This window comes from Pseudomonas sp. Tav-5-1A (assembly GCF_055755055.1).
Map to the genome: position 1 here is coordinate 4,671,855 of NZ_CM146901.1, position 109,070 is coordinate 4,780,924.

Sequence of the window (109,070 nt, forward strand, 5' to 3'; positions counted from 1 at the left end):
CGTTGTTCGCGTTGATAAGATCGAAGTAGTCAGCACTGAAGTCGAGGTGTCGCAATGAGCAACGACATGATCGGCGTGCCGCGTGAGCTGGCTGAAGGTCTCGCGAAGGCCTTGAAACTTTTCACCGGCCACGACAGCTACCCAAACCTTCGGCACCACTATGGCAACGCGTGGTGGGAGCCCATCGACAAAATGCGCGAGGATCTGTGCACCGCCCTTGCCCCGCGCTGCACCTGCACCTCCGGCGACGGCTCGCTGCGGTGGCCTTGCCCGGTGTGTCCGCCTGAGCCGGTAATGCGCCTTGAATGCGAAAAGCTGCTCGGTGGTGACGGCGAATACGCCGTCGATTTCGTCCAGCCTGGATGGCTGAAGGAATGTCGAGAAAAAGGCGGCACCTTCTTGCTATACAGCCATCCCCCCGCCCAGCTCAGAAAATCTTGAGCCGGCCCGGAAAATCTTCACTCCCGCCCTTTCCCCTCAGATTTCTTTCACTTTCAAGCCAGCCGCTGTAGCGGTGTGGCGAGGATCAGTCATGCTTGAAGAAATGATTACGTTCGTGAATGGCGCGCCGGCCGAGTGCGGGTGCCAGATCAAATTCAGTGACGGAGGTGGCCAGTTCTCCGATGTGCACCGCGTAACCCTGTGCGCAGCGCACGCGCCGAAGCCCTTCGGGCCGGTGCTGGTCGAGCGCCAGAAGGACGGCTGGTGGTGGCACCCAGGCATCCCGGACTTTGGCGGCGGCGAAGACCCTGCGCCTTACGACGCCTGGGCGGCCGAACAGGGCTTGCAGCTTAAAGGCTGGCACTCTGGGGACGAACTCGAAGACCTGCCCGACGAAGATGCAGCCTGCACAGCTTGGAATCCAGAGTCGCCCGGCCCTGAGTGGTTCTTGATGGGAATTTTCGATACCGAGGACGGCCCGTATGTGCAGTGGGCCCGGCGGGTGACTCCATGAACCAGCCCAAGGAACGCCCCATCCTGTTCTCGGCGCCCATGGTGAGCGCCGCCATGTTTGGTGCTCAGCCAGCGGCCCATTTAAGCCCCAACATGGAGGCCTGTCCTGCGACGGCTGCGCCTGTCGCCAATGCTTTCGCACGGTCGACGCCAAGTTCCATCGCGCTCGACAGTGAATGTTCGGGAACAGCGGAGTAGAACTCTTCGAGCTCGGCGGCACCTTGCCGGTACACGCCAATGAACATTTCCGTGGCGCCCTTTCTGGAAAGGCGCACCTGGACCTCGAACTCGGTGCCGTTACGTAACTCCTCTGCATGACACCGGCTGTGTAGCTCACAGTCCGACCATGCCCAGTACTTCTGGCCTCTTTGTCTCATGATCATTGCTCCGAAGGCAGTAGATCAGTAACGCATACAAACAGGCCTCGCGGCGGTAAATCGCCCAACTCGTTTGGCTGATGAAACTCTTCGCTTATGCGTTGCCGCGATAGACGCCGCAAATGCTTCCCGCTAGTGCACACACCTTTTGATTCCCCCCTCCTCCTACTGCCTGCCGGGTTCGGCGGGCGAGGTATCGCTATGCGTATCGGAAGACTATTTATCGGATTCAAAAAACATTACGGCAGCAGCAAGTCAGGCGTTATCGCCTGCTGGGATCAGCCTTGCGGCTACTGGCGCTGGGTTATCGACTGGTCGCCACCAAGGAGGCTGATCTGTTGGCCTGCGATAAAGCCATCGTTTGGCCGCGGCACTATGTACAGCCCAGGTCGCGGGCACTTCGGTGCTTGGACTGAACTGCCTTTAATCGGCTGTCTCTCGATCAGAACCCAACCTTCATATCCAAAGCCCTAACCCCTTCTGCCGCCATAGGGCGGATGGAGCATACCCATGGCAAACGCCACAGCGGCCAAGGCCACCAGCATTCAGCCGCGGTTCATTCGCTTCGGCGACGCCCCGGGCTACCTGGGCATGTGCCGGGACGAGTTCAACAAGACCGTCCGGCCCCACATCAGGGAATTTCCCATCGGAAAACAGGGCGTTGCCTTCGACCGGCATGAGCTGGACGAGTGGGCTGACGCTTACATCACGGCCAAGGCGATTGAAAAAGCCGCCAATCAGGACAACAATCGGCCTCGCAGCGAGCGCCAAGGAGAAAAACTATGGCGCGAAAAACGATTACCGGTCTCTACGAAAAAGGTGGGATCTGGCAAATCGATAAGGTCTTCCGGGGCCAGCGAATTCGAGAAAGCACTGGCACTGGTGACCGGGAAGAAGCAGAGCAATACCTGATTCACATGCTCGAAAGGCTACGCCAGGAACGGGTGTATGGAGTACGACGCACCCGTACCTGGGATGAGGCCGCAGCGAAATTCCTGATGGAGGTGAAGGATCAGCCGTCAATCAAGCTGACAATCCATCACCTGAAGCATCTGCAGCCGTACCTGCAAGACTTGCCGTTGACGCACATCGACGACCAGGCCCTAAAGGAGTTTATTGCGGATCGGTTGAGCGGGATGGTTCTGCCTTGCGGCAAGCAGTTGAAGCCGGTGGCCCCCAGAACAGTGAACCTGTCCATCGAGCGGGTGATACGGGTCTTGAATCTGTGCGCAAGGAAATGGAGGGATGAGGAGCGCAGGCCTTGGCTCGACTCCGTGCCGATGCTGAGGAAGCTGGACCTGAAGAAGAAACAGCGGCTGCCCTACCCCATGACCTGGGAAGAGCAGTCGATTCTGTTTGGGGAGCTACCGACACACCTGCAAACGATGGCCCTGTTCAAGGTGAACACAGGCTGCCGCGAGCAGGAGGTCTGCAAGCTGAGGTGGGATTGGGAGATTCACGTGCCGGAGCTGGGGACCAGCGTGTTTCTGATCCCCTCCGACTTTGGCGGCAGGAATGAGAAATCCGGGGTGAAGAACGGCGACGAACGCCTGGTGGTGCTGAACAGCGTGGCCAAGTCGATCATCGACCGCCAGCGCGGCCTAAGCAGGGAATGGGTTTTCCCCTACAACGGCACGTGCATGCATCGGATGAACGATTCGGCCTGGAAGAAAGCGCGGGTGAGAGCGGCGAAACTCTGGCAGGAGGAAAACCTTCGCCCCGCTCACCCCGGGTACGCATCGATCAGGGTTCACGATCTGAAGCATACATTCGGTCGCCGGCTGCGTGCAGCAGGAGTTACTGAAGAGGACCGGAAGGCGTTGCTCGGTCACAAGAACGGCAGCATCACCAGCCACTACTCCGGCGCGGAGCTGGGCAAGCTGATTGAGGCTGCGAACATGGTATCAGCTACCGACTCTCGCGGGCCGGTCCTGACGATCTTGAAGAGGAGGACAGGATGAAGTCCCGAAAATCTCCCCACAAATGAAAAAGCCCAACCTTTTCAGATTGGGCTAAGTCATTGAATTATATGGTCGGGACGGAGTGATTCGAACACTCGACCCCTAGCACCCCATGCTAGTGCGCTACCGGACTGCGCTACGCCCCGACTAGGCGTGAAACTTGTTGCTTTAGAGCTGTTCCTTGTTGAAGGGAACGATCAAGAATATACCGCAAGCTTTTGAAAAGTGGAAGTATTTTCTCGACCCGATTTGTTACTTTTTCAGTACGACCAACACGTCTTCCAGTTCCGAGATCATCTGACGAATCAGCTGCTTGTACTGGGTGGTGTCGTCCTTGGCTTCGTCGCTGGACAGGCGCAGGCGCGCGCCGCCAATGGTGAAGCCCTGGTCGTAGAGCAGGGCGCGGATCTGCCGGATCATCAGCACGTCCTGGCGCTGATAATACCGGCGGTTTCCGCGGCGCTTGACCGGGTTGAGCTGAGGAAACTCCTGCTCCCAGTACCGCAGTACGTGGGGTTTTACGGCGCAAAGTTCACTGACCTCACCAATGGTGAAGTAGCGTTTGCCAGGAATCGGCGGAAGCTCGTCGTTATGACTTGGTTCCAGCATATGCCTCAACTCGGGCCTTCAACTTCTGCCCTGGACGAAAGGTGACCACACGGCGAGCCGTGATCGGGATTTCCTCACCGGTTTTCGGGTTGCGGCCAGGCCGCTGGCGCTTGTCGCGCAGGTCAAAATTGCCGAAACCGGACAGTTTGACCTGCTCGTTGTCTTCCAGAGCGTGCCTGATTTCCTCGAAAAACAGTTCGACCAATTCCTTGGCCTCCCGTTTGTTCAGGCCCAGCTCTTCGTAAAGACGCTCGGCCATCTCAGCTTTCGTCAGAGCCCCCATGCGCTACTTCCTTAACGTGGCATTCAACCTTTGTTCGAGCGAGGTGAGGATAGCTTGCGTCGTGGAATTCACCTCATCGTCATTAAGAGTGCGCGATGGATGCTGCCAGGTCAAGCCAACTGCAAGGCTTTTTCTATTGGGATCAATACCTTTACCTTGGTAGACGTCAAAAAGGCTGAGGTCCGTGAGCCATTCCCCTGCATTTTCACGAATAACCTGCATGATCGCGCTAGAAGGCACTTCAAGATCCGCCACCAAGGCCAGGTCGCGACGCACTTCAGGGAACCGGGACAGTTCCGAGAACTTCGGCAACTTGCCTTCGGCCACTTCCGCCAGCACCAGCTCGAAGACGAACACCGCGCGGTCCAGGCCCAGGGCTTTTACCAGCTCTGGGTGCAGGGCGCCGAGGTAGCCGACTTCGCGACCTTCACGCACGATGCGCGCGGTCTGGCCCGGGTGCAGCGCCGGGTGCTTGCCTGGCTCGAAGCTGAACTGTGCCAGCGCGCCGGCGAAGCCCAGCACCGCTTCCACGTCCGCCTTGGCGTCGAAGAAGTCCACGGTGTCACGGCCTTGTGCCCAGCCTTCCGGCAGGCGGGTGCCGCAGATCAGGCCGGCCAGCATGGGCTCCTGCTTCAGGCCGTCCAGCTGGCCAACGAAGCGCAGGCCGCTTTCGAACAGGCGCACGCGGGTCTGCTGGCGGTTGAGGTTGTGTTGCAGCGCCTTGACCAGGCCCGGCAGCAACGAACTGCGCATGGCAGCCATGTCGTTGGAGATCGGGTTGGCCAGCAGCAGCGGCTCGACACCTGGGTTGAACAGTTCGAACCACTTCGGATCGATGAAGCTGTAGGTGATCGCTTCCTGGTAGCCACGGGCGACCAGCAGGCGACGCAGCTCCGGCAGCTCGCCACGGGCTTCGGCCTTGGCTTGCGGCGCCAGGCGGGCTTGCGGGTAGCGAACCGGCAGGTGGTTGTAACCGTACAGGCGCGCCAATTCTTCGATCAGGTCCACTTCCAGGCTGATGTCGAAGCGATGGCTTGGCACCTCTACGCGCCATTGGCCTTCACCTTCGGCAACGATGCCCAGGCCCAGGGCGGCGATCAGGCTTTCGATCTGCGCGGCTGGCATGTCCATGCCCAGCATCTGGCTGACGCGCTCGGCACGCAGGGTGATCGGCGCGATGTTCGGCAGGTGCTGCTGGCTGACGGTCTCGATGATCGGGCCAGGCTCGCCACCGGTGATTTCCAGCAGCAGGCCAGTGGCGCGCTCCATGGCTTCGCGGGCCAGGTTGAAGTCCACGCCACGCTCGTAGCGGTGCGAGGCATCGGTGTGCAGGCCGTAGGAACGAGCCTTGCCAGCGACGGCGATCTGGTCGAAGAACGCGCTTTCCAGGAAGATGTCGCGAGTCTTGGCGGTCACACCGCTGTGCTCGCCACCCATGACACCGGCGATGGCCAGGGCACGGCTGTGGTCGGCGATGACCAGGGTGTCGGCGCGCAGGGTGACTTCCTGGCCGTCCAACAGGACGAGCTTCTCGCCCTCCTCGGCCATGCGCACGCGAATGCCGCCGTTGATTTCAGCCAGGTCGAAGGCGTGCAGCGGCTGGCCCAGTTCGATCATCACGTAGTTGGTGATGTCGACGGCAGCGTCGATGCTGCGCACGTCGCTGCGGCGCAGGCGTTCCACCATCCACAGCGGCGTCGGCTTGGACAGGTCGACGTTGCGGATGACGCGGCCCAGGTAGCGTGGGCAGGCGGCAGGCGCCAGCACTTCCACCGGACGCACTTCGTCGTTGACCGCAGCCACGGCAGGCACCACCGGACGCGCGACGGGAGCGGCGTACAGCGCGCCCACTTCGCGGGCCAGGCCGGCCAGGGACAGGCAGTCGCCGCGGTTCGGGGTCAGGTCGACCTCGATGCTGGCGTCGTCCAGGCCCAGGTACACGCGGAAGTCTTCACCCACCGGCGCGTCGGCCGGCAGTTCCATCAAGCCGTCGTTGCCCTCGCCCACTTGCAGTTCGGACTGCGAGCAGAGCATGCCGTTGGACTCGACGCCACGCAGCTTGGCCTTCTTGATCTTGAAGTCGCCAGGCAGCTGGGCGCCCAGGGTGGCGAACGGGATCTTCAGGCCCGGGCGCACGTTCGGCGCGCCGCAGACGACCTGGAAGGTCTCGGTGCCGTTGCTGACCTGGCAGACGCGCAGCTTGTCGGCATCGGGGTGTTGCTCGGTGCTCAGCACTTCGCCGACGATCACGCCGGTGAATTCGCCAGCCGCGGGGGTGACGCTGTCCACTTCCAGACCGGCCATGGACAGACGGGCCACCAGCTCATCGCGGCCGACCTGCGGGCTTACCCAGCCACGCAGCCATTGTTCACTGAATTTCATCCTGCTCTCCTAATAATTCGTTTAGCGAAATTGCGCGAGGAAGCGCAAGTCGTTGTCGAAGAACAGGCGCAAGTCATTGACGCCATAACGCAGCATGGCGAGGCGCTCGGCGCCCATGCCGAAGGCGAAGCCCTGGAACTCTTCAGGGTCGATGCCAGACATGCGCAGCACGTTCGGGTGCACCATGCCGCAGCCCATCACTTCCAGCCAGCCAGTCTGCTTGCACACGCGGCAGCCTTTGCCGCTGCACATCACGCACTGGATGTCGACTTCAGCCGAAGGCTCGGTGAACGGGAAGTAGGACGGACGGAAGCGCACGGCCAATTCTTTCTCGAAGAACACCCGCAGGAATTCCTCAATGGTGCCTTTCAGGTCCGCGAAGTTGATGTCGCGGTCGATCAGCAAGCCCTCGACCTGATGGAACATCGGCGAGTGGGTGATATCCGAGTCGCTGCGGTATACCCGGCCTGGGCAGACGATGCGAATCGGAGGCTGCGAAGATTCCATGGAGCGGACCTGCACCGGCGAGGTGTGGGTGCGCAGCAGCATGTTCGCATTGAAATAGAAGGTGTCGTGCATCGACCGGGCCGGGTGGTGGCCTGGGATGTTGAGCGCCTCGAAGTTGTGGTAGTCGTCTTCCACCTCAGGGCCTTCGGCGATGCCGTAGCCAATATGGGTGAAGAACTGCTCGATCCGCTCCAGGGTGCGAGTGATCGGGTGCAGGCCGCCAGAGGCCTGGCCGCGGCCCGGCAGGGTCACGTCGATCTGCTCGGCAGCGAGCTTGGCACTCAGTTCGGCTTCTTCGAAACCGGCCTTGCGTGCGTTGAGGACTTCTGTAACACGCTCCTTGGCGACGTTGATCAGCGCGCCGACTTTCGGGCGCTCATCGGCAGGCAGGTTGCCCAGGGTCTTCATCACCTGAGTCAGTTCGCCCTTCTTGCCAAGGAAGTGAACCCGGATCTGCTCCAGGGCATTGATATCTTCAGCGTTTTGCACGGCCTCCAGAGCTTGAGAGACCAGCGCATCCAGGTTTTCCATGTACAGACTCCAGATACAAAACAGGGGAAGAGCTTAAAGGCTCTTCCCCTGTTTATGACGTTTAACACCCGAAGCCGTGGAAAACGGCCCCGGGTGATTGTCGTGGGTACTTAGGCCAGAGTGGCTTTAGCTTTCTCGACAATCGCAGCAAACGCCGCTTTTTCGTTCACTGCCAGATCAGCCAGAACCTTACGGTCGATCTCGATGGACGCTTTTTTCAGGCCAGCGATGAAACGGCTGTAGGACAGACCGTTTACACGAGCACCAGCGTTGATACGGGCGATCCACAGAGCGCGGAACTGACGCTTCTTCTGACGACGGTCGCGGTAGGCGTATTGGCCTGCCTTGATGACCGCTTGCTTGGCAACACGGAATACGCGCGAACGCGCGCCGTAGTAGCCTTTAGCCAGTTTCAGAATCTTTTTGTGACGCTTACGGGCAATGACGCCACGCTTTACACGAGCCATGAGTAACTTCCTCTATCTTTGACCGAAAATTAACGAAGGCGCAGCATGCGCTCGACTTTTGCAACGTCCGATGCGTGCAGCAGGCTGCTGCCGCGCAGTTGACGCTTACGCTTAGTCGACATTTTGGTCAGGATGTGGCTCTTGAAAGCGTGCTTGTGCTTGATGCCGTTAGCGGTTTTCAGGAACCGCTTAGCTGCACCACTCTTGGTTTTCATCTTTGGCATGTTCGGATACTCCGCATTCAGTTGATAAACATAACCGCAAGGCCTGCCGTGCCCTGGTGGTTATTTCTTTTTCTTGGGGGCGATGACCATGATCAGCTGGCGTCCTTCCATCTTAGGATGCTGCTCGACGGAACCGTACTCCAGCAGGTCTTGTTCGACGCGCTTGAGCAGCTCCATCCCCAGCTCCTGGTGTGCCATCTCACGGCCGCGAAATCTCAACGAAATCTTGGCCCTGTCCCCATCACTAAGGAAACGTACCAGGTTGCGTAGTTTTACCTGGTAATCCCCTTCCTCCGTCCCTGGACGAAACTTGATTTCTTTTACCTGGATCTGCTTCTGGTTCTTCTTCGCCGCAGCAATCTGCTTCTTCTTCTCGAAGATCGATTTGCCGTAGTCCATGACTCGGCAAACCGGAGGCACTGCGTCGGCAGAAATTTCTACCAGATCCAGCTTCGCTTCTTCAGCGATACGAAGCGCTTCATCAATCGAGACGATGCCAACCTGCTCGCCGTCAGCGCCAATTAACCGAACCTCGCGTGCCGAGATATTCTCGTTGATCGGGGCTTTCGGTGCAGCTCGTTTATCTTGTCTCATTTCACGCTTAATAATAATTACTCCGAATCTTGGCGACCACGCCGGGAAACCGCTTGTGCGAGGAACTCGGTGAACTGGGCGACGGGCATGGAGCCCAGGTCTGCACCTTCACGGGTACGCACAGCGACAGTTTGCGTTTCGACTTCCTTGTCCCCGATAACCAGGAGATAAGGAACCTTGAGCAACGTATGCTCGCGGATTTTAAAGCCGATCTTTTCATTTCTCAAGTCAGACTTGGCACGGAACCCGCTTTCCGTCAGATTTTTTTCCACGGATTGCACAAAATCGGCTTGTTTATCAGTGATGTTCATGATCACTGCCTGGGTTGGCGCCAGCCAGGCCGGGAACGCACCTTCGTAGTGCTCGATCAGGATACCGACGAAACGCTCGAACGAACCCAGGATTGCACGGTGCAGCATGACCGGATGCTTGCGACCGTTGTCCTCGGACACGTACTCGGCGCCCAGGCGGATTGGCAGGTTGAAGTCCAGCTGCAGCGTACCGCACTGCCAGACGCGACCCAGGCAATCCTTCAGGGAGAACTCGATTTTCGGACCGTAGAACGCACCCTCGCCCGGCTGCAGGTCGTACGGCAGGCCAGCAGCGTCCAGCGCGGCGGCCAGGGCGGACTCAGCACGATCCCACAATTCGTCGCTGCCTACACGCTTTTCTGGACGAGTGGAGAGCTTGAGTTGGATATCCTTGAAGCCGAAGTCGCTGTACACGTCCATGGTCAGCTTGATGAACGCGGCCGATTCGGACTGCATCTGCTCTTCGGTGCAGAAGATGTGCGCATCGTCCTGGACGAAGCCGCGCACGCGCATGATGCCGTGCAGGGCGCCCGAAGGCTCGTTGCGGTGGCAGGCACCGAACTCGGCCAGGCGCATCGGCAGCTCGCGGTAGCTCTTCAGGCCCTGGTTGAACACCTGCACGTGGCATGGGCAGTTCATCGGCTTGATGGCGTAGTCGCGGTTTTCCGACTCGGTGGTGAACATGTTTTCGGCGTAGTTGGCCCAGTGGCCAGACTTTTCCCACAGGCTGCGGTCAACGACCTGGGGAGTCTTGATCTCCAGGTAGCCGTTGTCACGCTGCACCTTGCGCATGTACTGCTCGAGCACCTGGTACAGGGTCCAGCCGTTCGGGTGCCAGAACACCATGCCCGGCGCTTCTTCCTGGAGGTGGAACAGGTTCAGGCGCTTGCCGATCTTGCGGTGGTCGCGTTTTTCCGCTTCCTCGATGCGCTGGATGTAGGCGGCCAGCTGCTTCTTGTCAGCCCAGGCGGTACCGTACACGCGCTGCAGCTGCTCGTTCTTGGCATCGCCACGCCAGTAGGCGCCCGACAGCTTGGTCAGCTTGAACGACTTGAGGAAACGAGTGTTCGGCACGTGCGGGCCGCGGCACATGTCGACGTATTCTTCGTGGTAGTACAGGCCCATGCTCTGGGTGTCGGGCATGTCCTCGACCAGGCGCAGCTTGTAGTCTTCGCCACGGGCGGTGAACACGTCGATGACTTCGGCACGCGGCGTGACTTTCTTGATGACGTCGTACTCGGTGTCGATCAGCTGCTGCATGCGCTGCTCGATGGCAGCCATGTCGTCAGGCGTGAAAGGACGCTCGTAGGCGATGTCGTAGTAGAAGCCTTCGTCGATGACCGGGCCGATGACCATCTTGGCGGTCGGGTACAGCTGTTTGACCGCGTGGCCCACCAGGTGCGCGCACGAGTGGCGAATGATTTCCAGCCCCTCTGCATCCTTGGGGGTGATGATCTGCAGGGTGGCGTCGTGTTCGATCAGGTCGCAGGCGTCGACCAGGTTGCCGTCGACCTTGCCGGCGACGGTGGCCTTGGCCAGCCCCGCACCGATGGATGCGGCGACTTCGGCGACCGAAACCGCGTGATCGAACGAACGTTGACTGCCGTCGGGAAGAGTAATGATGGGCATGGCGCCTCCTCTCCTAGTGGTGACCCCTACCAAAGGTCACGTGGGTTGGGATGAGCCAGTACAAGATTCGGCGGTATGCCTGCCTCACAGTGGCAGGAGCCGCTAGGCCAACCAGGACCGAACCAGAGTGACTGGAATAGTAAAAATGGTAACTCGGCATTGCGGTTGCCAAAGGAGCAACCCGCACCTGTCGAGGCCGATCACTCTAGCATATAAAACTACCGATGAGTGGTCGAAACCGGCAGGCTTGCAGGAACTTGATCGCTCGCCTTCACTCTGATGCAGGGCAAGCCATACTTCGAGTCAACCTGAACCCAAGGAGCATTACGGTATGCGTCTTCAATCGCTTTTCCTTTCCCTGGCCGCCTGCGCCGCGATCACCCTGCCCCAGCTGGCCAGCGCCGGCGAGTGGCCTGCGGGGGCGGAGAGCCAGTTCGTGTCGCAGTGCGAGAAATCCGCCGGCGAGCACACCACGGCCGACAAGGCCAAGGCCGCCTGCGCGTGCAGCGACAAGGCCATCACCAGCAAGCTGAGCACCGAGGAACTCAAGCAGGTTGCCAACTCGGACAACGGCGTGGACGCCCAGCTGCAGAAGAAAATGATGGACGCCGCTGCCAGCTGCCGCAGCAAAAAATGACCCGTTTTTCCGCCTTGCGTGCTGCTGCATGACCCACAGGGCCCGAAAATGGGCCCTGCATGGGTGAAATCTGTGTTTTTTTTCGGCTTTTTTTTAGCCCGCTTTTTTCCGCCAAACCCAATGAATTCAAGGGTATGGCGGGTTTTGCGGGTCAGGGACGAAAAAATAGCTGAGACAAATGCGCATCTAAAGAGCTATTCGGTCGAACAATTAGACTATGATAGCCCGGTGTGCCCAGTTGGCCTGAGCAGCACAGCACTACTTAATATGTTTCTTGGAGATACACCATGTCTAATCGCCAAACCGGCACCGTAAAATGGTTCAACGATGAGAAAGGCTTCGGCTTCATCACTCCTCAAGGTGGCGGTGACGACCTGTTCGTACACTTCAAAGCTATCGAATCCGACGGTTTCAAAAGCCTGAAAGAAGGCCAGACCGTTTCGTTCGTGGCTGAGAAAGGCCAAAAGGGCATGCAAGCTGCTCAAGTTCGCGGCGAGTAATCTCCCGAGCTAAAAAAAACCCGTCCTGGTGACGGGTTTTTTTGCGCCTGCGATTTGCCGCCAGGCGGTCAGCCGCAGTTGACGCGGGTGACGGTGCCGCTGCCATCGGCGTTGAGGTTCAGGCGGTCGGAGCGGTATTCCAGGGTCATCACGTCATTGGGCTTGAGGATACGGGCGATCTGCGAGCCCGAGCGGGTGCGCGCCTGCTCCAGCAATTGCGGGGTAGCCGGCTTGCCCACGGCGAACTGTGCGCCTTCGGCGTTGCAGCGGCCGTCGTTTGCTACCGCCGGCGAGCCACTCGCCGAACCACTGTCGCCCGAACCACCGCCGGACGATGCACAGCCCGCCAGGGCCATTGCCGCCAGCAGGGTCAACCATGATGCACGCATGCAGGACATGAAGCCTCCTTTGAGAAAATAGAACAGCCCCTGTGCGACAACGCGCGCGCGCAAGGGTTGCATGACACGCAGTCTGCCCCAGCCGTCCGGGGCTGGCGCAGCGCAATCGTGTCTAAATGTTAATAGACGTCGATGTAGTCGAAGGGCGGGTTAGGCCAGTTTTGTTTCAAGGCATTGAAGATCTGCTGCACCCACACGTCGTCACAGGCCGCTACCTCGCCCACGTAGCCTGAGCCGGCCGCCCAGGTTTCCAGGCGAAAACACAGGCCCTCGATGTCCTGGCCACCGACCACGGTGGACAGCCAGGCGCGACCGTCACGGCGGACCCGCAGCTGGTTGTGGACATGGTCGTCGCCCGCGGCGATCAGCTGGCGCACGGCGTCGAGGGTGAAGGCGTTCGGGTCATTCAAATCGATGTGCACAGGGGTATCCAGCCAGGCAAATAAGCCCGATTTTGGCACGATCCGCGCTTTATGCCTAAGTAGGAGTGCCAAACACTGCCGCAGATGGTTTACTTGGGCTCCCCGTGCAGGCCATTTGCCGCAACGGGGCTCAGCGGCCAGGGAAACGGCCCCGCTGATGCCATTCCCCCTGCTCAGGTAATTCACGCACCATGGCCAACGTAACCCTAGACGCCGACATCAAAGCCAGGTGGCCCCAGGGCCAATGCTCCTACAGCCCGGGCACCCCGGAGGAACTGGCGATCATTGCCATCGACCTGCTGGTCAAGGAACTGGGCACGTCGGCGGCGCAGTCGTTCATCGAGCAGGTGTTCAGCAAACACATCGCCCTAGCAGCCCTGTAGCAGCAACTGTCTTGAAGCGGCGTCGTCTGACACCGCGCATCCCCCGGCATACCGCGCAGCAGCCGGACGCAGCCTGCGGCAGCTGCTACGCGGATCGGTGTAGCCGCTGCCGAAGGCTGCGCTGCCCCTTCTCCACGCTGAAATTCTTCAGTGCACGCCGGGGCCAGCGCAGCCTGGCGGCAGCGGCTACAAATCACGCGCAGCACCTGTAGCAGCGGCCGTAGGCCGCGTCCGAACACACCGCGCAACGCCCGGCATACCGCGCCGCAGGCTGCGCTGGCCCTTCCCCACGCTGAAATTTTTCAGTGCACGCGGGGACCAGCGCAGCCTGGCGGCAGCGGCTACAGATCGCGCGCAGCACCTGTAGCAGCGGCCGCAGGCCGCGTCCCGCGCCCCGCCGGAGTTAAAAGGTAACGCCCGCTACCAGGATGATGTTGCTGTAGGGCTGGCATTCGCCGGTACGCACCACCGCGCGGGCCTGGCGGGTCAGTTGCTTGAACTCTTCGTGGCTGAGCAGCTGCCGCTCACCCAGGGCGCCCTCCCCGTCCAACTGCTGCAACACCCCTAGCGCCGGTGGCTGCGCGCCCAGAACCTCGCGCGCCAGCACGTGGCTTTCCACCTGCATTTCACTGAGGATCACCTTCAGGGTCGAGACGAAGTCCGGCACGCCGGGCGTCAGCGCCAGGTCGATCAGCTCCACGCCCGCAGGCACCGGCAAACCGGCGTCACCGATCACCACCAGGTCACCGTGCCCCAGTGAGGCGATCAGCCGCGACAGGGCGATGTTGAGCAAAGGTGTCTTCTTCATGGGCGCGCGAACCCCGCCACGTCTGCCTGGGTCGGAATCGACGGCTGTGCGCCCGCTCGGGTGACGGACAAAGCGGCGGCCACCTGGCCGAAGGCAATGGCCTGGCGTTCGCTTTCACCGCGCGACAGCGCTGCGGCAAAGGCGCCGACGAAGGTATCGCCCGCCGCCGTGGTGTCCACCGCCTGCACCGTGGGCGCGGCGAAATGCTCGAAGCCGCTGCCATCGGCGAACAGCGAACCCTGGGCACCCAGGGTAATGATTACCTTGCGCGCACCTCGGGCCAGCAGCCAGGTGGCCGCCTGCTGCGCACTGGCAACAGAATCCACCGTAATACCGGTCAGAGCCAGCGCCTCGCTTTCGTTGGGGATCAGGTAGTCGATGTGCGCGAACCAGTCGGCCGGCAGCGGCGCGCTGGCCGGCGCCGGGTTGAGGATCACGGTCTTGCCCAGCTCGCGGCCGCGCTTGAGCGCGAACGCTACGGTCGGTGCCGGCACCTCCAGCTGGCAGACGATCACCTCGGCCTGCTGCAACAGCGCATCGGCGGCCGACACCCGTTGCGGGGTGACCTCGCCATTGCCGCCGGCGACGATGACGATGGCGTTCTGGCTGGCGTCATCGACGACGATCAACGCCACGCCACTGCTGACGCCCGGCACCGCATCCACTGCCTGGCAGTCGATACCCTCGTCCAGCAACGCCTGGCGCAGCTGCGCGCCGTAGGCATCGTCGCCCACACAGCCGACCATCGCCGTGGGCGCCCCCAGGCGCGCCGCAGCCACTGCCTGGTTGGCGCCCTTGCCGCCCGGCACCGTGGCGAAGCCGCTGCCCACCACGGTTTCACCCGGCTGCGGCAACCGCGGGGCGCGGGTCACCAGGTCCATGTTCAAACTGCCTACTACCACAACTTTCGCTTGCATGTGCCTGCACTCTGTTTCAGCGGTATTCATTGAAAAGGTCCGAACGCGGCGCGGTGGATTCGCGCAACACGATGCTCGGCGCGACGATCTGCTGGCTCACGCCCTCCCCGGCCTTGCCGGCCACGCGCAGCAACAGGCGCTCGGCGGCCTGCTCGCCGAGCTGGCGAATCGACTGGCCCACGGTGGTCAGCGCCGGGTACACGTAACGGCACAATTGGATGTCATCGAAGCCGATCACCGACAGCTCGCCGGGCACGCGAATATTGCGCTCGGCGGCCGCACGCAGCACGCCCATGCCGATCATATCGTTAGCGGCAAAAATCGCCGTCGGCCGCTGCGAGCCATCCAGCAGCTGGCCGGCCGCCCGGTAGCCACCAGGGCCACTGAAATCGCTCTCCAGCACCCGCAGCGGCTGGCTGTCGACGCTGAACTCGGCCAGCGCCCGCCGGAAGCCGGCCAGGCGCATCTGCGCCACGCTGGTGTCCGCCGGGCCATTGATGCAGGCGATGTCGCGGTGCCCCAGCTCCAGCAGGTGCCGGGTGGCCAGGTAGCCGCCCAGCTCGTGGTCGATGCGCACCAGGTCTGCGGCCACGCCGTCCAGGCTGCGGTCGACAATCACCATGGGCGTGCGCACCGTGGCCAGGCTGCTGAGCAGGTCGCTGTCCTCGCCCACCGAGGCGACGATCAGGCCATCGACGCGCTTCTCCAGCAGCACACGCAGGTAGCTGCGCTGCTTCTTCGGGTCGTCGTCGGAGTTGCACAGGATCACGCAGTAGCCGTTGCGTTCGCAGAAGTCCTCGATACCGCGCGCCAGCTCGGCGAAGTACGGGTTGATGCTGTTGGGCACCAGCAGGCCGATGGTGGCCGTGCTGCGCGCCTTCAGCGAACGCGCCACGGCGCTGGGCACGTAGTCCAGCTGGGCAATGGCGGCCTCGACCTTGAGCCGCACCGGCTCGCTGACCGGCCGCGTCTTGTTCAGCACATGGGACACGGTGGTGTAGGAAATGCCCGCCAATGCGGCCACATCTTTAATGGTTGCCATGACTCAACTCCGCTTCCGGGCACGCTGGCTACGGTAGGTGTCGAGCACCACCGCCACCACGATGACAGCACCGGTAATGATGCGCTTGGTCGGCTCGGTGGCGCCGATCTGCGCCAGGCCCGCGGCCAACACTGAAATAATCAGCACGCCGAAAAAGGTGCTGATGACCGAGCCGCGGCCGCCCATCAGGCTGGTGCCACCGATCACCACGGCGGCGATCACCTGCAGCTCCAGGCCGGAACCGGCGTTGGGATCGGCCGCCTCCAGGCGCGAGATCTGGAACAGCGCGGCCAGGCCGGCCAGCAGGCCCATCAGCGAGAACACCAGGATTTTGTACGGCTTGGGGTTGATGCCCGCCAGGCGCACGGCCTCCTCGTTGGTGCCGATGCCGATCAGGTAGCGGCCAAACACCGTGCGGGTCAGCACCGCCTGGGCGAGGACGATCACCAGCAGGGCGATGATGAACGACGGCGAGATGCCCAGCGCGACGGGGTCGGATAACCAGGCGAAGGCATCACCGATGTAGGCGGTGCGCGAGTCGGTCATTTGGTAGGCCACGCCGCGGGCCATCTCCAGCACGCCCAGGGACACGATGAACGAGGGGATGCGCCAGGCCACGGTGATGGAGCCGGTGATGGTACCGGCCAGCGCCGCGCAGCCCATGCCCAGCACGGCGGCCGGCAGCACGCTCCAGCCCCAGCCGAGGATCGCCACGCTGACCGCCGAGGCCGCCAGCGCCAGCACCGAGCCCACCGACAGGTCGATGCCGCCGATGATCAGCACGAAGGTCATGCCCACGGCCAGCACCATCAGGTCGGGGATCTGGTTGGCCAGGGTGCTGAAGGTGTTGTAGGACAGGAAGTGATCGCTGAGCAGCGAGAAGAGCACGATCATGGCCAGCAGCGCGCCGGCCAGGCCCAGGTAGGTGCCCAGGCCGAAGTAGGTGCCGCTGCGCTTGGCCGCAGGCGAGGCCTGGGGCAGTACGGGAGTTTTCATGCAAGGTTCCTGGGCGCTGTATCGCTGACCAGCGCGTCTCGTTTTTGATAGCCGGCAAAGGCTGCCGCCAGCAGTTGGTCCTGGGTCCAGTGGTCGCGCTCGAAGGTGTCGATCAGGCGCCCGGCCGAGAGCACGCCGATGCGGTCGCAGATCAGCATCAGCTCGCGCAGGTCGCTGGACACCACCACCAGCGCCTTGCCCTGGCGCGTCAACTCGCCCAGCAGCGCGTAGATGTCGAACTTGGCGCCCACGTCGATGCCACGGGTAGGCTCGTCGAACAGCAGCACCGAGCAGTCACGCTCCAGCCAGCGGCCGATCACCACCTTCTGCTGGTTGCCGCCCGACAGCTGCGACACCAGTTGGTCCGGGCTGGAACTGCGAATGCGCATGGCGGCGATCTGGCGCTGGGCCAGTTCGCGCTCGGCGCCGCCGTTGACCACGCCGCCGGCGGAAATCGCCGGCATGTTGCCCAGGGCAATGTTGGCGCTGATCGACTGCGGCAGCAGCAAGCCTTCGCCCTTGCGGTCCTCGGTGATCAACGCAATGCCGTGGGCCACCGCGTCGGCTGGCGAGCCGATGGCGGCCTTGCGCAGCGGCGCGCCCACCTCGACGTGGCCGCTGTCGGCGGCGTCGGCGCCGAAAATCAGCCGCAGCAGCTCGGTGCGGCCGGCGCCAATCAAGCCGGAAATGCCGAAGATCTCCCCGCGGCGTACCTCGAAGGACACGTCCTTGACCTTGTCCGCGCGGCTGAGGTTTTTCACCGCCAGCACCGGCTCGCCGATGCTGCGCGCGCCCAGGTCGATGTGCTCGCCCAGCTCGCGGCCGACCATCAGGTTGACCAGTTGCTCACTGTTGTACTGGCTCATCTCGTCCACGCACACCAGCTGGCCGTCGCGCAGCACGGCGATGCGCTGGGCCACCCGCGCCAGTTCTTCCAGGCGGTGGGAGATGTAGACGATGGCCACGCCTCGGGCCTGCAGGCGGGTGATCTGCTCGAAGAGCATTTCCACTTCGCGCGAGGTCAGCATGGCGGTCGGTTCATCGAGGATCAGCACGTGGCAATCGCCGATCAGGTTGCGGGCAATTTCCACCATCTGCTGGTGGCCAATGCCCAACTCGCCCACCAGGGTGTCCGGGTCGATGGCCTCCAGGCCCACTTGGGCCATGGCTGCCAGCGCCGCTTCGCGCAAGCGCTTGCGGCTGATCCAGCCGGCACGGCTGGGCAGGTTGTCGAGGAACAGGTTCTCCGCCACCGACAGCGTCGGCAGCAGGTTCAGCTCCTGCATCACCATGCGCACGCCCAACGCCTCGGCGGCCGCGCGGCTGCCGGGCTGATAGGGCTGGCCCTGGTACTGCATTTCACCCACGGTGGCCACTTCCAGGCCACCAATGATCTTCGACAAGGTACTTTTGCCGGCGCCGTTCTCGCCGGTCAGCGCCAGTACCTCGCCACGCACCAGGCTCAGGTCGATGCCAGAGAGCACGGGCTGGGCGTAGGTCTTACCGATACCACTGACCGAGAGTACGACGTTCGGGGCAGCAGCTGACATAGGAATTCTCCAGGCGCCCGCCTCCCGTTACCGGAAGCGCGGGCGCGGCAGTGCAGGGAATCAGGGCTTGGTGACCAGCTCTACCGGGGTTTCGATCACGCCATTGGCGGCGCCATCCACGGGCTCGTGCTTGATCATCTTCAACGCGGCCTGGATGCCGAACACCGCCTGCTTGGCGGCGAACTGGTCGGCCGTGGCCAGCACGCGACCGTCCTTGAGCATTGGCTTGATGGCGTTGATGTTGTCGTAGCCCACCACCTGCACCTTGCCGGCCTTGCCGGCGGCGCGCACGGCAGATACCGCGCCCAGGGCCATGCTGTCGTTGCCGGCCAGCAGGGCCTTGAGGTCCGGGTATTCGCTGAGCATGGCCGACGCCACGGCGTTGGCCTTGTCGATTTCCCAGTTGCCCGACTGCACCGAGACGATCTTCATCTGCGCGGCGTCCATGGCGTCCTTGAAGCCGGCGGTGCGCTGCTGGGCGTTGGTGGTGGTCGGCACGCCTTCGATGATGCCCACCTGGTCGCCGGCCTTCAGCTGCTTGGCCAGGTACTCACCCACCAGGCGCGCGCCCTTGCGGTTGTCGGGGCCCACGAACGGCACGCTGATGTCCTTGCTCTTGAGCACGGCAGGGTCCAGCTGGTTGTCGATGTTGATCACCGTGATGCCGGCGTCCATGGCCTTCTTGATCACCGGCACCAGGGCCTTCGAGTCAGCCGGGGCGATAACCAGCGCGTCGACCTTGGAAACGATCATTTGCTCGACGATGCGGATCTGGTTGGCGGTGTCGGATTCGTCCTTGATGCCGTTGGAGATCAGGTCGAAGTCGGTGGCATGGGCCTTCTGGTAGTCCTTGGCGCCGTCTTCCATGGTCAGGAAGAATTCGTTGGCAAGGGACTTCATCACCAGCGCCACTTTCGGCTTGGTGGTGTCGGCAATGGCCTGGGACAGGGGCGCGGCAGCGCAGACGGCGGCCAGGAGGGAGACAGCGAGGAAACGTCCAGCGAATGGCAATTTCATGGGTCACTCCGATCTTATGATTATTGTTTGCAGCGGATATGCGCAGAGATCGTGCTGAAAGGATAAAGCCAGGATCCCTCAACGCAAACGTTTGCGTGAGTGAACTATGCGAACGCCGCGCCACTTTGTCAACGGGTCGCGCGGCTAATTTTGCGGCGCCTGCGAGGTGGGTCACAGGCGTGGGGAAAGTCCTACGGGCGGCCAAACCACCCGGAGTCACAGCATAGCGCAGGTAGGGCCATCAGTCTTCGGGCTTGACCGTGGCCACCTCATCGGCGCGTACGCGCACGTGCTTGCCGGAGACGTCGGTGAACTCGTAGAAACCGTCGGCACTCTTGGTGTCCGGCTTGGCGCGGGTGATGTACTGGGTGCCGTTCTGCAAGGTGACTACCGTCTGCGTGGAGCAACCGGCGAGGCTGGCAGTGGCCACCAGCACGCTGGCGAAGATCAGGTTCCGGGTATTCATCTGACGTCTCCTGGGGCATGAAGGGGCGCTTCCTACTGCATAAGAGCCGCGAATAAACAGAAAAATTTCCTGGCCGCGCAGCAAATCATGAAATTCGCGGTCAGAAGCGCGCTTCTTCAGTAGACCCGTTGCGAAATTGCCCACAGTGAAATACTGTATGCACGTACAGCAAAATAAGGAATGCTTCGTGGCCAACTCATCTTCAGCCCCTTCCCCGCTCGACAGCTACCAACAGCTGGGTCTGCGCATCTCGAAAATCATCAACGCGCCTACCGCGCAAAAGGCCAAGTCGGCGCTGATTTTCAAGCTGGACCACGAATCGCCCGAGGACTGGGCGCAGCTGCTGGAGGAGATCGGCGAGAACGACAACGTCACCCTCGCCTGGCGTGACGACGGCGGCGTACAGATTTTCTGGGTCGTGCCCAAGGAAGACTGAGCCCGCTTCGCCTCGCTTCTTACAGTGGCGGGCCGCCCCCATGGCCCGCCCCTCCCCTCGTTTTTGATTGGAATCATGCATGTTCAGGAAATTAACCACGGCGCTGCTGGCGTTGATGCTTGTCTGCGGGCAGGCCTTTGCCGATGTGCGCATCGGCACCTGGAACCTGGAGCACCTCAGCGTGCGCCCCGGCAAGGACTTCACCAGCATTGCCAAAGTGGCACAGAACGTCGACTTTCTCGCGGTACAGGAATTGATGAACGAGGACGGCTTGACCGCCCTGCAGAAAGCCCTGGAACAGGCCACCGGGAAGAAATGGTCGGCCATGGCCTCCCACCTTACCGGGCGCAGCTCCTACAAGGAGATGTACGGCTTCGTCTGGCGTGACGACGCTGTCTCCTACGAAGACGGCGCCGTGACCTACCTCGACAAGGGCGACCACTTCGAGCGCGAGCCCTACTCGGCGCGCTTCCGCAACCTGAAGGACAATACCACCTTCGTCGCCGCCACCGTGCACATCCACTACGGCAAGACCGTGGCCGACCGCACCAAGGAAATCGCCGTGCTGGGCGACTACTGGGACTGGTTGAAGAGCGTGTATGACGGCAACACCAACATCATGCTGATGGGCGACTTCAACACCCCGCCCACCTCCACCGCCTGGGCCGGCCTGCGCACCAGCGCACGCCCGTTGATGCTGCAGGGCGCCAGCACCCTGGCGACCACCGACGGCCAGTTCTCCAACCTGTATGACAACATTTTCGTGGCCAACGAAAGCACCATCAACGTCAAGAGCGTGAAGGTGTTCGACTACCCGGCCTACCTGAAGATGACCAACGCCAAGGGCCGTTCCAGCGTGTCCGACCACGCGCCGATCTTCATGGACGTGGTGATGGGCGGCAAGGCAGCGGGCAAGGCCGCGCCGTTCGCCGTTGCCAAGCCTGCGGCTCCGGCTGCGACCCAGCAGGTGGCCAGTGCCGCCAGCACTGCCGCCGGCGCCGTGCGTGGCAACCGCACATCCATGACCTACCACCGCCCGGACTGCCCGTCCTACGGCTCGATCGCCGCCAAGAACCGGGTGGAATTCGACAGCGAGGCCGCAGCCCTGGCCGCCCATTACCACATCGCCGGCAACTGCCGCTGATGCGGGCGCCGCTTTGACATTCAGACGAGGTTATTGATGAGACGTGTGATTCTAGCCATGTTGGCCGTGGTGCTGACGACCGCCGCAGGCAGCGCGATGGCCCGCGACCTGAGCCGCCACGACCGCAGTATGTGCCAGTGGGGTGCAGAGGCTGCGCGCCAGGCGCAGCAGTGGAAGCTGTCGGGGGTGACCCTGTACAGCGCGCGGCGCAAGGTGCAGCAGCATCGCTATAGCCAACCCTGGATGCGCAAGATGGCCCTTGGCATCACCGAGCAGACCTACCACAGCCGCTCGCGCCTGCGGCCCACCGCGGTGAAGCAGACCTACTACCAGGGCTGCGTACGCCACGAAATGGCCCGCCCGCACCGCTGACCCCAGCACCCGCTACACAATCTTTGTGGGAGCGGGTTCTACCCGCGAAAAGCACAGCGCTGTATGCCTGACTCACTGCGGCGCATTCTTCGCGGGTAGAACCCGCTCCCACAGGAAAAATGAGTGTTATCCACGCAGGCGCGCCATGGTGTAGACGTTGACCAGGCGGCCATCACGCACCGCATAGTCGCGCAACTCGCCCTCCACCTCGAAACCGAACTTGCGATACAGCGCCAGCGCCGGCGCGTTGTCGATGTACACCGTCAATTCCACCCGGCGCAGCGCCATCCAGTTGTCCGCCACTTCCAGCGCGGCCGCCAGCAACCGACTGCCTACGCCCTTGCCCTGCCAGCGCGGCGCCACGCCGATCGCCAGTGAGCCGCCATGGGCCAGGCGCACCCGTTCGTTCTGCCACAGGCCGCAATGCCCCACCACCTGCCCCTGGTCAACCGCCACCAGCGCCACGCGGCGTTCATTGTCTACCCCTGCCGCCATGCGTTTGCTCCACAGCTCACCGGTGGGCCAGGGCATCTGCAACACTTGCCGGGCTACGCCCGGGTCCCCGTACAGCTGGGCCAGGCCCTGGGCGTGCTGCTGGGTGGCTGCTTCCAGGCTTATATCGTCAGGCGATCCGTTCACGGGCTGCACTCCTTGTCAGTGAAGCCCGAGTGTACGGGACCCTCGGCCACCGCGACCAGTCAGTTCGCCTGGTGCTCCACCACCACTGACTTGATACCTTGGGACGCCAGCAGTTGCGCACGCTTCTGCTCGGCCTCTTCCTTAGTCTGGAACGGCCCCAGGTACACCAGTTGCTTGCCGTCACGCTGGGTGACGCTGGCGATGAAGCCGTTCTCGATCAGGCGCGCGGTCATGTCGCTGAGGGCGCCCATGTTGGCGCCATCGACGACCTGCACTTCCCAGCCGTGGGCGGCCTGGGCGGCAGCGGCGCCAGGCTCGGCATTGGCCGTCACTTCCTGGGCTTCACCGCACACTTCGCGCACCTTGGGGTTGTTGCCGTCTTCGTCGATGATGGCGGTAAAGCCATCTTCAGTCTTGATGGCCGCGTAGTTGCGATAGCCTTCGAACTGGCCGGCGGCGTTCTTCTGCCGCACCTGGCCGCAGACATCGCCCTTGGCGGTGGTGCGCACGTTGGTGAAACGCGCCGTCTTGGGATTGTCCAGGTGCAGCAGTACGGCCTTGGCCGACTCTTCCACCGCGCTGCCACAACCGGCCAGCATCAGCACCGCACCTACCACGATCAATTTGCGCACACGCCCACCTCCCGAATATGATCGGCCGATTTTACCACCGATCGTCGCGCAGAGGCCCGCCCAGGCGCGCGGAACCGTGCCATGACGTTACGCTGTAATATGAACGTGATTCTTTCGAAGCGCCGCGCGCAGGACAAGCGATGAAGTTAGTAATGCTGCTACTGCTGCTGGTGTTCGCCCTGATACTGCTGGCGGCCGCGTTGAACGCCGCCGCCCCCTGAACCCCCATTGCTGCCCAAGACAAGCCTTTACCGCCTTACAGAGACCACCATGATTGCCAAAGACCGCACCCAGCTTGCCCTGGACAAATTCGCCGCTGCCAACCCGCACCTGTTGGAAGAAACCAAGGCCCTGAGCCCCGAGGAACAACAGCAGCAGCTGCAATGGGCGTTCGACGACCAGGCCGAGGAACAGGGCATCGAGCCTTGGGAGCTGACCCTGGAACTGATCGCGCAAAGCCCGGAGGAGCTAAAGGCCATGCGCCTGGAAGTGCACCGGGAAGTGGCCGAAGCCTTGGGCATGAGCTGGGAAGAGTACTGCTCGTTCAACGACATCGAGCCCTGAACCCCCGAAGCAGCTGGAGGCCCCAAATGGACAACGAACCTGAATTCGACCACGGCGACGAAGCACCGCTGAACGACCTGGACGAGGGCGAGGAAGAGGTGGACACCAGCGAGGTGCTGCCGGACGAGTCCGACAGCTATGTCGATGAGGGCATCAACAGCGTCGACTAGCCGTGCACCACGGCGGGCGCGGGCAGGTCGCCTACCCCGCGGTAGCGCACCAGCACGCCGCGCAGCTTGTGGTCACGGCGCAATTGGTCGAGTTTGCGGGTGGCATCGGACTTGCTGTCGAACGGCCCCACGTACACGCGACTGACGTTGTCCTCCCGCGCCACGTACGGTGCATAGCCGTAGCCCGCCAGCTTTTTGCTCATGGCCGCAGCGGATTCGGCGCTGGTGGAAGCCACCTTCACCGACCACTTCACCCCGGCGATTTCATTCGGCCCCTTGGCAGCCGCCACGGGCGCGGCTGGCGCCTGGGCAGGTGCGGGTGCCGGCGCTGGCAGCGCAGCCAACGGGTAACCGCACACCTGGGCGGCGTCGGCGTTGGTGGCCTGTGGGTCCAGCACTACCTCAAAGCCACCCGCGCCCTTGCGCGCCAGGTAATGCCCGTAGCCCGAGTAGGCGCCGTAGCTATTCTTGCCATTGACCTCGCCGCAGACGCTGCCATCTGCCAGCTCGCGGTCTTCACGAAACTGCGCCGACCCCGGGTCCATCAATTTATAGGCCACGGCCTTGTGGGCGTCCTGTACGGCGCTGTCGCCACAACCGGCCAGCGCCAGGGCGACCATCACAACAGAAAGCGTGCGCATGATGAGACCTCCACGAGGGGACTACACCCATGATTCTAGCAGCGCCGCAGCACAGGGCAGCGCATTCCATGCCAGACCTTGCCTGACTATAGGCCGGGGCGGCGACAGCCGACAAGCGGTCGAAGGGGTGAAGGGAGCGATTTCATGAAAGCGGCGCAGGCGATCATTCCACCGACGCGGCAGGCGATACCAATGGTGATACCACGCTTGTGCAAGCCGACACCACCGAAGCCCATCCCATCGCAAGCGCACCCAGCAAAATGCCAGCCTTCTGCTCCTTCAGCACACCGAGTTCCTCAGGAGGCACACCATAGGCGGTAACCCCCAGCAACACCGCCGCAAAGAAACCTGAGCAGGACATAGCAATCATGACCGCATGGGTCAGGCCGGGCACTTTGCGCCGAACCCCGCACAAGGCCAGGTAGATAAAAATACCGAGCAGGCTGAACGCAATGGACCAGCCAATCTGATCGAACTCGGTAGCCATCGCCGCCACTCAGCCCGCTCGGACCGCGAACAAGCCAAACAGCAGCCCCACCAGCGCCCCTACCAGCATGCTGGCAGTGCCCGGGACCAGCGCATTGGCAATGGTTGCGCTCCCGGCCACGGCGGCGACGAGCGTTACACTGCTCAAACGCGCTGGCGCCACGGCAATCGAAAATAGAGAAGGCTTCTTGCCTGGCATGATTGCACTCCTTGGAAAACCCTTGGGCGAGCCGGCACCCGTTGATGCCGGTACAGCGAGTATGAGTACCCGCTGCGAGCACAACAACCCAAGGAATCCAAATCAGAAGCGTCCTACATCACCCATGGAAGGCGTGCGTACGGACGTGCATACAGGCGTTACAGGCAGGTACTCAACGCCGCCAACCGCTGCTGCGACAAGGGCACGCCGCGTTCGGCGAAGTAGGTCACCGAGCTGCCGGCGCCCGCCTGGCGCACGTCGGCGAAGTTCTTCGAATCCACCATCACGGTCAGGCTGCCATCCTTGGCAGGCTCGGTGTGGGAGTCGGCGGCGGCGCCGGACAACACTTCGTCCTGCCAGGAATATTCGATGCACTGGGCCACGTCCTTCGCCGGCTTCTGCGACGTGAACGCGCGGTAGGCGCCTTCGCTGCGCACCTGGTCCATGTTCGCCGACATGCAGCCGCCCAATGAAACCAGCAGCATCGCGCTCAACAGCTTACGCATAGTGTTCCCTCATGATTGGTCTGGGGCGGGACTCTACCATCACGACGGCGCGGATGCTCAGGCGACCCATTGGCAGCCGCGACATTTTCTGCGCACAAACAAAAAAGGCGACCCTTTCGGATCGCCTTTTTCACACCGCCCAGCAGAGCGGATTTTGTTTGGTAGGCGCGATTGGACTCGAACCAACGACCCCCACCATGTCAAGGTGGTGCTCTAACCAACTGAGCTACGTGCCTGCTGTGAGGCGGTATTCTACGGATTTGCCGGGGGCTGTCAACGCCTTTTTGAGCTAACTTACTGAATAACCGAAATTTTTGCTCAAAACACGCTTGCAAGTTAGCGCTGGAATCCGGATTTCATCTCAGGTACGATTCGCCAACACGTCAAAAATATAAAACAGAGGTTGCAGCAATGGCGAACACCCCCTATCCACAGTCCTACTACGCCGCATCAGCCAATGCCGCGCCTTCACGCCCGTCCTTGCAGGATGAAGTGCAAACTGACGTGTGCATCATCGGCGCTGGCTACACCGGCCTGTCCAGCGCACTGTTTCTTTTAGAGAACGGCTTCAAGGTCACCGTGCTGGAGGCCGCCCGCGTCGGTTTTGGCGCGTCGGGCCGCAACGGCGGGCAGATCGTCAACAGCTACAGCCGCGACATCGACGTCATCGAACGCACTGTGGGCCCCAAGCAGGCGCAACTGCTGGGCCAGATGGCCTTCGAGGGCGGGCGCATCATCCGCGAGCGCGTGGCCAAGTACAACATCCAGTGCGACCTGAAGGACGGTGGCGTGTTCGCCGCCCTCACCAGCAAGCAGATGGGCCACCTGGAATCGCAGAAGCGCCTGTGGGAGCGCTTCGGCCACACCCAGCTGGAACTGATGGACCAGCGCCGCATCCGTGAAGTGGTGGCGTGCGACCAATACATCGGCGGCATGCTGGACATGAGCGGCGGCCACATCCATCCGCTGAACCTGGCCTTGGGCGAGGCTGCGGCCGTGGAATCCCTGGGCGGTACCATCTATGAACAGTCGCCGGCGGTGAAAATCGAGCGCGGCGCCAACCCGGTGGTGCACACCCCCAACGGCCGCGTGCGCGCCAAGTTCGTCATCGTCGCCGGCAACGCCTACCTGGGCAACCTGGTGCCGGAACTGGCATCCAAGTCGATGCCGTGCGGCACCCAGGTGATCACCACCGAACCGCTGAGCGACGAGCTGGCCAAGACCCTGCTGCCCCAGGACTATTGCGTCGAGGACTGCAACTACCTGCTGGACTACTACCGCCTGACCGCCGACAAGCGCCTGATCTTCGGCGGCGGCGTGGTGTACGGCGCCCGTGACCCGGCGAACATCGAGGCCATCATCCGGCCGAAGATGCTCAAGGCCTTCCCGCAGCTCAAGGACGTGAAGATCGACTACGCCTGGACTGGCAACTTCCTGCTGACCCTGTCGCGCCTGCCGCAAGTGGGCCGCCTGGGCGACAACATCTATTACTCCCAGGGCTGCAGCGGCCACGGCGTGACCTACACGCACCTGGCCGGCAAGGTGCTGGCCGAGGCGCTGCGTGGCCAGGCCGAGCGCTTCGACGCGTTCGCCGACCTGCCGCACTACCCCTTCCCCGGCGGCCAACTGCTGCGCACCCCGCTGACCGCGCTGGGCGCCTGGTACTACAGCCTGCGTGACCGCCTGGGCGTGTAAGCTCGGCAATGAAAAAAACGGCACCCTGGGGTGCCGTTTTCGTTACTGCGCGCCGAGGGTGCGCGTGGCCTGGGCCGCGGCCTGTTCCTGGCCGGCCTGGCCCAGGTCATGGGCAGCCTTGAGCCAGCGCTGGCGATCGACGTTGGCGGGCAACTGCCCTGGCTTCTGCACCAGCACCGCCCAGTGCCCGGCGCTCTTCCAGGCCGAATCGAAGCTGGCGAAATCCATCAACTTGCGCCGATCGTTGCCCGAACGCAGCAGCACATGCTGCTTGTAGCGGTCATAGCCCACCAGCAACGCGTAGCGCGGGCTGGTCCAGACCTTGCCCTCCATGTAGCGCACCAGCACCGGGTAGCCGGCCGCCACCTGGGCAAACAACGCCGGCAGGTCGTCGGCCAGGGGGTAGACCACCATGCCGTATTCCTGGGCCGTGGCCTGCAGGGAGGCCTGCAGCTTGTCCTCGCCGCCCGGCAGGTGCAAGGACTTGTCCAGCAGGCCAGGGGTAATGATCACGCCCTGCTGCGACAGCGCGCTGGCCAGGGCCATGGAGGCGCCCTGCTCGGCATCGCCGCGGAAGAACGGCACGCTGCTCAGCTCGACCCGATCCGGCAGGCCCTTGATGGGCGGTGCCGGCTTGTGGCCGGCGCAACCGGCCATGGCCAGGGCCAAAAGCACCGGAGCGAAGCGTTTGACCAAGGGGGTGTGGAATCGGGCAAGTCCCTGCAAAATTTAGCCTCACTGTCGGTGGAAGGCCGCCCATCGGGCGGCCGGGGCCCTGATCATAGGCCGCAGCCCGGCCGGGGTATAGCGTTTGCGTGCGGTTTCACCCTGGCCATAGAGCCAATCAACCCAAGTCTGCGACCTTTGGTCAATAGTCTGAAACACGCCACCGACTAGACTGTCACCTGTAGTACCCCGAACACACAAGGAGGCACCCATGAGCCTGACCATGGCCATTGTCATGATGATCGGCGCCTGGATCCTGGTGGCCGCCGCCATGCTATGGGGTGTGATGCGCATTGCGCGCCGCCACCAGCACCCTGCCCCAACCAAGCCTGCCCGCGACACCACACCCCACGCAACCGCTGACGCCGCACACCTGTAGCCGCTGCCGAAGGCTGCGCTGGCCCCGATCCACCCTGCAGATCTCGCGTGTATTCGAGGGCCAGCGCAGCCTGGCGGCAGCGGCTACGGCCCCTTTATGACACGACTGTGGCTTCACGCTTCTGCCGGGCGCGGCGGCCCAGCATGTTCAAGCCTTCGATCAGCGCCGAGAACGTCATGGCGGTGTACACGTAGCCCTTGGGCACATGGGCGCCGAAGCCTTCGGCGATCAGCGTCATGCCGATCATGATCAGGAAGCCCAGGGCCAGCATCACCACCGTCGGATTGTCGTTGATGAACCGCGCCAGGGGCTCGGCGGCCAGCAGCATCACCAGCACGGCGCTGATCACGGCGATGATCATGATCGGCAAGTGCTCGGTCATGCCCACGGCGGTAATGATACTGTCGATGGAGAACACCAGGTCCAGCATCAGGATCTGGCAGATCGCCCCCACGAAGCCCATGGCCACCTTGCCACCCACGCTGGCCTCCTGCTGGGCGCGGGGGTCGACGCTGTGGTGAATCTCGCGCGTCGCCTTCCACAGCAGGAACAGCCCACCGGCGATCAGGATCATGTCCTTCCACGAGAACGCCTGGCCGAACAGGTCAATTACCGGCTCCGTCAACTGCACGATAGACGCCACGGTGCTCAGCAGGCCCAGGCGCAGCACCAGCGCCATGCCGATACCTATGCGCCGCGCCCGCGCCTGGAACTGCTTGGGCAGCTTGTTGGTAAGAATCGAGATGAAGATCAGGTTGTCGATGCCCAGCACGATTTCCATCACCACCAGGGTGGCCAGGGCGATCCAGGCGGTGGGGCTGGAAGCGAGTTGCAGAAGATAGTCCATGGGGGCGCTGCTCATGCGGTTGAGTGGATAGCGCGCAGTCTAGAAACTTTGATACCTCAGAAAAATTCGTATTTTTCCCCGCTATACTTCGGTTTTTCCGAATCGGCACTGTCATGCTCAATTACCGCCAACTGCACTATTTCTGGACCGTGGCCAAGACCGGCAGCATCACCCGCGCCGCCGAGCAGTTGAACCTGACGCCGCAGACCATCAGCGGCCAGATTACTCTGCTGGAACAGACCTTCGGCATCGAATTGTTCCAGCGCGTGGGCCGCCAGCTCGAACTGACCGACGCCGGGCGCCAAGCCCTGCCCTACGCCGAACAAATGTTCCAGCTAGGCAACGAATTGCAGACCCTGCTGCGCGGCCAGGCCGGCCAGCAGGTGTTGCCCCTGCGCGTGGGCGTGGCCGACGTGGTACCCAAGTCGATTGTGTATCGGTTGATTGCACCGAGCATGCACCTGCCCGAGGCCGTGCACATCACCTGCCGCGAGGACAAGCTGGAGCGCCTGCTGGCCGACCTGGCCGTGCAGCGCCTGGACCTGGTGATCTCCGACAGCCCCATGCCCGCGCACCTGGACATCAAGGGCTACAGCCAGAAGCTGGGGGAGTCGGGCATCAGTTTCTTCGCCACCCCAGCCCTGGCGGCAGAGTATGGCCCTGGCTTCCCGGCCAGCCTGGAAGGCGCGCCATTGTTGATTCCCGGCCAGGAGACCATGGTGCGCAGCCGCCTGCTGCGCTGGTTCGGCGAACAGCTGATCCAGCCGCGTATCGTCGGCGAATTCGACGACAGCGCCCTGATGCAGGCCTTCGGCCAATCCGGCAGCGGCCTGTTCATCGGCCCCAGCGTGATCGCCGAGGAAATCCAGGCGCAGCACCGGGTGACCCTGGTGGGCCAGACCGAGGCGGTGCGCGAGTCGTTCTATGCGATTTCGGTGGAGCGCAAGGTCAGCCATCCCGGCATCGTCGCCATCACCGAGGGCGCGCGCCGGGAGCTGTTCGGCTGAGGTCAGGCGGCAGGGGCCGGTGCAGCCAGGCGCGAGCTCATCATCAGCCACGCCAGGGCAATGGACAGCAGCATGAAGCCGGCGGCGGCGAAACCGACGCTGCCCAGGCCCAGGGTGTCGATCACCCGGCCACCGACAATGGCGCCCAGGCCAATGCCCAGGTTGGCACCGGCAATGTTCAGCGATGCCGCGAACGCCGGCGCCTGGGGCGCGGCCTTGATCAGCCGCACCTGGCTGACCAGGAACAGCGCCGCCTGGGTCACGCCCCAGATGGCCAGGGCCACGGCCAGGCCGAAGGTGGAATGAATGGTCGGCACCACAGCCACCAGGCCACCGACCATGAAGGCCGAGAACAGCATCGAGGCAATCAGCGGGTGGCGGTCCACCAGGCGGCCGCCCAGGGAGTTGCCGATCAGGCCCACGGCGCCGAACGCCATCAGGCACCAGCCCACCACCGCGCCGTCGAAACCGGCCAGGCGTTCGAGGATATCGGCCAGGTAGGTATAGGCGGTGAACATGCCGCAGAACACCACGATGGACAGCAGCACATGGCCCTGCATCAGCGGGTTGCGCAGGATGGCGAACTGCGAGCGCAGCGAGCGCTCCTCGCCCCGTGGCGCGCTGACAGGCAGGAACACCGTGAGCAGCAGCGCCTTGGCCAGGGCCACGCCGGCGATAATCCAGAACGCCGCGCGCCAGCCCAGGGCGTCACCGATCAGGGTGCCCACGGGAATGCCGAACACGGTGGCGCAGACGATGCCGAAACCGATCTTGGCGATGGCGCGGCCGGCATGGTCGGGGCCGACGATGTCCACGGCGGTTTCGCTGGCCAGGGCCCAGAACACCGGCAGCCCGAGGGCCGGGATCAGCCGGGCGATGCCCATCACGATGATATTCGGCGCCAGGGCGGCAATGACGTTGGCCACGGCGAACAGCAGCAGGATGGTGACGAACAGGCGCTTGCGCTCGAAGCGTGCGCAGTACGCAGTCAGGAATGGCCCGAGGGCGGCGACGGTAAAGGCGAACAGGGTGACCAGCAACCCGGCCTGGGACACGCTGACGTGCAGGTCGCGGGCGATCGCCGGCAACAGGCCGACGATGACGAACTCTGTGGTCAGCACGGTGAAACCGGCAGCCGACAACAGCAAAATGGGGAACAGCATTGCAACCTCGGAGAAGCAAAATATAGAACAACAGACGCAGCCCACCGTAGCCGCTGCCGGAGGCTGCGCTGGCCCTGAAACACGCTGCATATTTTCGGCGTACTCAGGGGCCAGCGCAGCCTGGCGGCAGCGGCTACGGCAAGGGGGTGAAGCCTTGGGCGATCAATAAGCGCCCATGAAATCGCGCTTGCCCACTTCCACGCCGTTGTGGCGCAGGATGTCGTAGGCAGTGGTGACGTGGAAGAAGAACTGCGGCAGGCCGTAGTGCAGCAGGTAGGTCTGGCCGTTCAGTTTCTTCTCTTTCGGGGTGCCCTGGCGCAGCACGATCTCGCGACCTTCCTGGCCGTCGATCTGCGCGGCGGCCAGGCCGTCGATGAAGCCCAACACCTTGGCCAGCAGCGCCTGCAGGTCAGCGAAGCTCTGCTCGGTGTCGGGGAACGACGGCACTTCGACACCGGCCAGGCGCGCCGACACACCCTTGGCGAAGTCGACGGCGATCTGCACCTGGCGCACCAGCGGGAACATGTCCGGGTACAGGCGCGACTGCAGCAGCACCGACGGCTCGATGTTGCGGGCCGCGGCGTGGTCCTCGGCCTTCTTGAGCACATCGCCCAGGGCCAGCAGCAGTTGCTTGAAGACGGGAACGGAGGCAGCGTACAGAGAAATGCTCATGGGAGCTCCTGATAACGTTTGTAAAGGCAGTGAGCCGGCAATGATAGACCTGTGCCGGCGCGGCGTCCGGTGTTTTATTGCATACTGGCGTTTCCGCCGACCTTCATGCCCACGGAGCGCCCCATGTCAGCCGAAAACGCGTCCCCCACCGAACACCTGACCCTGAGCGCCGGCGAAATCCGCATCCTGGGCGCGCTGATCGAGAAACAGGCCACCAACCCCGAGACCTACCCGCTGACGCTGAACGCGCTGGTGCTGGCCTGCAACCAGAAAACCAGCCGCGAGCCGGTGATGAACCTCACCCAGGGCGAGGTCGGCAACAGCCTGCGCCAGCTGGAAGGCCAGGGCCTGACCCGACTGGTGATGGGCAGCCGCGCCGACCGCTGGGAACAGCGCCTGGACAAGGCCCTGGAGCTGGTGCCGGCGCAGGTGATCCTGATGGGCCTGATGTTCCTGCGCGGTCCGCAGACGGTCAACGAACTGCTGACCCGCAGCAGCCGCATGCACGACTTCGAGGACAACGAGCAGGTGCTGCACCAGCTCGACCGTCTGGTAGCGCGCGGCTACGCCCTGCACCTGCCACGCCAGGCCGGCCAGCGCGAAGACCGCTACACCCACGCCCTGGGCGGCCCGGTGGACATGGACGCGCTGCTGGCCACGCGGCACAGCGCCGGCAGCGAGCGCGCCAGCCATGACAGCGGCGTCACGCTGGAACGCATGGAAGCCCTGGAGGCGCGCATCGCCGCCCTGGAAGAGCGGCTCGCGCGGCTGGAGTGATCAGCCGCGGGCGTATTCGGTGGCCAGGCGTACCTGCTCGTCGGTAGGCCGCACGCCGGTGTACAGCACGAACTGCTCCAGGGCCTGCAGGGCAATTACCTCCAGGCCGGTGATGACCTGTTTGCCCAGCGCCTGGCCCAGCTGCACGAACGGCGTCAACGCTGGCAGCGCCACCACGTCGAAGACGATGCTGGCCGCCTCCACCGCTTCTGCGGGGAACGCCAGGTCGTTGGCCTCCGGGCCGCCGCTCATGCCAATCGGCGTCACGTTCACCAGCAACTGCGGGCGCAGGTCGCCCAGCTCCGGGCGCCATTCGTAGCCCAGCTGCCGCGCCAACGCCGGGCCGCTTTCGGGGTTGCGCGCCACCAGGGTGCCCTGGGTGAAACCGGCATCACGGAACGCCGAGGCCACGGCCTTGCCCATGCCGCCGCTGCCGCGCAGGGCCAACGTGGTGTCGGGCGACAGGCCATGACGGTCAATCAATTGACGAATGGCGATGTAATCAGTGTTGTACGCTTTCAAATGACCGTTATCATTGACCACGGTATTGATCGACTGAATGGCTGCCGCCGACGCATCCAGCTCATCGACCAGCGCGATGACGGCCTCCTTGAACGGCATCGACACCCCGCAGCCCCGGATCCCCAGGGCGCGGATACCGCCAACCGCTGCCGGCAGATCGTTGGTGCTGCAAGCCTTGTAGTAATAATCGAGACCCAGCTGTTCATACAGGTGGTTGTGGAAACGCACGCCGAACGTACCCGGGCGCCCGGCCAGGGACATGCAAAGTACGGTGTCGCGTGTGGGAATCATGGGCATTGCAAGGCTCCATCACTGGCATGTAACTGAAATGTAAGGACACTGTGGTTCCAGACCTTACACAAAATTTACCAAACACCGTCGCAGATTCTTACAAATTCGCTGTCATAGTAGTGCGACAGTCCTTGGACCAACCATCCGGTCCCGGGTACTGGAATCGTAATATGAGGAACAAGTCATGATTCGTCAGCTTCCCAAGATTGCCTTGCTGGTCGGCGCCCTGGCCGTAACGGGCCAAGCGTCGGCCTACGGCCACGGTGGTCCAGGTGTGTTGGGTGCCGTTCTAGGTGGTGCTGTAGTCGGCGCCGTGGTGACCTCCGCCCTGGCGCCACGCGAAGTCGTGGTGCAACAGCCGGTCTACGCCGCGCCACCGCCACCGGTCTACGTCGCTCCACCACCGCCACCGGTGTACTACGCGCCGCAGCCGGTCGTGTACGCGCAGCCTGTCTACGCGCCGCCACCGCCGCCACGCTACTACTACGGTCGTCCGGGCTGGTAACACGCATCGCCACCGCATTCGCCCCTGGGGCGCTTGCGGTGAGCTGATGTGTCGAGTCAATGATCACTATTGAAAGCGGTGATTTCTCAGCGCTCCTGCATCGCCCTAAGCTGGGCACATGTTTCGCAGGAGTCAGCCATGAACACCGTCAGCATCATGTCAGTCATCGGCAGCGCCGTTCCCGCCAACCTTCGCGACCTGGGGTTGCTGGCCTGCTGGTATGTGGTCAAGGACGGCGAACCGCTCAGCGGCCCCCTGTTGTCGCTGGACCAGGCCAAGGCCCTGTCCTTGAGCTTCAAGGGTCAGCAACCGGCCACCCCGGCGGTGACCCACTGACCCTGCACCGCGAATTTATCCCGTGCGTTGCTCTCGCACCCCCTTGCCCCGCCTGCGTCGCGGGGCTTTTTAATTGGGCGCCTGTAGCAGCGGCCACAGGCCGCGTCCCAGGCACCCCATCGGGCCGGGACGCGGCCTGCCGGGGACTCAGGCGCGCTCAGCCATCAGCACGTTCGCCTGCGCCCGCTGGGCCAGTTTCTGCAGGCGCTTTTCCAGGCCCTGCAGCACCGCGCGATCAGAGCGGCCGCTTTCCAGCTCGTCGATCAAGGCATTCACCACCTGGCGCAGCTCATGGGCGATGACAATGCGGTCGTCGTTGTTGTCATGCTTGTGCGACTCGAACAGCCGGTGCAGGTAATCCTGCAGCACCGCCTGCACCCGGTGCCGGTCGGTGGCACGCCAGTGCGCCATGCTCACGCCCACCTGGTTGAGCAGTTCCTGGAACTCCAGCACCAGGTACTGCAGGCGCCGGGCATAACCCACCTGCCCTTCGCGCCACTGCTTGTGCTGCGCGGCCGCTTCCTGCTTGCGCTGCAACGCCGGCACGGCGATGGCCAGCATCAGCGCGATGACCACCGCCACCGCCTGCACCCAGGCCAGGGCGTCCAGCGGTTTTTGAATGAACGCACACAACAGCAGGACCACCGCGATGACGCTGCTCCACAGCAGCAGTGCCCTGTAATCCTTGCTGAAGAAACCCTTAAGCATTGCGCGACTCCCGAGTCGTTTTTTAGCGTTTTTGGAAGCAGATATCCGCCGGACCGCCCTTGGACGGCGAGCGAAGATGAAATATCACTTTTATTTTTTTATTACAGGGGTTTAAGCCCGCCAGGCAATCGACAGTTGCTGAGCCATACTCATAAACTACTGCGTTTTTTCAAGAACAACCCGTCACAAACGGCTTATCTACTTTTTAGCGAGCGCTACACGTGAAAACCTCCCTTTCTATCCTCAGCCTGTTGCTTGTTCTGACAGGTACTGCTGCCGTCACGTCGAACGCTGTTGCTGCCGAAAAACCTGTTTCCCAACGAGATCCCGCACAGTTGCACCTGGCCTCGGGCAGCGCGCTGCTGATCGACCTGGACACCAACAAGGTGATCTACGAAAACCGCGCCGACAACGTCGTGCCGATTGCCTCGGTGTCCAAGCTCATGACCGCCATGGTGGTGCTGGACGCCAAGCAGGACATGAACGAGATGATCGACGTGGACATCAGCCACAACCCGGAGATGCGCGGCGTGTTCTCGCGCGTCAAGCTGGGTAGCGAGCTGACCCGTCACGACATGATGCTGATCGCCCTCATGTCCTCGGAAAACCGTGCCGCCACCACCCTGGCCGAGCACTACCCAGGCGGCTATGGCGCCTTCATCAACGCCATGAACGCCAAGGCGCGCAGCCTGGGCATGAGCCACACCCACTACGCCGAGCCCACTGGCCTGTCCATCAACAACACGTCCACCGCGCGCGACCTGAGCAAGTTGCTGATCGCCGCCCAGCACTACCCTACCCTGCGCGAGCTGAGCACTACCCGCGAAAAAACCGTGTTCTTCAAGAAACCCAGCTACAGCCTGGGCTTCCACAACACCGACCACCTGGTGAACAAGAACAACTGGGACATTCGCCTGACCAAGACCGGCTTCACCAACCAGGCCGGGCACTGCCTGGTGCTGCTGACCACCATGGGCAACCGCCCGGTGGCCATGGTCATCCTCGATGCCTTCGGTAAATTCACCACCTTCGCCGACGCCACCCGCCTGCGCAACTGGGTCGAGACCGGCCGTGGCACCGCCGCCCCTGCCGTTGCCCTGCGCTACAAGACCGACAAGCACGGCCGCCAGGTCGACTGACCTAGCCTGCCACGCCGCATTGACCCTGCCGTGCAGGGTCAATGCCGGCGGCTGGCCTGCTTGTGGGCGTACATGGCCGCATCCGCCTCGGCCAGCAAGCGCTTGATCGAATCGTGCCTGGCCGGGTCGTACTCGATCCGCCCGATGCTGTAGCGAATGTCGTAGCCACGCCGGGCCTCGGCGTTCTTGCGCGCCAGCGCTTCCTTCAGCCGCTCGGCAATCAGGTCGCCATCCTGGGCATTGGAGCCCATCAGCAGGGCCACGAACTCATCCCCGCCCAGGCGCCCCACCAGGTCCATCTCGCGCAACACCTCGCGCAAGGTCTCGGCGAACGCCACCAGCGCCCGATCGCCCTCGGCGTGGCCCCAGGTGTCGTTGATCTTCTTGAAATCGTTCAAATCGAAAAACAGCAGCGACGCTGGCGTGTTCATGCGCTTGCAGATGCTTAACGCGTGCTCGGCCAGGGCCTCGAAACCACGGCGGTTGGACACCTGGGTCAGGTCATCGATGGTCGCCAACTGCAGCGCCTCGATTTCCTGCTCGGCCATGCTCGCCAAATCGCGCAACAGCTCGCGCTCCTCGGCATCGAGGATACGCGGGCGCGAGTCAATCAGGCACAGCGTGCCGATCTTGGCGCCATTGCCCACCCGCAGCGGGCAACCAGCATAAAAACGGATATGCGGATCGCCCACCACGAGCGGGTTGTCATGAAAACGTTCGTCGTTGGTGGCGTCAGGAATCATCAGCACCTGGTCGCCGAGGATCGCATGGCCGCAGAACGAAATATCACGCGGCGTTTCGCTGGCGCTCAGGCCCTGGCAGGACTTGAACCATTGGCGGTTGACGTCCACCAGGCTGACCAACGCGATTGGCACGTCGAACAGCCTGCGGGCCAGGCGCGTCAAGCGATCGAACCGCTCTTCGGGTGCGGTATCGAGGATGTTCATCGCGCGCAAGGTGCTCACGCGCTCGGCTTCGTTCACCGGTTTGGCTGGGGCCAGCATCGAAACACTCCAGAGTCCAGGCTTTGCAGATTCTGCTAAGCCTAGCCCATATGTGCGGCTGCACGAGTCCTGGCCCCAAAACATCATGCGGTGGTGTTGATGGTCGAACCGGTGGTGCTGCTGCCTTCGTCAACCAGGGCCTGGGACAGCTCCGAGGTCAGCGACGAAATTTCTGCAGTGGTCGACGAGACCTGGGCCTGGGCAGTGGCCACGGCCGCGGCCTTGGCGCTCTGGTCCTGGATCTGCTGGGCTTTCTGCACCGCCTGCTCCTGGGCTTGCAGCTGTTTCTGCAGCTCGGCGATCTGCTTTTGCAGCTCGGTCACGGTCTCGGAGCTGGAACTGGAGCTGGAACTGCTGTCGCTGCTGCTGCCGCCGCCACCGCCCGCACCGCCAGCGCCGCCCGCTGCCGTGGTGGAAGTGGTGGTGGAAGTGCCGGAGGTGGTGGTGCCGTCGGCGCTGGTGGTGGTGCTATCGTCGGTGCTGGCCGTGGTGGCGGCGGTCGACTTGGCGGTAGTGGTGGTGGTCGCGATGTGCAATCCCGACGTGATATTGCCTAGGGTGGTCATGGGAAAATTCCTTTAAGGGAAGATGGTTCATGTGTCATCGACTGGCCCATTCGCAGCTTTAGAAATATCGTGTAACACATGGGATACCCGCGCGATACAAACCAAAGCATCCCTGAAACCATTGATTTAGAGCCTTCCAGCGCCTACACATCTAGATGAAATAAACTTCAGCAAGGCGACAGGTAAAAATCGGCACAATGGCCACTCAATAGCCGAAATCCCAGGTACAACACCATGACACGCGTTTTGACCATCGAAGACGATGCCGTGACAGCCAAGGAAATCGTGGCCGAACTGAGCAGCCACGGCCTTGAAGTTGATTGGGTCGATAACGGCCGCGAGGGCCTGGTCAAGGCCGTCAGCGGCAACTATGACGTTATCACCCTGGACCGCATGCTCCCCGAGCTGGATGGCCTGGCCATTGTCACCACCTTGCGCACCATTGGCGTGTCCACGCCGATCCTGATGATCAGCGCCCTGTCCGACGTGGACGAGCGCGTGCGTGGCCTGCGTGCCGGTGGCGACGACTACCTGACCAAGCCCTTCGCCTCGGACGAAATGGCCGCGCGCGTCGAAGTGCTGCTGCGCCGCAAGAGCACCGTCGCCGACGTCGACACCACGCTGAAGGTCGCCGACCTTGAGCTGGACCTGATCACCCGTGAAGCGCGCCGTGGCGAACAGGCCCTGAACCTGCTACCCACCGAGTACAAGCTGCTGGAATTCCTGATGCGCAACGCCGGGCAGATCCTGACCCGCATGATGATCTTCGAGGAAGTCTGGGGCTACCACTTCGACCCGGGCACCAACCTGATCGACGTGCACATCGGCCGCCTGCGCAAGAAGATCGATCCGCCTGGCGCCATTGCGCTGATCAAGACCGTTCGGGGCTCCGGCTATGTCATTGCCGAACCCCTCTAAGGGCTGGCGCTCGTCCAGCAGCCGCCTGCTGGCGCTGTACAGTTTTCTCTTCGTGGCCTGGAGCTGCATCCTCATGGGTGTGCTCTATTACGAAGTGTCGGATTACCTCAACAGCCTGGCGCGCCATTCGCTCATGCAGCGCCAGCACCTGTTCTCGCGTTTCAGCGGCCAGGCCCTGGACGACGCGCTGTCGGCCAGCGAGACCTTCGACAACCGCGCCTACGACGCCTACGGGCTGTTCGACGCACAATTGCGCCCGGTTGGCGGCGACCTGCGGGAAATTCCCAAGGGCGTGGCCCTGGACGGCAACATCTACGAGCTGGATGACTGCATCGACTCCGACGACCCCAAGCTGCCCCAGCAGGGCTGCGACGCCGTGGCCATGGCCACCCAGGACGGTCGCTGGCTGGTGCTGGTGCGTGACAACGGCTCGTTGTTCGCGGTGACGCGCATCATCCTCCACGCCCTGTTGTGGGGCATCTCGCTGACCATCATCCCCGGTGCTGCGGGCTGGCACCTGCTGCGCAGGCGGCCGATACGCCGCATCCGCGCGATCCAGGACAGCGCCGACGCCATTGTCGCCGGCGACCTGACCCAGCGTCTGCCGCTATCCAACCGCCGCGACGAGCTGGACATGCTGGCGGCCATCGTCAACGCCATGCTCGACCGCATCGAGCGGCTGATGATGGAGGTCAAGGGCGTGTGCGACAACATCGCCCACGACCTGCGCACGCCGCTGACCCGGCTGCGCGCCCAGCTGTATCGCATCCAGCAGCAGGCCGGGGTGGATTCCGACCACGCCCAGCAACTGGACGGCGTGATCGCCGAGACCGACACCCTGATGGCGCGCTTCCGCGGCCTGCTGCGCATTTCCGAGCTGGAGGACCATCAGCGTCGCTCCGGCTTCGTGGAGTTCGACCCGCTGCCGCTGCTGCATGAACTGCACGACTTCTACCTGCCACTGGCAGAGGAAGGCGAGCTGCGCCTGGAGCTGGATTCGCCCCAGGTACTGCCCAGCCTCAACGGCGACCGCGCGCTGCTGTTCGAAGCCATCGGCAACCTGCTGAGCAACTCGATCAAATTCACCCCGCCCGGTGGCGTGGTGGTGCTGCGCGCGCGCAACGAACTCGATAGCACCTGCATTGAAGTGCAGGACTCGGGCCCCGGCATTCCCAAGGAAGAACGCGAGGCGGTGTTCCAACGGTTCTACCGCTGCGACGACGACAACACCCAACCCGGCTTCGGCCTGGGGCTGTCGATCGTGGCGGCCATCGTCAACCTGCACGGGTTCACCCTGGAAGTGGGCAACAGCCAACAGGGCGGTGCCAGCCTGGCACTGCACTGCCGTCAAAGCAAAGCGCGAGTGTGATCCACATGAATCTGCTCTATATCGCCGATACCCGAGACGAACAGCTGCTGCGCGGCTTTGCTGACAGCGGCCAACGCGTCGTCGAGGCCAAGCCCCACGAAGCCGACTGGGCCCTGGCCGACAGCAACTACGGCTTTATCCTGCTGGATCTGCAGCAGGCCCAGCCGGATCTGCTGGCGCGCTGCCTGACGCGCAAGCGCAAATCACGCGTGCTGGTGCTGCTGGCCGAGGACGATGGCCCGGCACGGGTGGCGGCCCTGCGCGCCGGCGCCGAGTTGTGCCTGACCAAGCCGGTGCTGTTCATCGAGCTGCAGGCGCGCATGCACGCCCTGCTGCGCGACCACCTCAGCCCCGCGGTGGACGCCGAGGCCGGCCTGTGGCTGTCCACCACGCGCCTGCTGCTGGGCCGCGGCGCCCACCAGCAGCCGTTGACCGTGAGCGAACAGCGGCTGCTGGCCATCCTCGCAAAGCGTCCCGGCGCGGTGAGCCGCGAGCTGATCGAGGAACAGCTGTGGGGCGCGGCCCATGACTCGCGCAGCGCGCTGATCGAGCGACACATCTGCAACCTGCGCCGCAAGCTGGCCCGCCTGGACGCACCCAACGCCCTGCAGACCTTGCGCGGGTTCGGTTACAGCTTGCGCGAAACGGTGCATGTGCGTACTGATTGAGATCAACGGATTGGCAATACCCAAAAGCCCCGCGCCACTGGCCCGGGGCTTTTTTGTACGCCCATGACGCGGCCTGCGGCCGCTGCTACAGAGACTGCTACATCCTGTGGGAGCTGGCTTGCCAGCGAGCTGTTGGGGCCATAAAAGCTCGCTGGCAAGCCAGCTCCCACAAGACAGTCTGGGCTGGACACAAAAAAAGGCCCATCACGCTAAGCGCCAGGGCCTTTGGTTACCGCGCAAGCCTCAGCCCGACATGCAATCGAAGTTGTCAGTCGAAGCAACAGTCTTGCCCTGGTCATTCTTCAAATCAGCCCGCAGGTTGGTGTCACCCAGGCTGCTCTCCACCAGGGTGTAGTGCTTGCCCTGCTTGAAGCCCTTGTAATCAATAGTGGCACGGCAGGTCTGGTCGTCCTGTTGCGCAGTGCTTTCTTCGTACAGCAGCACTTCAAGTTTGTGCTCGCCCGGTTTTACCTGGAAGTAACGGCCATCTTTCAGGTTCTTGCCGTCAACCTGTTCGGCCAGCATCGAGTTCTGGGTTTCTTCCTTCAAACCCACCCAGGCGTCGTTCGGGTTAGGCGCAGGCATGGGCCCGGCGCACGCCGAGAGCAGACCGACCAGCCCAAGCATGGGCACCAGCATTAGCGTTTTCGCATTCATGGGGTATTCCTCAAATGTGTTGGAAGTGGCCTGCCCTGGCAGGTCGTTTTCGATCGATGCCAAGTGTGATGACCGCCCTCTTTCAACACCAATGAATCACCGTGAAACGAATTTCAGTTGCGCCTTAAAACATCTTTCACCTTCATGAAAGGCTTGTGTTAGGTGGTTCCAGCAAGACTTGCCAGCATACGCAAACCCTTTGGAGGTTCCTGGCATGCTAGGGCTGGTAAAGACCGCATTGCTCAAGCCATACACGTTTATCGTGTTGGCGATATTCATCTGCATCATCGGGCCCCTGTCCGCGATGCGGACCCCTACCGACGTATTCCCCGACATCGGCATCCCCGTGATTGCCGTGGTCTGGTCCTACACCGGCCTGTCGCCGGACGCCATGGCCGGCCGGGTGATCTACACCTACGAGCGCTCGCTCAGTACCACGGTGAACGACATCGAGCACATCGAGTCGCAATCGCTGCCGGGCATGGGCATCGTCAAGATCTTCTTCCAGCCGGGCGTGGACATCCGTACCGCCAACGCCCAGGTGACCGCGGTGTCGCAAACCGTGCTCAAGCAGATGCCCCCGGGCATCACGCCGCCGCTGATCCTCAACTACAGCGCCTCCACGGTGCCGATCCTGCAGATGGCGTTCTCCAGCCCCACCCTGTCCGAAGCGCGTATTCGTGACCTGGTGCAGAACTCCATCCGCCTGCCGCTTTCCGCCGTGCCGGGCCTGGCCATGCCGACCCCCATGGGCGGCAAGCAGCGCCAGATCACCCTTGACCTGGACCCCCAGGCGCTGGCCGCCAAGGGCCTGTCGGCGCAGGACGTGAGCAACGCCCTGGCCGCGCAGAACCAGATCGTGCCGGTGGGTACCGCCAAGCTGGGCAGCGATGAATACACCGTGCTGCTGAACAACAGCCCGGACGCCATCGAGCAGCTCAACGACCTGCCGATCAAGACCGTCGACGGCGCCGTGATCACCGTTGGCCAGGTGGCCCACGTGCGTGACGGCTCGCCGCCGCAGACCAACATCGTGCGGGTGGACGGCCGTCGCGCGGTGCTGATGCCGGCCCTGAAAAACGGCAACATCTCGACCCTGTCGATCGTGCAAAGCATTCGCGACATGTTCCCGTTGATCAACGAGACCCTGCCGCCGTCGCTGAAAACCTCGATGCTGGGCGACGCCTCGGTGTTCGTGAAGGAATCGGTGGGCAGCGTGGCCCGCGAAGGCATCATCGCCGCCCTGCTGACCAGCGCCATGATCCTGCTGTTCCTGGGCAGCTGGCGCTCGACCATCATCATTGCCGCCTCGATTCCCCTGGCAGTACTGTCGGCGATTGCCCTGCTGGCGGTCAGCGGCCAGACCCTCAACGTGATGACGCTCGGGGGGCTGGCGCTGGCCGTCGGTATCCTGGTGGACGATGCCACGGTGACCATCGAGAACATCAACTGGCACCTTGAGCAAGGCAAGCAGGTGAAGGATGCCATCCTCGACGGCGCCAAGCAGATCGTCGGCCCGGCCTTCGTCTCCCTGCTGTGTATCTGCATCGTGTTCGTGCCGATGTTCATGCTGCAAGGCATTGCCGGCTACCTGTTCCGCCCCATGGCGCTGGCGGTGATCTTCGCCATGGCGTCGTCGTTCATCCTGTCGCGTACCCTGGTGCCGACCCTGGCGATGTTCCTGCTCAAGCCCCACGTGGTCGAGGCCGGCGAAGGCCGTCACCCGGACAACGCCCTGCTCAACCACCACGAAGGCGACCAGCACAAACCCAAGCACGGCGCGTTCGTGCAAAGCCTGCTGAACTTCCAGCAGGGCTTCGAGAAGCGCTTCAGCAACGTGCGTGACAGCTACCACGGCGTCCTCACCCTGGCCCTGGAAAACCGCAAGCGCTTCCTGATCGGCTTCATGGTCTGCGTGCTGGCGTCCTTCGCGCTGCTGCCAACCCTGGGTGAAGACTTCTTCCCGGCCACCGACGCCGGCGCCATGTCGCTGCACGTCAGCCTGCCGGTGGGTACCCGTATCGAGGAAAGCGCCGCCGCCTTCGACCGTATCGAAGCGCGCATTCGTCAAGTGGTGCCGGCCAACGAGCTGGACACCGTGATCGACAACATCGGCATCCCGCTCAGCGGTATCGACATGGCCTACAGCGCCAGCGGCACCACCGGCCCGCAGGACGGCGACATCTCCGTGACCCTGAAGGAAGGCCACAAGCCAACCGCCGACTACGTGAAGAAACTGCGTGAAGTGCTGCCGGAAAGTTTCCCGGGCAGCACCTTCTCGTTCCTGCCGGCTGACATCAGCAGCGAGATCCTCAACTTCGGTGCCCCAGCGCCCCTGGACGTGAAAATCTCCGGCCCGGACAACGACGCCAACCACGCCTACGCCCTGGAACTGCAGCGCGCGCTGAAGCACATCCGTGGCATCGCCGACCTGCGCATCCAGCAGTCCAACGGCTACCCGACCCTGCAAGTGGACGTGAACCGTGAACGCGCCAACGGCCTGGGCATCACCGAACGCGACGTGACCAACTCCATGGTCGCCTCGCTGGCCGGCAGCTCCCAGGTATCGCCGCTGTACTGGCTGAACCCGAAAAACGGCATCAGCTACTCCATCGTGGCGGCAACCCCGCAGTACCGCCTGGACAGCATGCCGGAGCTTGAAGCCCTGCCGGTGACCGGCGCCAACGGCCAATCGCAGATTCTCGGCGGCCTGGCCACCATCCACCGCGTCGACACCCCGGCAGTGGTCACCCACTACAACATCCAGCCGACCCTGGACATCTACGCCAACGTTCAAGGCCGAGACCTGGGCGGCGTTGCCAGCGACATCCAGAAGGCCATCGACCTGGCTGCACCGCACCGTCCGAAGGGCGCCACAATCACCCTGCACGGCCAGATCGACGCCCTGCATGAAGCCTTCAGCGGCCTGTCCCTGGGCCTGCTCGGCGCCGTGGTGCTGATCTACCTGCTGATCGTGGTCAACTTCCAGTCCTGGCTCGACCCGTTCGTGATCATCACCGCCCTGCCAGCCGCCCTGGCAGGCATCGTCTGGATGCTGTTCCTCTCCGGCACCTCGCTGTCGGTGCCGGCGTTGACAGGGGCCATCCTGTGCATGGGTGTGGCCACCGCCAACTCCATCCTGGTGGTGAGTTTCTGTCGAGAGCGCCTGGAAGTGCACGGCGACGCCCTGCTGGCCGCCATGGAGGCCGGTTTCACCCGCTTCCGTCCGGTGTGCATGACCGCCCTGGCGATGATCATCGGCATGTTGCCGCTGGCCATCTCCCAGGAACAAAACGCCCCACTGGGTCGCGCCGTCATCGGCGGCCTGATCCTGGCCACCACGGCCACCCTGCTCTTCGTTCCGGTGGTGTTCAGCCTCGTGCATGGACGCCGCACCGCCAAGCTTTCCGTTGGAGAAACGTCCCATGTCGTCTGATTCCCTACCGACCATCGCAAAGAAGCCTTCGCGCAAGCGCCTGATGGTGCTCGGCGTCGGCGGCCTGACCTTGGCCGCCGTGCTGGTGGCCGGCGGCCTGGCCGCCCGGACCCGTCACGATGACAACGTGGCGAGCTGGACCGAAGCCCAGTCGATGCCGATCGTCAGCGTGTTCCAGCCGATCCACAACACCACTGGCGACACCCTGGTGCTGCCGGCGCACCTGGAAGCCTGGAGCCAGGCGATGATCCACGCCCGGGTCAGCGGCTACCTGAAGGACTGGAAAGCCGACATCGGCACGCCGGTGAAAGCTGGACAGGTGCTGGCTGACATCGACAGCCCGGACCTGGACCAACAACTGGCCCAGGCCCACGCGCACCTGCTGCAGCAACAGGCCGACGAGAAACTGGCACAGACCAGCGCCGCGCGCTGGCAGCACCTGCTGAGCACGCATTCGGTCTCGCAGCAGGAAGTGGACGAGAAAGTCGCCAACGCCGACGCCGCCAAGGCCAACGTCGAGGCGGCCCGCGCCGACTACGCGCGCCTCACCGACCTGTCCAACTACAAGACCCTGCGTGCGCCGTTCGACGGCACCGTGACCGCGCGTAACACCGACGTCGGCCAGCTGATCAAGGCCGACGCCGACACCGGCCCGGACCTCTTCGAAGTGGCTGACACCCACCGCCTGCGCCTCTACGTGCCGGTGCCGCAGAACTACGCCGCGGCCGTGCGCACCGGCATGCACGTGAGCCTGACCGTGCCGGAGCACCCGGGCGAGCAGTTCGATGCACAGCTGGTGGGCAACTCCAACGCCGTGGACGCCAAGTCCGGCACCATGCTGGCCCAGTTCGTCGCCGACAACCCCAAGGGCGAATTGCTGGCCGGTGACTACACCGAGGTCACCCTCAAGGTGCCTGCGGGCAGCCAGGGCGTGAGCATTCCCGGCAGCGCGCTGATCTTCCGCGCCGCCGGCACCCAGGTGGCCGTGGTCGATGCGCAGAAGCATGTGCACCTGCGCAACGTGCACATCGGCATGGACCTGGGCGCCACCCTGTTCATCGACCAGGGCCTGGCCCCCACCGACCAGGTCATCGACAACCCGCCGGACTCCCTGCGCGAGAACGACCCGGTGAAACTGGCCGACGCAGGAGACACCCATGCCCCTAAAGCTTAACCGCCTGGTAGCGGCGATGGCCCTGGTGCTCCAGGGCTGCTCGCTGGCGCCGACCTACAAGGTGCCGGACGCACCGATCCCGCTGCATTACAGCGGCCCGTGGCAGGCTGCCAAGCCAGCCGACCACGTGCCGCAGCAATGGTGGACGCTGTACAACGACCCGCAGCTCAACGACCTGCAGGGCAAGCTGATCACCGCCAACCCTGACCTGGCCGCGGCCCTGGCGCATTTCGATGCGGCCCAGGCCTACGCCAGCCAGTTGCACGGCGGCCTGTTCCCGGAAATCGGCGCCACCGGCTCCAGCGTGCGCCAGCGCCAGTCCGAGAACAAACCGCTGCGCGGCAGCGACCAGCCCAACGTGTACAACACCAACACCGCGGCCTTCACCCTGAACTGGGACCTCGACTTCTGGGGCAAGGTACGCAACCGCGTGGCCGCCGGCGACGCCCAGGCCCAGGCCTCGGCCGACGACCTGGAAGTGGCGCGCCAGAGCCTGCAGCGCCAGCTCAGCAACCTGTACCTGACCCTGGCCGGGCTGGACGCCCAGCAGGCCATCCTCAAGGCCTCGCTGGACGACTACACCCAGGCCCTGAACCTGACCCGCGACCGCTACGAAGGCCAGATCGCCAGCGAACTGGACATGACCCGCGCACAAAGCGAACTGGCCCAGGCCCAGGCGCAACTGGACGACGTGGTCAACCAGCGCAACCTCACCGAGCACGCCATCGGCGAGCTGGTGGGCCAGCCGGCGACCACCTTCCAGCTGGCGGCCATCAGCAAATTCCCGGCCCTGCCCGACGTGCCCGCCGAGCTGCCCAGCACCTTGCTGCAACGCCGCCCTGACATCGCCGCCGCCGAACGCCGGGTGTTCGCTGCCAACGCCAACATTGGCGTGGCCAAGGCTGCGTTCTACCCCGACTTCAGCCTGAGCGGCTATTTCGGTGGCCAGGACATGGGCGTGGGCAACGTGCTCAGCGCCACCAACCGCTTCTGGGCGATTGGCCCGGTGGTCAACCTGCCGATCTTCACCGGCGGCCGCCTGACTGGCGCCGAGAACCAGGCCAAGGCCGAGTTCGCCGAAGCCAGCGCCCACTACCGCGGCAGCGTGTTGAAGGCGTTGCGCGAGGTGGAAGACAACCTCTCGCAACTGCGTGACTTGAAGCAGGAAGCGGCCGACCAGCAGGCGGCAGTGGATGCGGCGACCCAGTCGCAGACCTTGGCCATGAACAGCTATGAAGCCGGTGCGGTGAACTACCTGGACGTGGTCACGGCGCAGACGGCGGCGCTGGATGCGCAGCGCAAGTTGCAGGATGTGCAGACGCGCAGGTTGCAGGCTAGCGTGGGGTTGATGGTTGCGTTGGGGGGTGGGTGGCAGCCCGCCAAGTCCTGATTCATGTGCTGATACACCCAACCGCGTAGCCGCTGCCGCTAGGCTGCGCTGGCCCTATGCCTCACTGGAGATCTCCAGCGTAACCAAGGGCCAGCGCAGCCTGCGGCAGCGGCTACGGGGTTGGCTGGAGGGCGCATCAGGGCTGACAGGTGCATGGCGATGATTTCGCAGCGCCCTTGAGATCGAGCGCCGTCCGCACGGCGCGACCCGGCCTGACGGCCGGTGCTACATATGTTGCACCGTGCCATGGCCTAAAAGAGAGGCGTTGTCAGCCTTGGTGCTTGTCTGGGTAACGTGTGGAGGCATGTCAGCTTCACGCGATTTCGCGTCAAGCTAACAAGGCTACAAGCCTCATTGCAGCAAACTGTAGCACCGGCCGTCAGGCCGGGTCGCGCCGCGCGGGCGGCGCTCGGTTTTGGACGCGCCGAAGGAACATCGGCGTGATACGGGCACGCCGCCAGGATGCGCCTACTGCAGGTCCACGTTCAACATTGGCGTGCCAAACGCCACCAGCCTGGCATTGGACTTCTCGAAGTACGCGGCCCAGAACGCGTTCAGCAGGTCCATGGTCTTGCCCGACCGATACTTCTGCTTGATGCCGTCCGTCACCAGTCCTGCCCCGGCCACGTACACGCGCGAGCCGTTCAGGTTGGCAAACAGGCTCTTGTCCGAAGCCTTCTTGATTTCCTGGGCAACGTTGAGGTTCTGGATAGCGCTGTGGGCGTAGAACGAGGCGTAGTCACTGTTCTCCAACATGTCGCTGATCAGGAACACGACATGTTCGCCGCCGCTGCCCTGGCCCATGTCGGCGCCCACATCACGCAGGGCGTGCAAGATCTCGCTCTTGGGGTTTTCGTCGTTGGCCTCACGCAGCGCCTTGACCAGCAACCCGCCCACACCGCGCACGAACACGGCTTTCTGCTGGCCCATGCAGGCGTCCAGCTGGCGCAGCTTGCTCATGCTCATGTCGGCGCGAACGTTGTCGGCCGCAGGCACTTCCAGGGTGACATCCGTGAGCAGGCGCATGTACTCGCCCGGCACGAAGGCCGAGAAGGTGTACAGCTTCACCTGGTCACCGGGCTGCACGAAGCGGTCGATTTTCTCCCACACCGAACGCTGGATATCCTCCGGCATCTTGATGGTCTGGTCGACGATCACCACTAACTGGCGCCCTGAAGGCGCCGGCTTGAATTCACCCAGTTTCGCCGCCCCGTAACAGCTGGGCAGGTCATTGCGCTCCGCCGCCATGGCCGTGGCCGAAGCGAGCAAGGCCATGACCATGGCACATCGCAGCAAGCCTTTCATCAGGCAATCGCTCCCTTGCCCGGAAACTTGCCGGTCTTGGCCAGCACCACTTGGGTGTTGCGGATGCGCTTGAGCTGCTCGAGGGTCAGGCCATATTCATCGGTGACCAGGTCCAGGTCCTCATCGGACAGTTCACGCAAGTCGTCAAACTCACCCGGCTTGGGCCCGGCCAGGGTTTGCGCCACAGGCGCCGCGACGCTGGCCGCCGCAGCGGGCGCTGGCGTTTCGACGCGGGGCTGGGCAGCCACCGCCGGTGCCTGGTATTCGGCCTCGATGGAGGCTTTCTTGCGCTGGAACTCCAGGGCGGCACGGTGCGCCTCCAGGGCCTTCTGGTCTTCGTCGTGCTTGTCGGCCTGGCGTTTCGCGTCTGCCTGGGCTACCCGCATCTTCAGGAACGCATCGAAGTCGCGGGTGTGGGCAGTGCTCGAACTTTGCTCCCCCGAGTTGGATGCCATGTCGTAGCCGGACACCTTGTGCTGCAGCATGCGCAGCTTGTGATCGGCATGCCCGCGAATCGCCAGGCGCTGACGCTCCATCCAGCGCACCATCTCGGCAGCGGTCTTGAACTTGCTGGTCATTTCGTAGGCATCCTTGGACGCCAGGCCAGCGAAGCCGTACACCATCGACAGCCACAAGGCGATGAACTGGATGGCCACGTAAACCACCGACAATACCGCGAAGGTCACCAGCGACGCCGTGTGCTCGGCACCCAGTTTGTCGCCGAAAGACTTGTCCTGGCTTTGCTTCTCGACTTGTGCCGAAGCCGCCGGCAGGTCGAACGGGCTGCTGGCAGCAGGCGCCGACTCGTTGATCTGGTAGCCGGCAACCAGTTCGGTTTCCAGGGCATTGAGCTGTTCGGTACGCACCCAGAAGGCCGCGATGGCAACGATCACGATGGTGCCGGCGAAAATGGCGATCCAGTTATGGCGAGTGGTCACCGTCTCGTTGGTTTTGATGCGCGCCAGGATCTTGTTGTAGCCCGTGGCATTATCGTCACTGCGTGAAGCGTCGATGGAGATCTGTGCGATGTCCTTGCCGATCTGGCTGTCGCGCTCGTTGTTCGGCGTGCCACGCCACCAGTGACGCGCTTTCTTGATCAGCGAGTTATGGTGGAACTGGTGACCGGCGATGTGCGCGAAGAAGCCCGAGATCAGCGCGAGGAACGCCGACACCGACCACGTCAGGTATTGCAGGTTGTTGGCCGAAATCTCGCGATTGACGAACGGGCCGATCACATAGGCAAAACCGACGGCCTCAAGCACCAGCAACGCGCCCATCAGCGGCACGACCCACACCGGGTTGGTGCGGCGGCCTTTCTCGCAGACCTTGGACAGGTAGTCTTCGCACTTGGCGAAATACGAAGGGTCCTTGTCCACGGACTCGTAGCGGGTGTAGTACTCCTCGCACAGGCTGATCTCGCCACTGCGCCAGCCATTGGCATCAACCTGGCCATGGTCGCGGCGTACCTGGCGAGCCAACCTGGCCACCGTGCCGACCAGCGGCGTGGCATGCCAGGCGCGGCGCACGAAATAACACACTTTGTCCCAGTTCAAGGCAACGATCACAATCGCCACGAACAAGGTAATCAGCGAGGCGGCGGCTGCCCGGTTTGCCAGCATCAGGGCAAGCATCGCGCTTGGGGAAAAATCCTGCATGGTCTTTTCTCTTTGAAATTAGGACGCTTTTCGCGGAATGAACGCTGCTACATAGGCCGAGTCACCGCGCGGGTAGAACACTTGGCCCTTGGTTGCTTGCGGGGCGCCTTTTTCGAACACCACGTCAATGCACGACACGGGGGCGTTCGGGTCCTTGGCGAATACCCGGTAGAGCACCTGAGTCTCGCCCTCGTAGGTGTTGGCTATGCCTTGAATGGACTTGAGGCTGGTGCGGTTGCCGGTGTCATAGCCCTTCACCACTTCCAGGATGGGTTGGCGGTCGACCGCGGCGTTGTCCTTGAGAATGGACACCGGCGTGATCGTCAGCAGGTTGCCGTTGACTACCTCTGCCCAGACACGGTTGTTGTACCCCGCCATGTATTCGTAGGTCTTGTGGTCTTCCAGCGGCTGGCCAGTCGCCAGGCTGAGGACGCTGCCGGTTTCACGGGGGGCGTCGGCCTGACAGCTTTGAATTGGCAGATCGTTGGCCTGGGCCGAAGAGATCAGGGTAAAGCCGCCGGACTTGGGCTGGATGGCCGCTGTCACGCTGGCTTGCTGCGCAGCCGGCACGCCACCGAAATTGACCAGCGCCGCGCTTGCCGGCGCCTCATGGGCGGAGGTTGGCTGATCGACCGGCCGGGGGCTGGCAACCGGTGCCCGGGACGCCACCGTCGCAGCCTTGGTGCTGGTGCGTGCAGGCGCACGTTTCTCGGGGCCAGCGCTGTAGACCGCGTACTTGGCGTTCGCCGATTCAGCCTGGACCCGCTTGACCAGCACGTCCTGGGAGCTCATCTCGCTGATTTCGACCCGACGGTTGCTGTTGCGACCTGCCTCGGTCGTGTTGTCGGCAACCGGCCGGGAAGAGCCCGCGCCCTGGTAATAGATGCGGCTTGCCGCGATACCGGCGCCTTGCAGCACCTGGCCTACCGCACGCGCGCGCTGCTCGGAGAGCCTCTGGTTGAGGCTGGCCGTGCCGGTGGCATCCGTGTGCCCCACGATCAGGAAGCGGCGCTGGCCATCATCCTTGCCCTCACCACTCTTCTGCGCGAAGGCTGCGGCCAGCTTCTGCGCCTGGCGCAGGCCGGTTGTGGTCAACTGTGCAGAACCGACCGGGAACATCCCCTCGTCCTGCACTTGTGCCACCAGCCCACCATCGGCATTCTTGGCAGCGCCTGCGGGTGCTTGCAGGTTGAGTGGCTGCACCGAAATCGCCATGTGCTCGTCCTTGGCAATCTGCTGCAGGGCCTTCATCTTCGACTCCCACACACTGCCCGCGTAGCAACCCAACGCCCCGCCCAACAGGCCGCCAATCACGGCCCCCTGCGTCTTGTTGCCAGCGCCGGCCAGCCGGTTGCCCAGGATGGCACCGCCCACCGCACCCACGCCGCAGAGGATGACCATGCCATGGTTGGCACCCACCGACTGCATGGTGCTGTTGGTCTGGCAGCCACTAAGCGTGGCAATCGCCACGGCCAAGGCGGTCAGGCGCTTCGCTTTCAATCGCATGTATCAATTCCTTGTGATGGATAACGCCTGTTAAACGAACGGCGAAAGCCTTTGTTTCGGCGCAATTGCCTTGAATGGAAAACATTGACCCTCGGCCCGCCCCTGCGCCACAAAACGCTTGGGAAGGGATCAGGGTTGAACAGGACGTCTCAAGCCGAACGCACGGGGCAGCAACTGCTGCCCTGTAGCACAGGCGGACGATGGCGCTGCGGCGCCGAGGGGAATAGAGAAGGAGCAGCGAACGCGTGGAGCGCTCGCACCCTGGAAATATGGAGAGCCAGGCCGCCATGGGTGGCGGCTGCCAGGCCTGGGCGGCCTGTTACGGCTTCGAGGTACTTGACGTCCATGTGCGGTCTCAGCGTCCTGGGTGCTTGCCCGAAAAACCCGCATTATATGGCATTGTGCCATGTTCGCAAGCAGCGGAGTAACCGCTTTTCATACACCAAAACGCTGAAGCCGAAGCTTGCCGAGGGTACGGGCGCGATCAGCTACCCGCCCCACCCTGCGCCTCTTCAAAGAAGAAATCCTTCCAGCTGGCAGCCTTGTTCTTCAACACCCCCAGCTCATTCAACTTATCGGCATACACCCCAGTACGCTGCGGCACGATGGTGAAGTCGATCTCCGGGTCGTTGACGATTTTCTCCACCAACGCCAACGGCAACTTAGACTGTTCGACGCGGATGTAGGTCTTGGCCGCCTCGGCCTTGTTCGCCTTGATGTACTGCGACGCCTCAGCCAGCGCGTCGTAGAACGCCTTGTAGGTCTTGGGGTTTTCGTCGTGGAATTTCTGCGTGGTGTACAGCACGTTGAACGTCGCCTGGCCACCCAGCACGTCGTAGGAGCTGAGCACCTTGTGCACGTTCGGGTTTTCCAGTTCCTGGTACTGGAACGGCGGGCTGGAGAAGTGCGCGGTGATTTCCGAGCTGCCGGCGATCAGCGCCGAGGTGGCGTCGGGGTGCGGGATGCTCACCGAGTAGTTGTCGAAGCGCTTGAAGTCGGCGTCGCCGAACACCTTGGCGGTCTCGATCTGCAGGGTACGCGACTGGAAGCCGACGCCTGCGGCCGGCACGGCGATGCGGTCCTTGTCGGTGAAATCCTTGAGGGTCTTGATGTTGGGGTTGTTGGTCAGCAGGTAGTTGGGCATCGAGCCCAGCGAGGCGATGGCCTTGACGTTCTGGCGGCCCTTGGTGCGGTCCCAGATGGTCAGCATCGGCGGCACGCCCGCCGACACCACGTCCAGGGCGCCGGCCAGTAGCGCTTCGTTCATGGCGGTGGCGCCGGAGATGCTGTTCCAGTCCACGGTGATGTCAATGCCTTCGGCCTTGCCGTGCTTTTCGATCAGGTGCTGGTCGCGCACCACGTCGAGGATCAGGTAACCGATGCCGAACTGCTGGGCGATGCTGATCTTGCCTTCGGCGTGGGCGCTGGTGCCGAGCACGGCACCGACGAGGCCCAGGGCGATGGAAAGACGGGATAACTTGGCCATTTGAATGCTCACGTATTTAGTGGAGAGAGTGGCGAATCAGCGCTGCATGCCCCATTTCTTGATGGTCAGGCGCTCGAAGGTGTTGAACAGCAGGTTTTCCACCAGCAGGCCGATGATGATCACCGCCGCCAGGCCGGCAAAGACCTTGTCGGTGTACAGCTCGTTGCGGTTCTGGAAGATGTACCAGCCCAGGCCGCCCTTGCCCGACGAGGCGCCGAACACCAGCTCGGCGGCGATCAGGGTGCGCCAGGCAAAGGCCCAGCCAATCTTCAGGCCTGCCAGGATCGACGGCAGCGCGGCCGGGATCAGGATGTACCAGACGAAACGCAGGCCACGCAGGCCGTAGTTGCGGCCAGCCATGCGCTGGGTTTCCGACACGGCCAGGAAGCCCGAATAGGTGTTGAGCGCCAGCGCCCACAGCACCGAGTGCACCAGCACGAAGATCAGGCTGTTGTCGCCCAGGCCGAACCACAACAGCGACAGCGGCAGCAGCGCGATGGCCGGCAGCGGGTTGAACATGGCAGTCAGGGTGCTGAGCAGATCACGGCCCAGCTGGGTCGACACCGCCAGGGTGGTCAGGCCGAACGCCAGGACGATGCCGATCAGGTAGCCCTTGATCAGCACGGTCAGGGAGATCCACACCTTGCCCAGCAGCTCGCCGGTGGCGATGCCGTCAATGAAGGCATGGGCGGTCTGCAGGAAGCTGGGCAGCAACAGGTCGTTGTTCTGGAGGCGCGCGGCAATTTCCCAGATCAGCGCCAGGGCGATCATGATCACCGTTTTGCGCACCCAGCCCTGTTGCCAGATGCGCTGGGCCAGGGAAATGTCACGGGTCAGCGCGGCCTGGGTGAAGGGTTCCAGCTCGATTTCGTATTCGGCGCGCACAGGCGGTTGCAGGCTCATGGCAAGGCTCCGGTGTCAGTAGGCGATGCGGATGTCGTGGAAACCCAGGTCCTGCTCGACCGGCCCTTGGGTCTCGTCGAACAGCAGCCGGTGAATCCGCTGGGCACTGGCCTGGAAGGCCACGCCGCCGAGGCTCTGCAGATCGTATTCGTGGCTGTTGATTTCGGCGCGCACCCGGCCTGGGTGCGGCGACAGCAACAGGATGCGGTTGCCCACCACCAGCGCCTCCTCGATGGAGTGGGTGACGAACAGCAGCGTGAAGCGCACCTCGTCCCACAGTTCCAGCAGCTCTTCCTGCATCTTGCGCCGGGTCAGGGCGTCGAGGGCGGCGAAGGGCTCGTCCATCAGCAGGATCTTCGGCTGCATGGCCAGGGCGCGGGCGATGGCCACGCGGGCCTTCATGCCGCCGGACAGGGTGTGCGGGTAGGCGTTGGCGAAGGCGCTGAGGCCGACCTTTTCCAGGTAATGGCGCGCACGCTCCTCGGCTTCCTTGCGCTTGAGGGTGCGCGAGGCCAGCAGCGGGAACATGACGTTTTCCAGCACGGTCTTCCAGGCGGGCAGCTGGTCGAACTCCTGGAACACCACGATACGGTCCGGGCCCGGCTCGGTGACGGTGGCGCCACCCAGGCGAATCTCGCCCTCGCTGGGCTTGATGAAGCCGGCCACGGCCTTGAGCAGGGTCGACTTGCCGCAGCCCGACGGGCCGAGCAGCACGAAGCGGTCGCTGCGATCGACTTCGAAACTGACCTGGTGGGTGGCCCGCACCACGCGTTCGGGGGTGCGGTATTCGAGACTGACGTTGCTCACTTGCAGCAGGACTTCAGGGGTCGCCTGATGGCCTGCCTGCGCAGGTAATACATCGCTGGCCGTGTGGCCTTGCAGTACAGCGTTCATGGTGACTCCCGGATCAGAACGGCGCATCGCCCTGGATAGTGGTGCGGTGCAGCTTGCGGCGCAGGTGCTCGGGGGTGCCGGCAGCCAGGTGGATCAGCGAACGGTTGTCCCAGAACACCATGTCGTTGGGTTGCCACTGGTGGCGGTAGACGTTTTCCGGGCGCACGCTGTGGGCAAAGAGCTGGTTGAGGATGTCGCGGCTTTCGTCTTCGGGCAGGCCGACGATGTGGGTGGTGAAACCTTCACTGACGAACAGCGCCTTGCGGCCATTCTCCGGGTGGGTACGCACCACCGGGTGGCTGACGGTGACCACCTGTGCCAGCTGCTCGGCGGTCAGGGTCGGGCGCCAGTTGGCGGCGTTCTTGCCCTCGCTATAGCGGGCGGTGTACGAGTGCACCGCCTGCTTGCCTTCTACCGCGTCCTGCAGGTGTTGCGGCAGGCTGTCCCAGGCGCGGTGCATGTCGGCGAACAGGGTGTCGCCGCCCTCGCTGGGCAGTTCCTGGGCGTACAGCATCGAGCCCAGGCTTGGCAGTTCCTTGTAGGACAGGTCCGAGTGCCAGTACTTGCCAGCATCGCCCAGGCCGACCGGCTGGCCGTGCTCGACGATGTTGGAGACGATGAGGATTTCCGGGTGGTTGGCCAGCAGGAACTGCTTGAGCACGTGGATCTGCAGCACGCCGAAGCGGCGGCTGAAGTCGATCTGCTGCTGCGGGGTGATGTGCTGGTCGCGGAACACCACCAGGTGGTAGTCCAGGTGCGCGCGGTGCACGCGGGCGAAGTCTTCGTCATTGAGCGGCCGGCTCAGGTCCAGGCCAACGATCTCGGCGCCCACCAGGCCTTGCAGGGGGCGGACTTCGAAGGTCTGGGACGGCAGGGGGGCGAAAGATAAGGCGGACATGCTGGGCTCCGGCTCTGGCTATTGAGTACGAGTAGGTGATGACCAAACTCTATAGGCATAAGAACCGAAATTTAAATATCGTTAATGCATAACGATATCACTGGAAATTGTGGATGCCTTTGTGGGAGCTGGCTTGCCAGCGAGTTTTTGCCCGCCAACAGCTCGCTGGCAAGCCAGCTCCCACAAAAGCCGCGGCGGTTACATCGCCCGTGCAATCTCCAGGAACGCGCTGATGATGGTGTTGGCGCCCCGCTCCTTGCGCCACACCAGCGTGGCGTTGGTCAGCAGCCCCTGCTGCTCGGCAAAGGGCACGATGACGATGCGCTCATGGGGCACCACCTCGTCCTGGGACACGTAACCGATGCCCATGCCCTTGGCGATGGCAATGCGGATGGCCTCGCGGCTGCCGATTTCCAGCACGCTGGCCGGCTGCACGCCCGCGGCCTGGCACGCCGCCTCGAAGATCTGCCGGCTGGAGGAGCCCGCCTCGCGGTGAATCACCGGCTCACCCTCAAGCTCGCTCAACGCCACGCTGGCGCGGCTGGCCAGGACATGGTCCGCCGGCACCGCCAGCATCAGCGGGCACTGCCGGTAGCGCAGGCGCGCCAGGCCGTTGCCCGGTTGCTGGCTGGCCAGCACGCCCAGGTCGGCATCGAAGTTTTCCACGGCGTCGTGCACGTACTGCGAATGGCCGAACTCGACGCTGACCTGCACCCGCGGGTAGCGCCGGTGGAATTCGTGGAGGATTTCCACCAGGTGATAGGGCCCCACGGCGGCAATGCGCAGATGCCCCGAACCCAGCGCGCGCACGTCGCTGAGCAACTGCAGCGCGTCCACCTCGGCGTCCATCATGCGCCGGGCGCTGGCCATCACCTGCACGCCCAGCGGCGTGAGGCGCACCTGACGGCCGGTGCGGTCGAACAGCGGTTCGCCGCAGCGCTCCTCCAGCTCGCGAATCTGCTTGGAAATCGACGGCTGGGTGATCTTCAGCAGCCGCGCGCCCTCGGTAAAACTGCCGGTTCGCGCCGCCGCCAGGAAGGCGCGCAGTTGGGCGTAGATCATCAGTGCATTCCCTGAGGCTATGGTTTAGGTCCTACATAGCTATCAAATTCATGCATCAATTGTCATATCGCCTCTGCAACATTCGCTCATCAGTCACCGAAAGAGACGCACCGATGAAGCCGTTGCTGAAGAAAATCGCCGCCGTGGCCTGCCTCACCTGCGCCGCCAGCGTGGCCCAGGCCCGTGACCTGGTGATGGGCCTGATCCCGGCCGAGAACAACGAGGAGATGATCCAGCACTTCGAACCCATGCGCGCCTACCTGGAGAAGAAGCTGGGCGTGCACGTGAAGATGTACACCGCCACCGACTACGCCGGCGTCATCGAAGCCATGCGCAAGAAGCGCCTGGACATCGCCTGGCTGGGCCCGCTGTCGTACATCCTCGCCGAGCAGGAAGCCGGCGCCGAGGCCTTTGCCGTGGGCGTGAGCCCCGATGGCCGCTCGATCTACAAGAGCATTTTCGTGGTGCCGGGCGATTCACCGGTGCAGAAGCTCGAAGACCTCAAAGGCAAGAACGTCGCCTTCGTCGAGCCTGCGTCCACCAGCGGCAACCTGGTGCCCAGCTACATCCTCAAGCAGCGCACCGGGCAGACCCCGGCGCAGTTCTTCGGCAAGTTTACCTACGCCGGCTCCCACGACGCCGCCCAGCTGGCGGTGAAGAACCACGCGGTGGACGCCGCCGCGGCGAATGACATTTCCTACAAGATCTTGCTGGAAAAAGGCCTGATCACCCCGCAAAGCAACCGCATCATCGAAACCTCGATGGACATCCCCGACTCGCCGCTGACCTACCGCAACGACCTTGACCCGGAGCTGAAGGCCAAGATCCGCGAGGCCTTCTACAACGCCCACAAGGACATGCAGGTGACCGGCTACGGCAAGTACATCCGCTACACCGAGGCCAAGCCGGCCGACTACCAACCGATCCGCGACATGATCACCTCGCTGGGGCTGGGCCGCGACGCCCTGCTCAAGTGATGCAGCCACAGGAGCGCGCCATGCCGGCCTTCCGCTTGACCCATGTGTGCAAGCACTACGACAACGGCCACCAGGCCCTGAAAGACATCAGCCTGGACATCGAGGCCGGCAGTTTCGTGGTGATTCTCGGCCCGTCCGGCGCCGGCAAGTCGACGCTGCTGCGCTCGCTCAACGGCCTGGAAAGCATCCAGGGCGGCGAGATTCTGTTCGACGGCGTGCCGGTGGTGCCGCGCAACCTGCGCCACGTGCGCAGCGGCGTGGCCATGGTGTTCCAGCAGTTCAACCTGGTGGGCCGGCTGTCGGTGATGACCAACGTGCTGACCGGCCGCCTGGCCCGGCGCTCGTGGCTGGGCAGCCTGCTGCACCTGTTCCGCCGCGACGACGTGGAACTGGCCACGCGCCTGCTGGCCCGGGTCGGCCTGACCGAGCGCGCCTGGCAGCGCGCCGACAAACTGTCCGGCGGCCAGCAGCAACGGGTGGGCATCGCCCGCGCCCTGGCGCAGCAGCCCAAGGTCATCCTCGCCGACGAGCCGGTGGCCAGCCTCGACCCGCTGGCCACCGAGGAAGTCATGGCCATGCTCGCCGCCATCAACCGCGAGGACGGCATCACCGTGATCCTCAACCTGCACCAGGTGGACCTGGCCAAGCGCTTCGCCGACCGGGTGATCGGCGTCAACGCAGGCAGCATCGTCTTCGACGGCCCGCCCGCGCAGCTGGACCGCAACGCCCTGGCGCACATCTATCAACGTGAAGGAGACGCCCATGCGCAGCCCGTCCCGGCTCTGCTGGCCTACGCCTGACGGCCGCGCGCCCTGGCGCCTGATCGGCCTGGTGGCAATGCTGCTGGTGTTGCTGCTGGCCAGCGCGCCGCTGGTGGAGATGGACCCGCTCAAGCTGCTGCACTCGCTGGGCAACCTCGCCGAGTTCGCTGGCAAGCTGGTGACCGTGCCGGAGTGGAGCTACCTGCCGCAGCTGGGCATCAAGCTGCTGGAAACCTTCGAGATCGCCTTCCTGGCGACCTTGCTCGCCGCCTTCGTCAGCCTGCCGCTGGCAATCATCGCCGCGCGCAACACCACGCCTCGCCCGTGGCTGGGCCGCGCCGCGCGCCTGTTGCTGTCGTTCACCCGCGCCCTGCCCGACCTGATCTGGGCGCTGGTGTTCGTCGCCGCCCTGGGCCTGGGCCCGCTGCCGGGGGTGATGGCGCTGGCGGTGGTGACCGTGGGCTTCATGGCCAAGTTCTTCGCCGAGGCCATCGAGGTGGTGGACGACAAGGCCGTGGAAGGCCTGGTCGCCCACAATGCCAGCTGGCTGCAGGTGCGCAGCTTCGCCCACCTGCCCCAGGCGCTGCCGGACCTGCTGGGCGCGCTGATGTACATCCTCGACCACAACTTCCGCGCCGCCACCATCCTGGGCATCGTCGGCGCCGGCGGCATCGGCTACGACCTGGTGATGTCCATGCGCTTGTATGACTTCCCGCGCCTGCTGCTGATCATGCTGGCCGTGCTGCTGGTGGTATCGACCCTGGACCGTATCAGCGCTGCCCTGCGCAAGAGGATCATCTGACATGCACGCGACCCCATTGCCTGCCCTGCCCAAGCGCCCGTTCAACCCGGCGCCGCTGCTGATTGCCGCGGTGTTCGTGGTGGCCGGGCTGTGCGTGATGCACCTGGACCTGTCGGTGGACGGCCTGGGCTACGCGCTGCAGGACATCGCCGAGTATTTCTCGCGCTACACCCGCCCCGACTTCAGCGACCTGCCGCACTCACTGTTCCTGCTGCTGCAAACCCTGGCCACCGCCCTGTGGGGCACGGCCATTGCCTGTGTCGGCGCGTTCATCCTGGCGCCGCTGGCCGCGCGCAACCTGACGCCCAACCGCCTGTGTTTCACCCTGGTGCGCGAAGCGCTCAGCGTGTCGCGGGCCACCCCCGACCTGGTGCTGGCGCTGTTCTTCGTCGCCGCCATCGGCCTGGGCCCGCTGCCCGGCACCTTGGCGCTGGGGGTGCACACCCTGGGCTTCCTGGCCAAATTCATCGCCGAAAGCCTGGAACGCGTGCCCGAAGGCACCTACGAAGGCGTGCGCGCCACCGGCGCCGGGCGCATCCAGACGCTGTTCTTCGCCGGCTGGCCGTCCATTGGCCGCGAGACCGTGGGCTACGTGCTGTACATCTTCGACCGCAACGTGCGCATGAGCTCGGTGCTCGGCCTGGTGGGCGCCGGCGGCATCGGCCAGGCGCTGTACGACGCCCTGCGCCTGTTCCAGTACGGGCGCTCGGCAATGCTGATCCTGATCCTGCTGGTGACCATCGTCGCCATCGACGCCCTGTCCGGCTGGGCGCGCCAACGCCTGGCCTGAACCTTCACTTCTTTCAAGGAGCCCTTCGATGTGGTCCTACCGTAACCCCGTGCACCTGCAATTTGGCATCGACGCCTTCGAGCGCACAGCCGAGTTCATCAACGGCCGCCCCTACGTGCTGCTGACCTACGCCCACCCGCTGTTCGCCGGCCTGGCCCAGCGCCTGGCGCAGCAGGCCGGCGCGCCGCTGCTGGTGATCGACGACGTGCGCGAGAACCCCGACATCGACTTCCTGCGCGACGCCGCCGCGCGCCTGTACCCGGCCAGCTGCGCCGCCGAACAACCGCCGGTGCTGGTGGCCCTGGGCGGTGGCTCGGTGATCGACAGCGCCAAGTGCCTGGCCGCGTTCGAAGGCGACTTCGCCCGCACCCTCGACTACCTGGAAGGCCGCGAGCCATCCTTCAGCGCCCTGCCCATCATCGCCATCCCCACCACGGCCGGCACCGGCAGCGAGGTGACCTGCTGGGCCACCGTGTGGGACCCGGCCAACCAGCGCAAGCTGTCGCTGGCCCACGAGCGCCTGTACCCGGAAGTGGCCCTGTGCGACCCGCAACTGGGCCGCAGCCTGCCGCGCGGGCTGACCGTCGCCACGGGCCTGGATGCCTTGTCCCACGCCCTGGAAAGCATCTGGAATACCCAGCGCAACCCGCTGTCGCTGCACTACGCCGAAACGGCGGCGAAAACCATCATCGAGGTGCTGCCGCGCCTGGCCGACGACCTCGACAACCTGCACCTGCGCAGCCGCATGCTGCAGGCCGCGACCTGGGCGGGCCTGGCGTTTTCCAACACGCGCACGGCGCTGGCGCACAACATTTCCTACGCCATCACCCTGGAACAGGGCACGGCCCATGGCATCGCCTGCTCGTTCAGCCTGCCCCGGGTGCTGCGCTGGGCGGTGGGCCACGGCGCCGACATCGACGAGAGCCTGGCGCGGGTGTTCGGCGTCGACGCCAGCCAGGTGGCCGAAGCTGGCGCCACGCAGCTGGAAGCGTTGCTCGACCGCCTGGGCGTGAGCCGCGAGCTGGCCGACTACGGCCTGGACGACAGCGGCTGGGCCGCCTTGGTGCAACGCTCGGCCCAGGGCGCGCGCGGGCGCAACTTCGCCGGCCAGCCCCTGCTGGGTGATTCGCATCACATTTGATACATATCCAGGCTGGCACTGAGACTATCGTTTGGGATATTTTGGATCCACACACCCACGTGCTCAAGGATAAGCCCCGACAATGCTGGTCTCCCGTGAAATCACCGTCCCCGTGCGCCCCAAGTTGACGTGGGAAGAAACCTGGCAGGGCCCCGATCAAGGACTGATCCGCTGCTGGGAAATCGGCCGTGAGCGCGCGCAGAAGATGCCCGAGCTGGCCGAGCAATGCCGCGCCGGCGAACTGCCGGTGCTGGGCTGGAAAGGCGGCGTGGCCCGCGCGTTGAAGAAGAAGGAGAAATACGGCGCGCTGAAATACCTGGCCCAGTGGCAGGGCCTGCGTGGCGAGGACCTGCAGGTGCAGGCCGATCGCGAGACCACCCTGACCTGCAGCCGCACGGGCATGATGGTGACCTTCACGCCGGACCGCGGCAAATACCTCAACCAAATGGCCGACAACGACGATTAACCCGTAGCAGCTGCCGAAGGCTGCGTCCCCCGCCCACGCACAAAATCTTGAAATTAGGCGTGAGTTGGGGACGCAGCCTACGGCAGCTGCTACAGGATCGCAATAAATTCGGTTTTTTGCGAAGTAATTAGCAATCCACTGCCGTGCAACAATCAGTATCATTCTCGCTCCACCCGTCTGGATTCACGCCCATGTCCACCCACGCCTCCCCCGACCGCGCCGCGCTGATTTCGGCGCGCATCGACCGCCTGCCCGCCGTGGCGACGTTGTGGAAGCTGGTGGCGCTACTATCGATTGGCGGCTTCTTCGAGCTGTACGACCTGTTCCAGACCGCCTACATCAGCCCCGGCCTGATCCGCGACGGCATCTTCGCCGCCGGCAACCAGGGCGTGTTCGGCCTGTCCGACCAGGCGGCGTTCGCCTCGGCGACCTTCCTCGGCCTGTTTTTCGGCGCCAGCCTGCTCAGCCCCATCGCCGACCGCTTCGGCCGCCGGGCCATCTTCACCTTCGCGCTGGTCTGGTACACCCTGGCCACCGTGGTCATGGGCCTGCAGAGCAGCGCGCTGGGCTTGATCGTCTGCCGCTTCTTCGTCGGCATCGGCCTGGGCATCGAGCTGGTGACCATCGACGCCTACCTGTCCGAACTGGTGCCCAAGCGCATGCGCAGCTCGGCGTTTGCCTTCGCCTTTTTCGTGCAGTTCCTGTCGGTGCCAGCCGTGGCGCTGATGTCCTGGTGGCTGGTGCCCCAGGCGCCGCTGGGGTTTTCGGGCTGGCGCTGGGTGGTGCTGGCCAGCGCGCTGTTCGCGCTGATCATCTGGTGGCTGCGCTCGCGGCTGCCCGAGTCGCCGCGCTGGCTGGCCCAGCACGGGCGCTTCGACGAGGCCGAGGCGATCCTGGCGCCTATCGAGGCGCGCTGCCAGCGCGACCACGGCCAGCCGTTGCCCACGCCGCATCTGGAAGCGGTGCCGGTGGAAGCCCAGGGCCATTTCCGCGACATCTGGCAGCCGCCCTACCGCCGCCGGGCGCTGATGCTGATCGTCTTCAACATCTTCCAGGCCATCGGGTTCTTCGGCTTCGGCAACTGGCTGCCTGCGCTGCTGTCGGGCCAGGGCGTCAGCGTCACCCACAGCCTGGGCTATGCCTTCGTCATCACCCTGGCCTACCCGCTGGGGCCGCTGCTGTTCGTGCGCATCGCCAACCGTTTCGAGAACAAATGGCAGATCGTCGGTTCGGCGCTGGGCACCATGCTGTTCGGCACCTTGTTCGCGTTCCAGACCAGCGCCGTGGGGCTGATCGTCTGCGGGGTGATGATCACTTTCTGCAACGCCTGGCTGACCTTCAGCTACCACTCGTACCAGAGCGAGATGTTCCCCACCCACATTCGCGCGCGTGCCGTGGGCTTCTGCTACTCGTTCAGCCGCCTGTCCACGGTGTTCAGCAGCCTGATGATCGGCTTTTTCCTGGAGCATTTCGGCACGCCGGGGGTGCTGGCGTTCATTGTCAGCAGCATGCTGATCGTGACGCTGACCATCGGCGGCTTCGGGCCCAGGACCCGCAACCTGGCGCTGGAAAACATCGCTCACTAAAGCGCCCGTGGGAGCTGGCTTGCCAGCGAGCTGTTCAGGCCCAAAAAGCTCGCTGGCAAGCCAGCTCCCACAAAGACAGTTGCTGCTACGCTTGCTGCACGACCACGTTCAGGGAGTGAGGGTGATGACCGACCTGCATGATCTGCCGGCAGCGCAGCTGCTGACCATGTTCGCCAGCAAGACGCTGTCGCCGCTGGAGTATTACCAGCATCTGGTGGATCACATCGGTCGCTGGGAACCACACATCAACGCGCTGTGGAATTTCGACCCGCAGGGCGTGATGGAACAGGCCCGCGGCGCCACCGAGCGCTGGGCCCGGGGGTTGCCGCGCGGGCCGCTGGACGGTGTGCCGGTGACCCTCAAGGAATTGATCGCCACCCAAGGCCAGCCCATTCCCCTGGGCAGCGCCGCCACCGTGCTGCAACCCGCCGCCCAGGATGCGCCCCCCGCAGCGCGGCTGCGCGAAGCCGGGGCGATCGTGCTGGGCAAGACCACGGTGCCGGACTTCGGCATGCTGTCGTCCGGGCTGTCGAGCTTCCATGGCGTCACCCGCAACCCCTGGAACCTGGCCAACAACACCGGTGGTTCCAGCTCCGGCGCCGCCGCTGCGGCGGCCGCCGGCTATGGCCCGTTGCACGTGGGCACCGACATAGGCGGCTCGATCCGCCTGCCGGCCGGCTGGTGCGGGCTGGTGGGGTTCAAGCCGACCCTGGGGCGTATCCCCATCGACCCTTACTACACCGGCCGCTGCGCCGGGCCCATGACCCGTAGCCTGGACGACTGCGCCCTGTTGATGCGCTACCTGTCGCTGCCCGACAGCCGCGACGCCACCAGCCTGGCGCCCCAGGCGCTGGACTGGAAACTGGCGCCGCCGTCGATGCGTGGCCTGCGCGTGGGGGTGCTGCTTGACCCTGGCGTGGGCTTCACGCCGTCGGCGCGCACCTGCGCGCTGGTGGAGGCCGCCGCCAAGCACTTCCAGGCCCACGGCGCACGCCTGCAAACCGTGGCGCCACTGATGGACCGTACGTTGCTGGACGGCATGGACCGTTTCTGGCGCGCACGGCAATGGGCCGAGCTGAGCGCCATGGGCAGCGCGCAGTTCGAAAAGGTGCTGCCTTATATACGCGAGTGGGCCGCCCCCGCCGCCGACTTCACCGCCGTGCAGGCGGTGCAGGGCTTCAACCAGACCTTCGAGATGCGCCGCCGCGCCGCTGCGGTGTTCGACGAGGTGGACCTGCTGCTGTGCCCCACCAACCAGGTCGAGGCCTTCCCCGCCGACTGGCCGTCACCGGGCAACGACCCGCAGCAGCCGTTCGAGCACATCGTGTTTACCTTGCCGTGGAACATGGGCGAGCAGCCGGCGCTGTCGATCAACTGCGGCTTTACCGAGCACGGCATGCCCGTGGGCCTGCAGCTGGTAGGGCCACGCTTCGCCGATGAATGGCTGCTGCAGATGGGCAAGTGGTACGAAGGCGTGCGCGGCGAGATGCCGGCCTGGCCGACTGCTCCCCACGCCTGAACACCCTGCCTCCGTAGCCGCTGCCGCCAGGCTGCGCTGGCCCCTGAGTACACTGGAGATCCCCAGCGTCATTGAGGGCCAGCGCAGCCTGCGGCAGCGGCTACGGAATGTGTGGTGTCAGTGCAGCTGCAGGGTGGAGTTGATCTGGCTGATCGCGTCCACCACGTGGCGCGAGCCTTCCTGGATTTCCAGGATCACCTCGCCCGCCTCGTTGGCCAGCTCCACGCCCAGGCCGGTGCGGCTGAGGCTCGACTGCATGCTGGCCACCGCGCTCAGGGACAGGTCATGGTTCTGCCGCACTACGTCGACGATTTCCACCGTGGCCTGGCTAGTGCGCGCCGCCAGGCTGCGCACCTCGTCGGCCACCACCGCAAACCCGCGGCCATGCTCGCCGGCGCGCGCCGCCTCGATGGCAGCGTTGAGCGCCAGCAGGTTGGTCTGGTCGGCGATGCCACGGATGGTCTGCACGATCTTGCCGATGTTCTCCGACTGGCGGTTCACCGCATCGATGCTGCGCGCCGCCTCGTTGAGGTCGTTGGAGATTTCCTTGATCACGTCCACCGTCTGGCGCACCACGCTCGAGCCCTTCTGCGCGCAGGCGTCGTTCTGCACCGACGTGGCGTGGGCGGCTTCGGCGGCGGATTGCTGGGTGTTGATCTGCGCGGTGATGTCGCTGGCGAACTTCACCACTTTATACAGGCGGCCGTGGGGGTCGAAGATCGGGTTGTAGGACGCTTCGAGGAAGACCACGCGGCCGTGCTTGTCCACCCGTTCGAAGCGGTGCGAGTGGTACTCACCACGGTTGAGCGAGGCCCAGAACGCCTTGTAGTTCGGCGATTCGGCTTCGGTGCGGGTGCAGAACATGCTGTGGTGCTGGCCGATCACCTCGCTCAGCGAATAGTGCAAGGCCTGGAGGAAATTGTCGTTGGCGGTGAGCACGCGGCCGTCGGGGCTGAATTCGATCACCGCCATGGAGCGGCCGATGGCCTTGAGCTTGCTTTCGCTTTCATGTTCCAGGTGCGCGCGGTCGGAAATGTCGGCCGCCACCTTGATCACGCTGCGCACCTCGCGGTTGGGGCCCAGCACCGGCATGTAGCTGGCCTCCAGCCACACCTCGCGGCCGCTCTTGTCCAGCCGCTCGAAAGTGCCGCTCAGGGGCTCGCCGCTCTGGAGGGTCTGCCACATGCGCTGGTATTCCTCGCTCTTGTGGAAGCCATCGGCGCAGAACAGCCGGTGGTGCTTGCCGCGAATCTCTTCGACGCTGTAGCCCATGGTCTTGCAGAAGTTGCTGTTGGCATCGAGGATCAGGCCCTCGGGGGTGAACTCGATCATGGCCATGGACCGGCTGATGGCAGCCAGGCGCGCGTTGACATGCTCCAGTTCGGCGGTCAGGCGCGCGATTTCCGCCACATCGGCCTTGCGGTGGGAGTCAAACATGGTTCGAAGACCTCAAGCGTCCGGTTACTTTTGAAAACCCAATGGTTAAATGCAGAAGCAACGCACTTCGGGGCACGACGAATGGAATGGGGGCGTGAAGCAAGGCTGGCGCGACATTCCCTGTGCTTTCTTCCCTGACAAGGCAACTCCCGGTTCACCTGCTGAGCATAGCCAGCAAGTGTGGGGTTGCAAGCAAAGCGCCATTAGCGGTGCGCGCCCCCCGGACGCGGCCTGGCGGCCGCTGCTACGGTCAGCTTTCGCGCACCACCAGTTCAAACCCCAGGTCCTGGGTAGGCAGGGTCATCGGCTTGCCATCCAGCAGCCCCAGCAGCAGGTGCGCCGCCTGGCGGCCGATGGCGGCGCGCGGGGTGCGGATGGAGGTAAGGCGCGGCACCAGGTGCGCCGAGGCTGGCAGGTCGTTGAAGCCGACCATGGCCACCTGTTCGGGAATCTTCAGGCCCTGGCGCGAGGCTTCGAGGATGGCGCCCTGGGCCAGGTCGTCGTTGCAGAAGAAGATGCCGTCGACGTCCGGGTGGCGGCGCAGCAGGTCATTGAACAGCTCGCCGCCCAGGCCGATGGACGACGGCGCCGGCGCCATCAGTTGCAGCGCCGGGTCGAAACAGCCGGCGGCCTGCAGGGTCTGGCGGAAGCCGTCGCCGCGCTGCAGCACCCGTGGGTCGAGCTGCGCGGCCACGTAGGCCAGGCGCTTGCGCCCGCGGCTGAGCAGGTGGCGCGCCGCCACGGCGCCCGCCTGCTCCTGGGAAAAGCCCACCGAGGTGATGCCGGGCGTGGCGTCCAGCTCCATCATGTGCACGCAGGGCACCCCGCTGGTGGCGAGCATGCGCCGCGCGGCCTCGGTGCGCTCGAAACCGGTCAGCAACAGGCCCCGTGGCTGGTAGGCCAGGTAGTTGCGGATCAGGTTTTCTTCTTCATGGATGTCGTAGTGGGAGTTGCCGATCAGCACTTCCAGGCCCCGGGGGCGCATCACGTCGTGGATGGCTTCCAGGGTGTCGATGAACAGCTGGTTGGACAGCGACGGAATCAGCACCACGATGGACTGGCTCTGCGCCGACGCCAGCGCGCGGGCGGCAGGGTTGGCCACGTAGCCCAGTTGCAGGGCGGCTTCGTGGACCTTGATGGCCAGTTCCGGGGCGACGGTGGGCACCCCCCGCAACGCGCGGGAAGCGGTAATCGGGGAAACGCCGGACAGCCGTGCGACTTCGGAAAGCGTCGGGCGACCGGTAGTACGAGAGCCGGTGCGGGTCATGGGTCTTATTGTTTTCGACTTGCCATTAATAGGGGTGGCGGCTAAGGTAGCGCTGTCTTTAGCACAGGGCAATGATGAAATTATTTCATCGTGTGCAACTCCCCGAGCAAGGGCTGCTCAAAACATATCAATAAGATCAGGGTGCAGTAGCCGCCGGGGTAGCCTTACAAGGATCCCCTGCACGCGCTGTTCCTGCAGGAGATACCGATGGTTTTCCCTCTTTCCGCGATCGTGGTGATGGGTGTTGCGGGCTGCGGCAAGAGCAGCGTCGGCGATGCTATCTGTCACCGTAGCGGAGGTCGCCTGATTGAAGGTGACGTGTTCCACCCTGCCGCCAATATCGAAAAAATGTCCGCTGGTATCCCCCTCAACGACGACGACCGTGCCGGCTGGCTGACCCGCCTCGGCGAGGAAATGAGTGCGTGCGTGGCCAGTGGCGAACGCGCCATCCTGACCTGTTCGGCGCTCAAGCTGGCCTACCGTGACAAGTTGCGCGCTGCCGTGCCCAACCTGGGCTTCGTGTTCCTGGAACTGACCCGCGAGGAAGCAGCTGACCGCGTTTCCCACCGCCCCGGCCATTTCATGCCGGCCAGCCTGATCGACAGCCAGTTCGCCACCCTGGAATCGCCCAAGGGCGAAGTGCTGACCCTGCCCCTGGACGCGACGCTGCCCATCGCCACCCTGGCAGACAAGGTCGACGCCTGGCTGCACAACCAAGACGCATCGCTGTCGCAATCGGCCTGATTCATGAGCCCGCACAAGACAGCGCTATCCCAACTAGAATTGCACCGACCACAACAAGAAGAGGCATACCCCGATGCTGGGTCTACCGACTAACACCTACTTGCTGCTCGACGCCCTGATCACGATCATCGGCCTGGTGCTGCTGATCACCAAGTTCAAGGTTCACCCGTTCGTGGCGCTGACCATCGCCGCTGGTTTCCTGGGCCTGACCTCCGGCATGCCGGTGGCCAAGGTGATGAAATCCTTCCAGGACGGCTTCGGCGGCGTGCTCGGCTTCGTCGGCATCGTGCTGGCGTTGGGCACCATGCTCGGCAAGCTGATGGCCGACTCGGGCGGCGCCGACCAGATCGCGCAAACGTTGATCCGTGCCTTCGGCAAGCGCAACGTGCACTGGGCCATGATGTGCTCGGCGTTCCTGGTGGGCATCCCGCTGTTCTTCGAGATCGGCTTCGTGCTGCTGATTCCGCTGGTGTTCATCGTCGCCCGCCGTTCCGGCGTGTCGCTGGTGAAAATCGGCATTCCGCTGCTGGCCGGCCTGTCCGTGGTCCACGGCCTGGTGCCGCCGCACCCGGGCCCGCTGCTGGCCATCGGGGTGTTCAAGGCTGACATCGGCAAGACCATCTTCTACGGCCTGATCGTCGGCCTGCCGACTGCCATCATCGCCGGCCCGCTGTTCGGCAGCTTCATCTCCAAGTACGTGCCGGGCAACCCGTCGACCGAGCTGATGGACCAGATCGCCAAGGAATCCCAGCACGAGAACCTGCCCAGCTTCAGCGTGACCCTGATCACCGTGCTGCTGCCGGTGTTCCTGATGCTGCTGAAGACCTTCGCCGACGTGTTCGTGCCGGCTGACCACATCTTCCGCCAGTGGATGGACCTGATCGGCCACCCGATCACCGCCCTGCTGGCCGCCCTGCTGCTGGCCTTCTACACCTTCGGTTTTGCCCGTGGCTTCGACCGCGCCAAGATCATGAAGCTGCTGGACCAGAGCCTGGCACCGACCGCCGCGATCATCCTGATCGTGGGCGCCGGTGGTGGCTTCAAGCAGATGCTGGTGGACACCGGCGTGGGCAACGTGATTGGTGAAATGGCCGTGCAGGCCCACGTCTCGCCGATCCTACTGGCTTGGCTGGTGGCGGCGGTGATCCGTATCGCCACCGGTTCCGCCACCGTGGCCACCATCACCGGCGCCGGCATCGTCGCCCCGGTGGTGGACCTGATCCCGGGCGTGCCGCGCGAGCTGCTGGTGCTGGCCGCCGGTGCCGGTTCGGTGATCCTGTCGCACGTCAACGACGCCGGTTTCTGGCTGGTGAAGCAGTACTTCAACATGACCGTGGCTGAAACCTTCAAGACCTGGAGCATGATGGAAACCATCCTCTCGGTGGTTGCCCTGATCTTTATCATGTTGCTGTCGCTGGTAGTGTAAACCCGACCCTGTAGCCGCTGCCTGGGGCAGCGGCTACAGGGCTTCAGCAAAACGCAGCGCCCGCTGGGCAAAGTCCCCCAGCCGATCGAAGTTCACGTTCGCCCCCGAATCGATCGCCACCAGCACCTGCCCGCGCACCCCGCGCGCGGCCACGTAGCGCTTGATGCCCGCCACCGCCAACGCCCCCGATGGCTCGGTGATGGAACGCGTGTCGTCATAGATATCCTTGATCGCCGCGCCCAGTTCGTCATTGCTCACCGTGATCACCTCGTCCACCCAACGCCGGCAGATGTCGTAGCAATGGGCCCCCACCTGCGCCACCGCCACGCCGTCGGCAAAGGTATCGACCTGGCCCAGCACCACCCGCTCCCCCGCCGCCAGCGCTGCCTGCAGGCAGTTCGAGCCCTCTGACTCGACGCCGATGACGCGGATCTGCGGCCGCAGGTATTTGACGTAGGCGGCGATGCCGGCCAGCAGCCCGCCACCGCCCACCGGCACGAAAATGGCGTCCAGGCCCTCGGGGTGCTGGCGCAGGATCTCCAGGGCCACGGTGCCCTGGCCGGCGATCACGTCGGGGTCGTCGAAGGGCGCGACGAAGGTCATGCCGCCCTTGGCCAGTTCCAGCGCATGGGCCAGGGCCTCGGGGAACGCAGCGCCGTGCAGCACGGCGTGGCCACCGCGCGACAGCACGCCATCGATCTTCAGCTGCGGCGTGGTCTGCGGCATCACGATGGTCGCGGCGATGCCCAGCTCCCGCGCCGCCAACGCCACGCCCTGGGCATGGTTGCCGGCCGAGGCGGTGACCACGCCGGCGGCACGCTCGGCCGGGCTCAGCTGCGCCAGCTTGTTGCTGGCGCCGCGGATCTTGAAGGAATAGGTGGGCTGCAGGTCTTCACGCTTGAGCAGGACCTGGTTGCCCAGGCGCAGGGACAGCGCCGGCGCCACCTGCAAGGGGGTGACGATGGCCAGGTCGTAGACCTTGGCTTCCAGGGTCTTGCGGGCGTAGTAGGCGAGCTGGGCGGTATCGGTGTCGGTGTCACTCATGGGGCGTCTCCGGTGCAGTACTCGGAGCCCTGGTGACGTTCACTTGAAACCCGCCACGAGGGCGGGTTGGGTGCAGCTGCTAGCCCGCCAGATGAGGAATGGCGGTAATAATAATGCTCATGGCTGGCAGCGACAGGAAGGTGTTCATGCCCAGAACATACGCCGCCTGGCCCGGCGCCGTCAACCGCCCGTCGGCAGTGGGGCACCTTGTTCATCCGGCAATGGCCCAAAGCCTGTACCGCTCATGAAAAGGAGACTGTTCATGACTACTGCACGCTGGGCCGCCCTGGCCCTGACCACCCTGCTCAGCGCCGGCGCCTTCGCCGATGACAGCACCGGCCCCGTGAACCCTGCCAACCCCAACGGCGCCATTGGCACTACGCCAGCGGAAATCGGCGTGCCCAGCGGCACCGGCACGCGCATGCAGAACGGCAACACCGACGGCTCGGCCGGCCCCGACATGCCCGCCGGCAGCCAGCCGATCAAACCGATCGGCGGCAACCCCGAGGGCAGCTCCATGGGCAACAGCAACACCAAGCCCGACAGCCCTTCAGGCACCACCAGCAAGCCGTGACTTGCGGCGGGCCGGCGGGTTAGATTCCGCATTCCCCTTCGGCCCGCACAGGACTTTCGCATGGACATGCCCGTTCGCATTCTGGGACGCGACACTTCGATCAACGTACGCAAGGTCCTGTGGACCTGCCACGAGCTGGGCATCGGTTTCATTCGCGAAGACTACGGCAACGGCTTTGCCTCCACCCACACCCCCGACTACCTGCGGCTGAACCCCAACGCCCAGGTGCCGGTGCTGGTGGAGGACGACTTCGTGCTGTGGGAATCCAACAGCATCTGCCGCTACCTGGCAGGCAAACAGGGCGCGCCGTTGCTGCCCGTGGAGCGCCGCGCGCGGGCGCGGGTGGAACAGTGGATGGACTGGCAGGCCACGGAGCTGAACCCGGCATGGCGCTACCCGTTCACCGCACTGGTTCGCCAGGACCCAGCGTATCAGGACCCGCAAAAACTGGCTGACGGCACGGCCGAGTGGAACCGGGTAATGGCCATTCTCGACGCGCAGTTGGCGCGCACCGGCGCGTTTGTCACCGGCGAGCATTTCAGCCTGGCGGACGTGGTGCTGGGCCTGTCGGTGAACCGCTGGAAAATGACGCCCATCGAGCACGCCGCCTTGCCAGCAGTAGAAGCCTACTACCTGCGCCTGCAGGAACGCGAAGGGTTCCGCCTATACGGCGCCAACGGCATGCCGTAATCACGCCCCCCGTAGCAGCGGCCGCAGGCCGCGTCCGGGGTCACCCCAAAACTATCGCCGAACGCAATTCGCCAAACAACGTCACCACCGACCGCAACGCCCGGCAATCAGGCCGCGTCAGCATCCACAACGCGCTGTCATGCCCCGCCAACGGTGCACCCAGCACCGTCAGGTCACCGATCAGGAACTGCGGCAACACCGCCACCCCCATCCCCGCCCGCACCATCTGCGCCACCGCCAGCATGGAGCTGGCCCGGTACAGCGGCGTCACCCCGGGCAGGTGTTCGCGGCGCCAGGCTACCCCGGGGTGGTCGGGAATGAAGTCATCGGCGGCCACCCAGTTCATCAACGCCAGGTCACGGGTGGCCAGCCCGGCCAGGTAGGCGGCGCTGGCACACACCTGGTACTGCACCGTGCCCAGGCGGCTACCCACCAGGTGTTCGGGCGGCGCCTGGGTCAGGCGCAGGGCGATGTCGGCGTCGCGGCGGCTCAAGTTGGCGAAGTCATTGCTGGTGGTCAGCTCCAGTGCCAGCGCCGGGTAGCGCGGCATGAAGGTCGCCAGGGCCGGCAACAGCAGGTGCTGCAGCACCGCGTCGGTGCAGGTCAGGCGCACCGTGCCACTGACCACCTCGCCGCCCTGCTCCACGCTGACCTGGGCCACCTGCAGCGCCTGTTCAGCCTGCTCGGCCTGGGCCGCGAGGCTCACCGCCAGCGCCGTGGGCAGGTAGCCGCCGCGGCTTTTCTCGAACAGCGACTGGCCCAGCGCCGACTCCAGCCGGCGGGTCGAGCGGAACACCGTCGACACGTCCACGCCCAGCAAACGTGAGGCCCGCGCCAGCGAACGGCCACGTACCAGGGCAAGGATCAGGTCAAGGTCGTGATGACTGAGGCGATATTGCATGAATGCACGGATACTTTGCCGAAATGCCAATATTGATTGCGCGGGTGCCAGCTTATAGTGGCCCTACTTGCACCGGCAAGGACCCACTGAAGGAACAGCCTCATGCCCCGCTCGCGCCCGCTGCACATCGCCCTGGTCGGCGACTTCGACGCCTCGATCACCGCCCACCGCGCCATCCAGGCCGCCCTGCCACTGGCGGGCCGCGCCCTGGGCATCAGCGTGGAGGCGCGCTGCCTGGCCACCGACCAGGTCACCGCCGCCAGCCTCGACCAGCCCTTCGACGCCATCTGGTGCATGCCCGGCAGCCCCTACCGCTCGCTGGAAGGCGCACTCACCGCCATCCGCCACGCCCGCGAACAGCGCATCCCCTTCCTGGGCACCTGCGCCGGCTTCCAACACGCGCTGCTGGAATACGCCCGCAATGTGCTGGGCTGGGCCGACGCCGAGCACGGCGAAAGCTTCCCCGACGCCGCCCGCGCCATCATCAGCCCGCTCAGCTGCTCGCTGGTGGAAAAACGCGGTGGCCTGCACCTGACGCCCGGCAGCCTGATCGCCCAGGCATACGAGCAGTTGGACATCGAAGAAGGCTACCACTGCAACTATGGCCTCAACCCGGCCTTCGCCGACGCGCTGTTCGCAGGCCCCCTGCGCCCTTGCGCCCATGACGCCGCCGGCGATGTGCGCGCCGTGCAACTGGAAGGCCACCCGTTCTTCGTCGCCACCCTGTTCCAGCCCGAGCGCGCCGCCCTGGAAGGCCGCGTGCCGCCGCTGCTGACCGCCCTGCTGCACGCCGCCAACCGGAGCGCCTGAGCATGTTCGCCAACACCCCGAAACCGCCCTATTACGCGGTGATCTTCACCTCCACCCGCACCGACGTCGACGCCGGCTACGGCGAAGCAGCCCAGCGCATGGTCGAGCTCGCCAGCGACCAGCCAGGCTTCCTCGGCGTGGAATCGGCGCGCGGCGAGGACGGCCTGGGCATCACCGTGTCGTATTGGCAGAGTGAAGCCGCGATCCTTGCGTGGAAGCAGCACGCCGAACACACCGACGCCCGCGCTACCGGGCGGGCGCAGTGGTACCAGCACTTCATCACGCGGGTGGCCCATGTGCAGCGGGCGTACGCGTTTGATCGCGAAGGGTAATTTCATTCAATACCTGTGCCCGGCCAGCGCCATAAGGTGTGGGTGAATCCACTCGCAATCAGGTACTGCCCATGCAACTCGCCCTGTCCATGGCCGGCTTCGCGCTGGCGGCATCCATCAGCCCCGGCCCGGTGAATATCGTTGCCCTCAATGCCGGCGCCAGGCATGGCCTGCCCGCCAGCCTGGCACACGTCGCCGGCGCGACCCTGGGGTTCATCCTGTTGTTGCTGCTATGCGGCTTCGGCCTGCATGAACTGCTGGCCTGGTATCCTCGCCTGACGCGGGCCATCCAGTGGGCCGGGGTGTTGTTCCTGCTCTACCTGGCGTGGCGCCTGGCCGTGGACAACGGCCAGCTGGGCAATGCGGGCCGGGGGCGCCCACCGTCACTGCTGGGCGGCGCGGCGATGCAATGGCTGAACCCCAAGGCGTGGCTGGCCTGCGTGGCGGGCATGGGCGCGTTTGCCGCCAATGGCGACAGTGGCCGGATCTGGCTGTTTGCGGCGATCTATTTTGTGGTGTGCTTTTTGTCCATCGGCTGCTGGGCCTGGGCCGGTAGCCTGGTGCGCGGGCACTTGCAGCACGCGGCAGGGGTGCGTTTGTTCAACCGGGTGTTGGCGGCTTTACTGATCGGCTGCGCCGCTTACCTGGTGGCGGGCTGACCACGGTAATGGCCGGGGGTGGCCGCCAGTTGGCGCTTGAACAAGCGCTGCAGGTGGGCCTGGTCGGCAAAGCCTGCCAGTTGCGCGGCCTCGGCGATGTCGCCACCTTGGCGCAGGCAGGCACGGGCCGCCTGCAACCGGCAGTCCATCAACCAGGCGTGGGGCGTCATGCTGTAGCGTTGCTTGAACGCCCGAATCAGGTAGGACGGTGACAGCTGCACAGTCGCGCAGATCTCTTCGAGCTTCAACGGCCGCGCGCACTCGTCGCGGATAAATGCCGCGGCTCTCGCCAGCGGGTCTGCGACGCAGGGCTGCAGCGGGCGCGTGCCAACGACCCGCATAAGCTCAAGAAACCACTCACGCGCCGCCGCCTCCTTGGCCTGCGCACTGACAGTGGCGTTCAACAGCGACTCGCACAAGCCATCGAGCCCTTCGAACAGTCGTGGATCGTGACTATGCTGCTGCGCCAAAGGCTGCAACACCACCCCATCCCCCAGTCCACCTGCCCCCTGCAAGGCAGCCAGCCACACGACGTCGACGAACACCATGCGGTAGGCCCATGGCCGGTCATCCACCGGGTTACAGGCATGCACCTCGCCCGGGTTCATCAGCACCAGGTCACCCCGTCCTACCCGTCGCACATGGGTGCCGTTCACGTAGGTGCTGGTGCCGCCGGTGATCGCACCGACGGAAAAAGTGTCGTGGGCGTGCAGGCCATGACTGATGGCACGGCCATCCACCACGTCGCGCGCCTCGATGAACGGCAGCGCGGGGTCACGCCAGAATCGGGAGGTGCGCGGCAGCATGCTGTACTCCTGTCAGGGCATTACCGGTGGCACATACTGCAACGTCGTCCCCAACGCCCACAACAGCACCAGCACCAGCGGCACATGCACCAGCAACTGCACGAAGCTGAAGCCGATCAGGTCGCGCGCCTTCAGGCCCAGCACGCCCAGCAGTGGCAGCATGTAGAAGGGGTTGATGAGGTTGGGCAGCGCCTCGGCGGCGTTGTAGATCTGCACGGCCCAGCCCAGGTGGTATTTGAGGTCGTTGGCCACCTGCATCACGTACGGCGCCTCGATGATCCACTTGCCGCCGCCCGAGGGGATGAAGAAGCCCAGCACCGCCGAGTACACGCCCATCAGCAGCGCGTAGGTGTCGTGGGAGGCGATCTGCACGAAGAAGGTGGAGATGTGCTGGGCCAGGGTCTGGCCTTCGCCGCCCTTTACCGTGGTGAGGATGGCGGCGATAGAGCCGTACAGCGGGAACTGGATCAGCACGCCGGTGGTGGTGGGCACCGCGCGGGCCACGGCGTCGAGGAAGCTGCGCGGGCGCCAGTGCAGCAGCGCGCCGAGCATGATGAACAGGAAGTTGTAGGTGTTTAGCCCGGAAATGGCGGTGATCGCCGGCTTGGTCGAGAACTCGTGGTACAGCCAGCCGGCCGCCAGCGCTACCAGCAGCAAGGTCAGCACCGGGCTGTGTTCCAGCCACTCGCCGGGGCGGCTGCGTTGGGCCTGGGGCGGCAGGTTGAAGCTGGGGTCGATGCCGCAGGCCTTGGCGTCGCGGGCGCTGTTGGGGCCCGGCGCGGTGGCGTAGGCGATGACCAGCGACACCAGCACCAGCACGGCCAGCATCAGCCCGGACTGCCAGAGGAAGATGGTCTGGGTGAAGGGAATGACGCCGGTGATGGCGAGGATCGACGGCGGCAAGCTGGCCGGGTTGGCCTGCAATTGCGCAGCTGACGACGACAGGCCCAGTGCCCAGACGGCGCCCAGGCCCAGGTAGGCGGCGGCACCGGCGGCGCGGTAGTCCATTTTCAGGTCGGTGCGGCGCGCCAAGGCGCGTACCAGCAAGCCGCCGAACACCAGCGACAGGCCCCAGTTGAGCAGCGAGGCGACCATGGAAATCAGCGCCACCCAGGCCACGGCCGAGCGGCCATTGCGCGGCAGGCGCGCCAGGCGGTCGATGAGTTTCACCGCAGGCGGCGAACTGGCCACCACGTAGCCGCCGATGACCACGAAGGCCATCTGCATGGTGAAGGGGATCAGGCTCCAGAAGCCGTCGCCAAAGGCGGTGGCAGTGTCGTTGGGCTTGGCGCCCATGGCCATGGCCGCGAGCGCCACGACGATCACCGCCACGGCGGCGAACACCCAGGAATCGGGGAACCAGCGCTCGGCCCAGTTGGAGCAACGCAGGGCAAACCGCGCGTAGCGGCTCTCTTCAATGTCTACGGACATGGGGTACTACCTTTTATTGTCTTTATTTTTGGATGCTGCAAAGCACTGTAGCCGCTGCCGCAGGCTGCGCTGGCCCCTGAGGTCGCTGAATGTCTTCAGTGAACTCAAAGGCCAGCGCAGCCTGCAGCAGCGGCTACGGGAGCGCGGTGTGGCTTAGAAGGTCATCTCGATCACATCATCCGGCACGATCAGCTTGCCGGCGGTCTTGGCGATAATTTCCTCGACGCTGATGCCCGGCGCGCGCTCGCGCAGGATGAACGCGCCGTTCTCGATCTCCAGGTACGCAAGGTCGGTCAGCACCTTGCGAATGCAGCCCGCGCCGGTCAGCGGCAGGCTGCACTGGGGCAGCAGCTTGGACTCGCCGTCCTTGGAGGCGTGGGTCATGGTGACGATGATGTTGTCGGCGCCGGCCACCAGGTCCATGGCGCCGCCCATGCCTTTCACCAGCTTGCCGGGGATCATCCACGAAGCGATGTTGCCCTGCACGTCCACCTCGAAGGCGCCCAGCACGGTAAGGTCGACGTGGCCGCCACGAATCATCGCGAAGGATTCCGCCGAGTTGAAAATGGACGCACCCGCCCGGGCGGTGACGGTCTGCTTGCCGGCGTTGATCATGTCGGCGTCGATGGTTGCCTCGGTCGGAAACTCGCCCATGCCCAGCAGGCCGTTTTCCGATTGCAGCATCACGTCGATGTCGTCGGGGACGTAGTTGGCCACCAGGGTCGGAATGCCGATGCCCAGGTTCACGTAGTAGCCATCCTTGAGTTCGCGGGCCACACGCTGGGCCATTTGTTCGCGGGTCAGTGCCATGTGCTAAACCTCTTGTTGTTCTGGGCCGGGCCTCAGGCCTTGACGGTGCGCTTTTCGATGCGTTTTTCGAAGGTGCCGAGAATCACCCGGTCGACGTAGATGCCGGGGGTGTGGATCTGGCTGGGCGGCAACTCGCCAGGGGCGACGATTTCCTCGACCTCGACCACGGTAATCTTGCCGGCGGCAGCGGCCAGCGGGTTGAAATTCTGCGCGGTGTGGCGGTAGATGACGTTGCCGAAGTGGTCGGCCTTCCAGCCCTTGACGATGGCGAAGTCGCCGGTGATGGCCTCTTCAAGAATGTACTTGCGGCCGTTGAACTCGCGCACTTCCTTGCCATCGGCCACCGGGGTGCCGTAGCCGGTGGCGGTGTAGAACGCCGGGATGCCAGCACCGCCGGCGCGCATTTTTTCCGCCAGGGTGCCTTGGGGGGTGAGTTCCACTTCCAGCTCGCCGTCCAGCAGCTGGCGTTCGAACAGGGCGTTCTCGCCCACGTACGAGGCGATCATCTTGCGGATCTGCCGGTCTTCCAGCAGCACGCCCAGGCCAAAGCCATCGACGCCGCAGTTGTTGGACACCACGGTCAGCCCGCGCACGCCCATGCGCTTGATCTGCGCAATAAGGTTCTCGGGAATGCCGCACAGGCCGAAGCCGCCGGACAATACCGTCATGTTGTCGGTGAGGCCGGCGAGGGCCTCTTCCCAGGTTGCTACTCGCTTGTCGAGCCCAGCCATATCGATCCGCCTTGTTTTAATTATTGGACTAACGCCAGCTTAGCCCAGGAGCGTGTTTGGCCCATCTTCTCGCCAACGGAGTTATTTGTTAATTTTGTTTTTCTGATGGATTGATTGAGTTTACAAAACAATGAACATCAAGCAGCTTCGCGCGTTCCTAGCCGTGGCCCAGGCCTTGAGCTTCGCCCAGGCCGGCGAGCGGCTGCACCTGTCGCAGCCGGCCCTGAGCCTGACCATCAAGGGCCTGGAGGAAGACCTGGGCGGTGCGCTGTTGATCCGCACCACGCGCAGCGTAGCCCTGACCCCCGAGGGCGAGACCCTGCTGCCCCTGGCGCGGCAGCTGCTGGCCGACTGGGACAACGCCGAGGAATTGCTGCGCCAGCACTTCACCCTGCAGACCGGCAAGGTCTCGATCGCGGCCATGCCCTCCTTCGCCGGCAACCGCCTGCCTGCGGCGCTGAAGACCTTCCGCGACCGCCACCCGCGGGTGAACGTGGCCGTGCACGACGTGATCAACGAGCAGGTGCTGGAAATGGTGCGCCACCGCCGCGTGGAGCTGGGCATCGGCTTCGAGCCCGAGTCCACCAGCTCGCTGGTGTTCACGCCGTTCTACCTGGACCGCTTCGTCGCGGTGGTGGCGGCCGATTCGCCCCTGGCCCAGCGAGACAAGCTCAGCTGGAGCGAGCTGTTGCAGGAGGACTTCGTCACCCTGCAACGCCCTTCGGCGGTGCGCCTGATGCTGGAGCAGGACCTGGCCGATACCCATGGCAAGCTGTCTGTAGCCTTCGAAAGCCACCAACTGAGCACCGTCGGCCGCATGGTTGCCAGCGGCCTGGGGGTGAGCGCGGTGCCGTCGCTGTGCATCGAACAGATGGAGGAACTGGGCGCGCGTTGCGTGGCCCTGGATGAGCCGCGCATCGAGCGGCGCATCGGCCTGATGCGCCTGGCCGACCACAAGCTGTCGGCGGCGGCGCAGGCGTTGCAGGAGGTGCTGATCGAAACGTCCGCCCAATACCAATCCACGCCATGACGGCTCCCACACGGATACCGCGGTGCTCCCGGACGCAGCCTCCGTAGCAGCGGCCGCCAGGCCGCGTCCGCGAGCACCGTCCATCGACAGGCATACCGCGTAAGGACGCCGCCTGCGGCAGCTGCTACAAGGTGGGGGTGGTTTGGGGGATCAGGGGCAGGTCTTCTGCGACGCTGTACTGGCGGGGCAGGTTGACGGGGTGGTAGTCGCCGCTTTCCAGGCGCTGCAGGACTGAGCGGTGCAGCACCGCGCCCTCGGCGATGTAGCGCGGCCGCGGCTGGCCGAACGGCGGCATGCTGCCGATGGTGAACACGTGCTTGTGCAGCGTGTAGCTCCAGGCCCGGCGTGGCAACCACTCGGCCAGCGGCCATGGCCAGGTCATGGAGTCGTGCAACTGCCCGGGGCCGCCGGCGTCCAGCAGTTGCAGCTCGCGGGCGCAGCCGTCGGGGTCCAGCGCCAGGCCCAGGGCCCGCGCCTCGCCGAGCATCCAGCGCAAGGCCAGCAACGCCGGGCCCGATTCGTCCACGGCGTAGCCACCGCCCACGTCGCTGTGTACCCCGGCGAACCACACCTGGCGCACGTCGGTGCCCTGCCCCGGGCGCTTCTGCCACAGGTTGGGGCGGAAGAAACAACGGCGCTCGTCGATGGACAGCGCATGACGGACGTTCTCCACCATGGCGTTGCTGGCGGTGTACGGCAGCACCAGTGGGTCGTAGATCCAGCCCTCGGACTTGACCGTGTCGAACAACCCCAGCAGGTGCACCTTCACCGGCCGGCCAAAGGTGGCCTTGAACGCGTCCTGCAGCTTGAAGTCCGGCTGCTTGTCGCTGTTGCGCGCCTGCAACATGGCCCAGGCATAGTCGAACAGATGTGCCTCGTGGCCGCGCACCAGGCCCACGGCGTCGATCAGCGCCGCCAGCGCGCGCACGGCGTAGGCGCCCCGGGAAAAGCCGAACAGGTAGAGCTGGTCGCCGTCGCGATAATGCCGGGCGAGAAAGCGATAGGCGCCGCCCACGGTCTCCTTCAGGCCCCAGCCGAACGCCAGGCCGCACAGCCGCGAGGGCAGTTTCTGCCACTCGAACAGCGTCTCGCGCAGGCCGAAGGTGCCCACGCCCTGGTCGTAATAGGACATGACCCGGGCGGGATCATCGGACAGGCAGCGGATCATCCGCAGTATATTGGTAGGTTGCAGGCTGAAGCGGTTGTTGGTGCCGTCCAGGCAGACCACGAGCTGTCGACCCATGCCGTTTCCTTGTGTTGAATGTTATTTCCCTAGCGTCGTCAGACTATAAGCCATCCATGTTTCAGGGAGTAGCCATGCGCCATCATCGACTCGCAGACACCTCGGTTTCCATCATCGGCCAGGGCACCTGGCGCATGGGCGAAGACCCCGGCGCCAGGCGCCAGGAGGTCGCCGCCCTGCAACTGGGCATCGACCTGGGCATGAGCCTGATCGACACGGCTGAAATGTACGGCGAAGGCGGCGCCGAACAGGTCGTGGGCCAAGCCATCGCCGGGCGCCGCGAGCAGGTGTTCCTGGTCAGCAAGGTATACCCGCACAACGCCAGCCGCAGCGGCGTGGCGGCTGCCTGCGAGCGCAGCCTCAAGCGCCTGGGCACCGAGCACATCGACCTGTACCTGCTGCACTGGCGCGGCCAGTACCCGCTGGCGGAAACCGTGGAAGCCTTCGAACGCCTGTGCGAACAGGGCAAGATCGGCCGCTGGGGCGTGTCCAATTTCGACGTCGACGACCTGGAAGAGCTGGACGACGAGCGCTGCGCCACCAACCAGGTGCTGTACAACCCCGAGGCCCGTGGCATCGAATTCGACCTGCTGCCCTGGAGCCAGGCCCGCAGCCTGCCGACCATGGCCTACTGCCCCATCGCCCAGGGCGGCAAGCTGCTGCGCCATGCGGCGTTGCAGGCCATCGCCGACAAACATGGCATCACCGCGGCCCAGGCCTGCCTGGCATGGGTGCTGCGCGAGGACGGGGTGCTTGCCATTCCCAAGGCCGTGCACCCCGACCATGTGCGGCAGAATGCAGCGGCGGCCGCTATCCAACTGGATGATGAAGACCTCAAACAGCTGGATCTGGCCTGCCCGCCCCCCAAGCGCAAGCAGCATCTTGCAATGGTTTGACGGCGAAATTTCCCTGCTGGCGGTCGGCCAGCGCGCTTTTCAAAGGCCGGCCCGCTGGCGGATAATGCGCCCCCATTGCACCCAGTCGCAGGCTCTGCATGGGCTCACCGTTCGAGGAAATATGGTTTCTGTCACCGTCACCGCCAAACAGCTGGAAGTCACCCGCATCGTCGACGTGCTGTCGCGCGCCATCGCCCAGCAACGCCTGCGCCCCGGCACGCGGCTGGTAGAGGCGCAGATCGTCGAGACCCTGCAGGCCAACCGCAACCACGTGCAGGTGGCCTTGCAGCGCCTGGCCATGCAGCACATCGTCACCATCGAGACCAACCGCGGCGCCATCGTCTCGCAGCCTTCTGCCCAGGAAGCACGGGAAGTGTTCGCCGCCCGTCGCGCCATCGAGCGCGCCATCGTCGAGGCCATCACCCCCGACGCCCTGGCCGCCAACGCCGACACCATCGCCGCGCAAATGCAAGCCGAACACCAGGCCTCGGCCAGCGGCGACCGCCGCGAGACCGTGCGCGTGCGCAGCGAATTCCACCTGATGCTGGCCGACCTGTGCGGCAATCGTTTGCTGCGTGAAATGCTCGGCAACCTGATCGTGCGCAGCTCGCTGATCGTCTCGCTGTACCAGCGCCTGGAAACCTCCTCCTGCCGCTGCGACGACCACCAGGCCATCCTCGATGCCCTGCAGTCGGGCAACAGCGACAACGCCATCCGCGCCACGCTGGACCACCTGGTCGACCTGGAAGGCCAACTGGACCTGGATGAACAGAGCGCGCCGGATGTGAACCTACGTGAAGCACTGGCTGACCTCTGAACCGTAGCAGCGGCCGCAAGGCCGCGTCACAGGCACCGCGGTAAAGCCCGCCTGACGCAGCCTGCGGCAGCTGCTACGGGGCCAGGATGGCCGCCAGGCGCGCCGCCTCGGTTTGCAGGCACGCGGTAAACGCCTCCACCAGCACCGACGCCGGGCGGTACTGGGGCTGGATCAGGCTGACGCTGAACGGCGCCGCCACCGCCAGCGGCCGCAGCACCAGGCCGCGGGCCGCCTCGTCCAGCGCGGTCAGCGGGTTGACGATGGCCACCCCCAGCCCCTGGCGCACCATGGCGCACACCGAGGCGGCGGTGCTGGTCTCGATCACCCCGTGGCGCTGCACATTGGCGCGGCGGAACTGTTCGTCGAGCATCTTGCGGTACAGGTCCAGCCCGGACAGGTTGATGAACGCCTGGCCGTCGAAATCGCTCAGTTCCAGGCGCGCCTTCGCCGCCAGCCCATGGCCGGCCGGCAGCACCGCCACCATTTCCGCGCAAAACAGTTCGAAGCCCCGGGTGCCACGTGGCGGGTGGCGGCTTTCGATCAGGCCCAGGTCATAGCGTTGGCCACTGAGCGACTCTTCCAGCGCCGGTGATTCCTGGGCGGTGATGCTCACCGCCACGCCGGGGTACTGGCGGCTGAACGCCAGGCACGCTGCTGGCAGCAGCACCTGGGCGAACATCGGCAGACAGGTGATGTTCAACTGGCCCTGGTCGAACCGGCGGATCGACTCGGCGACGCTGGCGATCTGTTCCAGCCCGACGTAGGCGCGCTGCACTTCCTCGAACAGCATCAGGCCCTGGGCCGTGGGCGTCAGCCGGCCGCGCTCGCGCACGAACAACGGCATGCCCAGCAGGCTTTCCAGCCGCGCCAGCTCGCGGCTGACGGTGGGCTGGGAGCTGAACAGCAGCTGCGCGGCGCCGGTGACGCTGCCGGCGTTCATCACCGCGCGGAACACTTCGATATGACGCAGGGATATGTCCATTGCAAAGACTCGAAATCAAACCCAAGCCATATCAGAACTGAATGGACAGAGAAAAAACAGATATTTTATTGAATAGAGATAATTGCGCATGATGGCCACCTTTCCCCTTCACGGCCACACCACCATGTTCGATCGCATCCTGCCCCTCGTTCAGCAACACGCCACGCCTTTCTGGACCTACGACGCCGCCATCATCCGCCAGCGCATCAGCCAGCTGCAGGGCTTCGACGTGATCCGCTTCGCCCAGAAGGCCTGCTCCAACGTGCACATCCTCAAGCTGATGCGCGAACAGGGCGTGCAGGTGGACGCGGTGTCGCTGGGCGAGATCGAGCGTGCGCTGCTGGCCGGCTACAGCCCCCAGGGCGAGCCGGCGGGCGTGGTGTTCACCTGCGACTTGCTGGACCGCGCCACCCTGGCGCGCATCATCGAGCTGGACGTGGAGGTCAACTGCGGCTCCATCGACATGCTGCGCCAACTGGGCCAGCAGCACCCCGGCCACCGCGTGTGGATCCGCCTGAACCCTGGCTTCGGCCACGGCCACAGCCAGAAGACCAACACCGGCGGCGAGAACAGCAAGCACGGCGTGTGGCACAGCCAGCTGTGCGAAGCCCTGGCCGTGGTGCGCCAGTACGACCTGCAACTGGTGGGCCTGCACATGCACATCGGCTCGGGCGTGGACTACGCGCACCTGGAAGAAGTGTGCACGGCCATGGCCGACGCGGTGATCGGCATGGGCCACGACCTGGAGGCCATTTCGGCCGGCGGCGGCCTGTCGGTGCCCTACAAGGATGACCAGCAGCCGGTGGACACCGAGCGCTACGCCGCCATCTGGGACGCCGCCCGCCAGCGCGTGGCCGCCCACCTGGGCCACCCGGTGCGCCTGGAAATCGAGCCGGGGCGTTTCCTGGTGGCCGAGTCCGGCACCCTGGTGACCGAAGTGCGCGCCATCAAGGACATGGGCAGCCAGCATTTCGTGCTGGTGGACGCCGGCTTCAATGACCTGATGCGCCCGTCCATGTACGGCAGCTACCACGGTTTCACCCTGCTGGACCGCGACGGCCAGCCGCGCACCGGCGAGCTGCGCCCCACCGTGGTGGCCGGCCCGCTGTGCGAGTCCGGCGACGTCTTCACCCAGCACGAAGGCGGCCTGGTGGCCCCGCGCCCTTTGCCGCGCGCCGAGGTCGGCGACCTGCTGGTGATCCACACCACTGGCGCCTACGGCGCGTCGATGTCGTCGAACTACAACAGCCGCCCGCTGATTCCCGAGGTGCTGCTGGACGGTGACAAGGTACAGCTGATTCGCCGTCGCCAGACGCTGCAGGAATTGTTCGCCCTTGAACTTGGTGCGTAACACGTCTTCCTGACAAAAAACCGCGCCGCCTGCATCGCGACTAAAGTCGGCTCCTACCACGGACAGCGTAGGAGCCGACTTTAGTCGCGATGCAGACGACGCAATATGCGGGTACGGCGCGTTTGGCCAGCAAATATGAAACTTCCCTCATGATCGCCACCCACTATTGTCGGGAGCAAACCCCAAGCGTATGCTGCGCGCGTTTTCAATCACCGCGGAGACCCCACGTGGGCACTTGTTCGAGCGACAGTAGTCGGCCGGTCATCGATACCGGCATTTTCTCGGCGAGATAACGCGCAGCTTCCCTGCCGTGTCTCGCCCTGACGCGAGAGACGGCAATACTGCCGGCGCCCCCATGCGGGGCGCCGCAGCCTTCCCTTCTCCACAGACTCCCCTGCCCCGGCCTGCAACGTTGCAGCCAGGACAGCGCACGTGCCTGCGCGATGGTCTCCCCACTGCCAACTGGGGAAAGCAGCGCCATGAATTTCACCCTGCTCAAAGAATTTTTCGCAGGCTTCCTGCGGACTCGCCACATCGCCCGGCACTTCCGCCGCCTGGCGCTGTTCGAAAGCCTGAATGACGCCAACGTCAGCCGCGAGATACCCCCCACCCTGGCCCACAGCCTGGTGGCGGCCGCCGGCGGTGACAGCCAGGCCCTGCTGGAACGCCTGGGCAGCCACGCCGATGGCCTCAGCGAAGCCCAGGCCCAGGACACCTGCGCCCGCGTGGGCCTCAACGAGGTGGAGCACGAGCAGCCGCTGGCCTGGCACGTGCACCTGTGGCAGTGCTACAAGAACCCCTTCAACCTGCTGCTGACCCTGCTGGCCATCGTCTCGTTCATCACCGAAGACATGAAGGCCACCCTGGTGATCGGCAGCATGGTCGTGCTCTCGACCCTGCTGCGCTTCTGGCAGGAGGCGCGCTCGAACAAGGCCGCCGATGCGCTCAAGGCCATGGTCAGCAACACCGCCACCGTGCGCCGCCGCAACGCCGACGGGCACCTGCGCGTGGAACTGCCGATCAAGCAGCTGGTGCCCGGCGACGTGGTGATCTTCAGCGCCGGCGACATGATCCCCGCCGACTGCCGCCTGCTCAGCGCCAAGGACCTGTTCGTCAGCCAGGCCGCCATGACCGGCGAATCCATGCCGGTGGAGAAGTTCGTGCAGCTGCGCGACCCGGCCACGCGCAACCCCCTGGAGCTGGACAACATCCTGTTCATGGGCACCAACGTGGTGTCCGGCGCCGCCAGCGCGGTGGTGGTCGCCACCGGCAACGGCACCTACTTCGGCGCCCTGGCGCAACGGGTCGGCGCCACCGACCGTGCGCCCACGGCGTTCCAGACCGGCGTCAACAAGATCAGCTGGCTGCTGATCCGCTTCATGCTGGTGATGGCGCCGCTGGTGCTGTTCATCAACGGCTTCACCAAGGGTGACTGGATGGAAGCGGTGCTGTTCGCGCTGTCCATCGCCGTGGGCCTGACCCCGGAAATGCTGCCCATGATCGTCACCTCGACCCTGGCCAAGGGCGCGGTGTTCCTGTCGCGCAAGAAGGTCATCGTCAAGCGCCTGGACGCCATCCAGAACTTCGGCGCCATGGACGTGCTGTGCACCGACAAGACCGGCACCCTGACCCAGGACAAGATCTTCCTCGCCCGCCACGTCGACGTGTGGGGCCAGGAGTCCGATGAAGTGCTGGAGATGGCCTACCTCAACAGCTACTACCAGACCGGCCTGAAGAACCTGCTGGACGTGGCCGTGCTGGAACACGTGGACGTGCAGCGCGACCTGCAGGTGGCCACCGCTTTCCGCAAGGTCGACGAGATTCCGTTCGACTTCAACCGCCGGCGCATGTCGGTGGTGGTGGCCGAGCACGACCAGCACCACGTGCTGATCTGCAAGGGCGCGGTGGAAGAGATTCTCTCGGTGTGCCACCAGGTGCGCCACGGCGACCAGGTCGAGCCGCTGTCCGACAGCCTGCTGGCGCGCATCCGCCAGGTCACCGCCGAGCTCAACGCCGAAGGCCTGCGCGTGGTGGCCGTGGCCGCCAGCGAGCGCCCGCCTACCCAGGAAAACTATGGCATCCATGACGAACGCGAGCTGACCCTGATCGGCTACGTGGCCTTCCTCGACCCGCCCAAGGAAAGCACCGCGCCCGCGCTCAAGGCCCTGGCCGCCCACGGCGTGGCGGTGAAAGTGCTGACCGGCGACAACGAGCTGGTCACCGCCAAGATCTGCCGCGAGGTAGGCCTGGCCCAGCAAGGCCTGCTGATGGGCAACGACATCGAGGACATGACCGACGCACAACTGGCCGTTGCCGTGGAAACCACCAACGTCTTCGCCAAGCTGACGCCTGCGCACAAGGAACGCATCGTGCGCCTGCTCAAGGCCAACGGCCACGTGGTCGGCTTCATGGGCGACGGCATCAATGACGCCCCGGCCCTGCGCACTGCCGACATCGGCATTTCGGTGGACAGCGCGGTGGACATCGCCAAGGAAGCGGCCGACATCATCCTGCTGGAAAAGAGCCTGATGGTGCTGGAAGAAGGCGTGCTGGAAGGCCGTCGCACCTTCGCCAACATGCTCAAGTACATCAAGATGACCGCCAGCTCCAACTTCGGCAACGTCTTCTCGGTGCTGGTGGCCAGTGCGTTCATCCCCTTCCTGCCGATGCTGCCGATGCACCTGCTGGTGCAAAACCTGCTGTACGACATTTCGCAGATCGCCGTACCGTTCGACAACGTCGACGACGAGATGCTGATGAAGCCGCAGCGCTGGCAGCCGGGCGAGGTAGGCCGCTTCATGCTGTTCTTCGGGCCGATCAGCTCGGTGTTCGACATCACCACCTTCGCGCTGATGTGGTACGTGTTCGGCGCCAACAGCCCGGAACACCAGACCCTGTTCCAGTCCGGCTGGTTCATCGTCGGCCTGCTGACCCAGACCCTGGTGGTGCACATGATCCGCACGCCGAAAGTGCCGTTCCTGCAGAGCCGCGCGGCCATGCCGTTGATGGTGATGACCGGGGTGATCATGGCCATCGGCATCTTCCTGCCCATGGGCCCGCTGGCGCACTACTTCAAGCTGCAGGCGCTGCCGCCGCTGTACTTCGCGTTCCTGCCGGTGATTCTGGTGGCGTACGTGGCGCTGACCCAGGCCATGAAGCGGTTCTATATCCGCCGCTTCGGCTGGCAATGAAATAGGCGTGGGAGCTGGCTTGCCAGCGAGCTGTTGAGGCCCTCCAACAGCTCGCTGGCAAGCCAGCTCCCACAGACTCTCAGTTGCCGGAAAAACGGTCGCGGCTGTTGGTGAGGTGCAGCACCATCGCCGCCCGCGCGGCGTCCGGGTCCTGCTTGCGGATGGCGTTGAGGATGGCCTCGTGCTCCTGGTTGGCCAGGTAGCCCAGGCGCGCGAAGTCGGCGTCGCCGCGCTCATCGCCCTTGACCCGCGTGCGCGGGATCATGGTGTCGCCCAGGTGCTGCATGATCTCGGTGAAATAGGTGTTGCCGGTGGCCTCGGCGATCAGCTGGTGAAAGCGCTTGTCCTCTTCCACGCAGCTGTCGTTGTTGGCCAGCGAGGCCTGGTAGTCGTCCAGCGCCTGGCGCATGCGCCGCAGCTGTTCATCACTGCGGCGCACGGCCGCCAGGGCCACGGCCTGCACCTCCAGGCCCATGCGCAGCTCAAGAATGCCGCGCACGCTGGCGGCGGTGTCCAGGCTCAGGCGCAGCCCCAGTTGCGATTCGCGCTCCAGCACGAAGGTGCCGATGCCGTGGCGGGTTTCCACCAGCCCCGAGGCCTGCAGCTTGGAGATAGCCTCGCGCACCACCGTGCGGCTGACCCCGTGCTCGCGCACGATGGTCGGTTCGGACGGCAGCTTGTCGCCGGGGCGGAATTGCCCCAGCAGGATCTGCTGGCTCAGCACCTCGACCAGGTCGTGGGCCAGGCTGGTGGCGCGCTTGCGCGTGGGGGCGTTGCTTGGGTCGTGCATGCCAACACATTCCGCGAAATAGTCAGCCCCAAGCTTACCACCGAACCCCCGTAGCAGCTGCCGCAGGCTGCGTCCGCCCCACGCGGTGTATCAGCCATAGGCCATGGCGGACGGGACGCGGCCTGCGGCCGCTGCTACGGGGTTAGTAGCGCCGCGTAGGCCAGGGCCATCAGTGACCAGGCCAGCAGCGGGTGGAACACCAGCCGCCACGCCCGCGCCTGTGGGTCGAAGCCCACCCCGTGCACGTAGCCGGCGGCAATGCCCCACAACATCAACATCAGCACGCCGTGGCTGTACTGCCCACGGCTGTCGAGCAGCAGCACCGGGTGCAGCAGCAGGATCAGGCTCAACGGCAGCACCAGTGCCAGCGACAGCCAGCGGCTGGCGGGCCGGCGCAGCGGCCCCAGGGTTTCAGCGTGCACCGCTGCCCTCCTCGTCCAGCGCACCGGACGCCTCCAGCCACAACGCATTGATGATGCCGAAGCTGCACGCCAGCAGCACTCCCAGAATCCAGGCGAAATACCACATGTGTTCAGTCCTCAGTAAAGGCCGTGGGGGTTGTCATTGATGTGCGCGGTGGTGACGGTGCCCCACATTTTCGCGTAGCACCACAGCGTGTAGCACAGGATCAGCGGCACAAAGATCGACGCCGCCACCAGCATGATGACCAGCGTGGTATGGCTTGACACCGCGTCCCACACGGTCAGGCTGGACGCCGGGTCCAGGCTGGACGGCATCACGAACGGGAACAGGGCGAAACCGGCCGTGCACAGGGTGCCGACGATGGCCAGGCTGCTGCCCAGGAAGGCGATGCGCGGCCGGTCGCCCAGCGCCGCGAGCAGCGCCAACAGGCCGCCGAATACCCCCAGCAGCGGCGCGATGGCCGTGATCGGGTAGGTCACGTAATTGCCCAGCCAGCCGGGATTGCCCGCTGCCACGGCCTTGGCCAAGGGGTTCAGTGCCACGTTGGGGTCGAAGCTGGAGCTGATTACCAGGCCGTTGATATTGCCGGCCGCAAGCCAGGCACCGGCACCCAGGAATGCCGCCAGGTAGACGAAGGCCAGCCCTTGCGAGACCTTGCGCGCCCGCTGGGCCATGACGCCCTCGGTGCGCATCATCAGCCAGGTGCCGCCGTGCAGGCACAGCATGCTCAGGCTGACCACCCCCGCCAGCAGCGCGAAGGGGCTCAGCAGTTGCCAGAACGAACCGTGGTAGCTGCTGCGCAGGCTGTCATCGAACTGGAACGGCAGGCCCAGCAACAGGTTGCCGAACGCCACGCCAAACACCAGCGACGGCACCAGCGCGCCAATGCACAGCGCCCAGTCCCAGCCCCGGCGCCAACGGGTGTTTTCAAGTTTGCTGCGGTAATCGAAGCCCACCGGCCGCACGAACAGCGCGAACAGCACCAGCAGCAGCGCCCAGTACAGCCCGGAGAACGCCGCCGAATACACCAGCGGCCAGGCGGCGAACAGCGCGCCACCGGCGGTGATCAGCCACACCTGGTTGCCGTCCCAGTGCGGCGCGATGGTGTTGATCACCACCCGCCGCTCCTGGTCGTTGCGGCCTACCAAGGGCATCAGCGCCGCGGCGCCCAGGTCGAAGCCGTCGGTCAGGGCGAAGCCGATCAGCAGCACGCCTACCAGCACCCACCAGATCAGCTTGAGGTTTTCATAGTCGAACATCACACGGCTCCTTGCAGCACGGGCGAATGGGCGGCGGCAGGTGCAGCGGCGGCGCCGTTTTCAAAGTGATACCGGCCGGTGTGCAGGCTGCTCGGGCCCAGGCGGGCGAACTTGATCATCAGGTACATCTCGATCACCAGCAGCACGCTGTAGAACGCCACCAACGCCAGCAGCGAACCCCACACGTCGCTTGCCGACAGGCTCGAGGCCGACAGGTGCACCGGCAGCACCTCGCCGATCGACCACGGCTGGCGACCGTGCTCGGCCACGTACCAACCGGTCTGCGTGCCCACCCACGGCAGCGGCAGGCTCAGCAGCGCCCAGCGCAGCAGCCAGCGCTTGCGGGTTTCGTTCTTGCGCGCCGAGGCCCAGAACGCACACACGAACAGCAACAGCATCAGGAAACCGCTGAGCACCATCAGCCGGAAGGTCCAGAAGATCGAGGCCACGCCGGGGATGGAATCCAGGGCCGCCTGCTTGATCTGCGCCTCGCTGGCGTCCACCACCTGGTCGGTGTATTTCTTCAGCAGCAGGCCGTAGCCCAGGTCTTTTTTCACCGCGCTGAAGGCAGCCAAGGCCTGGTCGCTGTGGTCGCCGCCGCGCAGCCGTCCCAGCGCCTCGTAGGCAAGCATGCCGTTGCGGATGCGGCCTTCGTGCTCGGCCACCAGGTCCTTGATGCCAGTGACCTGCTTGTCCACCGAACGGGTGGCGATGATGCCCATCACGTAAGGGATTTTCACCGCGTAGTCGGTGCGCTGCTCAGCCTGGTTGGGCAGGCCGAACAGGGTGAAGGCGGCGGGCGCGGGCTCGGTGTCCCACTCGGCCTCGATGGCGGCCAGCTTGGTCTTCTGCACGTCGCCAATCTCGTAGCCGGACTCGTCACCCAGCACGATCACCGACAGGATCGAGGCCATGCCGAACGCCGCGGCAATGGCGAACGAGCGCCGGGCGAAGCCGATGTCGCGGCCCTTGAGCAGGTACCAGCTGGAAATCGCCAGCACGAAGATCGAGCCGGTGACGTAGCCCGAGGCCACGGTGTGCACGAACTTCACCTGCGCCACCGGGTTGAGCAGCAGCTGGCTGAAGCTCGCCAGCTCCATGCGCATGGTGACGAAGTTGAACTCGGCACCCACCGGGTTCTGCATCCAGCCGTTGGCGATCAGAATCCACAGCGCCGACAGGTTCGAGCCAATCGCCACGAGCCAGGTCACGCCCAGGTGCTGCACCCGGCTCAGGCGGTCCCAGCCGAAGAAGAACAGGCCGATGAAGGTCGACTCCAGGAAGAACGCCATCATGCCTTCGATGGCCAGCGGCGCGCCGAAGATGTCGCCCACGTAGTGGCTGTAATAGGCCCAGTTGGTGCCGAACTGGAACTCCATGGTCAGCCCGGTGGTGACGCCCAGGGCGAAGTTGATGCCGAACAGCTTGCCCCAGAAACGGGTCATGTCCTTGTACACCTGCTTGCCCGTCATCACGTAGACGGACTCCATGATGGCCAGCAGGAAGGTCATGCCAATGGTCAGGGGCACGAACAGGAAGTGATACAGCGCGGTCATCGCGAACTGCAGCCGGGATAGGTCGACGACTGATTCGGAAATCATTTCGGACTCTTCTCAAGGGGGGCGGAGGGGGGGCCGAACAGGTGTCGGCCAAGGTTCGTGCCGTCGTCCTTGACGTCAGCCGCCGGGCCAAACCACACCAGGCGGATCCCCACCAGCAGCACCAGCTTGAGCACCAGCACCAGGGTTATTTCCCGGGCCAGCGGCTTGTTCAGAAAGGCGAAATGAGCGGTCATGGCGGCTACTCGGTGGAGGTGCGCCATTCTTGTAGCGGGGCTTGTTGGTGAAATTGATCCAGATCAATTTCAAATGGCCATCACTGTGTGGCAAAGCGCCACACCGCCTGCCATCAACTCATCATACAAGCACGCTCTGTAGCCGCTGCCGTCAGGCTGCGCTGGCCCTGTCGGTCGCTGCAAATCTCCAGTGGCTGGAATGGCCAGCGCAGCCTGACGGCAGCGGCTACGGCGTAGCGGGTTTTAGATCGGTTTCGTTGCCGCGACCGCGCTGGTTAGATCAACTCAATCCACGAAACCAATTGCTTCAATTCGTCAGCACTTGTACGATGACTGTCAACAGGGGCCACCCTGTCACCTACCCGCATAAAAATAATCAGTGGGAGATTTTGAATTGTGAGCAATTCAACGCAGTCCTCTGCCGTCGTCGACGGCGATCCGCTCCTGGCGCGCGCCGTCGCCAAAGTGAAGAGCCATGTGCTCCCACTCTTCGTCCTGATGTTCATCGTCAACTACATCGACCGGGTCAACATTGGCTTCGTGCGTACGCACATGGAGCACGACCTGGGCATCGGTGCCGCGGCCTATGGCCTGGGCGCCGGGCTGTTCTTCATCGGTTACGCGCTGTTTGAAGTACCCTCCAACATTTTGCTGCAGAAAGTCGGCGCCCGCGTGTGGCTGACGCGCATCATGTTCACCTGGGGCATCGTCGCCACGCTGATGGCGTTCGTGCAGAACGAGACCCAGTTCTACATCCTGCGGGTGTTGCTGGGCGTGGCCGAAGCCGGTTTCTTCCCCGGCGTGCTGTATTACTTCACCCGCTGGCTGCCCGGCGCCGAGCGCGGCAAGGCCATCGCCATCTTCCTCAGTGGTTCGGCCGCGGCCTCGCTGATCTCTGGCCCGCTGTCCGGCGCACTGCTGCAACTGGACGGCCTGGGCCTGCACGGCTGGCAGTGGATGTTCGCCATCGAAGGCATGGTCTCGGTGCTGCTGGGCTTCTTCGTCTGGTTCTGGCTGGACTCCAAGCCCCACGACGCCAAGTGGCTGAGCCGCGAGGAGCAGGACAGCCTGGTGGCCGCCATCGACCAGGAACAGAAGGACCGCGAGGCGCTGCAAACGGTCAAGCCCACCCTGGGCAAGCTGCTCAAGGACGGCCAGATCCTGATCTTCTGCGTGCTGTACTTCTGCATCCAGCTGACCATCTACGCCGCCACCTTCTGGCTGCCCAGCATCATCAAGAAAATGGGTGACCTCAGCGACCTGCAGGTGGGCTTCTTCAACTCCATCCCCTGGCTGATCTCGATCATTGCCATGTACGGCTTCGCCGCGCTGTCGGGCAAGTTCCGCTTCCAGCAGGCCTGGGTGGCCACCGCGCTGCTGATCGCCGCCGCCGGCATGTTCCTGTCCACCACCGGCGGGCCGGTGTTTGCCTTCGTCGCCGTGTGCTTCGCGGCCATCGGCTTCAAATCCGCCTCGTCGCTGTTCTGGCCCATCCCCCAGGCGTACCTGGACGTGCGCATCGCCGCCGCCGTCATCGCCCTGATCAACTCCCTGGGCAACCTGGGTGGTTTCGTCGCCCCGGCCACCTTCGGCCTGCTGGAGCAGAGCACCGGCTCGATCCAGGGCGGCCTGTACGGCCTGACTGCCACCTCGATCCTGGCCGCGGTGCTGGTGTTCTTCGCCCGCACCCAGCCCAAAGCCCCGACCGCCACCCCAAGCGCGCCGCTGCACGGCACCGCGCTGGGCAAGGCCCACTGATTTCCCGAGCACACAGGAACCCGACATGAGCACTCAACGCACCCCCGTCGTCACCCAACTGCAAGTGATCCCCGTGGCCGGCCACGACAGCATGCTGATGAACCTCAGCGGCGCCCACGGCCCGTACTTCACCCGCAACATCGTGATTCTCACCGACAGCAGCGGCAACGTTGGCGTGGGCGAAGTACCGGGCGGCGAACGCATCCGCGAAACCCTGGAAGACGCCCGCAGCCTGGTGGTGGGCCAGCCCATCGGCCAGTACCAGCGCGTGCTCAACCAAATGCGCACCACCTTCGCCGCCCGCGACGCCGCCGGCCGTGGCCTGCAGACCTTCGACCTGCGCATCACCATCCACGCCGTCACCGCCATGGAGGCCGCCCTGCTCGACCTGCTGGGCCAGTTCCTGGAAGTGCCGGTGGCCGCCCTGTTGGGCGAAGGCCAGCAACGCGACGCGGTGAAGATGCTCGGTTACCTGTTCTACGTCGGCGACCGCAGCGCGACGAACCTGGCCTACCGCAGCGAGCCCGACGCCAGCGACGAGTGGAGCCGCCTGCGTCACGAAAAGGCCATGACCCCCGAAGCCGTGGTGCGCCTGGCCGAAGCCGCCAAGGCCAAGTACGGTTTCAACGACTTCAAGCTCAAGGGCGGCGTGCTGCGCGGCGAAGAGGAAATCGAAGCCGTCACCGCCCTGGCCGAACGCTTCCCCGACGCGCGCATCACCCTGGACCCCAACGGCGCCTGGTCGCTGAAGGAAGCCATCGCCCTGTGCCGCGACCAGCACAAGGTGCTGGCCTACGCCGAAGACCCCTGCGGCGCTGAAAACGGCTACTCGGGCCGCGAAGTGATGGCCGAATTCCGCCGCGCCACCGGCCTGCCCACCGCCACCAACATGATCGCCACCGACTGGCGCGAAATGGGCCACGCCATCCAGCTGCAATCGGTGGACATCCCCCTGGCCGACCCGCACTTCTGGACCATGCAGGGCTCGGTGCGCGTGGCGCAGATGTGCAACGAATGGGGCCTGACCTGGGGCTCGCACTCCAACAACCACTTCGACATTTCCCTGGCCATGTTCACCCAGGTGGCCGCCGCCGCCCCCGGCGACATCACCGCCATCGACACCCACTGGATCTGGCAGGACGGCCAGCGCCTGACCAAGGCGCCGCTGCAGATCGAAGGCGGCTTCGTCAAGGTCCCGGCCAAGCCGGGCCTGGGCGTGGACATCGACATGGATGCCGTGGCCAAGGCCCACGAACTCTACAAAGGCATGGGCCTGGGCGCACGGGACGACAGCGTCGCCATGCAGTTCCTGATTCCGGGCTGGAAGTTCGATAACAAGAAGCCGTGCATGGTGCGTTGATAGCGTGGTGTTCCGGACGCGGCCTTTGGCCGCTGCTACGCAGGTCAAGGCCGCGTCCGTCCCCCTTCAATCCTCAACCCCCTCCTCCGGCACCCCACGCTCCCCCTCCACCACATACCCGGTATCAATACTCACCACTACCGACATCCCCGGCCGCAGGCGTTGCGCCTCCGGCTGGTCCTTGTCGACGGTGATGCGCACCGGGATGCGCTGGGCGATCTTGACGAAGTTGCCGGTGGCGTTGTCGGCCTGCAGCAGGCTGAATTCCGAGCCGGTGGCTGGCGAGATGCGTTGCACGTGGCCGCGCAGGCGCAGGTGGTTGAGGGCGTCGACGGTGAAGGTGGCGGGCTGGCCGACGCGCACATTGGCCATTTGGGTTTCCTTCATGTTGGCGATGACCCAGAGGTTGTCCGGCACCAGGGCCATGAGCTGGGCGCCGGAGTTGACGTAGGCGCCCAGGCGCACGCTGATCTGCCCCAGCTGGCCGTCGCGCGGGGCGGTGATGCGGGTGTTGGCGTAGTCGATACGCGCCAGTTCCACGGCAGCTTCGGCGCTGCTGACGGCGGCTTCGAGGGAGGCGCGGTTGACGATGACGGTCTGCAGGTCCTGTTTCGAGATTTCCAGCGCGGCCTTGGCCTGGGCCAGGGAGGCGATGGCCGCGGCGTTGGCAGCGCGGGTCACGTCGAGCTGGCTGCGCGACACCGAGCCGTCGCTGATCAGGTCTTCGTTGCGGCGCAGGTCGGCGGCGCTCTTGCGCGCCTGGGCGTCGCTGTCGCCGATCGCGGCCTGGCGCTGGTCGATGGTGGCTTCGGCGCTGCGCCGCTGCTGCAGGTTGTTGGCCAGGGAGGCCTTGGCCTGGTCCAGCTGCGCCAGGGACTGGTCGACCTTCTGCTTGTAGATGCGGTCGTCGAGGCGCACCAGCAGGTCGCCGGTCTTGACGAACTGGAAGTCCTGCACCGGCACCTCGAACACGTAGCCGCTCAGCTGCGGGCCGATGATGGTGGTCTGGCCGCGCACCAGGGCGTCCTCGGTGCTCTCGATCTTGCTGCTGAACGGCGGCAGTTCCCAGGCGTACAGCACGATCAGCACGCCGACGATGGCGACGCTGGCGAACATCAGCGAGGAAATCACCCGCACCCGCAGCGAGCGTGGCGCCGTGGCAGGCGGGGCCACGCCCTCGGGGGTGGAGGCGATGGCGTTGGTGGTCGTGGTGGTCGGTTCGGTCATGAAGGGGGAGCGCCGCTGGCAGGTACGGAAGGCGGCGCCGGTGGGGCCGCCTGGGTGGTGGTAGTCAGCAGCCACAGGCTGCGGATGAAGATCCAGAGCATGGTCAGCACCGCGACGCCGGCGATGAACATGAACACGTCGTTGTAGGCGAGGATGTTGGCCTCGCGGGTGGCCACGGTGGACAGCGCGCGGTAGCCCAGGTTGGTGCGCGCCGAGGGGTCGGCCACGGTGGAAGCATAGCTGGCCGCGCTGCTTTGCACGCGGGCCACCACCAACGGGTCCATCAAGGTGAGCTGCTCGACGATGACGCTGGAATGGAATTTCTCCCGCACGATCTGGTAGGTGCCCAGCAGCGCCGCGCCGATCAGGCTGCCCAGGTTATTGCAGATACCGAACAGCACCGAGAAGCTGATCAGGTTGCGCGGGTTGGTGATGACATTGCGGGTGCCCAGGGCCATGGTCGGGCCGACGAAGAACGTGCCGCCGAAGGCCAGCAGGAACTGGCTGAAGTACATGTTCCAGGGCCGCGTGAGGTTGTTGGAGAACGAATCCATGTAGGACCCGGTGGCCATCAGCGCCAGGGACACGATCAGCGGCATGAACAGGTGCTCGGGGCGGATGGTCCAGGCGCTGACCGCCAGCCCCGCCACCGCGCCCACCAGCATCACGAAATACAGGCTGCGCATCTGCTCCTGGCTCATGTTCAGCGCCTGCAGGAAGCCCACCGCGCCGGTGGATTGTTCCGAAGCCACCATGCGGATCAGGATCACCCCCAGCGCCAGGCGGATGGCCACGCCGCTGCCCAGCCAGCGGGTCATGAGCATGGGGTTGCTGCGGTTATGCTCGATGGCAAGGCCGGTGAAGATCAGCACGATGGCCGCCGCCGAGGCCCAGCCGATCCACGGCGCGGCCAGCCACCAGTCGATGCGCCCCAGGGACAGCACCGCGCATAGCAGGGCGAAGCCGGTGGCGAGGATGCCGAAGGTGAGGAAGTCCAGCGGTTCGAAGGTCTTGAAGCGGTCGCCGGGGGGCAGTTTGAGCATGAACACGCAGCCCAGGGCGGTCAGCGCCAGGCCCAGTTCGAACAGGTAGAGCCCGCGCCATTCGGCGATCTGCAGCAGGTCTTCGGAGAACACCCGGGCCAGGGGCAAGGCCAGCTGCGATGAGCCCAGCCCCAGCACCAGGGCCTTGAGCCGCCATTTCGCCGGGAAGGCCTGGGTCATGTAATACAGGCCCAGGGAGCTGAGCGCCGCCCCCACCATGCCGTGGGCCGCGCGCACGGCAATGGCCGAGTCGAGGTCGTTGACGAACAGGTGGGCGAAGGTCACCAGGGCGTACAGCACCAGGAAGCCTTCGGTGAACGCGCGCAGGCCAAACTGCTGGCGGAACTTCACCAGCACCAGGTTCATGGAGATGTTGGTCATGACGTAGGCGGCCGGCAGCCAGGCCATTTCCGCCTGGGTGGCGCCCAGGGCGCCCTGCAAAAATTGCAGGTTGGCGGTGACCAACGCGTTGCCCAGGCCGCCGGTGATGGCCACCAGCAGCCCGACCGCGCCGAAGGCCAGGCGCTTGGGCGTGGAATGCAGCGGCGTCGACGGTGAACCGGGCAGCGTCGGCTTTTCGTGGGGCAGCCATTGGTGGGGGGCGTAGCGGTCCATTGGCACCTGTTGGAGTCGGAAAAACGTTGACCCTATGAGGGTACCAGTAAATCCGACTGCAACGGGTTGCGCCAGTTCGCAGGCCTATCATGCAAATCCGTAGCCGCTGCCGTCAGGCAGCGGCTACGGGGTCAGCCGATACACACCTGGCCATCGAACAGCAACCGCGCCGTGCGAACCAGGCCACAGCTGATCACCTGGCCGTTATCGGTGTGCACCGCCACGGTGAACTCGCCGGTGGGATGTTCCACCGCCAGGCGCTTGTGGGCGCCTGCGGGCACCACGCCAAGGCCATCGGCCACTGAGCCGGGGTACAGGCACGCCGTGGCGACGCTGACTGCGCCAAACACGCCGATGGATGCATGGCACTTGTGCGGGATGAAGCTGCGGCTGCTGATGGCCCCGCCCTGTTGCGGCGCCGCCACCAGGCACATTTTCGGCACGGTGCGCGCGCTGACGTCGCCCAGGTTCATGGCTGGGCCCGCCTGCAGGCGGATGGCCTCGATGCGCGCCTTCAATTGCGTGTCGGCGTCCAGCTCGGCGCGGCTTTCGTAGCCCGTGCGGCCCAGGTCGGCGGCGCGGATAAGCACCACCGGCATGCCGTTGTCGATGCAGGTTACCGCCACGCCGTCGAAGGTATCGACGACGTTGCCAGTAGGGAATAGCTCGCCACAGCTGGAGCCGGCAATGTCATCGAAGTCGATGACAATGGCCGCGGAGGTGCCCGGCACGCCGTCGATACGGGTGTCACCGGCGTAGGCCACTTCGCCGCCCGGGGTCTGCACCTGGGCGGTGGCGGTCTGGCCGGTGTTCTCCATGAAGATGCGCACCGCGGTGACGTCGCCGCTGGCCTTGACCAGGCCGCGCTCCAGGGCGAAGGGGCCGACGCCGGCGAGGATGTTGCCGCAGTTCTGGCCGTAGTCCACCCGCGGTTCATCCACCACCACCTGGGCAAACAGGTAGTCGACGTCAACGCCGGGCCGCGTCGAAGGCTTGATGATCGCTACCTTGCTGGTCAGCGAGTCGCCGCCGCCAATGCCATCGATCTGCCGGGCATCGGGCGAACCCATGGCCGCCAGCAGCAGGCGGTCGCGGGCGGCGCTGTCGGCGGGCAGGTCGCTGGCCAGGAAGTAGGCACCCTTGGAGGTGCCACCACGGATCATCAGACAAGGAATTCGACGCTGGGCCACGGTGTCAGTCCTCCAGTTCGCTGGCGTCGTCCACGTAGCGCAGGCCCTTCTCGGCTAGGCGTGGGCGCATGTTGTAGATGTCCAGGCCCAGCTCGCCGCTGGCCAGGCGCAGGCGCTTGCTCTCTTCCAGGTCGGCACGCTTGCGGGCGGCCTCGACCACGGCCGGCAGCTCGGCGCGACGCACCACCACCACGCCGTCGTCGTCGGCCAGCACCACATCGCCGGGCTCTACCAGCTGGCCGGCGCAGATCACCGGGATGTTAACCGAACCCAGGGTCTCCTTGATGGTGCCTTGGGCGTGAACCGCCTTGGACCACACGTGGAAGCCCATTTCACGCAGGGTGTGGGTGTCACGCACGCCGGCTTCCAGAATCAGGCCGCGCACACCGCGGGCTTGCAAGGAAGTGGCCAGCAGGTCGCCAAAGTAACCGTCGGTGCAGGGCGAGCTGGGCGCCACCACCAGGATGTCACCGGCCTGGCACTGCTCCACGGCGACGTGGAACATCCAGTTGTCGCCAGGGGCCACCAGCACGGTAACCGCCGAGCCGCTGATGGCCACGCCTTGCTGGATGGGGCGCATGAACGGCGCCAGCAGGCCCTTGCGGCCCTGGGCTTCGTGCACGGTGGCCACGCCGTACTGGCGCAACTCGTCGATCAGGGCGCTGTCGGCACGCTGGATATTACGGACTACGACGCCGGTCTTTCCTACGAGGCTCATCCCAGGTTCTCCGTCACGCGAGGGAAGATGCTCTGGTAGCCCTCGCCGTAGATGATGTCTTTCTTCGCGGTGATGCCGATGTTGCGCTTGGCCTGCACGCCACGTTGCAGGGCCACGCGGGTGTAGTACTCCCACAGGTGTTCCTGGCCGGCCATGCACTGGATGGCGGCGTACTTCTGGTCCCACACCTCGGTGATGTCCAGCAGCACGTCGGGCTTCCACTCGCACTGCTCGGGCTGGTGCGGCTCGAAGCTGTACACGGGCGGTGCGCCGACGATCTTCTCGCCCGGCTTGTAGCCTTCGGCCTGGGCGATGATGCGCGCTTCCTGGGCCAGGTGGGTGGCCAGCGGGTGGTCGTAGTTGTAGGGGTCCTTGAGCGAGTGGCTGAGCACGAACTCCGGCTGCACGCGGCGGAACACGTCGGCCAGGCGGAACAGGGTGTCGGTGTCGGCGCGCATCGGGTAGTCGCCGATGTCGAAGAACTCGACGGTGGCGCCCAGCACCTCGGCGGCGGCCTCGGCTTCCTGGCGACGGCCGGCCTTGACGATTTCCTCGGTCATGCCCGGGCCCTTGCGCCACATTTTCGCCGACTCGCCACGCTCGCCGAACGACAGGCAGACGATGTGCACGTCGTAGCCTTGCTTGGCGTGCAGGGCGATGGCACCGCCGGCGCGCCAGACGAAGTCGGCGGAGTGGGCGCTGACCACCAGGGCGGTCTTGTTGGTGTTGGCAGACATGGTGGGCTCCTGTGTTGGGAATGGCTTCATCCTGTCACCCGGCCTTGGCGGGGAATATTGCCTTCGGTTACGCTAGGTATACTTTTTATTTATCGGGACCTGCGCCATGGTCGACGAACTGCCCAACCTGCTGCAGGTCCGCGCCTTTGTGCGCGTGGCCGAACACGGCAGTATCTCCCGCGCCTCGACCCTGATGTTTCGCGCCCAATCGGTGGTCACCCGGGCCATTCGCGACCTGGAGGTGCGCCTAGACGTGCCGCTGTTCGAGCGCCACGCGAGCGGCATGCTGCTGACCGACCAGGGCAAGCGCGTGCTGGCCCGGGCGCGGCGCACCCTGGCGGAGCTGGAGAGCGTGCCGGCGCTGCTGGGCAACGTCGCCGGCCATGCCGCCGAACCGCTGTACCTGCTCAACGCCCGGCGCCTGGAGCTGTTCATCGCCCTGTGCCAGACCCGCCACATGCAGACCGTGGCCAGCCTCTACGGCCTGACGCAGCCGGCGGTGAGCGCGGCGCTGAAGGTGCTGGAGGGCGGCAGCGGCTGCCTGCTGTTCGAACGCTCGTCCCGCGGCCTGCAACCCACCCGCGCCGCCAGCGAGATCCTCGCGCCGCTGCGCCGCGCCCTGAACGAGCTGCGCCACATCGACGCCGACCTGGCCGCCCTGCGCGGTTCGCTGCAGGGCACGGTCAACGTCGGTGCCCTGCCCTTGGGCCGCAACCGCCTGCTGCCAGCCGCCATCGTCGCGCTGACCGCCCAGCACCCGGGCGTGCGGGTGGCCACCAATGAAAGCCCGTTCGAGCTGCTGGCGTCGGAGTTGCGGGCGGGGGATGTGGATTTTGTCTTCGGCGCCCTGCGCCCGGCGGACTTCGCCAGCGACCTGCACGGCGAGGCGCTGCTGACCGAGGCCATGGTGCTGCTGGCCCGCCGCGATCACCCGCTGCAAGGCCAGGCCATCGGCCCGGCCCACCTGCAGAGCATGCGCTGGGTGCTGCCGCGCGCCGGCAGCCCGGCTCGCGGCCTGCTGAACAACCAGTTCGCCGCCTGGGGCTTTGCCGCGCCGTTGCCGGTGGTGGAAAGCGCTGACCTGGCAATCATCCGCGGCCTGCTGCTGGGCTCGGACATGATCGCCGCGGTGTCAGCCCACCAGTTGGGCCACGAGATCGACAGCGGCGAGCTGCAGCCCCTGGACCTGGCGCTGCCGCTCACCGCCCGCCCCATCGGCCTCACCTACCGCAGCGCCGGCCTGCACGCGCCGGCGGCCCAGGCGTTGATGGAGCAGATTCGCGCCGAGGTGGCTCAGCGCTTGCCGGCCACCGAGTAAAGCACCTGCTGGTTGCGGGTCTTCTGGAAGTCTTCCAGGGACAGGCCACGGAAGGCTGCGTAGATGTGCAGGTTGGACACCCCCACCACCGCGCCCAGCTTCTCCAGCAGGAAGAAGATCACGCCGTACTGCAGCAGCCCCAGCCAGTCGCGGCGGCGCACCAGCTCGCGCTCTTCCTCGCTCAACTGGGCGTCTGCGAACAACGCCTCGGGGTCGGCGAGGAACCGCTCGCGGAACGCCGGCACGATCAGCCCGTGCAGGAAGCGGTTTAAGCGGTAGCCCTTGTGGCTGCGCTCCAGGGTGAAGGGGTAGGTGCCGGGCAGGTTTTCCACGCCCTTGAGCTGATGGTCGATGTGCGCGCGGTGGCGCGCCAGCACGTCCACCGGCACCTCGCGGGCTTGGTTTTCCAGGACCAGGGTGGCGATGCCGGTCATCGATGGCAGGTAGTAGCCCTGGTGGCGCTTGATGACGTTGGACGACAGCGCGCCGCGCATGATCAGCCAGGTGATCACCTCCGAGCCTTCCATGCCGCCCAGCTCGGCGTATTCGGCCAGGGTGATGTCGGTGAGGCGCTGCGGGTCGTTCACCAGCAGGTCGAGGAATTGCGCGTCCCATTCCGGGTTGTTGAAGCCGCAACGCTCGCCGTGCACCTGGTGCGATACGCCGCCCGTGGCCACCACGGCGACCTTGATGTCCTCGGGGAAGCTTTCGATGGCGCGGCGCAGGGCCTGGCCCAGCTTGTAGCAGCGCTTGGCGCTGGGGATGGGGAATTGCAGCACGCCCACGTGCAGCGGCACCACTTTCACCGGCCACTCGGTGTCGAACGGCAGCAGCGCCGACATCGGCGAGAACAGGCCGTGGTCCACGGGTTTGTCGCGGAAGAACGACATGTCGAATTCATCGGCCATCAGGCTGCGGCCGATGTGCCGCGACAGCTCGGCATGGCCGCCGATGGCCGGGATGGCGCGCTTGCCACCGCCTTCGTCGGCCACTTCGTAGCGCTCGTCCACGCCCAGGCAGAAGGCCGAGTAGTGGTCGAAGAAGAACGAGGTCACATGGTCGTTGAAGATGTAGAACAACACATCGGGCTGTTTCTCTTCGAGCCAGGCCTTGATCGGCTCGAAATCCTTGAAAATCGGCGCCCACGCCGCTTCTTCCTGCTTGTTGTTGTCTACGGCAAAACCGATGGTAGGCGTGTGGGAAACGGCGAGACCGCCAATGATGCGCGCCATGCAAACCTCTGCTCGCTGGAAATGAAATTCTTGTGATGAGGCAGGCTAACCCAGGCCCCGGCCAGCGTCGTCTGTGTAATGGTTATAGAGGGGTCGTTTTTGTTTATCGCCCTGGCGCATGATGACTATTAACGCAAACGCTCTGGCCTGCGGCTCCCCATAGGCTTAGCCTTGGCACGCAAATTCGTTTTGTGGGAGCTGGCTTGCCAGCGAGCTTTTATGGCCCCAACAACTCGCTGGCAAGCCAGCTCCCACGAACAGCAGCGTCTACGCCATCTGACAGAGCCCCGCCCCATGACCAGCCTCACCGAGCCCGTGCACATGAAGCACCCCACCATGACCCGCGCCATGGTGGCGCTGTTCGCCTTCTGCTGCGGCGCCATCGTCGCCAACATCTACTACGCGCAGCCGATCATCGAGCTGATCGCCCCGGACATCGGCCTGTCGGCCCACGGCGCCAGCCTGATCGTGTCGCTGACGCAGATCGGCTACGCCGCCGGCATCTTCTTCCTGGTGCCGCTGGCCGACCTGCTGGAAAACCGCAAGCTGATGCTCGCCACCACCCTGCTCGCCACGCTCAGCCTGATCGGCGCGGCGCTGAGCCAGCAGCCCAGTGTATTCCTGGTGGTGTCGCTGCTGATCGGCTTCAGTTCGGTGTCGGTGCAGATGCTGATCCCGCTGGCCGCGCACATGGCCGACGAAAGCTCGCGCGGCCGCGTGGTGGGCAGCATCATGGGTGGCTTGCTGGTGGGTATCCTGCTGGCGCGGCCGCTGTCCAGCGTGATCGCCGACCACTTCGGCTGGCGCGCGGTGTTCTACGTCGCCGCCGTGGTAATGGTGGCAATTACCCTGGTGATGGCGCGCACCATCCCCCACCGCCAACCCGACCACAGCGCCAGCTACGGCCAGTTGCTGGCCTCGCTGGGCACCCTGGTGCGCCGCCATCGGCTGCTGCGCCAGCGCTCGCTGTACCAGGGCATGATGTTCGCCACCTTCAGCCTGTTCTGGACCGCCGTGCCGCTTGAGCTTTCGCGGGTGCACGGCCTGAGCCAGAGCCAGATCGCCATTTTCGCCCTGGTGGGGGCTATCGGCGCCATTGCCGCGCCCATCGCCGGGCGCCTGGCCGACGCCGGCCACACCCGCCGCGCCTCGCTGGTGGCCATGGTGCTGGCACCGCTGAGCTTCACCACCGCCCTGCTGCTGCCCGGCCATGCCGTGGTTGCCCTGGCCCTGACCGGGGTGCTGCTGGACTTCGCCGTGCAGATGAACATGGTGCTGGGCCAACGCATCATCTACAGCCTGGACGCCAGCAGCCGCGCCCGCCTGAATGCACTGTACGTGACCAGCATCTTCGTCGGCGGCGCGGTGGGCTCGGCGATCGCCAGCAGCCTGTACGAGGCCGGCGGCTGGGCGTTGATCGTCAAGGTGGGGTGTGCGATTCCACTGGTGGGCCTGGTGGCCTTCCTGTGGAACAGCCGGCTCAAGGCAGCAAAATGACCTTCTGGCTGCTGCCGCCGTTGACATCGGCGTAGGCGGCCAGGCCGTCGGCCAGCGGCACTTCCAGCAGGTCCACGGGCAACGGCAGGGTGCCGCTGTCGAAGTGTTGGCCGAACTGTTCGAGCATGCGCGCGCAGGCGGCGCAGTTGTACAGCAGGCTGTTGACACCCACCAGCACGCCGCCCTTGCGGTACAGGCCCAGCGCCGAGAACTCCACCAGGCCGTTGACCGGCGCGGCAATGATGGCGATGCGGCCGAAGGTGGCCAGGGCGCTGACCGCGGCCGGCAGCCAGAAGCCGGTGGTGTCGAAGATCACCTCGGCGCCGCCGGGGAACACCGCCTCCACCTGGGCCGCCAGGGTCTCGGCCTGGTCCAGCAGAATCACCTCATAGCCCTGGGCCTGCAGCGCCTTGGCCTGCTCCGGGCGACGCACGGCCGCCAGCACCTGGGCGCCGCGCACCCGGGCCAGGGCCATGGCCGCGGTGCCGACCGCGCCGTTGGCGCCCAGCACCAGGAAGCGCGTGCCCTGGGTCACCTGGCTGCGTTCCACCGCATCCCACGCCGTGGTGTAGGGCACGCCCAGGCTGGCGGCCTGGGTGAAACTCAAGGCCTTGGGTTTCAGCGCCACACCGTCGGCGGGCACGGTGAGGTACTGGGCGTGGCTGCCGTCGTGCTTGAAACCCAGGTCGCTGCCGGTGCCCCACACGTCCTGCCCCAGCAGGTGCTGCGGGCCTTCGATGACCACGCCGGCGAAATCGCGGCCCGGCACCCGGGGAAGCGTGGTGTAGGGGAAACGCCCGAGCACATTCTTGACGTCGCTGGGGTTCAGGCCGGCGGCCTTGACCTGCACCAGCACCTGGCCCTGGACGGGCACCGGGGTGGGCAGTTCGACGAGGTTCAGGTTGGCCAGATCACCGGTGCGGTTGAATTGCAGCGCTTTCATGGGGAACTCCCTGGGGTTGATGCCGGGCAGTCTATGGCCGACGGGGCCGGGGTGTCGGTCAAGCGCTTCATCCTGTCGGCCATAACGTCTCCCAAATCCCGCGTAGCAGCCCGCGGTAACTGCTAGAACCTGTGGGAGCTGGCTTGCCAGCGAGCTGTTGGGGCCATAAAAGCTCGCTGGCAAGCCAGCTCCCACAAGTCAGTCCCTGTTACGGGACGCCGGAAGTGAACTGGGAAGGCGCCACGCCTAACGCGCGTTTGAACATGTCGCTGAAGCTGCTGGGCGAATAGCCCATGGTGCGGGCGATGGTGCTCACTGGCACGCCCTGGATCAGCTCGGCTGCCGCCGTGGCCAACTGCACCTGCCGGCGCCATTCGGCGAAGCCCATGCCCAGGCTGGCCTGGAACAGCCGCGCCAGGGTGCGCACGCTGGCGCCGGCGCTGGCGGCGTGCTGCTCGAAGGAAACCTCCAGCGACGGCTGGGCCATCACCGCCTGGCACAGGTTCATCAGCCGCCGGTCGGAGGAATCGGGCAGCGGCACGCGCATGGCGCTGCGACGAGCCTTGTGCAGCTCCAGCACCGCCAGTTGCGCCAGCGCCTGGTAATACTCGCCCTGGCGCTCCGCTTCATGGCCCACCAGGGTCAGGATCAGCTCGCGCAACAGGCTGCCCACCTCCAGCACCTGCACATGGCGGTCGAGGGTGGCGGCAATGGCCGGGCGCAAGTAGATATTGCGCATCTGCAGGTCGGTGACCACGCGAATGCCGTGGGGCACCCCGGGCGGCAGCCACACCGCGCGCTGCGGCGGCACGACCAGCGCCTCGGTTGGGGTTTCCACCCACATCACCCCGCTGACCGCGTACAGCAACTGCCCCCACACATGTTCGTGAGGCTCCACGAACAGCCCGCGCGGGTAAGTGCGCGCCAGCGGCTGCACGGGAATTTCGGTGTTGCTGAGGTCGGGCGGGGTGGCGATGGCCATGGCAGTGCTGACGCAAGAAGACAAGGCACCTAGGGTAACCAACCGCCCCGACGGCGGCCAGTAGCCCTTCGGCGGGTAGCTTCGCAGATGAAAAATTCTTAACCTTTCCAGGTAGATAGTGCGACAGCCCGCCGCAGAGCGGCCGACTGGCCGATCATCGAACCGGTTCGTACATTTTGGCTTGACCCTGGGTAGCGGCTTCAATAGCCTGCCGGGCAACAACTACAAAGACGAGAATCACCCCATGCCTGATAACAACTCGGGCGCAGTGACGATCGCCGCCGCGACTCGTTCCGCTGCTGCCTCTGCCGTGCGCCCCAGCCGTGCCCGCTTTGTAATTTTGACCTTGCTGGCGGTCGGTACCATCATCAACTACCTGGACCGCAGCATCCTCGGGATTGCCGCCCCGACCATGACCGGCGAACTGGGCATCGACCCGGCGCTGATGGGCGTGATGTTCTCCGCCTTCGCCTGGAGCTACGTGCTGGCCCAAGTGCCCGGCGGCGCCCTGCTCGACCGCTTCGGCAGCGGCAAGACCTATTTCGTCGCCGCCAGCGCCTGGTCGCTGACTACCCTGCTGCATGGCCTGGTGAGCGGCTTCGCCTCGCTGATCGGCCTGCGCCTGCTGCTGGGCGTGAGTGAAGCCACCTGCTTCCCCACCAACAGCCGCGTGGTCGCCACCTGGTTCCCGCAGCAGGAACGGGCGCGCGCCACCAGCATCTACACCGTGGGCGAGTACATCGGCCTGGCGTTCCTCAGCCCGCTGCTGTTCATGCTGCTGGCCCACTATGGCTGGCGCTCGCTGTTCGTGCTGACCGGCATCATCGGCCTGGTGTTCGCCCTGGTGTGGAAGATTCGCTACCGCGAGCCGCACGAGTGCACCAGCGTCAACCAGGCGGAACTGGACTACATCGAGGCCGGTGGTGGCCTGGCGCCGAAAGAGCAGAAGAAAACCCCGTTCTCGTGGGCCAGCCTGCGCAAGCTGCTGGGTTACCGGCAGATCTGGGGCGCCTGCCTGGGCCAGTTTGCCGGTAACTCCACCCTGGTATTCTTCCTGACCTGGTTCCCCACCTACCTGTCCACCGAGCGTCACATGGGCTGGATGAAGATGGGCTTCTTCGCCGTGCTGCCGTTCATTGCCGCCGGCTGCGGGGTGATGCTGGGCGGCTGGTTCTCCGACCGCCTGATCCAGCGTACCGGCAACGCCAGCCTGGGCCGCAAACTGCCGATCATCGCCGGCCTGCTGATGGCCAGCAGCATCGTGTTGGCCAACTTCGTGAAAAGCGACCAGGCGGTGATCGCCATCCTGTCCATCGCTTTCTTCGGCCAGGGCATGGTCGGCCTGGGCTGGACGGTGATCTCTGACATCGCCCCGAAAAAACTCATCGGCCTGAGCGCCGGGGTGTTCAACCTGGTGACTGGCATCGCGGGCATCAGCACCCCGCTGGTGATCGGTTTCATCGTTTCCAGCAGCGGTTCGTTCACCGGCGCGCTGTGGTTCATAGGTGGCGTGGCGTTGGCGGGTGCGCTGGCGTACCTGTTCCTGCTGGGTGAAGT

General features: G+C 64.8%; 115 protein-coding genes, 2 tRNA genes and 2 pseudogenes (2 of these 119 cut by a window edge). 51 read left to right on the forward strand and 68 right to left on the reverse strand.

The genetic code is table 11. The features are described from left to right. The 3 genes from AC0J42_RS21285 to AC0J42_RS21295 form a co-directional block, all read left to right on the forward strand. A protein-coding gene (locus tag AC0J42_RS21285; protein WP_473003640.1) for a hypothetical protein crosses the window boundary here: on the forward strand, positions 1 to 58 show its final stretch. The gene continues 179 nt to the left of window position 1, outside the view; 58 of the gene's 237 nt are visible here — the last part of the coding sequence; the start codon falls outside the window, past its left edge; the stop codon is at positions 56 to 58. Beyond that, entirely contained in the window at positions 55 to 441 is a 387-nt protein-coding gene (locus AC0J42_RS21290; protein ID WP_473003642.1) for a hypothetical protein, read from the forward strand. Before AC0J42_RS21285 ends, AC0J42_RS21290 begins: the two co-directional genes overlap by 4 nt. 91 nt (positions 442 to 532) lie before the next feature. Continuing rightward, a complete protein-coding gene (locus AC0J42_RS21295) occupies positions 533 to 955 on the forward strand; it encodes a hypothetical protein (RefSeq protein ID WP_473003644.1) in 423 nt (140 codons plus the stop codon). Between the two features lie 64 nt (positions 956 to 1,019). On the opposite strand, the gene AC0J42_RS21300 is transcribed toward AC0J42_RS21295, so the two are convergent. Further along, positions 1,020 to 1,337 carry a hypothetical protein gene (locus AC0J42_RS21300; protein ID WP_473003645.1) on the reverse strand — a complete coding sequence of 106 codons (318 nt, stop codon included), beginning with the start codon at positions 1,335 to 1,337 and terminating at the stop codon, positions 1,020 to 1,022. Between the two features lie 504 nt (positions 1,338 to 1,841). Here AC0J42_RS21300 and AC0J42_RS21305 point away from each other — a divergent pair. Next, complete coding sequence (locus AC0J42_RS21305) at positions 1,842 to 2,243, forward strand: hypothetical protein (RefSeq protein WP_473003647.1); 402 nt, start codon at positions 1,842 to 1,844, stop codon at positions 2,241 to 2,243. Further along, on the forward strand, positions 2,165 to 3,292 hold the full coding sequence (locus tag AC0J42_RS21310; RefSeq protein WP_473006891.1) for a tyrosine-type recombinase/integrase: 1,128 nt from the start codon (positions 2,165 to 2,167) through the stop codon (positions 3,290 to 3,292). The genes AC0J42_RS21305 and AC0J42_RS21310 overlap by 79 nt, the downstream gene beginning before the upstream one ends. A 69-nt stretch (positions 3,293 to 3,361) precedes the next feature. On the opposite strand, the gene AC0J42_RS21315 is transcribed toward AC0J42_RS21310, so the two are convergent. From AC0J42_RS21315 to thrS, 9 genes are all read right to left on the reverse strand, one after another. Then, a tRNA-Pro gene (locus tag AC0J42_RS21315) sits at positions 3,362 to 3,438 on the reverse strand. 106 nt (positions 3,439 to 3,544) lie between these two features. Beyond that, entirely contained in the window at positions 3,545 to 3,901 is a 357-nt protein-coding gene (locus AC0J42_RS21320) for a MerR family transcriptional regulator (RefSeq protein ID WP_158155781.1), read from the reverse strand. Beyond that, positions 3,882 to 4,184, reverse strand: coding sequence for an integration host factor subunit alpha (ihfA, locus tag AC0J42_RS21325; RefSeq protein ID WP_002553164.1), 303 nt, complete (start codon positions 4,182 to 4,184; stop codon positions 3,882 to 3,884). The genes AC0J42_RS21320 and ihfA overlap by 20 nt, the downstream gene beginning before the upstream one ends. A gap of 3 nt (positions 4,185 to 4,187) precedes the next feature. Further along, positions 4,188 to 6,566 (reverse strand): phenylalanine--tRNA ligase subunit beta, encoded by a 2,379-nt coding sequence (pheT, locus tag AC0J42_RS21330; protein WP_416425647.1) that lies wholly within the window; start codon positions 6,564 to 6,566, stop codon positions 4,188 to 4,190. A gap of 21 nt (positions 6,567 to 6,587) precedes the next feature. Then, entirely contained in the window at positions 6,588 to 7,604 is a 1,017-nt protein-coding gene (gene pheS / locus AC0J42_RS21335) for a phenylalanine--tRNA ligase subunit alpha (RefSeq protein WP_416425648.1), read from the reverse strand. 110 nt (positions 7,605 to 7,714) lie between these two features. Then, entirely contained in the window at positions 7,715 to 8,071 is a 357-nt protein-coding gene (gene rplT, locus AC0J42_RS21340; protein ID WP_002553161.1) for a 50S ribosomal protein L20, read from the reverse strand. A gap of 29 nt (positions 8,072 to 8,100) precedes the next feature. Next, positions 8,101 to 8,295: a 50S ribosomal protein L35 gene (rpmI, locus tag AC0J42_RS21345; protein WP_027620572.1), complete on the reverse strand. Its 195-nt coding sequence runs from the start codon at positions 8,293 to 8,295 to the stop codon at positions 8,101 to 8,103. A gap of 60 nt (positions 8,296 to 8,355) precedes the next feature. Continuing rightward, complete coding sequence (gene infC / locus AC0J42_RS21350; RefSeq protein WP_176572446.1) at positions 8,356 to 8,907, reverse strand: translation initiation factor IF-3; 552 nt, start codon at positions 8,905 to 8,907, stop codon at positions 8,356 to 8,358. After that, on the reverse strand, positions 8,907 to 10,829 hold the full coding sequence (gene thrS, locus AC0J42_RS21355) for a threonine--tRNA ligase (RefSeq protein WP_416425649.1): 1,923 nt from the start codon (positions 10,827 to 10,829) through the stop codon (positions 8,907 to 8,909). The genes infC and thrS overlap by 1 nt, the downstream gene beginning before the upstream one ends. Positions 10,830 to 11,160: 331 nt before the next feature. On the opposite strand from thrS, the gene AC0J42_RS21360 reads away from it, so the two are divergent. Then, positions 11,161 to 11,466 carry a hypothetical protein gene (locus tag AC0J42_RS21360; RefSeq protein ID WP_416425650.1) on the forward strand — a complete coding sequence of 102 codons (306 nt, stop codon included), beginning with the start codon at positions 11,161 to 11,163 and terminating at the stop codon, positions 11,464 to 11,466. Between the two features lie 287 nt (positions 11,467 to 11,753). Then, positions 11,754 to 11,966, forward strand: a complete 213-nt coding sequence (locus tag AC0J42_RS21365) for a cold-shock protein (RefSeq protein ID WP_003234260.1) — start codon at positions 11,754 to 11,756, stop codon at positions 11,964 to 11,966. Between the two features lie 68 nt (positions 11,967 to 12,034). Here the strand turns inward: AC0J42_RS21365 and AC0J42_RS21370 are convergent, their stop codons facing one another. After that, positions 12,035 to 12,364, reverse strand: a complete 330-nt coding sequence (locus AC0J42_RS21370; RefSeq protein WP_416425651.1) for an I78 family peptidase inhibitor — start codon at positions 12,362 to 12,364, stop codon at positions 12,035 to 12,037. Between the two features lie 119 nt (positions 12,365 to 12,483). Beyond that, positions 12,484 to 12,786 (reverse strand): hypothetical protein, encoded by a 303-nt coding sequence (locus AC0J42_RS21375; RefSeq protein WP_416425652.1) that lies wholly within the window; start codon positions 12,784 to 12,786, stop codon positions 12,484 to 12,486. A 191-nt stretch (positions 12,787 to 12,977) separates the two neighbouring features. Between AC0J42_RS21375 and AC0J42_RS21380 the strand changes: the two genes are divergently transcribed. Further along, positions 12,978 to 13,169, forward strand: coding sequence for a hypothetical protein (locus AC0J42_RS21380; RefSeq protein ID WP_416425654.1), 192 nt, complete (start codon positions 12,978 to 12,980; stop codon positions 13,167 to 13,169). 403 nt (positions 13,170 to 13,572) lie between these two features. Here AC0J42_RS21380 and rbsD read toward each other — a convergent pair whose 3' ends face one another. The 7 genes from rbsD to AC0J42_RS21415 all read right to left on the reverse strand — a co-directional run bounded on the left by rbsD (position 13,573) and on the right by AC0J42_RS21415 (position 19,965). Next, positions 13,573 to 13,977 (reverse strand): D-ribose pyranase, encoded by a 405-nt coding sequence (gene rbsD / locus AC0J42_RS21385; protein ID WP_473003664.1) that lies wholly within the window; start codon positions 13,975 to 13,977, stop codon positions 13,573 to 13,575. Then, positions 13,974 to 14,894 (reverse strand): ribokinase, encoded by a 921-nt coding sequence (gene rbsK, locus AC0J42_RS21390; RefSeq protein ID WP_473003665.1) that lies wholly within the window; start codon positions 14,892 to 14,894, stop codon positions 13,974 to 13,976. Before rbsK ends, rbsD begins: the two co-directional genes overlap by 4 nt. Positions 14,895 to 14,910: 16 nt before the next feature. Then, positions 14,911 to 15,936: a LacI family DNA-binding transcriptional regulator gene (locus tag AC0J42_RS21395; protein ID WP_473003667.1), complete on the reverse strand. Its 1,026-nt coding sequence runs from the start codon at positions 15,934 to 15,936 to the stop codon at positions 14,911 to 14,913. Positions 15,937 to 15,939: 3 nt separating this feature from the next. Further along, positions 15,940 to 16,932 (reverse strand): ABC transporter permease, encoded by a 993-nt coding sequence (locus AC0J42_RS21400; RefSeq protein ID WP_416425658.1) that lies wholly within the window; start codon positions 16,930 to 16,932, stop codon positions 15,940 to 15,942. Then, positions 16,929 to 18,482: a sugar ABC transporter ATP-binding protein gene (locus tag AC0J42_RS21405; RefSeq protein ID WP_416425659.1), complete on the reverse strand. Its 1,554-nt coding sequence runs from the start codon at positions 18,480 to 18,482 to the stop codon at positions 16,929 to 16,931. Before AC0J42_RS21405 ends, AC0J42_RS21400 begins: the two co-directional genes overlap by 4 nt. A 60-nt stretch (positions 18,483 to 18,542) precedes the next feature. Continuing rightward, complete coding sequence (locus AC0J42_RS21410) at positions 18,543 to 19,499, reverse strand: substrate-binding domain-containing protein (protein WP_473003669.1); 957 nt, start codon at positions 19,497 to 19,499, stop codon at positions 18,543 to 18,545. A 241-nt stretch (positions 19,500 to 19,740) separates the two neighbouring features. After that, positions 19,741 to 19,965: a YgdI/YgdR family lipoprotein gene (locus AC0J42_RS21415; RefSeq protein ID WP_416425662.1), complete on the reverse strand. Its 225-nt coding sequence runs from the start codon at positions 19,963 to 19,965 to the stop codon at positions 19,741 to 19,743. A gap of 136 nt (positions 19,966 to 20,101) precedes the next feature. Between AC0J42_RS21415 and AC0J42_RS21420 the strand changes: the two genes are divergently transcribed. The 3 genes from AC0J42_RS21420 (at position 20,102) to AC0J42_RS21430 (ending at position 21,917) form a co-directional block, all read left to right on the forward strand. Beyond that, positions 20,102 to 20,401, forward strand: a complete 300-nt coding sequence (locus AC0J42_RS21420) for a DUF1654 domain-containing protein (RefSeq protein ID WP_416425663.1) — start codon at positions 20,102 to 20,104, stop codon at positions 20,399 to 20,401. A 79-nt stretch (positions 20,402 to 20,480) separates the two neighbouring features. Continuing rightward, on the forward strand, positions 20,481 to 21,545 hold the full coding sequence (locus AC0J42_RS21425) for an endonuclease/exonuclease/phosphatase family protein (RefSeq protein WP_473003671.1): 1,065 nt from the start codon (positions 20,481 to 20,483) through the stop codon (positions 21,543 to 21,545). Between the two features lie 36 nt (positions 21,546 to 21,581). Next, a complete protein-coding gene (locus AC0J42_RS21430; RefSeq protein ID WP_416425666.1) occupies positions 21,582 to 21,917 on the forward strand; it encodes a hypothetical protein in 336 nt (111 codons plus the stop codon). Positions 21,918 to 22,043: 126 nt separating this feature from the next. Here the strand turns inward: AC0J42_RS21430 and AC0J42_RS21435 are convergent, their stop codons facing one another. Together AC0J42_RS21435 and AC0J42_RS21440 are read right to left on the reverse strand one after the other, a co-directional pair. Further along, on the reverse strand, positions 22,044 to 22,556 hold the full coding sequence (locus AC0J42_RS21435) for a GNAT family N-acetyltransferase (protein ID WP_473003674.1): 513 nt from the start codon (positions 22,554 to 22,556) through the stop codon (positions 22,044 to 22,046). Positions 22,557 to 22,615: 59 nt separating this feature from the next. After that, on the reverse strand, positions 22,616 to 23,188 hold the full coding sequence (locus tag AC0J42_RS21440; protein ID WP_416425669.1) for an SPOR domain-containing protein: 573 nt from the start codon (positions 23,186 to 23,188) through the stop codon (positions 22,616 to 22,618). 270 nt (positions 23,189 to 23,458) lie between these two features. Between AC0J42_RS21440 and AC0J42_RS21445 the strand changes: the two genes are divergently transcribed. Further along, positions 23,459 to 23,752, forward strand: coding sequence for a DUF6388 family protein (locus AC0J42_RS21445; protein ID WP_416425671.1), 294 nt, complete (start codon positions 23,459 to 23,461; stop codon positions 23,750 to 23,752). A 26-nt stretch (positions 23,753 to 23,778) separates the two neighbouring features. Continuing rightward, positions 23,779 to 23,922: a hypothetical protein gene (locus tag AC0J42_RS21450; RefSeq protein ID WP_416425672.1), complete on the forward strand. Its 144-nt coding sequence runs from the start codon at positions 23,779 to 23,781 to the stop codon at positions 23,920 to 23,922. Here AC0J42_RS21450 and AC0J42_RS21455 read toward each other — a convergent pair. The 5 genes from AC0J42_RS21455 to AC0J42_RS21475 all read right to left on the reverse strand — a co-directional run bounded on the left by AC0J42_RS21455 (position 23,919) and on the right by AC0J42_RS21475 (position 25,990). Then, positions 23,919 to 24,563 carry an SPOR domain-containing protein gene (locus AC0J42_RS21455; protein WP_473003676.1) on the reverse strand — a complete coding sequence of 215 codons (645 nt, stop codon included), beginning with the start codon at positions 24,561 to 24,563 and terminating at the stop codon, positions 23,919 to 23,921. The two genes, AC0J42_RS21450 and AC0J42_RS21455, sit on opposite strands and share 4 nt — an antisense overlap. A 163-nt stretch (positions 24,564 to 24,726) precedes the next feature. After that, a complete protein-coding gene (locus tag AC0J42_RS21460) occupies positions 24,727 to 25,050 on the reverse strand; it encodes a hypothetical protein (protein ID WP_473003678.1) in 324 nt (107 codons plus the stop codon). Positions 25,051 to 25,059: 9 nt separating this feature from the next. After that, positions 25,060 to 25,248, reverse strand: coding sequence for a hypothetical protein (locus AC0J42_RS21465; protein ID WP_416425678.1), 189 nt, complete (start codon positions 25,246 to 25,248; stop codon positions 25,060 to 25,062). 158 nt (positions 25,249 to 25,406) lie between these two features. Then, complete coding sequence (locus tag AC0J42_RS21470) at positions 25,407 to 25,754, reverse strand: hypothetical protein (RefSeq protein WP_416425680.1); 348 nt, start codon at positions 25,752 to 25,754, stop codon at positions 25,407 to 25,409. A gap of 159 nt (positions 25,755 to 25,913) precedes the next feature. Further along, positions 25,914 to 25,990, reverse strand: a tRNA-Val gene (locus AC0J42_RS21475). 175 nt (positions 25,991 to 26,165) lie between these two features. On the opposite strand from AC0J42_RS21475, the gene AC0J42_RS21480 reads away from it, so the two are divergent. Further along, on the forward strand, positions 26,166 to 27,449 hold the full coding sequence (locus tag AC0J42_RS21480) for an NAD(P)/FAD-dependent oxidoreductase (protein WP_416425682.1): 1,284 nt from the start codon (positions 26,166 to 26,168) through the stop codon (positions 27,447 to 27,449). 42 nt (positions 27,450 to 27,491) lie between these two features. Here the strand turns inward: AC0J42_RS21480 and AC0J42_RS21485 are convergent, their stop codons facing one another. Further along, positions 27,492 to 28,106: a peptidase C39 family protein gene (locus AC0J42_RS21485; RefSeq protein ID WP_416427432.1), complete on the reverse strand. Its 615-nt coding sequence runs from the start codon at positions 28,104 to 28,106 to the stop codon at positions 27,492 to 27,494. A 280-nt stretch (positions 28,107 to 28,386) separates the two neighbouring features. Here AC0J42_RS21485 and AC0J42_RS21490 point away from each other — a divergent pair, with 280 nt between their 5' ends. Next, positions 28,387 to 28,554: a hypothetical protein gene (locus tag AC0J42_RS21490; RefSeq protein ID WP_473003680.1), complete on the forward strand. Its 168-nt coding sequence runs from the start codon at positions 28,387 to 28,389 to the stop codon at positions 28,552 to 28,554. 94 nt (positions 28,555 to 28,648) lie between these two features. On the opposite strand, the gene AC0J42_RS21495 is transcribed toward AC0J42_RS21490, so the two are convergent. Continuing rightward, positions 28,649 to 29,401 (reverse strand): TerC family protein, encoded by a 753-nt coding sequence (locus tag AC0J42_RS21495; RefSeq protein ID WP_473003682.1) that lies wholly within the window; start codon positions 29,399 to 29,401, stop codon positions 28,649 to 28,651. A 113-nt stretch (positions 29,402 to 29,514) separates the two neighbouring features. On the opposite strand from AC0J42_RS21495, the gene nhaR reads away from it, so the two are divergent. Then, a complete protein-coding gene (nhaR, locus tag AC0J42_RS21500) occupies positions 29,515 to 30,408 on the forward strand; it encodes a transcriptional activator NhaR (protein ID WP_416425687.1) in 894 nt (297 codons plus the stop codon). Positions 30,409 to 30,410: 2 nt separating this feature from the next. Here nhaR and AC0J42_RS21505 read toward each other — a convergent pair whose 3' ends face one another. Then, the gene (locus tag AC0J42_RS21505) at positions 30,411 to 31,571 is read right to left on the reverse strand and encodes an MFS transporter (protein ID WP_473003684.1); all 1,161 of its coding nucleotides are present in this window, start codon (positions 31,569 to 31,571) and stop codon (positions 30,411 to 30,413) included. A 162-nt stretch (positions 31,572 to 31,733) separates the two neighbouring features. Beyond that, a complete protein-coding gene (locus AC0J42_RS21510) occupies positions 31,734 to 32,243 on the reverse strand; it encodes a DUF1993 domain-containing protein (RefSeq protein ID WP_473003686.1) in 510 nt (169 codons plus the stop codon). A 123-nt stretch (positions 32,244 to 32,366) separates the two neighbouring features. On the opposite strand from AC0J42_RS21510, the gene AC0J42_RS21515 reads away from it, so the two are divergent. After that, the gene (locus AC0J42_RS21515) at positions 32,367 to 33,020 is read left to right on the forward strand and encodes a YceH family protein (protein WP_473003689.1); all 654 of its coding nucleotides are present in this window, start codon (positions 32,367 to 32,369) and stop codon (positions 33,018 to 33,020) included. Here the strand turns inward: AC0J42_RS21515 and AC0J42_RS21520 are convergent, their stop codons facing one another. Beyond that, positions 33,021 to 33,839, reverse strand: a complete 819-nt coding sequence (locus AC0J42_RS21520) for a shikimate 5-dehydrogenase (RefSeq protein ID WP_416425693.1) — start codon at positions 33,837 to 33,839, stop codon at positions 33,021 to 33,023. A gap of 178 nt (positions 33,840 to 34,017) precedes the next feature. Here AC0J42_RS21520 and AC0J42_RS21525 point away from each other — a divergent pair, with 178 nt between their 5' ends. Next, a complete protein-coding gene (locus tag AC0J42_RS21525) occupies positions 34,018 to 34,338 on the forward strand; it encodes a hypothetical protein (protein WP_416425694.1) in 321 nt (106 codons plus the stop codon). Positions 34,339 to 34,476: 138 nt separating this feature from the next. Next, complete coding sequence (locus AC0J42_RS21530) at positions 34,477 to 34,674, forward strand: hypothetical protein (protein WP_473003691.1); 198 nt, start codon at positions 34,477 to 34,479, stop codon at positions 34,672 to 34,674. Positions 34,675 to 34,821: 147 nt separating this feature from the next. Here the strand turns inward: AC0J42_RS21530 and AC0J42_RS21535 are convergent, their stop codons facing one another. Beyond that, positions 34,822 to 35,382: a hypothetical protein gene (locus AC0J42_RS21535; protein ID WP_473003692.1), complete on the reverse strand. Its 561-nt coding sequence runs from the start codon at positions 35,380 to 35,382 to the stop codon at positions 34,822 to 34,824. Positions 35,383 to 35,603: 221 nt separating this feature from the next. On the opposite strand from AC0J42_RS21535, the gene pbpG reads away from it, so the two are divergent. Next, positions 35,604 to 36,521, forward strand: coding sequence for a D-alanyl-D-alanine endopeptidase (pbpG, locus tag AC0J42_RS21540; RefSeq protein ID WP_416425699.1), 918 nt, complete (start codon positions 35,604 to 35,606; stop codon positions 36,519 to 36,521). A 38-nt stretch (positions 36,522 to 36,559) separates the two neighbouring features. On the opposite strand, the gene AC0J42_RS21545 is transcribed toward pbpG, so the two are convergent. Continuing rightward, positions 36,560 to 37,525 carry a sensor domain-containing diguanylate cyclase gene (locus AC0J42_RS21545; protein ID WP_473003694.1) on the reverse strand — a complete coding sequence of 322 codons (966 nt, stop codon included), beginning with the start codon at positions 37,523 to 37,525 and terminating at the stop codon, positions 36,560 to 36,562. Positions 37,526 to 37,608: 83 nt separating this feature from the next. Further along, the gene (locus AC0J42_RS21550) at positions 37,609 to 38,091 is read right to left on the reverse strand and encodes a hypothetical protein (protein ID WP_473003695.1); all 483 of its coding nucleotides are present in this window, start codon (positions 38,089 to 38,091) and stop codon (positions 37,609 to 37,611) included. Positions 38,092 to 38,325: 234 nt separating this feature from the next. Between AC0J42_RS21550 and AC0J42_RS21555 the strand changes: the two genes are divergently transcribed. The 3 genes from AC0J42_RS21555 to AC0J42_RS21565 are packed head-to-tail and all read left to right on the forward strand — an operon-like array spanning position 38,326 to position 41,046. Further along, positions 38,326 to 39,009, forward strand: coding sequence for a response regulator transcription factor (locus tag AC0J42_RS21555; protein ID WP_027981497.1), 684 nt, complete (start codon positions 38,326 to 38,328; stop codon positions 39,007 to 39,009). After that, entirely contained in the window at positions 38,987 to 40,378 is a 1,392-nt protein-coding gene (locus AC0J42_RS21560; RefSeq protein ID WP_473003696.1) for a sensor histidine kinase, read from the forward strand. Before AC0J42_RS21555 ends, AC0J42_RS21560 begins: the two co-directional genes overlap by 23 nt. Before the next feature lie 5 nt (positions 40,379 to 40,383). Beyond that, the gene (locus AC0J42_RS21565) at positions 40,384 to 41,046 is read left to right on the forward strand and encodes a response regulator transcription factor (RefSeq protein ID WP_473003698.1); all 663 of its coding nucleotides are present in this window, start codon (positions 40,384 to 40,386) and stop codon (positions 41,044 to 41,046) included. A 243-nt stretch (positions 41,047 to 41,289) separates the two neighbouring features. On the opposite strand, the gene AC0J42_RS21570 is transcribed toward AC0J42_RS21565, so the two are convergent. Next, on the reverse strand, positions 41,290 to 41,703 hold the full coding sequence (locus AC0J42_RS21570; protein WP_416425707.1) for a PA0061/PA0062 family lipoprotein: 414 nt from the start codon (positions 41,701 to 41,703) through the stop codon (positions 41,290 to 41,292). Positions 41,704 to 41,917: 214 nt separating this feature from the next. Here AC0J42_RS21570 and AC0J42_RS21575 point away from each other — a divergent pair, with 214 nt between their 5' ends. The 3 genes from AC0J42_RS21575 to AC0J42_RS21585 are packed head-to-tail and all read left to right on the forward strand — an operon-like array spanning position 41,918 to position 47,703. Beyond that, positions 41,918 to 45,139, forward strand: a complete 3,222-nt coding sequence (locus AC0J42_RS21575) for an efflux RND transporter permease subunit (RefSeq protein ID WP_473003699.1) — start codon at positions 41,918 to 41,920, stop codon at positions 45,137 to 45,139. Further along, complete coding sequence (locus AC0J42_RS21580) at positions 45,129 to 46,313, forward strand: efflux RND transporter periplasmic adaptor subunit (RefSeq protein ID WP_473003701.1); 1,185 nt, start codon at positions 45,129 to 45,131, stop codon at positions 46,311 to 46,313. Before AC0J42_RS21575 ends, AC0J42_RS21580 begins: the two co-directional genes overlap by 11 nt. Next, positions 46,297 to 47,703 carry an efflux transporter outer membrane subunit gene (locus AC0J42_RS21585; protein WP_473003702.1) on the forward strand — a complete coding sequence of 469 codons (1,407 nt, stop codon included), beginning with the start codon at positions 46,297 to 46,299 and terminating at the stop codon, positions 47,701 to 47,703. The genes AC0J42_RS21580 and AC0J42_RS21585 overlap by 17 nt, the downstream gene beginning before the upstream one ends. Before the next feature lie 468 nt (positions 47,704 to 48,171). Here AC0J42_RS21585 and AC0J42_RS21590 read toward each other — a convergent pair whose 3' ends face one another. The 8 genes from AC0J42_RS21590 to AC0J42_RS21625 form a co-directional block, all read right to left on the reverse strand. After that, a complete protein-coding gene (locus AC0J42_RS21590) occupies positions 48,172 to 49,008 on the reverse strand; it encodes a hypothetical protein (RefSeq protein ID WP_416425713.1) in 837 nt (278 codons plus the stop codon). Next, positions 49,008 to 50,663: a hypothetical protein gene (locus AC0J42_RS21595; protein WP_473003705.1), complete on the reverse strand. Its 1,656-nt coding sequence runs from the start codon at positions 50,661 to 50,663 to the stop codon at positions 49,008 to 49,010. The genes AC0J42_RS21590 and AC0J42_RS21595 overlap by 1 nt, the downstream gene beginning before the upstream one ends. A gap of 18 nt (positions 50,664 to 50,681) precedes the next feature. Continuing rightward, a complete protein-coding gene (locus tag AC0J42_RS21600) occupies positions 50,682 to 52,169 on the reverse strand; it encodes an OmpA family protein (RefSeq protein WP_473003707.1) in 1,488 nt (495 codons plus the stop codon). A 484-nt stretch (positions 52,170 to 52,653) separates the two neighbouring features. Next, complete coding sequence (locus tag AC0J42_RS21605) at positions 52,654 to 53,655, reverse strand: ABC transporter substrate-binding protein (RefSeq protein ID WP_473003709.1); 1,002 nt, start codon at positions 53,653 to 53,655, stop codon at positions 52,654 to 52,656. A gap of 36 nt (positions 53,656 to 53,691) precedes the next feature. Beyond that, positions 53,692 to 54,558 (reverse strand): ABC transporter permease, encoded by an 867-nt coding sequence (locus tag AC0J42_RS21610; RefSeq protein ID WP_416425719.1) that lies wholly within the window; start codon positions 54,556 to 54,558, stop codon positions 53,692 to 53,694. A gap of 15 nt (positions 54,559 to 54,573) precedes the next feature. Beyond that, entirely contained in the window at positions 54,574 to 55,452 is an 879-nt protein-coding gene (locus tag AC0J42_RS21615) for an ABC transporter ATP-binding protein (protein WP_473003712.1), read from the reverse strand. 13 nt (positions 55,453 to 55,465) lie between these two features. Further along, positions 55,466 to 56,350: a TauD/TfdA dioxygenase family protein gene (locus AC0J42_RS21620; protein ID WP_473003714.1), complete on the reverse strand. Its 885-nt coding sequence runs from the start codon at positions 56,348 to 56,350 to the stop codon at positions 55,466 to 55,468. A 198-nt stretch (positions 56,351 to 56,548) separates the two neighbouring features. Beyond that, positions 56,549 to 57,412 carry a LysR substrate-binding domain-containing protein gene (locus AC0J42_RS21625; RefSeq protein WP_473003715.1) on the reverse strand — a complete coding sequence of 288 codons (864 nt, stop codon included), beginning with the start codon at positions 57,410 to 57,412 and terminating at the stop codon, positions 56,549 to 56,551. Between the two features lie 113 nt (positions 57,413 to 57,525). Here AC0J42_RS21625 and phnD point away from each other — a divergent pair, with 113 nt between their 5' ends. The 8 genes from phnD (at position 57,526) to AC0J42_RS21665 (ending at position 65,454) form a co-directional block, all read left to right on the forward strand. Further along, positions 57,526 to 58,389: a phosphonate ABC transporter substrate-binding protein gene (gene phnD, locus AC0J42_RS21630; RefSeq protein WP_473003717.1), complete on the forward strand. Its 864-nt coding sequence runs from the start codon at positions 57,526 to 57,528 to the stop codon at positions 58,387 to 58,389. Continuing rightward, entirely contained in the window at positions 58,389 to 59,189 is an 801-nt protein-coding gene (phnC, locus tag AC0J42_RS21635) for a phosphonate ABC transporter ATP-binding protein (protein ID WP_473006892.1), read from the forward strand. Before phnD ends, phnC begins: the two co-directional genes overlap by 1 nt. Then, on the forward strand, positions 59,152 to 59,952 hold the full coding sequence (gene phnE, locus AC0J42_RS21640; protein ID WP_416425724.1) for a phosphonate ABC transporter, permease protein PhnE: 801 nt from the start codon (positions 59,152 to 59,154) through the stop codon (positions 59,950 to 59,952). The genes phnC and phnE (AC0J42_RS21640) overlap by 38 nt, the downstream gene beginning before the upstream one ends. A gap of 1 nt (position 59,953) precedes the next feature. Next, positions 59,954 to 60,742, forward strand: a complete 789-nt coding sequence (phnE, locus tag AC0J42_RS21645) for a phosphonate ABC transporter, permease protein PhnE (RefSeq protein ID WP_473003719.1) — start codon at positions 59,954 to 59,956, stop codon at positions 60,740 to 60,742. A 28-nt stretch (positions 60,743 to 60,770) separates the two neighbouring features. Beyond that, a complete protein-coding gene (locus AC0J42_RS21650) occupies positions 60,771 to 61,883 on the forward strand; it encodes a phosphonoacetaldehyde reductase (protein WP_473003721.1) in 1,113 nt (370 codons plus the stop codon). An 82-nt stretch (positions 61,884 to 61,965) separates the two neighbouring features. After that, positions 61,966 to 62,349, forward strand: coding sequence for a hypothetical protein (locus tag AC0J42_RS21655; protein ID WP_416425727.1), 384 nt, complete (start codon positions 61,966 to 61,968; stop codon positions 62,347 to 62,349). 191 nt (positions 62,350 to 62,540) lie between these two features. Next, positions 62,541 to 63,935, forward strand: coding sequence for an MFS transporter (locus tag AC0J42_RS21660; RefSeq protein ID WP_473003723.1), 1,395 nt, complete (start codon positions 62,541 to 62,543; stop codon positions 63,933 to 63,935). 124 nt (positions 63,936 to 64,059) lie between these two features. Further along, positions 64,060 to 65,454 (forward strand): amidase, encoded by a 1,395-nt coding sequence (locus tag AC0J42_RS21665; protein WP_473003726.1) that lies wholly within the window; start codon positions 64,060 to 64,062, stop codon positions 65,452 to 65,454. A 117-nt stretch (positions 65,455 to 65,571) separates the two neighbouring features. On the opposite strand, the pseudogene AC0J42_RS21670 reads toward AC0J42_RS21665, so the two are convergent. The 3 genes and pseudogenes from AC0J42_RS21670 to gntR all read right to left on the reverse strand — a co-directional run. Further along, a pseudogene (locus AC0J42_RS21670) lies at positions 65,572 to 65,934 on the reverse strand (methyl-accepting chemotaxis protein); the annotation flags it as partial. Positions 65,935 to 66,156: 222 nt separating this feature from the next. After that, positions 66,157 to 66,891: pseudogene (locus AC0J42_RS21675) on the reverse strand (PAS domain-containing protein); the annotation flags it as partial. Positions 66,892 to 67,141: 250 nt separating this feature from the next. Continuing rightward, positions 67,142 to 68,158 carry an HTH-type transcriptional regulator GntR gene (gene gntR / locus AC0J42_RS21680; protein ID WP_416425730.1) on the reverse strand — a complete coding sequence of 339 codons (1,017 nt, stop codon included), beginning with the start codon at positions 68,156 to 68,158 and terminating at the stop codon, positions 67,142 to 67,144. A 207-nt stretch (positions 68,159 to 68,365) separates the two neighbouring features. Between gntR and AC0J42_RS21685 the strand changes: the two genes are divergently transcribed. Next, positions 68,366 to 68,902 carry a gluconokinase gene (locus AC0J42_RS21685; protein WP_473003728.1) on the forward strand — a complete coding sequence of 179 codons (537 nt, stop codon included), beginning with the start codon at positions 68,366 to 68,368 and terminating at the stop codon, positions 68,900 to 68,902. A gap of 73 nt (positions 68,903 to 68,975) precedes the next feature. Continuing rightward, positions 68,976 to 70,328 (forward strand): GntP family permease, encoded by a 1,353-nt coding sequence (locus tag AC0J42_RS21690; protein ID WP_416425732.1) that lies wholly within the window; start codon positions 68,976 to 68,978, stop codon positions 70,326 to 70,328. 33 nt (positions 70,329 to 70,361) lie between these two features. Here AC0J42_RS21690 and ilvA read toward each other — a convergent pair whose 3' ends face one another. Further along, positions 70,362 to 71,372 carry a threonine ammonia-lyase, biosynthetic gene (gene ilvA, locus AC0J42_RS21695; RefSeq protein WP_473003730.1) on the reverse strand — a complete coding sequence of 337 codons (1,011 nt, stop codon included), beginning with the start codon at positions 71,370 to 71,372 and terminating at the stop codon, positions 70,362 to 70,364. A 262-nt stretch (positions 71,373 to 71,634) separates the two neighbouring features. On the opposite strand from ilvA, the gene AC0J42_RS21700 reads away from it, so the two are divergent. Both AC0J42_RS21700 and AC0J42_RS21705 read left to right on the forward strand, forming a co-directional pair. Beyond that, the gene (locus AC0J42_RS21700) at positions 71,635 to 71,946 is read left to right on the forward strand and encodes a hypothetical protein (protein WP_416425734.1); all 312 of its coding nucleotides are present in this window, start codon (positions 71,635 to 71,637) and stop codon (positions 71,944 to 71,946) included. A gap of 60 nt (positions 71,947 to 72,006) precedes the next feature. Beyond that, positions 72,007 to 72,636 carry a glutathione S-transferase family protein gene (locus AC0J42_RS21705; RefSeq protein WP_473003732.1) on the forward strand — a complete coding sequence of 210 codons (630 nt, stop codon included), beginning with the start codon at positions 72,007 to 72,009 and terminating at the stop codon, positions 72,634 to 72,636. A 40-nt stretch (positions 72,637 to 72,676) separates the two neighbouring features. On the opposite strand, the gene AC0J42_RS21710 is transcribed toward AC0J42_RS21705, so the two are convergent. Further along, positions 72,677 to 73,537, reverse strand: a complete 861-nt coding sequence (locus tag AC0J42_RS21710; RefSeq protein WP_473003734.1) for a LysR family transcriptional regulator — start codon at positions 73,535 to 73,537, stop codon at positions 72,677 to 72,679. Between the two features lie 102 nt (positions 73,538 to 73,639). Between AC0J42_RS21710 and AC0J42_RS21715 the strand changes: the two genes are divergently transcribed. The 3 genes from AC0J42_RS21715 (at position 73,640) to AC0J42_RS21725 (ending at position 75,338) form a co-directional block, all read left to right on the forward strand. Continuing rightward, the gene (locus tag AC0J42_RS21715) at positions 73,640 to 74,347 is read left to right on the forward strand and encodes a CTP synthase C-terminal region-related (seleno)protein (protein WP_416425737.1); all 708 of its coding nucleotides are present in this window, start codon (positions 73,640 to 73,642) and stop codon (positions 74,345 to 74,347) included. 2 nt (positions 74,348 to 74,349) lie between these two features. Further along, positions 74,350 to 74,679, forward strand: coding sequence for an antibiotic biosynthesis monooxygenase family protein (locus AC0J42_RS21720; protein ID WP_416425738.1), 330 nt, complete (start codon positions 74,350 to 74,352; stop codon positions 74,677 to 74,679). A 71-nt stretch (positions 74,680 to 74,750) separates the two neighbouring features. After that, positions 74,751 to 75,338 (forward strand): LysE family translocator, encoded by a 588-nt coding sequence (locus tag AC0J42_RS21725; RefSeq protein WP_473003736.1) that lies wholly within the window; start codon positions 74,751 to 74,753, stop codon positions 75,336 to 75,338. Here the strand turns inward: AC0J42_RS21725 and AC0J42_RS21730 are convergent. From AC0J42_RS21730 to AC0J42_RS21745, 4 genes are all read right to left on the reverse strand, one after another. Further along, on the reverse strand, positions 75,320 to 76,144 hold the full coding sequence (locus AC0J42_RS21730; protein WP_473003738.1) for an AraC family transcriptional regulator: 825 nt from the start codon (positions 76,142 to 76,144) through the stop codon (positions 75,320 to 75,322). The genes AC0J42_RS21725 and AC0J42_RS21730 overlap by 19 nt on opposite strands. Before the next feature lie 12 nt (positions 76,145 to 76,156). Then, complete coding sequence (locus AC0J42_RS21735) at positions 76,157 to 77,575, reverse strand: short-chain fatty acid transporter (protein ID WP_416425739.1); 1,419 nt, start codon at positions 77,573 to 77,575, stop codon at positions 76,157 to 76,159. A gap of 153 nt (positions 77,576 to 77,728) precedes the next feature. Next, entirely contained in the window at positions 77,729 to 78,385 is a 657-nt protein-coding gene (locus tag AC0J42_RS21740) for a CoA transferase subunit B (protein ID WP_416425740.1), read from the reverse strand. Positions 78,386 to 78,417: 32 nt separating this feature from the next. Beyond that, a complete protein-coding gene (locus tag AC0J42_RS21745) occupies positions 78,418 to 79,116 on the reverse strand; it encodes a CoA transferase subunit A (RefSeq protein ID WP_473003740.1) in 699 nt (232 codons plus the stop codon). Positions 79,117 to 79,246: 130 nt separating this feature from the next. Here AC0J42_RS21745 and AC0J42_RS21750 point away from each other — a divergent pair, with 130 nt between their 5' ends. Then, positions 79,247 to 80,146, forward strand: a complete 900-nt coding sequence (locus AC0J42_RS21750; RefSeq protein ID WP_473003742.1) for a LysR family transcriptional regulator — start codon at positions 79,247 to 79,249, stop codon at positions 80,144 to 80,146. 124 nt (positions 80,147 to 80,270) lie between these two features. Here AC0J42_RS21750 and AC0J42_RS21755 read toward each other — a convergent pair whose 3' ends face one another. Then, a complete protein-coding gene (locus AC0J42_RS21755; RefSeq protein ID WP_473003745.1) occupies positions 80,271 to 81,389 on the reverse strand; it encodes a DUF2235 domain-containing protein in 1,119 nt (372 codons plus the stop codon). Between the two features lie 74 nt (positions 81,390 to 81,463). On the opposite strand from AC0J42_RS21755, the gene AC0J42_RS21760 reads away from it, so the two are divergent. Both AC0J42_RS21760 and AC0J42_RS21765 read left to right on the forward strand, forming a co-directional pair. Next, positions 81,464 to 82,285, forward strand: coding sequence for an aldo/keto reductase (locus tag AC0J42_RS21760; protein WP_473003746.1), 822 nt, complete (start codon positions 81,464 to 81,466; stop codon positions 82,283 to 82,285). Between the two features lie 121 nt (positions 82,286 to 82,406). Beyond that, positions 82,407 to 83,102 (forward strand): GntR family transcriptional regulator, encoded by a 696-nt coding sequence (locus AC0J42_RS21765; RefSeq protein WP_416425744.1) that lies wholly within the window; start codon positions 82,407 to 82,409, stop codon positions 83,100 to 83,102. Positions 83,103 to 83,175: 73 nt separating this feature from the next. Here the strand turns inward: AC0J42_RS21765 and AC0J42_RS21770 are convergent, their stop codons facing one another. After that, positions 83,176 to 84,084 (reverse strand): LysR family transcriptional regulator, encoded by a 909-nt coding sequence (locus AC0J42_RS21770; RefSeq protein ID WP_473003748.1) that lies wholly within the window; start codon positions 84,082 to 84,084, stop codon positions 83,176 to 83,178. Between the two features lie 124 nt (positions 84,085 to 84,208). On the opposite strand from AC0J42_RS21770, the gene lysA reads away from it, so the two are divergent. Together lysA and mgtA are read left to right on the forward strand one after the other, a co-directional pair. Beyond that, the gene (gene lysA / locus AC0J42_RS21775; RefSeq protein WP_473003750.1) at positions 84,209 to 85,435 is read left to right on the forward strand and encodes a diaminopimelate decarboxylase; all 1,227 of its coding nucleotides are present in this window, start codon (positions 84,209 to 84,211) and stop codon (positions 85,433 to 85,435) included. A gap of 479 nt (positions 85,436 to 85,914) precedes the next feature. Beyond that, a complete protein-coding gene (gene mgtA, locus AC0J42_RS21780; RefSeq protein WP_416425749.1) occupies positions 85,915 to 88,626 on the forward strand; it encodes a magnesium-translocating P-type ATPase in 2,712 nt (903 codons plus the stop codon). A 79-nt stretch (positions 88,627 to 88,705) separates the two neighbouring features. On the opposite strand, the gene AC0J42_RS21785 is transcribed toward mgtA, so the two are convergent. The 6 genes from AC0J42_RS21785 to cydP form a co-directional block, all read right to left on the reverse strand. Then, on the reverse strand, positions 88,706 to 89,416 hold the full coding sequence (locus AC0J42_RS21785; protein ID WP_473003752.1) for a FadR/GntR family transcriptional regulator: 711 nt from the start codon (positions 89,414 to 89,416) through the stop codon (positions 88,706 to 88,708). A gap of 134 nt (positions 89,417 to 89,550) precedes the next feature. Further along, positions 89,551 to 89,838, reverse strand: coding sequence for a cyd operon YbgE family protein (locus AC0J42_RS21790; protein ID WP_473003754.1), 288 nt, complete (start codon positions 89,836 to 89,838; stop codon positions 89,551 to 89,553). Next, positions 89,828 to 89,944, reverse strand: a complete 117-nt coding sequence (cydX, locus tag AC0J42_RS21795) for a cytochrome bd-I oxidase subunit CydX (RefSeq protein WP_416425753.1) — start codon at positions 89,942 to 89,944, stop codon at positions 89,828 to 89,830. Before cydX ends, AC0J42_RS21790 begins: the two co-directional genes overlap by 11 nt. A gap of 11 nt (positions 89,945 to 89,955) precedes the next feature. Next, complete coding sequence (gene cydB, locus AC0J42_RS21800) at positions 89,956 to 91,098, reverse strand: cytochrome d ubiquinol oxidase subunit II (RefSeq protein ID WP_473003756.1); 1,143 nt, start codon at positions 91,096 to 91,098, stop codon at positions 89,956 to 89,958. Continuing rightward, positions 91,098 to 92,699, reverse strand: a complete 1,602-nt coding sequence (locus AC0J42_RS21805; RefSeq protein WP_473003758.1) for a cytochrome ubiquinol oxidase subunit I — start codon at positions 92,697 to 92,699, stop codon at positions 91,098 to 91,100. Before AC0J42_RS21805 ends, cydB begins: the two co-directional genes overlap by 1 nt. Further along, positions 92,696 to 92,893, reverse strand: coding sequence for a cytochrome oxidase putative small subunit CydP (cydP, locus tag AC0J42_RS21810; RefSeq protein WP_473003759.1), 198 nt, complete (start codon positions 92,891 to 92,893; stop codon positions 92,696 to 92,698). The genes AC0J42_RS21805 and cydP overlap by 4 nt, the downstream gene beginning before the upstream one ends. 477 nt (positions 92,894 to 93,370) lie before the next feature. Here cydP and AC0J42_RS21815 point away from each other — a divergent pair, with 477 nt between their 5' ends. Continuing rightward, a complete protein-coding gene (locus AC0J42_RS21815) occupies positions 93,371 to 94,651 on the forward strand; it encodes an MFS transporter (RefSeq protein ID WP_416425758.1) in 1,281 nt (426 codons plus the stop codon). Positions 94,652 to 94,676: 25 nt separating this feature from the next. Continuing rightward, positions 94,677 to 96,011 (forward strand): glucarate dehydratase, encoded by a 1,335-nt coding sequence (gene gudD / locus AC0J42_RS21820; RefSeq protein WP_473003761.1) that lies wholly within the window; start codon positions 94,677 to 94,679, stop codon positions 96,009 to 96,011. Positions 96,012 to 96,077: 66 nt separating this feature from the next. On the opposite strand, the gene AC0J42_RS21825 is transcribed toward gudD, so the two are convergent. From AC0J42_RS21825 to galB, 5 genes are all read right to left on the reverse strand, one after another. Further along, entirely contained in the window at positions 96,078 to 97,238 is a 1,161-nt protein-coding gene (locus AC0J42_RS21825; protein ID WP_416425782.1) for an HlyD family secretion protein, read from the reverse strand. Further along, positions 97,235 to 98,896: an MFS transporter gene (locus tag AC0J42_RS21830; protein ID WP_416425784.1), complete on the reverse strand. Its 1,662-nt coding sequence runs from the start codon at positions 98,894 to 98,896 to the stop codon at positions 97,235 to 97,237. The genes AC0J42_RS21825 and AC0J42_RS21830 overlap by 4 nt, the downstream gene beginning before the upstream one ends. A 131-nt stretch (positions 98,897 to 99,027) precedes the next feature. Next, a complete protein-coding gene (locus AC0J42_RS21835; RefSeq protein WP_473003762.1) occupies positions 99,028 to 100,086 on the reverse strand; it encodes a 4-oxalomesaconate tautomerase in 1,059 nt (352 codons plus the stop codon). 4 nt (positions 100,087 to 100,090) lie between these two features. Beyond that, positions 100,091 to 100,804 (reverse strand): 4-carboxy-4-hydroxy-2-oxoadipate aldolase/oxaloacetate decarboxylase, encoded by a 714-nt coding sequence (locus tag AC0J42_RS21840; protein WP_473003765.1) that lies wholly within the window; start codon positions 100,802 to 100,804, stop codon positions 100,091 to 100,093. Then, positions 100,801 to 101,541, reverse strand: coding sequence for a 4-oxalmesaconate hydratase (gene galB, locus AC0J42_RS21845; protein WP_416425788.1), 741 nt, complete (start codon positions 101,539 to 101,541; stop codon positions 100,801 to 100,803). The genes AC0J42_RS21840 and galB overlap by 4 nt, the downstream gene beginning before the upstream one ends. A 106-nt stretch (positions 101,542 to 101,647) precedes the next feature. Between galB and AC0J42_RS21850 the strand changes: the two genes are divergently transcribed. Beyond that, positions 101,648 to 102,859 (forward strand): LysR family transcriptional regulator, encoded by a 1,212-nt coding sequence (locus AC0J42_RS21850; RefSeq protein ID WP_473003767.1) that lies wholly within the window; start codon positions 101,648 to 101,650, stop codon positions 102,857 to 102,859. Here AC0J42_RS21850 and AC0J42_RS21855 read toward each other — a convergent pair. Further along, on the reverse strand, positions 102,835 to 104,091 hold the full coding sequence (locus AC0J42_RS21855; protein WP_473003769.1) for a gallate dioxygenase: 1,257 nt from the start codon (positions 104,089 to 104,091) through the stop codon (positions 102,835 to 102,837). The two genes, AC0J42_RS21850 and AC0J42_RS21855, sit on opposite strands and share 25 nt — an antisense overlap. A 294-nt stretch (positions 104,092 to 104,385) precedes the next feature. On the opposite strand from AC0J42_RS21855, the gene AC0J42_RS21860 reads away from it, so the two are divergent. Continuing rightward, entirely contained in the window at positions 104,386 to 105,588 is a 1,203-nt protein-coding gene (locus tag AC0J42_RS21860) for an MFS transporter (RefSeq protein ID WP_473003772.1), read from the forward strand. On the opposite strand, the gene AC0J42_RS21865 is transcribed toward AC0J42_RS21860, so the two are convergent. Continuing rightward, entirely contained in the window at positions 105,572 to 106,531 is a 960-nt protein-coding gene (locus AC0J42_RS21865; protein WP_473003775.1) for a quinone oxidoreductase family protein, read from the reverse strand. The two genes, AC0J42_RS21860 and AC0J42_RS21865, sit on opposite strands and share 17 nt — an antisense overlap. A 208-nt stretch (positions 106,532 to 106,739) precedes the next feature. Next, on the reverse strand, positions 106,740 to 107,513 hold the full coding sequence (locus AC0J42_RS21870) for an AraC family transcriptional regulator (RefSeq protein WP_473003776.1): 774 nt from the start codon (positions 107,511 to 107,513) through the stop codon (positions 106,740 to 106,742). Positions 107,514 to 107,823: 310 nt separating this feature from the next. Here AC0J42_RS21870 and AC0J42_RS21875 point away from each other — a divergent pair, with 310 nt between their 5' ends. Next, positions 107,824 to 109,070, forward strand: the 5' portion of a protein-coding gene (locus tag AC0J42_RS21875) for an MFS transporter (protein ID WP_473006893.1). The gene runs 19 nt beyond the window's last position; only the first 1,247 of its 1,266 coding nucleotides appear in the window; the start codon lies at positions 107,824 to 107,826; the stop codon falls past the right edge of the window.

Excerpts from the sequence above, each read along its gene's own strand:
- AC0J42_RS21690 (WP_416425732.1), top strand. The coding sequence starts at position 68,976 with ATGCTGGGTCTACCGACTAACACCTACTTGCTGCTCGACGCCCTGATC.
- ilvA (WP_473003730.1), bottom strand. The coding sequence starts at position 71,372 with ATGAGTGACACCGACACCGATACCGCCCAGCTCGCCTACTACGCCCGC.
- AC0J42_RS21805 (WP_473003758.1), bottom strand. The coding sequence starts at position 92,699 with ATGATTTCCGAATCAGTCGTCGACCTATCCCGGCTGCAGTTCGCGATG.
- AC0J42_RS21445 (WP_416425671.1), top strand. The coding sequence starts at position 23,459 with ATGATTGCCAAAGACCGCACCCAGCTTGCCCTGGACAAATTCGCCGCT.
- AC0J42_RS21750 (WP_473003742.1), top strand. The coding sequence starts at position 79,247 with ATGAACATCAAGCAGCTTCGCGCGTTCCTAGCCGTGGCCCAGGCCTTG.
- AC0J42_RS21735 (WP_416425739.1), bottom strand. The coding sequence starts at position 77,575 with ATGTCCGTAGACATTGAAGAGAGCCGCTACGCGCGGTTTGCCCTGCGT.
- rbsD (WP_473003664.1), bottom strand. The coding sequence starts at position 13,977 with ATGAAGAAGACACCTTTGCTCAACATCGCCCTGTCGCGGCTGATCGCC.
- AC0J42_RS21740 (WP_416425740.1), bottom strand. The coding sequence starts at position 78,385 with ATGGCACTGACCCGCGAACAAATGGCCCAGCGTGTGGCCCGCGAACTC.
- AC0J42_RS21570 (WP_416425707.1), bottom strand. The coding sequence starts at position 41,703 with ATGAATGCGAAAACGCTAATGCTGGTGCCCATGCTTGGGCTGGTCGGT.
- pheT (WP_416425647.1), bottom strand. The coding sequence starts at position 6,566 with ATGAAATTCAGTGAACAATGGCTGCGTGGCTGGGTAAGCCCGCAGGTC.
- AC0J42_RS21535 (WP_473003692.1), bottom strand. The coding sequence starts at position 35,382 with ATGCTTAAGGGTTTCTTCAGCAAGGATTACAGGGCACTGCTGCTGTGG.
- AC0J42_RS21365 (WP_003234260.1), top strand. The coding sequence starts at position 11,754 with ATGTCTAATCGCCAAACCGGCACCGTAAAATGGTTCAACGATGAGAAA.
- AC0J42_RS21425 (WP_473003671.1), top strand. The coding sequence starts at position 20,481 with ATGTTCAGGAAATTAACCACGGCGCTGCTGGCGTTGATGCTTGTCTGC.
- nhaR (WP_416425687.1), top strand. The coding sequence starts at position 29,515 with ATGCTCAATTACCGCCAACTGCACTATTTCTGGACCGTGGCCAAGACC.
- AC0J42_RS21505 (WP_473003684.1), bottom strand. The coding sequence starts at position 31,571 with ATGCTGTTCCCCATTTTGCTGTTGTCGGCTGCCGGTTTCACCGTGCTG.
- galB (WP_416425788.1), bottom strand. The coding sequence starts at position 101,541 with ATGTCTGCCAACACCAACAAGACCGCCCTGGTGGTCAGCGCCCACTCC.
- AC0J42_RS21785 (WP_473003752.1), bottom strand. The coding sequence starts at position 89,416 with ATGCACGACCCAAGCAACGCCCCCACGCGCAAGCGCGCCACCAGCCTG.
- AC0J42_RS21415 (WP_416425662.1), bottom strand. The coding sequence starts at position 19,965 with ATGAATACCCGGAACCTGATCTTCGCCAGCGTGCTGGTGGCCACTGCC.
- AC0J42_RS21300 (WP_473003645.1), bottom strand. The coding sequence starts at position 1,337 with ATGATCATGAGACAAAGAGGCCAGAAGTACTGGGCATGGTCGGACTGT.
- AC0J42_RS21395 (WP_473003667.1), bottom strand. The coding sequence starts at position 15,936 with ATGGCAACCATTAAAGATGTGGCCGCATTGGCGGGCATTTCCTACACC.
- AC0J42_RS21460 (WP_473003678.1), bottom strand. The coding sequence starts at position 25,050 with ATGGCTACCGAGTTCGATCAGATTGGCTGGTCCATTGCGTTCAGCCTG.
- AC0J42_RS21360 (WP_416425650.1), top strand. The coding sequence starts at position 11,161 with ATGCGTCTTCAATCGCTTTTCCTTTCCCTGGCCGCCTGCGCCGCGATC.
- AC0J42_RS21830 (WP_416425784.1), bottom strand. The coding sequence starts at position 98,896 with ATGGACCGCTACGCCCCCCACCAATGGCTGCCCCACGAAAAGCCGACG.
- gudD (WP_473003761.1), top strand. The coding sequence starts at position 94,677 with ATGAGCACTCAACGCACCCCCGTCGTCACCCAACTGCAAGTGATCCCC.
- AC0J42_RS21720 (WP_416425738.1), top strand. The coding sequence starts at position 74,350 with ATGTTCGCCAACACCCCGAAACCGCCCTATTACGCGGTGATCTTCACC.
- AC0J42_RS21665 (WP_473003726.1), top strand. The coding sequence starts at position 64,060 with ATGACCGACCTGCATGATCTGCCGGCAGCGCAGCTGCTGACCATGTTC.
- AC0J42_RS21515 (WP_473003689.1), top strand. The coding sequence starts at position 32,367 with ATGTCAGCCGAAAACGCGTCCCCCACCGAACACCTGACCCTGAGCGCC.
- AC0J42_RS21865 (WP_473003775.1), bottom strand. The coding sequence starts at position 106,531 with ATGAAAGCGCTGCAATTCAACCGCACCGGTGATCTGGCCAACCTGAAC.
- AC0J42_RS21495 (WP_473003682.1), bottom strand. The coding sequence starts at position 29,401 with ATGGACTATCTTCTGCAACTCGCTTCCAGCCCCACCGCCTGGATCGCC.
- AC0J42_RS21295 (WP_473003644.1), top strand. The coding sequence starts at position 533 with ATGCTTGAAGAAATGATTACGTTCGTGAATGGCGCGCCGGCCGAGTGC.
- AC0J42_RS21305 (WP_473003647.1), top strand. The coding sequence starts at position 1,842 with ATGGCAAACGCCACAGCGGCCAAGGCCACCAGCATTCAGCCGCGGTTC.
- rpmI (WP_027620572.1), bottom strand. The coding sequence starts at position 8,295 with ATGCCAAAGATGAAAACCAAGAGTGGTGCAGCTAAGCGGTTCCTGAAA.
- AC0J42_RS21480 (WP_416425682.1), top strand. The coding sequence starts at position 26,166 with ATGGCGAACACCCCCTATCCACAGTCCTACTACGCCGCATCAGCCAAT.
- AC0J42_RS21465 (WP_416425678.1), bottom strand. The coding sequence starts at position 25,248 with ATGCCAGGCAAGAAGCCTTCTCTATTTTCGATTGCCGTGGCGCCAGCG.
- AC0J42_RS21455 (WP_473003676.1), bottom strand. The coding sequence starts at position 24,563 with ATGCGCACGCTTTCTGTTGTGATGGTCGCCCTGGCGCTGGCCGGTTGT.
- AC0J42_RS21700 (WP_416425734.1), top strand. The coding sequence starts at position 71,635 with ATGACTACTGCACGCTGGGCCGCCCTGGCCCTGACCACCCTGCTCAGC.
- AC0J42_RS21860 (WP_473003772.1), top strand. The coding sequence starts at position 104,386 with ATGACCAGCCTCACCGAGCCCGTGCACATGAAGCACCCCACCATGACC.
- AC0J42_RS21530 (WP_473003691.1), top strand. The coding sequence starts at position 34,477 with ATGAACACCGTCAGCATCATGTCAGTCATCGGCAGCGCCGTTCCCGCC.
- AC0J42_RS21725 (WP_473003736.1), top strand. The coding sequence starts at position 74,751 with ATGCAACTCGCCCTGTCCATGGCCGGCTTCGCGCTGGCGGCATCCATC.
- cydB (WP_473003756.1), bottom strand. The coding sequence starts at position 91,098 with ATGTTCGACTATGAAAACCTCAAGCTGATCTGGTGGGTGCTGGTAGGC.
- AC0J42_RS21405 (WP_416425659.1), bottom strand. The coding sequence starts at position 18,482 with ATGTCAGCTGCTGCCCCGAACGTCGTACTCTCGGTCAGTGGTATCGGT.
- mgtA (WP_416425749.1), top strand. The coding sequence starts at position 85,915 with ATGAATTTCACCCTGCTCAAAGAATTTTTCGCAGGCTTCCTGCGGACT.
- AC0J42_RS21470 (WP_416425680.1), bottom strand. The coding sequence starts at position 25,754 with ATGCGTAAGCTGTTGAGCGCGATGCTGCTGGTTTCATTGGGCGGCTGC.
- AC0J42_RS21755 (WP_473003745.1), bottom strand. The coding sequence starts at position 81,389 with ATGGGTCGACAGCTCGTGGTCTGCCTGGACGGCACCAACAACCGCTTC.
- phnE (WP_473003719.1), top strand. The coding sequence starts at position 59,954 with ATGCACGCGACCCCATTGCCTGCCCTGCCCAAGCGCCCGTTCAACCCG.
- thrS (WP_416425649.1), bottom strand. The coding sequence starts at position 10,829 with ATGCCCATCATTACTCTTCCCGACGGCAGTCAACGTTCGTTCGATCAC.
- rplT (WP_002553161.1), bottom strand. The coding sequence starts at position 8,071 with ATGGCTCGTGTAAAGCGTGGCGTCATTGCCCGTAAGCGTCACAAAAAG.
- AC0J42_RS21600 (WP_473003707.1), bottom strand. The coding sequence starts at position 52,169 with ATGCGATTGAAAGCGAAGCGCCTGACCGCCTTGGCCGTGGCGATTGCC.
- AC0J42_RS21760 (WP_473003746.1), top strand. The coding sequence starts at position 81,464 with ATGCGCCATCATCGACTCGCAGACACCTCGGTTTCCATCATCGGCCAG.
- AC0J42_RS21585 (WP_473003702.1), top strand. The coding sequence starts at position 46,297 with ATGCCCCTAAAGCTTAACCGCCTGGTAGCGGCGATGGCCCTGGTGCTC.
- AC0J42_RS21400 (WP_416425658.1), bottom strand. The coding sequence starts at position 16,932 with ATGAAAACTCCCGTACTGCCCCAGGCCTCGCCTGCGGCCAAGCGCAGC.
- AC0J42_RS21745 (WP_473003740.1), bottom strand. The coding sequence starts at position 79,116 with ATGGCTGGGCTCGACAAGCGAGTAGCAACCTGGGAAGAGGCCCTCGCC.
- phnD (WP_473003717.1), top strand. The coding sequence starts at position 57,526 with ATGAAGCCGTTGCTGAAGAAAATCGCCGCCGTGGCCTGCCTCACCTGC.
- phnE (WP_416425724.1), top strand. The coding sequence starts at position 59,152 with ATGCGCAGCCCGTCCCGGCTCTGCTGGCCTACGCCTGACGGCCGCGCG.
- AC0J42_RS21855 (WP_473003769.1), bottom strand. The coding sequence starts at position 104,091 with ATGGCGCGCATCATTGGCGGTCTCGCCGTTTCCCACACGCCTACCATC.
- AC0J42_RS21590 (WP_416425713.1), bottom strand. The coding sequence starts at position 49,008 with ATGAAAGGCTTGCTGCGATGTGCCATGGTCATGGCCTTGCTCGCTTCG.
- AC0J42_RS21560 (WP_473003696.1), top strand. The coding sequence starts at position 38,987 with ATGTCATTGCCGAACCCCTCTAAGGGCTGGCGCTCGTCCAGCAGCCGC.
- AC0J42_RS21320 (WP_158155781.1), bottom strand. The coding sequence starts at position 3,901 with ATGCTGGAACCAAGTCATAACGACGAGCTTCCGCCGATTCCTGGCAAA.
- AC0J42_RS21555 (WP_027981497.1), top strand. The coding sequence starts at position 38,326 with ATGACACGCGTTTTGACCATCGAAGACGATGCCGTGACAGCCAAGGAA.
- AC0J42_RS21870 (WP_473003776.1), bottom strand. The coding sequence starts at position 107,513 with ATGGCCATCGCCACCCCGCCCGACCTCAGCAACACCGAAATTCCCGTG.
- AC0J42_RS21545 (WP_473003694.1), bottom strand. The coding sequence starts at position 37,525 with ATGCTGGCCCCAGCCAAACCGGTGAACGAAGCCGAGCGCGTGAGCACC.
- AC0J42_RS21410 (WP_473003669.1), bottom strand. The coding sequence starts at position 19,499 with ATGAAATTGCCATTCGCTGGACGTTTCCTCGCTGTCTCCCTCCTGGCC.
- AC0J42_RS21520 (WP_416425693.1), bottom strand. The coding sequence starts at position 33,839 with ATGCCCATGATTCCCACACGCGACACCGTACTTTGCATGTCCCTGGCC.
- AC0J42_RS21605 (WP_473003709.1), bottom strand. The coding sequence starts at position 53,655 with ATGGCCAAGTTATCCCGTCTTTCCATCGCCCTGGGCCTCGTCGGTGCC.
- AC0J42_RS21840 (WP_473003765.1), bottom strand. The coding sequence starts at position 100,804 with ATGAGCCTCGTAGGAAAGACCGGCGTCGTAGTCCGTAATATCCAGCGT.
- AC0J42_RS21660 (WP_473003723.1), top strand. The coding sequence starts at position 62,541 with ATGTCCACCCACGCCTCCCCCGACCGCGCCGCGCTGATTTCGGCGCGC.
- AC0J42_RS21580 (WP_473003701.1), top strand. The coding sequence starts at position 45,129 with ATGTCGTCTGATTCCCTACCGACCATCGCAAAGAAGCCTTCGCGCAAG.
- gntR (WP_416425730.1), bottom strand. The coding sequence starts at position 68,158 with ATGACCCGCACCGGCTCTCGTACTACCGGTCGCCCGACGCTTTCCGAA.
- rbsK (WP_473003665.1), bottom strand. The coding sequence starts at position 14,894 with ATGCAAGCGAAAGTTGTGGTAGTAGGCAGTTTGAACATGGACCTGGTG.
- cydX (WP_416425753.1), bottom strand. The coding sequence starts at position 89,944 with ATGTGGTATTTCGCCTGGATTCTGGGAGTGCTGCTGGCGTGCAGCTTC.
- lysA (WP_473003750.1), top strand. The coding sequence starts at position 84,209 with ATGTTCGATCGCATCCTGCCCCTCGTTCAGCAACACGCCACGCCTTTC.
- pheS (WP_416425648.1), bottom strand. The coding sequence starts at position 7,604 with ATGGAAAACCTGGATGCGCTGGTCTCTCAAGCTCTGGAGGCCGTGCAA.
- AC0J42_RS21485 (WP_416427432.1), bottom strand. The coding sequence starts at position 28,106 with ATGGCCGGTTGCGCCGGCCACAAGCCGGCACCGCCCATCAAGGGCCTG.
- phnC (WP_473006892.1), top strand. The coding sequence starts at position 58,389 with ATGCAGCCACAGGAGCGCGCCATGCCGGCCTTCCGCTTGACCCATGTG.
- cydP (WP_473003759.1), bottom strand. The coding sequence starts at position 92,893 with ATGACCGCTCATTTCGCCTTTCTGAACAAGCCGCTGGCCCGGGAAATA.
- AC0J42_RS21370 (WP_416425651.1), bottom strand. The coding sequence starts at position 12,364 with ATGTCCTGCATGCGTGCATCATGGTTGACCCTGCTGGCGGCAATGGCC.
- AC0J42_RS21620 (WP_473003714.1), bottom strand. The coding sequence starts at position 56,350 with ATGTCCGCCTTATCTTTCGCCCCCCTGCCGTCCCAGACCTTCGAAGTC.
- AC0J42_RS21450 (WP_416425672.1), top strand. The coding sequence starts at position 23,779 with ATGGACAACGAACCTGAATTCGACCACGGCGACGAAGCACCGCTGAAC.
- AC0J42_RS21510 (WP_473003686.1), bottom strand. The coding sequence starts at position 32,243 with ATGAGCATTTCTCTGTACGCTGCCTCCGTTCCCGTCTTCAAGCAACTG.
- AC0J42_RS21770 (WP_473003748.1), bottom strand. The coding sequence starts at position 84,084 with ATGGACATATCCCTGCGTCATATCGAAGTGTTCCGCGCGGTGATGAAC.
- AC0J42_RS21380 (WP_416425654.1), top strand. The coding sequence starts at position 12,978 with ATGGCCAACGTAACCCTAGACGCCGACATCAAAGCCAGGTGGCCCCAG.
- AC0J42_RS21610 (WP_416425719.1), bottom strand. The coding sequence starts at position 54,558 with ATGAGCCTGCAACCGCCTGTGCGCGCCGAATACGAAATCGAGCTGGAA.
- AC0J42_RS21650 (WP_473003721.1), top strand. The coding sequence starts at position 60,771 with ATGTGGTCCTACCGTAACCCCGTGCACCTGCAATTTGGCATCGACGCC.
- AC0J42_RS21290 (WP_473003642.1), top strand. The coding sequence starts at position 55 with ATGAGCAACGACATGATCGGCGTGCCGCGTGAGCTGGCTGAAGGTCTC.
- AC0J42_RS21685 (WP_473003728.1), top strand. The coding sequence starts at position 68,366 with ATGGTTTTCCCTCTTTCCGCGATCGTGGTGATGGGTGTTGCGGGCTGC.
- ihfA (WP_002553164.1), bottom strand. The coding sequence starts at position 4,184 with ATGGGGGCTCTGACGAAAGCTGAGATGGCCGAGCGTCTTTACGAAGAG.
- AC0J42_RS21595 (WP_473003705.1), bottom strand. The coding sequence starts at position 50,663 with ATGCAGGATTTTTCCCCAAGCGCGATGCTTGCCCTGATGCTGGCAAAC.
- AC0J42_RS21655 (WP_416425727.1), top strand. The coding sequence starts at position 61,966 with ATGCTGGTCTCCCGTGAAATCACCGTCCCCGTGCGCCCCAAGTTGACG.
- AC0J42_RS21730 (WP_473003738.1), bottom strand. The coding sequence starts at position 76,144 with ATGCTGCCGCGCACCTCCCGATTCTGGCGTGACCCCGCGCTGCCGTTC.
- AC0J42_RS21575 (WP_473003699.1), top strand. The coding sequence starts at position 41,918 with ATGCTAGGGCTGGTAAAGACCGCATTGCTCAAGCCATACACGTTTATC.
- AC0J42_RS21765 (WP_416425744.1), top strand. The coding sequence starts at position 82,407 with ATGGTTTCTGTCACCGTCACCGCCAAACAGCTGGAAGTCACCCGCATC.
- AC0J42_RS21550 (WP_473003695.1), bottom strand. The coding sequence starts at position 38,091 with ATGACCACCCTAGGCAATATCACGTCGGGATTGCACATCGCGACCACC.
- AC0J42_RS21710 (WP_473003734.1), bottom strand. The coding sequence starts at position 73,537 with ATGCAATATCGCCTCAGTCATCACGACCTTGACCTGATCCTTGCCCTG.
- AC0J42_RS21615 (WP_473003712.1), bottom strand. The coding sequence starts at position 55,452 with ATGAACGCTGTACTGCAAGGCCACACGGCCAGCGATGTATTACCTGCG.
- AC0J42_RS21705 (WP_473003732.1), top strand. The coding sequence starts at position 72,007 with ATGGACATGCCCGTTCGCATTCTGGGACGCGACACTTCGATCAACGTA.
- AC0J42_RS21490 (WP_473003680.1), top strand. The coding sequence starts at position 28,387 with ATGAGCCTGACCATGGCCATTGTCATGATGATCGGCGCCTGGATCCTG.
- AC0J42_RS21625 (WP_473003715.1), bottom strand. The coding sequence starts at position 57,412 with ATGATCTACGCCCAACTGCGCGCCTTCCTGGCGGCGGCGCGAACCGGC.
- AC0J42_RS21850 (WP_473003767.1), top strand. The coding sequence starts at position 101,648 with ATGGTCGACGAACTGCCCAACCTGCTGCAGGTCCGCGCCTTTGTGCGC.
- AC0J42_RS21525 (WP_416425694.1), top strand. The coding sequence starts at position 34,018 with ATGATTCGTCAGCTTCCCAAGATTGCCTTGCTGGTCGGCGCCCTGGCC.
- AC0J42_RS21430 (WP_416425666.1), top strand. The coding sequence starts at position 21,582 with ATGAGACGTGTGATTCTAGCCATGTTGGCCGTGGTGCTGACGACCGCC.
- AC0J42_RS21565 (WP_473003698.1), top strand. The coding sequence starts at position 40,384 with ATGAATCTGCTCTATATCGCCGATACCCGAGACGAACAGCTGCTGCGC.
- AC0J42_RS21715 (WP_416425737.1), top strand. The coding sequence starts at position 73,640 with ATGCCCCGCTCGCGCCCGCTGCACATCGCCCTGGTCGGCGACTTCGAC.
- AC0J42_RS21825 (WP_416425782.1), bottom strand. The coding sequence starts at position 97,238 with ATGACCGAACCGACCACCACGACCACCAACGCCATCGCCTCCACCCCC.